At 72.4% G+C, this 110,603-nt stretch carries 108 protein-coding genes, 12 tRNA genes, 1 other RNA gene and 1 pseudogene (1 of these 122 only partly in view); 63 read left to right on the top strand and 59 right to left on the bottom strand.

Annotation, left to right across the window (positions count from 1 at the left end; translation table 11 throughout):
• Positions 1–524, top strand: the 3' portion of a protein-coding gene (locus tag ACIPW5_RS17645; RefSeq protein ID WP_401245573.1) for a hypothetical protein. Its footprint begins 37 nt before the window's first position; only the last 524 of its 561 coding nucleotides appear in the window; the start codon falls outside the window, past its left edge; its stop codon occupies positions 522–524.
• A gap of 181 nt (positions 525–705) precedes the next feature.
• Here ACIPW5_RS17645 and ACIPW5_RS17640 read toward each other — a convergent pair whose 3' ends face one another.
• The 3 genes from ACIPW5_RS17640 to ACIPW5_RS17630 form a co-directional block, all read right to left on the bottom strand.
• On the bottom strand, positions 706–1,680 hold the full coding sequence (locus ACIPW5_RS17640) for a DUF5926 family protein (protein WP_401245572.1): 975 nt from the start codon (positions 1,678–1,680) through the stop codon (positions 706–708).
• A gap of 167 nt (positions 1,681–1,847) precedes the next feature.
• Positions 1,848–2,465 carry an ATP-binding protein gene (locus ACIPW5_RS17635; RefSeq protein ID WP_401245811.1) on the bottom strand — a complete coding sequence of 206 codons (618 nt, stop codon included), beginning with the start codon at positions 2,463–2,465 and terminating at the stop codon, positions 1,848–1,850.
• 81 nt (positions 2,466–2,546) lie between these two features.
• Positions 2,547–3,347 (bottom strand): glycerophosphodiester phosphodiesterase, encoded by an 801-nt coding sequence (locus ACIPW5_RS17630; RefSeq protein WP_401245570.1) that lies wholly within the window; start codon positions 3,345–3,347, stop codon positions 2,547–2,549.
• A gap of 289 nt (positions 3,348–3,636) precedes the next feature.
• On the opposite strand from ACIPW5_RS17630, the gene ACIPW5_RS17625 reads away from it, so the two are divergent.
• From ACIPW5_RS17625 to ACIPW5_RS17600, 6 genes are all read left to right on the top strand, one after another.
• A complete protein-coding gene (locus tag ACIPW5_RS17625; RefSeq protein WP_401245568.1) occupies positions 3,637–5,208 on the top strand; it encodes a S1C family serine protease in 1,572 nt (523 codons plus the stop codon).
• A gap of 92 nt (positions 5,209–5,300) precedes the next feature.
• Positions 5,301–6,206 carry a LysR family transcriptional regulator gene (locus ACIPW5_RS17620; protein ID WP_401245566.1) on the top strand — a complete coding sequence of 302 codons (906 nt, stop codon included), beginning with the start codon at positions 5,301–5,303 and terminating at the stop codon, positions 6,204–6,206.
• Between the two features lie 100 nt (positions 6,207–6,306).
• Positions 6,307–6,855, top strand: a complete 549-nt coding sequence (locus tag ACIPW5_RS17615; RefSeq protein ID WP_401245564.1) for a cysteine dioxygenase — start codon at positions 6,307–6,309, stop codon at positions 6,853–6,855.
• Positions 6,855–7,901, top strand: coding sequence for a YeiH family protein (locus ACIPW5_RS17610; protein ID WP_401245562.1), 1,047 nt, complete (start codon positions 6,855–6,857; stop codon positions 7,899–7,901). The genes ACIPW5_RS17615 and ACIPW5_RS17610 overlap by 1 nt, the downstream gene beginning before the upstream one ends.
• Before the next feature lie 189 nt (positions 7,902–8,090).
• Positions 8,091–9,038 carry a trypsin-like serine peptidase gene (locus ACIPW5_RS17605; RefSeq protein WP_401245560.1) on the top strand — a complete coding sequence of 316 codons (948 nt, stop codon included), beginning with the start codon at positions 8,091–8,093 and terminating at the stop codon, positions 9,036–9,038.
• A gap of 60 nt (positions 9,039–9,098) precedes the next feature.
• A tRNA-Ser gene (locus ACIPW5_RS17600) sits at positions 9,099–9,188 on the top strand.
• 252 nt (positions 9,189–9,440) lie between these two features.
• Here ACIPW5_RS17600 and ACIPW5_RS17595 read toward each other — a convergent pair.
• The 4 genes from ACIPW5_RS17595 to ACIPW5_RS17580 all read right to left on the bottom strand — a co-directional run bounded on the left by ACIPW5_RS17595 (position 9,441) and on the right by ACIPW5_RS17580 (position 12,294).
• On the bottom strand, positions 9,441–10,151 hold the full coding sequence (locus ACIPW5_RS17595) for a peptidase inhibitor family I36 protein (RefSeq protein ID WP_401245558.1): 711 nt from the start codon (positions 10,149–10,151) through the stop codon (positions 9,441–9,443).
• 188 nt (positions 10,152–10,339) lie between these two features.
• Positions 10,340–11,347, bottom strand: a complete 1,008-nt coding sequence (locus ACIPW5_RS17590) for a CU044_5270 family protein (protein ID WP_401245556.1) — start codon at positions 11,345–11,347, stop codon at positions 10,340–10,342.
• On the bottom strand, positions 11,344–11,910 hold the full coding sequence (locus ACIPW5_RS17585; protein ID WP_401245554.1) for an RNA polymerase sigma factor: 567 nt from the start codon (positions 11,908–11,910) through the stop codon (positions 11,344–11,346). Before ACIPW5_RS17585 ends, ACIPW5_RS17590 begins: the two co-directional genes overlap by 4 nt.
• Before the next feature lie 192 nt (positions 11,911–12,102).
• Positions 12,103–12,294, bottom strand: coding sequence for a hypothetical protein (locus ACIPW5_RS17580; RefSeq protein WP_401245552.1), 192 nt, complete (start codon positions 12,292–12,294; stop codon positions 12,103–12,105).
• 315 nt (positions 12,295–12,609) lie between these two features.
• Here ACIPW5_RS17580 and ACIPW5_RS17575 point away from each other — a divergent pair.
• The 10 genes and pseudogenes from ACIPW5_RS17575 (at position 12,610) to ACIPW5_RS17530 (ending at position 22,366) form a co-directional block, all read left to right on the top strand.
• Positions 12,610–13,431, top strand: a pseudogene (locus tag ACIPW5_RS17575) (class I SAM-dependent methyltransferase).
• 378 nt (positions 13,432–13,809) lie between these two features.
• On the top strand, positions 13,810–14,172 hold the full coding sequence (locus ACIPW5_RS17570) for a DUF6344 domain-containing protein (protein ID WP_401245550.1): 363 nt from the start codon (positions 13,810–13,812) through the stop codon (positions 14,170–14,172).
• Between the two features lie 539 nt (positions 14,173–14,711).
• On the top strand, positions 14,712–15,023 hold the full coding sequence (locus ACIPW5_RS17565) for a hypothetical protein (RefSeq protein WP_401245548.1): 312 nt from the start codon (positions 14,712–14,714) through the stop codon (positions 15,021–15,023).
• Between the two features lie 174 nt (positions 15,024–15,197).
• Positions 15,198–16,349: an acyl-CoA dehydrogenase family protein gene (locus ACIPW5_RS17560; protein ID WP_401245809.1), complete on the top strand. Its 1,152-nt coding sequence runs from the start codon at positions 15,198–15,200 to the stop codon at positions 16,347–16,349.
• Positions 16,346–17,260 carry a bifunctional MaoC family dehydratase N-terminal/OB-fold nucleic acid binding domain-containing protein gene (locus ACIPW5_RS17555; protein ID WP_401245543.1) on the top strand — a complete coding sequence of 305 codons (915 nt, stop codon included), beginning with the start codon at positions 16,346–16,348 and terminating at the stop codon, positions 17,258–17,260. The genes ACIPW5_RS17560 and ACIPW5_RS17555 overlap by 4 nt, the downstream gene beginning before the upstream one ends.
• Position 17,261: 1 nt before the next feature.
• Positions 17,262–18,332 (top strand): acyl-CoA dehydrogenase family protein, encoded by a 1,071-nt coding sequence (locus ACIPW5_RS17550; protein WP_401245541.1) that lies wholly within the window; start codon positions 17,262–17,264, stop codon positions 18,330–18,332.
• Positions 18,329–18,718 carry a MaoC family dehydratase gene (locus ACIPW5_RS17545; RefSeq protein ID WP_401245539.1) on the top strand — a complete coding sequence of 130 codons (390 nt, stop codon included), beginning with the start codon at positions 18,329–18,331 and terminating at the stop codon, positions 18,716–18,718. The genes ACIPW5_RS17550 and ACIPW5_RS17545 overlap by 4 nt, the downstream gene beginning before the upstream one ends.
• Positions 18,715–19,881: a lipid-transfer protein gene (locus tag ACIPW5_RS17540; RefSeq protein WP_401245537.1), complete on the top strand. Its 1,167-nt coding sequence runs from the start codon at positions 18,715–18,717 to the stop codon at positions 19,879–19,881. Before ACIPW5_RS17545 ends, ACIPW5_RS17540 begins: the two co-directional genes overlap by 4 nt.
• A gap of 134 nt (positions 19,882–20,015) precedes the next feature.
• Positions 20,016–20,549, top strand: a complete 534-nt coding sequence (locus tag ACIPW5_RS17535; protein ID WP_401245535.1) for a SigE family RNA polymerase sigma factor — start codon at positions 20,016–20,018, stop codon at positions 20,547–20,549.
• Positions 20,550–20,716: 167 nt separating this feature from the next.
• Positions 20,717–22,366 (top strand): long-chain fatty acid--CoA ligase, encoded by a 1,650-nt coding sequence (locus tag ACIPW5_RS17530; protein ID WP_401245533.1) that lies wholly within the window; start codon positions 20,717–20,719, stop codon positions 22,364–22,366.
• A gap of 12 nt (positions 22,367–22,378) precedes the next feature.
• Here ACIPW5_RS17530 and ACIPW5_RS17525 read toward each other — a convergent pair whose 3' ends face one another.
• The 3 genes from ACIPW5_RS17525 to ACIPW5_RS17515 all read right to left on the bottom strand — a co-directional run bounded on the left by ACIPW5_RS17525 (position 22,379) and on the right by ACIPW5_RS17515 (position 26,744).
• Complete coding sequence (locus ACIPW5_RS17525) at positions 22,379–22,954, bottom strand: antibiotic biosynthesis monooxygenase (protein ID WP_125813447.1); 576 nt, start codon at positions 22,952–22,954, stop codon at positions 22,379–22,381.
• A gap of 14 nt (positions 22,955–22,968) precedes the next feature.
• Positions 22,969–26,202, bottom strand: coding sequence for a PAS domain-containing protein (locus ACIPW5_RS17520; RefSeq protein ID WP_401245531.1), 3,234 nt, complete (start codon positions 26,200–26,202; stop codon positions 22,969–22,971).
• Between the two features lie 119 nt (positions 26,203–26,321).
• A complete protein-coding gene (locus ACIPW5_RS17515) occupies positions 26,322–26,744 on the bottom strand; it encodes an SSI family serine proteinase inhibitor (protein ID WP_401245529.1) in 423 nt (140 codons plus the stop codon).
• A 177-nt stretch (positions 26,745–26,921) separates the two neighbouring features.
• On the opposite strand from ACIPW5_RS17515, the gene ACIPW5_RS17510 reads away from it, so the two are divergent.
• From ACIPW5_RS17510 to ACIPW5_RS17500, 3 genes are all read left to right on the top strand, one after another.
• Positions 26,922–27,012 (top strand) — tRNA-Ser (locus ACIPW5_RS17510).
• Positions 27,013–27,348: 336 nt separating this feature from the next.
• Positions 27,349–27,421, top strand: a tRNA-Arg gene (locus tag ACIPW5_RS17505).
• 455 nt (positions 27,422–27,876) lie between these two features.
• Positions 27,877–28,242 carry a PH domain-containing protein gene (locus ACIPW5_RS17500; RefSeq protein WP_007265334.1) on the top strand — a complete coding sequence of 122 codons (366 nt, stop codon included), beginning with the start codon at positions 27,877–27,879 and terminating at the stop codon, positions 28,240–28,242.
• Positions 28,243–28,293: 51 nt separating this feature from the next.
• On the opposite strand, the gene ACIPW5_RS17495 is transcribed toward ACIPW5_RS17500, so the two are convergent.
• Complete coding sequence (locus ACIPW5_RS17495) at positions 28,294–29,217, bottom strand: SMP-30/gluconolactonase/LRE family protein (RefSeq protein ID WP_401245527.1); 924 nt, start codon at positions 29,215–29,217, stop codon at positions 28,294–28,296.
• Between the two features lie 143 nt (positions 29,218–29,360).
• Between ACIPW5_RS17495 and ACIPW5_RS17490 the strand changes: the two genes are divergently transcribed.
• The 9 genes from ACIPW5_RS17490 to ACIPW5_RS17450 all read left to right on the top strand — a co-directional run bounded on the left by ACIPW5_RS17490 (position 29,361) and on the right by ACIPW5_RS17450 (position 38,690).
• Positions 29,361–29,795 carry an Lrp/AsnC family transcriptional regulator gene (locus ACIPW5_RS17490; RefSeq protein WP_007265336.1) on the top strand — a complete coding sequence of 145 codons (435 nt, stop codon included), beginning with the start codon at positions 29,361–29,363 and terminating at the stop codon, positions 29,793–29,795.
• Complete coding sequence (locus ACIPW5_RS17485) at positions 29,792–30,682, top strand: DUF2797 domain-containing protein (protein ID WP_401245526.1); 891 nt, start codon at positions 29,792–29,794, stop codon at positions 30,680–30,682. Before ACIPW5_RS17490 ends, ACIPW5_RS17485 begins: the two co-directional genes overlap by 4 nt.
• A gap of 96 nt (positions 30,683–30,778) precedes the next feature.
• A complete protein-coding gene (locus ACIPW5_RS17480) occupies positions 30,779–31,117 on the top strand; it encodes an antibiotic biosynthesis monooxygenase family protein (protein WP_401245524.1) in 339 nt (112 codons plus the stop codon).
• Positions 31,101–31,991: an amidohydrolase family protein gene (locus ACIPW5_RS17475; protein WP_401245522.1), complete on the top strand. Its 891-nt coding sequence runs from the start codon at positions 31,101–31,103 to the stop codon at positions 31,989–31,991. Before ACIPW5_RS17480 ends, ACIPW5_RS17475 begins: the two co-directional genes overlap by 17 nt.
• Before the next feature lie 94 nt (positions 31,992–32,085).
• Positions 32,086–32,853 carry a response regulator transcription factor gene (locus ACIPW5_RS17470; RefSeq protein ID WP_401245520.1) on the top strand — a complete coding sequence of 256 codons (768 nt, stop codon included), beginning with the start codon at positions 32,086–32,088 and terminating at the stop codon, positions 32,851–32,853.
• Positions 32,853–34,367, top strand: coding sequence for a sensor histidine kinase (locus ACIPW5_RS17465; RefSeq protein WP_401245518.1), 1,515 nt, complete (start codon positions 32,853–32,855; stop codon positions 34,365–34,367). The genes ACIPW5_RS17470 and ACIPW5_RS17465 overlap by 1 nt, the downstream gene beginning before the upstream one ends.
• A gap of 25 nt (positions 34,368–34,392) precedes the next feature.
• Complete coding sequence (locus tag ACIPW5_RS17460; RefSeq protein WP_401245517.1) at positions 34,393–35,661, top strand: glycosyltransferase; 1,269 nt, start codon at positions 34,393–34,395, stop codon at positions 35,659–35,661.
• Positions 35,658–37,940 carry a glycosyltransferase family 39 protein gene (locus tag ACIPW5_RS17455; protein WP_401245515.1) on the top strand — a complete coding sequence of 761 codons (2,283 nt, stop codon included), beginning with the start codon at positions 35,658–35,660 and terminating at the stop codon, positions 37,938–37,940. The genes ACIPW5_RS17460 and ACIPW5_RS17455 overlap by 4 nt, the downstream gene beginning before the upstream one ends.
• Positions 37,941–38,042: 102 nt before the next feature.
• Positions 38,043–38,690 (top strand): TetR/AcrR family transcriptional regulator, encoded by a 648-nt coding sequence (locus tag ACIPW5_RS17450; RefSeq protein ID WP_401245513.1) that lies wholly within the window; start codon positions 38,043–38,045, stop codon positions 38,688–38,690.
• A 72-nt stretch (positions 38,691–38,762) separates the two neighbouring features.
• Here ACIPW5_RS17450 and ACIPW5_RS17445 read toward each other — a convergent pair whose 3' ends face one another.
• The 12 genes from ACIPW5_RS17445 to ACIPW5_RS17390 all read right to left on the bottom strand — a co-directional run bounded on the left by ACIPW5_RS17445 (position 38,763) and on the right by ACIPW5_RS17390 (position 47,943).
• Positions 38,763–40,415: an MDR family MFS transporter gene (locus tag ACIPW5_RS17445; protein WP_401245511.1), complete on the bottom strand. Its 1,653-nt coding sequence runs from the start codon at positions 40,413–40,415 to the stop codon at positions 38,763–38,765.
• Between the two features lie 13 nt (positions 40,416–40,428).
• Complete coding sequence (locus ACIPW5_RS17440) at positions 40,429–40,860, bottom strand: MarR family winged helix-turn-helix transcriptional regulator (protein WP_401245509.1); 432 nt, start codon at positions 40,858–40,860, stop codon at positions 40,429–40,431.
• Between the two features lie 126 nt (positions 40,861–40,986).
• Entirely contained in the window at positions 40,987–41,823 is an 837-nt protein-coding gene (locus ACIPW5_RS17435) for a hypothetical protein (protein WP_401245507.1), read from the bottom strand.
• Between the two features lie 58 nt (positions 41,824–41,881).
• Positions 41,882–42,721: an RNA polymerase sigma factor SigF gene (locus tag ACIPW5_RS17430; RefSeq protein ID WP_401245505.1), complete on the bottom strand. Its 840-nt coding sequence runs from the start codon at positions 42,719–42,721 to the stop codon at positions 41,882–41,884.
• 229 nt (positions 42,722–42,950) lie between these two features.
• Positions 42,951–43,826: an RNA polymerase sigma factor SigF gene (locus tag ACIPW5_RS17425; protein ID WP_401245808.1), complete on the bottom strand. Its 876-nt coding sequence runs from the start codon at positions 43,824–43,826 to the stop codon at positions 42,951–42,953.
• Between the two features lie 373 nt (positions 43,827–44,199).
• Positions 44,200–44,361: a hypothetical protein gene (locus ACIPW5_RS17420; protein WP_164720920.1), complete on the bottom strand. Its 162-nt coding sequence runs from the start codon at positions 44,359–44,361 to the stop codon at positions 44,200–44,202.
• Between the two features lie 399 nt (positions 44,362–44,760).
• Positions 44,761–45,054 carry a hypothetical protein gene (locus ACIPW5_RS17415; protein ID WP_401245503.1) on the bottom strand — a complete coding sequence of 98 codons (294 nt, stop codon included), beginning with the start codon at positions 45,052–45,054 and terminating at the stop codon, positions 44,761–44,763.
• A gap of 80 nt (positions 45,055–45,134) precedes the next feature.
• Positions 45,135–45,222, bottom strand: a tRNA-Ser gene (locus ACIPW5_RS17410).
• A 79-nt stretch (positions 45,223–45,301) separates the two neighbouring features.
• A complete protein-coding gene (gene tadA, locus ACIPW5_RS17405) occupies positions 45,302–45,730 on the bottom strand; it encodes a tRNA adenosine(34) deaminase TadA (protein WP_401245806.1) in 429 nt (142 codons plus the stop codon).
• Between the two features lie 62 nt (positions 45,731–45,792).
• A complete protein-coding gene (locus ACIPW5_RS17400) occupies positions 45,793–46,341 on the bottom strand; it encodes a hypothetical protein (protein ID WP_401245501.1) in 549 nt (182 codons plus the stop codon).
• A gap of 241 nt (positions 46,342–46,582) precedes the next feature.
• On the bottom strand, positions 46,583–46,783 hold the full coding sequence (locus tag ACIPW5_RS17395; protein WP_050779660.1) for a hypothetical protein: 201 nt from the start codon (positions 46,781–46,783) through the stop codon (positions 46,583–46,585).
• Between the two features lie 197 nt (positions 46,784–46,980).
• A complete protein-coding gene (locus tag ACIPW5_RS17390; RefSeq protein ID WP_401245499.1) occupies positions 46,981–47,943 on the bottom strand; it encodes a universal stress protein in 963 nt (320 codons plus the stop codon).
• Between the two features lie 183 nt (positions 47,944–48,126).
• Between ACIPW5_RS17390 and upp the strand changes: the two genes are divergently transcribed.
• A complete protein-coding gene (upp, locus tag ACIPW5_RS17385; protein ID WP_401245497.1) occupies positions 48,127–48,762 on the top strand; it encodes a uracil phosphoribosyltransferase in 636 nt (211 codons plus the stop codon).
• 25 nt (positions 48,763–48,787) lie between these two features.
• On the opposite strand, the gene ACIPW5_RS17380 is transcribed toward upp, so the two are convergent.
• Positions 48,788–49,471, bottom strand: a complete 684-nt coding sequence (locus ACIPW5_RS17380) for a LytR C-terminal domain-containing protein (protein WP_401245495.1) — start codon at positions 49,469–49,471, stop codon at positions 48,788–48,790.
• 80 nt (positions 49,472–49,551) lie between these two features.
• Entirely contained in the window at positions 49,552–49,848 is a 297-nt protein-coding gene (locus tag ACIPW5_RS17375; protein ID WP_007265358.1) for a type II toxin-antitoxin system VapB family antitoxin, read from the bottom strand.
• Between the two features lie 88 nt (positions 49,849–49,936).
• Between ACIPW5_RS17375 and ACIPW5_RS17370 the strand changes: the two genes are divergently transcribed.
• On the top strand, positions 49,937–51,556 hold the full coding sequence (locus ACIPW5_RS17370) for a helicase HerA-like domain-containing protein (protein ID WP_401245493.1): 1,620 nt from the start codon (positions 49,937–49,939) through the stop codon (positions 51,554–51,556).
• An 83-nt stretch (positions 51,557–51,639) separates the two neighbouring features.
• The gene (opcA, locus tag ACIPW5_RS17365) at positions 51,640–52,572 is read left to right on the top strand and encodes a glucose-6-phosphate dehydrogenase assembly protein OpcA (RefSeq protein ID WP_401245491.1); all 933 of its coding nucleotides are present in this window, start codon (positions 51,640–51,642) and stop codon (positions 52,570–52,572) included.
• Here opcA and ACIPW5_RS17360 read toward each other — a convergent pair.
• Together ACIPW5_RS17360 and ACIPW5_RS17355 are read right to left on the bottom strand one after the other, a co-directional pair.
• Positions 52,521–52,994 (bottom strand): cupin domain-containing protein, encoded by a 474-nt coding sequence (locus ACIPW5_RS17360; RefSeq protein WP_401245489.1) that lies wholly within the window; start codon positions 52,992–52,994, stop codon positions 52,521–52,523. The two genes, opcA and ACIPW5_RS17360, sit on opposite strands and share 52 nt — an antisense overlap.
• Before the next feature lie 113 nt (positions 52,995–53,107).
• Positions 53,108–53,692 carry an HhH-GPD-type base excision DNA repair protein gene (locus ACIPW5_RS17355; protein WP_401245488.1) on the bottom strand — a complete coding sequence of 195 codons (585 nt, stop codon included), beginning with the start codon at positions 53,690–53,692 and terminating at the stop codon, positions 53,108–53,110.
• 128 nt (positions 53,693–53,820) lie between these two features.
• Here ACIPW5_RS17355 and ACIPW5_RS17350 point away from each other — a divergent pair, with 128 nt between their 5' ends.
• Positions 53,821–54,633, top strand: coding sequence for a VOC family protein (locus tag ACIPW5_RS17350; protein ID WP_401245486.1), 813 nt, complete (start codon positions 53,821–53,823; stop codon positions 54,631–54,633).
• Between the two features lie 20 nt (positions 54,634–54,653).
• Here ACIPW5_RS17350 and ACIPW5_RS17345 read toward each other — a convergent pair whose 3' ends face one another.
• The 4 genes from ACIPW5_RS17345 to ACIPW5_RS17330 all read right to left on the bottom strand — a co-directional run bounded on the left by ACIPW5_RS17345 (position 54,654) and on the right by ACIPW5_RS17330 (position 57,723).
• Positions 54,654–54,989, bottom strand: coding sequence for an SCO4225 family membrane protein (locus tag ACIPW5_RS17345; protein ID WP_401245484.1), 336 nt, complete (start codon positions 54,987–54,989; stop codon positions 54,654–54,656).
• Positions 54,986–55,903 carry a helix-turn-helix domain-containing protein gene (locus ACIPW5_RS17340; RefSeq protein WP_401245482.1) on the bottom strand — a complete coding sequence of 306 codons (918 nt, stop codon included), beginning with the start codon at positions 55,901–55,903 and terminating at the stop codon, positions 54,986–54,988. Before ACIPW5_RS17340 ends, ACIPW5_RS17345 begins: the two co-directional genes overlap by 4 nt.
• Positions 55,904–56,204: 301 nt before the next feature.
• On the bottom strand, positions 56,205–56,957 hold the full coding sequence (locus ACIPW5_RS17335) for a hypothetical protein (protein WP_401245480.1): 753 nt from the start codon (positions 56,955–56,957) through the stop codon (positions 56,205–56,207).
• Between the two features lie 166 nt (positions 56,958–57,123).
• Positions 57,124–57,723: an SgcJ/EcaC family oxidoreductase gene (locus ACIPW5_RS17330; RefSeq protein ID WP_401245478.1), complete on the bottom strand. Its 600-nt coding sequence runs from the start codon at positions 57,721–57,723 to the stop codon at positions 57,124–57,126.
• Positions 57,724–57,874: 151 nt separating this feature from the next.
• On the opposite strand from ACIPW5_RS17330, the gene ACIPW5_RS17325 reads away from it, so the two are divergent.
• Positions 57,875–58,333 (top strand): MarR family winged helix-turn-helix transcriptional regulator, encoded by a 459-nt coding sequence (locus ACIPW5_RS17325; RefSeq protein ID WP_401245477.1) that lies wholly within the window; start codon positions 57,875–57,877, stop codon positions 58,331–58,333.
• Positions 58,334–58,361: 28 nt separating this feature from the next.
• On the opposite strand, the gene ACIPW5_RS17320 is transcribed toward ACIPW5_RS17325, so the two are convergent.
• The 4 genes from ACIPW5_RS17320 to ACIPW5_RS17305 all read right to left on the bottom strand — a co-directional run bounded on the left by ACIPW5_RS17320 (position 58,362) and on the right by ACIPW5_RS17305 (position 62,928).
• A complete protein-coding gene (locus ACIPW5_RS17320) occupies positions 58,362–58,670 on the bottom strand; it encodes a hypothetical protein (protein WP_401245475.1) in 309 nt (102 codons plus the stop codon).
• Between the two features lie 120 nt (positions 58,671–58,790).
• On the bottom strand, positions 58,791–59,240 hold the full coding sequence (locus ACIPW5_RS17315; RefSeq protein ID WP_401245473.1) for a molybdopterin-dependent oxidoreductase: 450 nt from the start codon (positions 59,238–59,240) through the stop codon (positions 58,791–58,793).
• 80 nt (positions 59,241–59,320) lie between these two features.
• Entirely contained in the window at positions 59,321–62,104 is a 2,784-nt protein-coding gene (locus ACIPW5_RS17310; protein WP_401245471.1) for a molybdopterin-dependent oxidoreductase, read from the bottom strand.
• Positions 62,101–62,928, bottom strand: a complete 828-nt coding sequence (locus ACIPW5_RS17305) for an FAD binding domain-containing protein (protein WP_401245469.1) — start codon at positions 62,926–62,928, stop codon at positions 62,101–62,103. Before ACIPW5_RS17305 ends, ACIPW5_RS17310 begins: the two co-directional genes overlap by 4 nt.
• A 218-nt stretch (positions 62,929–63,146) precedes the next feature.
• Between ACIPW5_RS17305 and ACIPW5_RS17300 the strand changes: the two genes are divergently transcribed.
• Entirely contained in the window at positions 63,147–64,607 is a 1,461-nt protein-coding gene (locus ACIPW5_RS17300; RefSeq protein WP_401245467.1) for a PucR family transcriptional regulator, read from the top strand.
• A gap of 6 nt (positions 64,608–64,613) precedes the next feature.
• Here ACIPW5_RS17300 and ACIPW5_RS17295 read toward each other — a convergent pair whose 3' ends face one another.
• Complete coding sequence (locus ACIPW5_RS17295; RefSeq protein ID WP_401245465.1) at positions 64,614–65,015, bottom strand: molybdopterin-binding protein; 402 nt, start codon at positions 65,013–65,015, stop codon at positions 64,614–64,616.
• Positions 65,016–65,181: 166 nt separating this feature from the next.
• Between ACIPW5_RS17295 and ACIPW5_RS17290 the strand changes: the two genes are divergently transcribed.
• A complete protein-coding gene (locus tag ACIPW5_RS17290; protein WP_401245463.1) occupies positions 65,182–65,340 on the top strand; it encodes a hypothetical protein in 159 nt (52 codons plus the stop codon).
• A 13-nt stretch (positions 65,341–65,353) separates the two neighbouring features.
• On the top strand, positions 65,354–66,004 hold the full coding sequence (locus tag ACIPW5_RS17285; RefSeq protein WP_401245461.1) for a disulfide bond formation protein B: 651 nt from the start codon (positions 65,354–65,356) through the stop codon (positions 66,002–66,004).
• Here the strand turns inward: ACIPW5_RS17285 and ACIPW5_RS17280 are convergent.
• Positions 65,988–66,395: a MarR family winged helix-turn-helix transcriptional regulator gene (locus tag ACIPW5_RS17280; protein WP_401245459.1), complete on the bottom strand. Its 408-nt coding sequence runs from the start codon at positions 66,393–66,395 to the stop codon at positions 65,988–65,990. The two genes, ACIPW5_RS17285 and ACIPW5_RS17280, sit on opposite strands and share 17 nt — an antisense overlap.
• Positions 66,392–67,246, bottom strand: a complete 855-nt coding sequence (locus ACIPW5_RS17275) for an NAD(P)H-binding protein (RefSeq protein WP_401245457.1) — start codon at positions 67,244–67,246, stop codon at positions 66,392–66,394. Before ACIPW5_RS17275 ends, ACIPW5_RS17280 begins: the two co-directional genes overlap by 4 nt.
• 100 nt (positions 67,247–67,346) lie before the next feature.
• Here ACIPW5_RS17275 and ACIPW5_RS17270 point away from each other — a divergent pair, with 100 nt between their 5' ends.
• Positions 67,347–67,826: a MarR family winged helix-turn-helix transcriptional regulator gene (locus tag ACIPW5_RS17270; RefSeq protein WP_401245456.1), complete on the top strand. Its 480-nt coding sequence runs from the start codon at positions 67,347–67,349 to the stop codon at positions 67,824–67,826.
• Between the two features lie 283 nt (positions 67,827–68,109).
• On the opposite strand, the gene ACIPW5_RS17265 is transcribed toward ACIPW5_RS17270, so the two are convergent.
• The 4 genes from ACIPW5_RS17265 to ACIPW5_RS17250 form a co-directional block, all read right to left on the bottom strand.
• A complete protein-coding gene (locus ACIPW5_RS17265; RefSeq protein WP_401245454.1) occupies positions 68,110–68,532 on the bottom strand; it encodes a PIN domain nuclease in 423 nt (140 codons plus the stop codon).
• A complete protein-coding gene (locus ACIPW5_RS17260; RefSeq protein ID WP_079428878.1) occupies positions 68,529–68,744 on the bottom strand; it encodes a type II toxin-antitoxin system VapB family antitoxin in 216 nt (71 codons plus the stop codon). Before ACIPW5_RS17260 ends, ACIPW5_RS17265 begins: the two co-directional genes overlap by 4 nt.
• A gap of 64 nt (positions 68,745–68,808) precedes the next feature.
• A complete protein-coding gene (locus tag ACIPW5_RS17255) occupies positions 68,809–71,235 on the bottom strand; it encodes a helicase-associated domain-containing protein (RefSeq protein ID WP_401245453.1) in 2,427 nt (808 codons plus the stop codon).
• Between the two features lie 258 nt (positions 71,236–71,493).
• Positions 71,494–71,578, bottom strand: a tRNA-Ser gene (locus ACIPW5_RS17250).
• A gap of 119 nt (positions 71,579–71,697) precedes the next feature.
• Between ACIPW5_RS17250 and ffs the strand changes: the two genes are divergently transcribed.
• From ffs to ACIPW5_RS17220, 6 genes are all read left to right on the top strand, one after another.
• Positions 71,698–71,796: signal recognition particle sRNA small type (gene ffs / locus ACIPW5_RS17245), an RNA gene on the top strand.
• A 54-nt stretch (positions 71,797–71,850) separates the two neighbouring features.
• A complete protein-coding gene (locus tag ACIPW5_RS17240) occupies positions 71,851–74,088 on the top strand; it encodes a DNA polymerase III subunit gamma and tau (protein ID WP_401245451.1) in 2,238 nt (745 codons plus the stop codon).
• A gap of 60 nt (positions 74,089–74,148) precedes the next feature.
• A complete protein-coding gene (gene purD / locus ACIPW5_RS17235; RefSeq protein ID WP_401245449.1) occupies positions 74,149–75,402 on the top strand; it encodes a phosphoribosylamine--glycine ligase in 1,254 nt (417 codons plus the stop codon).
• Between the two features lie 287 nt (positions 75,403–75,689).
• On the top strand, positions 75,690–77,486 hold the full coding sequence (locus ACIPW5_RS17230; protein ID WP_401245447.1) for a hypothetical protein: 1,797 nt from the start codon (positions 75,690–75,692) through the stop codon (positions 77,484–77,486).
• Between the two features lie 173 nt (positions 77,487–77,659).
• Positions 77,660–79,153, top strand: coding sequence for a N,N-dimethylformamidase beta subunit family domain-containing protein (locus ACIPW5_RS17225; protein ID WP_401245445.1), 1,494 nt, complete (start codon positions 77,660–77,662; stop codon positions 79,151–79,153).
• A 96-nt stretch (positions 79,154–79,249) separates the two neighbouring features.
• Complete coding sequence (locus ACIPW5_RS17220; RefSeq protein WP_401245443.1) at positions 79,250–80,152, top strand: phosphoribosylaminoimidazolesuccinocarboxamide synthase; 903 nt, start codon at positions 79,250–79,252, stop codon at positions 80,150–80,152.
• Positions 80,153–80,196: 44 nt separating this feature from the next.
• On the opposite strand, the gene ACIPW5_RS17215 is transcribed toward ACIPW5_RS17220, so the two are convergent.
• From ACIPW5_RS17215 to ACIPW5_RS17180, 8 genes are all read right to left on the bottom strand, one after another.
• Positions 80,197–80,269, bottom strand: a tRNA-Gly gene (locus tag ACIPW5_RS17215).
• Between the two features lie 24 nt (positions 80,270–80,293).
• Positions 80,294–80,905 carry a response regulator gene (locus tag ACIPW5_RS17210; RefSeq protein ID WP_401245442.1) on the bottom strand — a complete coding sequence of 204 codons (612 nt, stop codon included), beginning with the start codon at positions 80,903–80,905 and terminating at the stop codon, positions 80,294–80,296.
• Positions 80,902–82,143 (bottom strand): sensor histidine kinase, encoded by a 1,242-nt coding sequence (locus ACIPW5_RS17205; RefSeq protein ID WP_401245440.1) that lies wholly within the window; start codon positions 82,141–82,143, stop codon positions 80,902–80,904. Before ACIPW5_RS17205 ends, ACIPW5_RS17210 begins: the two co-directional genes overlap by 4 nt.
• Before the next feature lie 28 nt (positions 82,144–82,171).
• On the bottom strand, positions 82,172–82,933 hold the full coding sequence (locus tag ACIPW5_RS17200; RefSeq protein WP_401245438.1) for an ABC transporter permease: 762 nt from the start codon (positions 82,931–82,933) through the stop codon (positions 82,172–82,174).
• Complete coding sequence (locus tag ACIPW5_RS17195; protein ID WP_401245437.1) at positions 82,930–83,886, bottom strand: ABC transporter ATP-binding protein; 957 nt, start codon at positions 83,884–83,886, stop codon at positions 82,930–82,932. Before ACIPW5_RS17195 ends, ACIPW5_RS17200 begins: the two co-directional genes overlap by 4 nt.
• Positions 83,887–84,046: 160 nt before the next feature.
• Positions 84,047–84,119: transfer RNA gene (locus ACIPW5_RS17190), tRNA-Gly, on the bottom strand.
• 78 nt (positions 84,120–84,197) lie between these two features.
• Positions 84,198–84,269, bottom strand: a tRNA-Gly gene (locus tag ACIPW5_RS17185).
• A 142-nt stretch (positions 84,270–84,411) separates the two neighbouring features.
• On the bottom strand, positions 84,412–84,729 hold the full coding sequence (locus ACIPW5_RS17180; protein ID WP_401245435.1) for an Lsr2 family protein: 318 nt from the start codon (positions 84,727–84,729) through the stop codon (positions 84,412–84,414).
• A 327-nt stretch (positions 84,730–85,056) separates the two neighbouring features.
• Here ACIPW5_RS17180 and purS point away from each other — a divergent pair, with 327 nt between their 5' ends.
• The 7 genes from purS to ACIPW5_RS17145 all read left to right on the top strand — a co-directional run bounded on the left by purS (position 85,057) and on the right by ACIPW5_RS17145 (position 91,038).
• Positions 85,057–85,302, top strand: a complete 246-nt coding sequence (gene purS / locus ACIPW5_RS17175; RefSeq protein WP_042801325.1) for a phosphoribosylformylglycinamidine synthase subunit PurS — start codon at positions 85,057–85,059, stop codon at positions 85,300–85,302.
• A 2-nt stretch (positions 85,303–85,304) separates the two neighbouring features.
• Positions 85,305–85,985: a phosphoribosylformylglycinamidine synthase subunit PurQ gene (purQ, locus tag ACIPW5_RS17170; RefSeq protein WP_125594811.1), complete on the top strand. Its 681-nt coding sequence runs from the start codon at positions 85,305–85,307 to the stop codon at positions 85,983–85,985.
• Positions 85,982–88,231: a phosphoribosylformylglycinamidine synthase subunit PurL gene (gene purL / locus ACIPW5_RS17165; protein WP_401245433.1), complete on the top strand. Its 2,250-nt coding sequence runs from the start codon at positions 85,982–85,984 to the stop codon at positions 88,229–88,231. Before purQ ends, purL begins: the two co-directional genes overlap by 4 nt.
• Before the next feature lie 104 nt (positions 88,232–88,335).
• Positions 88,336–88,851, top strand: coding sequence for an ArsR/SmtB family transcription factor (locus tag ACIPW5_RS17160; RefSeq protein WP_401245431.1), 516 nt, complete (start codon positions 88,336–88,338; stop codon positions 88,849–88,851).
• A gap of 11 nt (positions 88,852–88,862) precedes the next feature.
• Entirely contained in the window at positions 88,863–89,681 is an 819-nt protein-coding gene (locus ACIPW5_RS17155; RefSeq protein WP_401245429.1) for a M23 family metallopeptidase, read from the top strand.
• Between the two features lie 44 nt (positions 89,682–89,725).
• Positions 89,726–90,517, top strand: a complete 792-nt coding sequence (locus tag ACIPW5_RS17150; protein WP_401245427.1) for a sterol carrier family protein — start codon at positions 89,726–89,728, stop codon at positions 90,515–90,517.
• 41 nt (positions 90,518–90,558) lie between these two features.
• A complete protein-coding gene (locus ACIPW5_RS17145) occupies positions 90,559–91,038 on the top strand; it encodes an META domain-containing protein (RefSeq protein WP_401245425.1) in 480 nt (159 codons plus the stop codon).
• Positions 91,039–91,057: 19 nt separating this feature from the next.
• Here the strand turns inward: ACIPW5_RS17145 and ACIPW5_RS17140 are convergent, their stop codons facing one another.
• Both ACIPW5_RS17140 and ACIPW5_RS17135 read right to left on the bottom strand, forming a co-directional pair.
• On the bottom strand, positions 91,058–92,482 hold the full coding sequence (locus ACIPW5_RS17140; protein ID WP_401245423.1) for a sulfatase-like hydrolase/transferase: 1,425 nt from the start codon (positions 92,480–92,482) through the stop codon (positions 91,058–91,060).
• A gap of 115 nt (positions 92,483–92,597) precedes the next feature.
• Positions 92,598–92,693 (bottom strand): putative leader peptide, encoded by a 96-nt coding sequence (locus tag ACIPW5_RS17135; protein ID WP_352211348.1) that lies wholly within the window; start codon positions 92,691–92,693, stop codon positions 92,598–92,600.
• Positions 92,694–92,840: 147 nt separating this feature from the next.
• Here ACIPW5_RS17135 and purF point away from each other — a divergent pair, with 147 nt between their 5' ends.
• Positions 92,841–94,358 carry an amidophosphoribosyltransferase gene (gene purF, locus ACIPW5_RS17130; protein ID WP_385126559.1) on the top strand — a complete coding sequence of 506 codons (1,518 nt, stop codon included), beginning with the start codon at positions 92,841–92,843 and terminating at the stop codon, positions 94,356–94,358.
• Positions 94,359–94,476: 118 nt separating this feature from the next.
• Entirely contained in the window at positions 94,477–95,547 is a 1,071-nt protein-coding gene (purM, locus tag ACIPW5_RS17125; RefSeq protein WP_401245420.1) for a phosphoribosylformylglycinamidine cyclo-ligase, read from the top strand.
• A 108-nt stretch (positions 95,548–95,655) separates the two neighbouring features.
• Here purM and ACIPW5_RS17120 read toward each other — a convergent pair whose 3' ends face one another.
• Both ACIPW5_RS17120 and ACIPW5_RS17115 read right to left on the bottom strand, forming a co-directional pair.
• Positions 95,656–95,916 carry a DUF3073 domain-containing protein gene (locus tag ACIPW5_RS17120; RefSeq protein WP_007265397.1) on the bottom strand — a complete coding sequence of 87 codons (261 nt, stop codon included), beginning with the start codon at positions 95,914–95,916 and terminating at the stop codon, positions 95,656–95,658.
• A 276-nt stretch (positions 95,917–96,192) separates the two neighbouring features.
• Complete coding sequence (locus tag ACIPW5_RS17115; protein ID WP_401245418.1) at positions 96,193–97,302, bottom strand: Leu/Phe/Val dehydrogenase; 1,110 nt, start codon at positions 97,300–97,302, stop codon at positions 96,193–96,195.
• Between the two features lie 184 nt (positions 97,303–97,486).
• Between ACIPW5_RS17115 and ACIPW5_RS17110 the strand changes: the two genes are divergently transcribed.
• Positions 97,487–98,326: a hypothetical protein gene (locus ACIPW5_RS17110; RefSeq protein WP_401245416.1), complete on the top strand. Its 840-nt coding sequence runs from the start codon at positions 97,487–97,489 to the stop codon at positions 98,324–98,326.
• A 609-nt stretch (positions 98,327–98,935) separates the two neighbouring features.
• Positions 98,936–99,142, top strand: coding sequence for a developmental transcriptional regulator BldC (gene bldC / locus ACIPW5_RS17105; RefSeq protein ID WP_003949541.1), 207 nt, complete (start codon positions 98,936–98,938; stop codon positions 99,140–99,142).
• A 634-nt stretch (positions 99,143–99,776) separates the two neighbouring features.
• On the opposite strand, the gene ACIPW5_RS17100 is transcribed toward bldC, so the two are convergent.
• Positions 99,777–99,850, bottom strand: a tRNA-Asp gene (locus ACIPW5_RS17100).
• Positions 99,851–99,920: 70 nt separating this feature from the next.
• A complete protein-coding gene (hrpA, locus tag ACIPW5_RS17095) occupies positions 99,921–103,844 on the bottom strand; it encodes an ATP-dependent RNA helicase HrpA (protein WP_401245414.1) in 3,924 nt (1,307 codons plus the stop codon).
• A gap of 129 nt (positions 103,845–103,973) precedes the next feature.
• On the opposite strand from hrpA, the gene ACIPW5_RS17090 reads away from it, so the two are divergent.
• Genes ACIPW5_RS17090 through ACIPW5_RS17080 form a run of 3 tightly spaced genes read left to right on the top strand, consistent with a single transcriptional unit; the run spans position 103,974 to position 106,170 of the window.
• Positions 103,974–104,570: a hypothetical protein gene (locus ACIPW5_RS17090; protein WP_401245412.1), complete on the top strand. Its 597-nt coding sequence runs from the start codon at positions 103,974–103,976 to the stop codon at positions 104,568–104,570.
• A 56-nt stretch (positions 104,571–104,626) separates the two neighbouring features.
• On the top strand, positions 104,627–105,337 hold the full coding sequence (locus tag ACIPW5_RS17085) for a DsbA family protein (protein ID WP_401245410.1): 711 nt from the start codon (positions 104,627–104,629) through the stop codon (positions 105,335–105,337).
• Complete coding sequence (locus ACIPW5_RS17080) at positions 105,334–106,170, top strand: cytochrome c biogenesis CcdA family protein (protein ID WP_401245408.1); 837 nt, start codon at positions 105,334–105,336, stop codon at positions 106,168–106,170. Before ACIPW5_RS17085 ends, ACIPW5_RS17080 begins: the two co-directional genes overlap by 4 nt.
• A gap of 41 nt (positions 106,171–106,211) precedes the next feature.
• Here the strand turns inward: ACIPW5_RS17080 and ACIPW5_RS17075 are convergent.
• From ACIPW5_RS17075 to ACIPW5_RS17065, 3 genes are all read right to left on the bottom strand, one after another.
• Positions 106,212–106,285 (bottom strand) — tRNA-Phe (locus ACIPW5_RS17075).
• Between the two features lie 22 nt (positions 106,286–106,307).
• Positions 106,308–106,381, bottom strand: a tRNA-Asp gene (locus ACIPW5_RS17070).
• Between the two features lie 38 nt (positions 106,382–106,419).
• Positions 106,420–106,492: transfer RNA gene (locus ACIPW5_RS17065), tRNA-Glu, on the bottom strand.
• 126 nt (positions 106,493–106,618) lie between these two features.
• Between ACIPW5_RS17065 and ACIPW5_RS17060 the strand changes: the two genes are divergently transcribed.
• The 5 genes from ACIPW5_RS17060 to ACIPW5_RS17040 all read left to right on the top strand — a co-directional run.
• Entirely contained in the window at positions 106,619–106,969 is a 351-nt protein-coding gene (locus ACIPW5_RS17060) for a metallopeptidase family protein (protein WP_030225620.1), read from the top strand.
• On the top strand, positions 106,966–107,445 hold the full coding sequence (locus ACIPW5_RS17055; protein ID WP_401245406.1) for a CrcB family protein: 480 nt from the start codon (positions 106,966–106,968) through the stop codon (positions 107,443–107,445). The genes ACIPW5_RS17060 and ACIPW5_RS17055 overlap by 4 nt, the downstream gene beginning before the upstream one ends.
• Complete coding sequence (crcB, locus tag ACIPW5_RS17050; protein ID WP_401245404.1) at positions 107,442–107,816, top strand: fluoride efflux transporter CrcB; 375 nt, start codon at positions 107,442–107,444, stop codon at positions 107,814–107,816. The genes ACIPW5_RS17055 and crcB overlap by 4 nt, the downstream gene beginning before the upstream one ends.
• Before the next feature lie 86 nt (positions 107,817–107,902).
• Positions 107,903–108,556, top strand: a complete 654-nt coding sequence (locus ACIPW5_RS17045) for a hypothetical protein (RefSeq protein WP_401245402.1) — start codon at positions 107,903–107,905, stop codon at positions 108,554–108,556.
• A 288-nt stretch (positions 108,557–108,844) separates the two neighbouring features.
• On the top strand, positions 108,845–110,603 hold a 1,759-nt coding region (locus ACIPW5_RS17040), incomplete at its 3' end, for a DEAD/DEAH box helicase (protein ID WP_401245400.1).

The raw sequence follows: 110,603 nt of genomic DNA, 5'->3' as shown, positions 1-110,603 counted from the left end.
TGATCATCTTGTCGCTCCCCCTGGCCGGAGCGATCGCCGGGCCGGATTTCGCCGGTCAGGGTGACGGAAAAGGCGGGGGGCTGCTCTCCTCGCTGGGTCTTTCCCACGCTTCCGGTACGCCCGCCGGGGCACGTCCCGCCCCGGCGCCGGCGCAGCCGGGGCCCGCCGAACAGCCGCGGACCGACTCCCGCTGCGGACCCGAACTCTCCGCCCCACAGGGGCTGGAGGCGCAGACGTGCGTCCTGGAGAGCGCGGGACAGACCTGGGGCCGCAGCTACTACCGCAACACCAGCGGGCGCGCGCTGGACGCCGTGCTCACCGTGATGGGGCCGGCCGGCCGGACGGTGCAGATCCGCTGTGCGGTGGCCGCGGGGGACGAGCCGGGACTCTGCGAGACGCCCCGGGGAGATTCGGCGGGTGCGCCGCAGGACTACTCGGCTGTAGCGGAGTTTGCAGTTCCGGATGAGGAAGGGCGACTGCTGCTGCGGTCCGGGAGCAACTCGCCCGGCCCCGGCGTGGGTTGAGCGCCACCGGAAAGACAAGGGCCCGGTCGCTGGCGACGGGGGATGCACCAGCGACCGGGCTACAAGAACGGTAACAAGAGATCGCCTGTTCGCAAATTCGATCTCTGATATTCAGACATCGATTTGCAGGCGATTAGCGGGAGTTGTGACCCCAGTCACCGAACCCGTGCGTGTCCGTCCGTCAGCTGAGCGTGATCTGGCGGTTGGTGAGCCCGCCGCGCGCCCGGCGCTCCTCGGCGGTCAGCGGGGCGTCGGCGGACAGGGCCGCGGCCAGCCGCTCCGCGAACTCGGCGGCGGGCTTCTCCACGTCCTCCGCGGAGACCCCGGTCGGCAGGTCCCAGACCGGGACCACGAGGCCGTGGGCGCGGAAGGAACCGACGAGCTTGGTGCCCTCGCCGAGTGAGGACGTGCCCGCCGCGTGCAGCCGCGCGAGGGCGTCGAGCAGCTTCTCCTCCGGGTGCGGCATGACCCAGCGCAGGTGGTTCTTGTCCGGGGTCTCGCACCAGTAGGCCGCGTCCACGCCCGTCAGCTTGACGGTCGGGATGGCGGCGGCGTTGGCGCGCTCCAGCGAGGCGGCGATCTCCGGGGAGGCGCTCTGGGCGCTCTCCGCCTCCGGAATCCAGAATTCGAAGCCGGTGTGCACAACCGGCTCGAAAACGCCGTCCAGGTCGAGGAGATCCTGGAGTCGGGGACCCTCGGCGGGCACCCGGCGGGCCGGGACCGGAGTGCCGGGCTCGGCGACGAGCGCGCGCTCCAGGGTGTCGGCCATGTCGCGGGCCAGGTCGCCGGTGGTCGAGTCGTTCTGGAGGCCGAGCAGGACCGAGCCGTCCTCGCGGCGCAGGGCCGGCCAGGCCAGGGGGAGTACGGTCACCAGCGTGACGGACGGGACGCCCTCGGGCAGGCCGCCCTTGAGGGTCAGCGGGATGGTGGCCGCGGGCACGAGCTCGCGCAGCGCCACCCAGTCGCACTCGGCCGGCAGTCCCTCGAACGGACGCTGTACGTGCTCGGTCGAGGCGTGCGAGGCGGCCGCGCCGTGGCAGGCCTTGTAGCGGCGCCCGGAACCGCAGGGGCAGGGCTCGCGCGCGCCGACGACCGGGATCTCCCCGTTCTCGAGCTGGGGCTTCGCGGTCTTCGCGGCGGGGCGCTTCTTGGCCATCGTGGGTGTCTCCCGGTTGCGGCGGTACGGCGGTGTCTCTGGGCGCGAGCCTAGCCGTTCGTACCGCCGGAACCGGTGGGGTGCGGCCGGGAGCACGGTCGGCGTGCGCTCCCGGACGGCCGCCTGTGCGGATGGCCGGTGCTACTGGTCGTGCGGTCGGATCCGCTTCACGGATCCAGGTCGTCGAAGGCCGATGCGAAGTCCATCGCCGGGGCTGTGACGCGCGTAGCGAAATCCTCGTGCCGGGACCCCCGGGCGACGATCACCCAGACGGTGACCTCACCCGCCGCTCCGTCCCGGACACCCCAGTCCTGGGCCAGGGCGCTGATGATGTTCAGCCCCCGCCCGCCGTGTGCGGTGACCGAGGGCGTGGCCGGGATCGGGCGGGTGGGGCCGCCGCCGTCCGTGACCTCGACCGTCAGCCGCCCCGCGGTGTCGACGCGCCACGCGGCGCGTATCTCCCCGTCTCCGATCTCGTGCCGGCCCAGCGGCCGGCCGTGGCGGCAGGCGTTGCTGAGCAGTTCGGAAAGGATCAGTACGGCATCGTCCACGACCGATTCGGACAGGCCGCTCATGCGCAGCTGTTCGCGCATCCGGCGCCTTGCCTCGCCCACGCCCGCAGGACCATGGCGTATGTCCATGCACGACGACGTGGGCACTTCCTGTGCCATCACCAACGCCACCCCCGGAACCTCCTTAGCCCCACGCCATGGTCTGGATGCCCCAATGGCCTGGACCGGAAACCGCCGTGACGAGGCCCTCTGACGTCGTTCTGACGCATTCATGACCGTCGGATGCGGAGCGGATGCGCCGGTGCACTCCCTGTCACGCACGGGGCGTGCGTGACAGGTGGGCAAAAGGGGACGTCAGCGGCCGAGTTGTGACAGAACCTGACGTGGCCTGTTCGTGATGATCGCTTCTACACCCAGATCAGCGCATAGCTGAACATCTTCGGGAGCGTTCACCGTCCATACGTGCACGGAATGTCCGGCGGCCTGGAGCTTGCGGATGAAGCCGGGGTGGTTGCGCACGATCCGCATCGCGGGTCCGGCGATCCGGACCCCCGCGGGCAGGCGTCCGTCCCGCATCCGGGGGGAGATGAACTGCATCAGGTACACGGTGGGCACCGTCGGCGCCGCCGCCCGGACCCGGTGCAGGGAGCGGGCGGAGAAGCTCATGACCCGGACCGGGTGCGGGCCGCCGGCGGGCGGGGCGTCCAGTCCGAAGCGCTTGAGGAGGAAGAGGAGGCGCTCCTCCACCTGTCCGGCCCATCGGGTGGGATGTTTCGTCTCGATCGCGAGCTGGACGGGCCGGCCGGCGTCGGACACCAGCTCCAGCAGCCGTTCCAGGGTCAGCACGGAGGTGCGCTCGGGGTCCGCGTCCCAGTCGGGTGACTCCTCGCGGTCCTTCCACGAGCCGAAGTCGAGGGCGGCGAGCTCGGCGAGCTCCAGGGCGGAGACAGCGCCGCGGCCGTTCGAGGTGCGGTTCACGCGGCGGTCGTGGACCAGGACCAGGTGTCCGTCGGCGGTCAGCCGGATGTCGCATTCGAGGGCGTCGGCGCCGTCCTCGATGGCTTTCCGGTACGCGGCCAGGGTGTGCTCGGGGGCGTCCTCCGAGGCGCCGCGGTGGGCGACGACCTGGATGGGGCGCGGCGATGCGTGGGTCACCCGGTCATGGTGCCACCGAGGGGGCCCAACGTGCCGGGGTGAGTCCCGGGAGGGTGTCCTATATGTCGGATATAAAGGATGGAAGGAGATGCACAGGTCCGGCTTACAGTGCCCTGACGGGTCATGGGAAAGGCTTCGTCCTGGAACTTGTACGGCACCTCGAACGTTCAGTCGGACCGATGCCAGGTGGGTGTCGGGCCGGTTTCGCCTGATATGCCCAGTACCTGAGACGCCCAGAGCCTGTGCAGCCGTGTAAGCCTGTAAGCGTGTGTGACGAGGAGAGAGCGCTGTGAGCACCGAGAACGAGGGCACCGCGGCCCCGACACCCCCCGCGGCCCCGTCCGTACCCCCCGCGCCGGCCGCCTCCACCCCCGACCTGACGAAGGCGCCCGCCGCTCCGGCCGAGCCCGCCGCCGCCTTCCCCGGGCCCGCCCCGGTGCAGGAGGCCGCGCCCGGCGTGTCCGAGACCCCGGCCGGTCCGGCTCCGGTCCCGGCGTCCGCCCCGGCCGCGGAGCACACCCAGCAGCTGCCGCCCACCCCGGCCGCGCCGCCTTCCGTGCCCCCGGCCGACGGCTACGGGCAGGCCCAGGCGCCGGCCCCCGGAGCGCAGCCTGCGTACGGCGCCGAGGCCTGGCCCCCGCCGCCGCCCACGGTTCCCGCGTACGGCGGCCAGGGCGGCCACGGCGGTGGCGGCTGGGGCGCCCCCCTCACCTCCGACGGCACCCCGCCGGCCAAGCCGAAGGGCAAGGGCGGCCTGGTCGCTGCCGTCCTGGTGGCGGCCCTGCTCGCGGGCGGCGTCGGCGGCGGCGTCGGCTACTGGGCGGCGGAGCGCAACAACGGCGGCGGCTTCGGCTCCACCACCATCACCGCGGGCAACACCCCCAAGGACCTCAAGCGCGACGCCGGCTCCGTCGCCGGCCTCGCCGCGACCGCCCTGCCCAGCGTCGTCACCATCGAGGCCTCGGCCGGGGACGGCGAGGGCGGCACCGGCACCGGCTTCGTGTACGACCAAGAGGGCCACATCCTCACCAACAACCACGTGGTGGCCTCCGCCGCGAACGGCGGCAAGCTCTCCGCGACCTTCTCCGACGGCAAGAGGTACGAGGCCGAGGTACTGGGCCGGGCCCAGGGCTACGACGTCGCCGTGATCAAGCTGAAGAACCCGCCCGCGGGTCTCAAGCCGCTGCCGCTGGGCGACTCCGACAAGGTCGCGGTCGGCGACCCGACCATCGCGATCGGCGCCCCCTTCGGCCTGTCCAACACGGTCACCACCGGCATCGTCAGTGCCAAGAACCGTCCGGTGGCCTCCGGTGACGGCTCCGGCGGCAAGAACTCGTACATGAGCGCCCTGCAGACGGACGCCTCCATCAACCCGGGCAACTCCGGCGGCCCGCTGCTCGACGGCCGCGGGGCGGTCATCGGCATCAACTCCGCCATCCAGTCCGCGGGCGGGGGCGGCGGCTTCGGCGGCGGGCAGGCCGGCTCCATCGGCCTCGGCTTCGCCATCCCGATCAACCAGGCCAAGAACGTCGCGGAGTCCCTGATCAAGACGGGCAAGCCGGTCTACCCGGTGATCTCCGTCTCCGTGGACCTCCAGGCCAAGACGAACGGCGCCAAGATCTCCGAGCAGGGAGCACCCGCCAACGAGCTGGTCGACCCCAACGGCCCGGCCGGGAAGGCCGGCCTCAAGCCCGGCGACATCATCACCGAGTTCGGCGGCAAGCAGGTCGACAGCGGTCCGACACTGATCAGCCTGATCTGGACGTACAAGCCCGGGGACACGGTGAAGCTGACCTACCTGCGGGCGGGCAAGCCGACCACGGTCGACATCACGCTCGGCTCGCGCGTCGGCGACAAGTAGCGGCGAACAGCCGCTCGACAGTGGCTTGATGGGAGGGGCCGTGGGCGGGATTCCGCCTACGGCCCCTCCCAACATCTGCTTATGCTTCGCTCGTGTTCGATTCACGGCACATACGGACATTCCATGAAGTGGTCGTGGCGGGCTCGTACTCGGCGGCCGCACGCGCCCTGGGCTACACCCAGCCCGCGATCACCCAGCAGATGAAGGCGCTCGAACGCGCCGTCGGCACCCCGCTGTTCACCCGTGTCGGCCGGCGCATGAAGCTGACCGAGGCCGGTGAGTCCCTGGCCAGGCATGCCGAGTCCATCCTGGGGAGCCTCTCCGCCGCAGAGGCCCAGCTGAAGGCCTACACGAGGCTCCGTACCGGCCGCGTGCGGGTCTGCGGATTCCCCAGCGCCAACGTCACGCTCGTCCCCGAGGCCCTCAGCGGCCTGGCCAAGGACCATCCCGGCATCCAGGTCGAGCTGCTGGAGGGAGAGCCGCCGGAGTCCCTGCGCAGGCTGCAGCGCGGCGAGTGCGACATCACCCTCGCCTTCACCTACCCGGGCCTGCACGAGGACATACCGGAGGAAGTGGCCGAGGTCAGGCTGCTGGAGGACCAGCTCACGGTGCTGCTGCCGACCGGCCATCCGCTGGCCCGGCGCCGGGCCGTGCACCTCGCCGACCTCGCCGAGGAGCGGTGGATCGCGGGCTGTCCGCGCTGCCGGGCGAACCTGCTGCACGAGTGCGCGGAACTGGGCTTCGTACCCGACATCCGCTTCGCGACCGATGACAACCTGGTGGTGCAGAGCCTGGTCGCGCAGGGGCTGGGCGTGGCGATGATGCCCGCGCTGGTGCTGCCGTCGCTGTCCCTCAGCCGGGTCTGCGGGCGGGTGCTGGAGCCCGCGGCCCGCCGTCACATCGCCGCGTACGTCTACCGGGACCACCTGCGGATCCCGGCGACCGCGGTGGTACTGGACGAGTTGAAGAAGGCCGCGTCCAACCGCGTCGGCTGCTGATCCGGCTGATCCCCGCTTCCCCCGATCCATAAGCTCTGCTTGGGATTTCAGGTCACAACTGTCGTTGGACGTGATGGATGCGCCGACGGACGCTGCTTGCATGACCACCACCACGCCGGCCCGTACGACCACGAGGATGGCCGCCCTCGTCAGCGAGATCCGCAGCGTCGTGGACCGGGGCCTGGCCCCCGACCTGACCTCCTACCTGGTCGGTGAACGGCTCGCCCCGCACCTGGGCGCGGCCGACCTGCTGACCGCGGAGCAGCAGGAGGGCGACCCGGAGCACTACCGGCAGCACATCCTGCACGCGGAGCCCGACGGCAGCTTCTCCGTCGTGGCCCTGGTCTGGATGCCCGGTCAGGAGACCTGTATCCACGACCACGTCTCGTGGTGCGTGGCCGGGGTGCACCAGGGCGAGGAGAGCGAGCGACGCTACCGGCTCGCTCCCGGCGCGGGTGCCGCCCGGCTGGTGGCCACCGAGGACGTGGTCAACGCCCAGGGCGAGGTCTGCGGGTTCGCACCGCCCGGGGACATCCACAAGGTCCGCAACTCCTGTACCGGCAAGGCGATATCGGTCCACGTCTACGGGGCCGACGTCTCCCGCCTGGGCAGCAGCATCCGCCGCGTCTACACGCTCCCCGTCGACTGATGGCACTCCTCCACCGCCCCCGGAGCGAGGCGGTCCGCCATGTTTCACGTGAAACACCCCCCTCCTGGCCCGGGTTGGGGATGGCCGCGGCCGGCGCGCTGGTGGCATGGGGCGTGCACCGGCTGGTACCCGGCATCCCGATGCTGACCGCCTCGGTGGTGCTCGGGATCGCGGTGGCCCACCTTCCCGGCGTACGGAACGTCGTGCGCGGACCGGCCCGCCCGGGCCTGTCGCTGGCCGGGCGGCGGCTGATGCGCATCGGCATCGTCCTGCTGGGGCTCGGCCTCGGGCTGGACCAGGTGCTCCGGCTGGGCTGGGCGACAGTGGCGATGGTGTGCGCCGTGGTCGCGGCCACCTTCTTCGGCACGGTCTGGCTGGGCCGGCGCCTCGGGCTCCCGGGGGACCAGCCCCTGCTGATCGCCACCGGATACTCGATCTGCGGAGCCTCGGCCATCGGCGCGGTGAGCGAGGTCTCCGGCAGCGACGAGGAGGACGTGGCCGCCTCGGTGGCGTTGGTGACCCTGTGCGGGACGCTGGCCATCGCGGTGCTCCCTCTCCTCCAGGGCCCGTTGGGGCTCTCGGACCCGGCCTTCGGGCGGTGGGTGGGGGCGAGCGTCCACGACGTGGGCCAGGTGGTGGCGACCGCCCAGACCGCGGGCCCGGGGGCGCTCGGCGAGGCGGTGCTGGTCAAGCTCATGCGGGTGGCCCTGCTGGCCCCCCTGGTGGCGGCGGTGGCGTTCTCGATGCGGGCCCGGCGGCGCGGCGTACGCACCTCCTCGGGACGGCGTCCGGCTCCGGTGCCGCTGTTCGTCGCCGGGTTCCTGGCAGCGGCCGCCCTGCGCGCCACCGGTCTGCTGCCCGGGGCGGCACTGGACTGGGCGCACACGGCGCAGGAGGCCCTGCTGGCGGCGGCCCTGTTCGGGCTGGGCAGCGCGGTCCACCTGCCGACCCTGGCCCGTACCGGCGGCCGCGCCGCACTGCTGGGGCTCGGGGCCTGGGTGGTGGTGGCGGGGGTCTCCTTCGCGGGCGTCCTCGTGACCACATGACCGTGGAAACCAAGGCGAGTTGGCCATTTCCTGGCCGGAACCGACCGAACGTCCGGACTGCCCCCTGACATCTCCGGGCCCCCGTGCGACCCTGCCCCCGCAAGCCGAACAGCCGATCCGCACCGACAGCTCTTCACCCCCACCCCTGCCCGGGTCGCTCCGGCACGGGCACGGCAGAAGGAGTCCTGCGTGAATCGTCATCGCACGGCGGCATCCGTCCTCCTGGCCGCGGGCGCCCTGCTCGCGGGGGCCCTGACGGCGGCCTCCCCCTCGGCGGCGGCCGAGTCGCCCTCCTCGTTCCGGCCGGGGCAGACCCCCGGCTTCTGGACCTCCGAGCGGATGCGCCAGGCCACCCCGCTGGACCTGGAGGCGACCCCGGGCGGAGCGCGTACGGCGCCCGCGAAGACGGCCCTCCCCACCCGGGTGCCCCCGACCTCCCCCGCGTCCGTCATGGCGTTCCCGCAGGCCGGCGGTGCCTGGACGGGCGGCGGGGCGGTGGTGAGGACCTCGGGCCGGGTGTTCTTCACCTTCCAGGGCCGCACGGCCTCCTGCTCGGGCGACTCGGTCACCAGCCAGAACGGCAGCACCGTCATCACGGCCGGCCACTGCGTGAAGTACCAGGGCGCCTGGCACACCAACTGGATCTTCGTGCCGGCCTACGACAACGGCAACGCCCCGTACGGCCAGTGGTCGGCGGTCAAGACCTTCGCCACCGACCAGTGGGCGGCGAGCGAGGACATGAACATGGACGTGGGTCTCGCCGTCGTCGCCCCGCTGAACGGTCAGAAGCTCAGCCAGGTCGTCGGCGCCCAGGGCCTCCTGTTCAACGGCGGCTACAACAAGCGGATGTACTCCTTCGGCTTCCCCGCGGCGGCTCCGTACGACGGCACCAAGCTCGTCTACTGCAGCGCCAACACGGGCAAGGACTTCCTGCTGACCAAGGACCACAGCATGGCCTGCAACATGACGGGCGGCTCCAGCGGCGGCCCCTGGTTCCAGGACTTCAACGAGTCCACGGGCCTCGGTACCCAGGTCTCGGTGAACAGCTTCGGCTACAACTTCCTACCCAACACGATGTTCGGCCCCTACTTCGGCAACGAGGCCAAGGCGGCCTACGACAAGGCCCAGACCTCCTGACCGGGCCGAGGCCAACTCCAGCCCCACCCGCCCCCACATCCCGGTACTCTGTACCGGCCAGGTGGGTTGCCCGAGCGGCCTAAGGGAACGGTCTTGAAAACCGTCGTGGCAGCGATGTCACCGTGGGTTCAAATCCCACACCCACCGCCACAGGTCAGAGAAGCTGCTGATCGGAAGGGGTGCCCCGAACACGGGGCGCCCCTTCCTTATGGGCCCTGTCTCACCCTGCGCCGCCCCTGCACCGCTTTGGACCATTGCCTATGGACCAGGTGTGGACCACGGTCCACGGTCTACATGTCACTGACCTGGACTTGCGCGGGCATGCGAAAGGGGCGCCCGCATCGGGGCGCCCCTTGTGTCGGCTGCTGCCACTGTCTCCCGACGGTTTGAGCGGTGCAGCTGTTACATGTCGATTGCGTCGGCCTTGTCGTTCCAGGTGCCACTCTGGCCACCGTGGTTGTACCCGATGCTGGTCAGGTTGTGGCAGTTTGTGGCCCCAATGGACAGGGTGGGGTCCACCATGAAGTCTCGGAAGTCGATCAGGGTCGCCCCCGAAGTCGGCCGAGCCACGCAGACCGAGGTGGCCTTGTCGCGGAAGCCGCCGCGATCGTTGTCTGCGAGATTCTTGTGGCCGCTGGCACTCCACTGAAGCTTGCGACCCGTGTAGTTGATGTCCTCCCAAAGGCAGACCCACCCGTACCCGCAGTCGGGTATCGCCATCGCCGAGGCCGCGGCCTCCTGGGCCGCCTTGGCGCCGAGCACCTTGCGTGCTTCTTCCGTCGCCTTCTTGGCGACCGCGGCGTTGTCCTTGACCAGGCCGGCGTCCGCTTCGGCCTGGTTGTCGAAACACTTGACTTCGAGGTTCAGCGTCTCAGCGCAGACCTGAGCCCCCTGCCACCCCTCGTTAAGGTTGATGCGCTTGCCCTTGTATGTGGCGAAGATCGGCTTGGGCGTCTGCGCATCCTTGCGAGCCTGTTCAGCGGCGGGGCTCAGAGCCCCGGCCGAGGGTGCTACCGACGTCGGCGCAGGCGTCGTGGCACTGGCTGTCGACGAGGTGATGATGATGGCACCCAGAGCGGCACCTGTAGCAATAGCGACACGCAGTGAACGCATCGGCCCTCCCCCTGATTGTCCGCCCGTTGGCGGTTCTGCCTACACACCACATGTGCAGTCACAGATTGTGTGGCTGCGCATGCAGGAGGTTATGGCCTGGCCAGAGAGTCGTGCGTGGTGAAGATCACATCGATGTTCGAATCGCTGGCGAGTTGGACACCGTTGCGGGATGTTTGACCGGAAGGCCCTCAGCCGCGCGGCAGTTGGCCGGGTCGGTCAGTGACTCCCTGGGCAACGATCGCCCGCGTGGACACTGTCTCGCCGGCCTTTCCCCAGGAACTGTCCTTGAGGGTGACCGTGCGGGAGCCCAGGAGCCGCAGGCTCTGCTTGTCGAAGATCCACTCGGTGCGCTCGTCCTGGTGAACGCGCGCGACCGCAACACCCGTCCGACCCGCGGCGTCCTTCGCCTCAGGGACCAGGACCACACCCGGAATGCGCGCCGCCGCGCGGTAGAGCGCCGCGCTCAAACCGGGCGGGGCCTGGACTCGCCCCAGCATGTCCCCGATGGCGACGAACGCCTGCTGATCGGGACCGGTGGTCGAACCGGAGCCGGCCCCATGTTGCCTGCGGGTGTCCTCGTAGATCAATTTCAGCAGCTGGTCGGGATCGGTCGGCAGCGATTCGAGGAATCGATAGGTGGGTCCGTTGAGATTTGGCGGACCCTCGGGGGGGAACGTCTCGGTCCCTCGCGCGGTGCGCTTCGTCCATCCCGCCGAGCCGTCGACCGAATGCCAAAACTCGGCCGATTCGTCCGAGGGGATCTTCTCCATCTTCCCCCCTCCGCCCGGGATCTCGGAGAGGGTGACGGACTGTCCCACGGTCTTCGTGTACAGGAACTGTCCGTCGCGTACCACTGGAGCCGGTGCGGATCCGGCCGCCAGGGCGACGCGGTCCAAGAGCTGCACGGCCGCGGGCTCAGGGCGTGCGGCCTTGGCGGGTTCCTTCGAATGGCTGCCGGTCAGGGTGAAGCTGACGGCCACCGCGCACGCTGCCGCCACCACCCCCAGGGAAAGGTACAGGGGGCGCCAGGAACGCCGGCGCGTGGTCTGCTCCGCTTGTTCGATTTCGCGCATCAGATGCTCCTTGATCGGGCGCTGGGCGCGGAAGGGCAGGTCCCCGTCGGAGATCCCGTCCAGGCGCCGCAGGAGTTCGTCGAGCTCGGCTCGTTCGCTCCGTGCGTCATCGGCGGCGTTCACAGGTGTCCCTCCCGTGCGGTACGAGACGTGGACGCACGCCCCGCGACTGGGTCCGCGGCCAGATTGGCGGTGGTGAGTTTGCGAAGGCGGCTGCGTGCCCGTGACAGGCGGGAGCGAACGGTCGACTCTGTGACGCCGCATGCCTTTGCCACTTCAGCAGGACTGAGCCCGGACCAGACAGACAGGACGATGGCTTCGCGGTCGGCACGTCGGAGCTGGTCCAATGCGGCCAGGGCGGCGGCCGCCTCTGCGGTGTGCGTGATCCGGGACACGACGCGATCGGCCGGGTCCGGGACGTCATTCGGCTTGGGTAGGCGCGTCAATGCCTCGCTGTGTCGCCGCGCGGCCCGACGGGTGTTGCGTATGACATTGGTGGCGACCCCGAGCAGCCAGGTGCGGTGACTCCCTACTTCGTCGAGTTTCCCCCGCAATCGCCAAGCTTCGAGAAACGTGAGGGAGACGATGTCATCCGCCCCTGCACGATCGGAAGTCATGCGGACAGCATGCGCGTACACCGCCTGGGCGTGCGCGTCATAGAGCTCCGCGAACAGTTGCTGGTCCACACTCAGTAGTGTCCGCCCGCTCCCACCTGTTGCATGTGACGCTGGTCACGCACTAAAGCCGGGTGGGTCCCATTGTCACCCGCCTACCTGGTACGAAGTCCCCTCTAACGAGCCGCATGCCTCTGACGAGGGCTTTCGTCGCCAGGAGGCAGGGGGTTGTTACGGAGGGCTTCCCACAGTGCCTTGATTGACTTACGGGTCACTGTCGTTGTTCAGGGCCCTCTCGATCTGCTGGTCTGCGTGGTGTTGGTTGCGGCGGATGGCCTTGGCGTAGCAGCGGAACAGCACGGCGATGCTGTGACCGGCGCGGCGGGCGACCTCGGCCGGGGAGACACCGGACTCCAGCCAGAGGGAGACGCCAGCAGGCCGGAGGCCGTACGGCACCTTTGCAAGAGGCGTTCGTGGAGCTGTATCAGACGGGCCGGAAGGCGACCGCTCACCCGGCGATTTACAGGCTTCCTATCCGGACCTGGCCACGGCGTACCTTGCCAGCGGTGGGGTCGAGGGAGCCGGGGCGAAGCTCTCGGAGGTGTTCACCGCCGAGGCGTACACGGCGAGCATCACCATCAGGCTCCGCAATCCGGCCGAACTCCTCGGAAGCGAGCCCTACTGTGGCTCACAGTCGGCAGTCGATCTCCGCGCGCACATTCACGAGGTGACCGTCCGGCCCGCTCTCGCCAGCAACTCCACGGAGCCCCGATGACCACCCAGCCCACGAACGATCATTTGGTCGCCGGCCGCAGCCTTCTTTCCACCAAGGCGTCCGGCACGGGTCAGCACTTGACCGCCCGTCAGTTCCGCTACCAGTGGCAGACCCCGCGTCACGATCTTCCGGGCATAGTGGTGAACGAGCTGGCCGGCGTGCGCGGAGCGGTCGCGGACGTGGGTTGCGGTAAAGGGAAGTTCGTCGCCCGGGTGCGGGAGGACCGTCCCGACCTGAAGGTGCTGCCCATGGACGTCTCGTAAGGCATCCTCGGCGCCATCCCCGGAGCCGTCGTCGCGGACGTCCAACAGTCTCCAATCGTGGACGGAGCTCTCGGCGCGGTGCTTGCGCTGCACATGCTGTACCACGTCGAGGACCAGGCCCAGGCCGTGCGGGAACTGGGCCGTGTACTGGCACCGGGCGGCATCGCGATCGTCTCCACGAACAGTCAGACTGACAAGCGGGAGCTGGAGCACCTCTGGCGCCAGGCCGCGGACGATGTGCTGGGCATCCAAGAGGGGCCAGCCCGAGTGCAGCTGTCTGCCCGCTTCACCCTGGAGGACGCGCCGGCGATCCTCGGTACGGTCTTCGGCGAGATCCGCACGATCCCCCTCCCCGGGGTGATCGAGGTGACCGACGCGGAACCAGTCGTCGCGCACTTGGCCTCGTACGAAGCCTGGGCCGACACGATGGGCGTTCCGTTCAGGGAGACGATCGAGCGCGCGCGGGAGCTGGTCAACGAGACCACTCAGGCAGAGCGCGCTCTTCGTGTCACCTGCCTGGGCGGCATACTCGTCTGCCGAGGAGCGCAGCAGTAGAACCCCCGTTTCGGGCTAGTGGACCAGGTGTGGACCGCCATCGGCGGCGAAGAGCCCCGAGGGCGGGGAACGAGCAGGTCAGCCGCGGTGAAGAAGCTTCCCGCAGCACTCTCTTGAAAGCCGTCGTGGCAGCGATGTCACCGTGGGTTCAAATCCCACACCCACCGCCACACCTCAGCGCACCGCGCTGACCAGAAGGGGCGTCCCGGAACCGGGGCGCCCCTTCTGCGTGCGCGGGTGCCTGAGGGGGGTCTGGGCCTTCCGAGTGGTGTTTGTCGGAAGATCGGCGCGCGTTGCGGGGGTCCTGCGGTTGCAGGCACATCATGACGAATGTATGCAGATCCGCCCGTCGGAACATCGCGAAATGAGGGGCTCGTCATGACCCACCGCAGCATCACCTCGATCTGGACCACCGTCCTCGCCGCGCTCGTGGCGCTCCTGGCCGCCCTCGGTCTCGGTGGGAAGACGGCCCCGGTGGCCGCGGGTGAGGCGGTCGCCGCCCCGGTGGCCCCCGTGGTGCGCCGCCGGCCGGCGGCGGTGGCGCGGCGGACCTGGCGGGCGGTGATGCGGGGCGGTTCGCTCCCGCCGACGATCAAGCAGCGGATCCGGGCCGAGGCCCACGGCAAGGCCCCGTCCGTCCGGCGTTCGACCACCGCCGCGGCCCTCGCACCCGACGCGGCCACCGCCGCCGCGCACCTCACCCCCGCGGCGGACCGTGACGGGCTCACCCTCGCCGCCTAGCGGGAGCCCGAGCAGCAGGACCAGCAGGACCCAGCAGGACCAGCAGCAGGACCAGCAGCGGGAACGGCAGTGAGCACGGCAGCAGGAGCAGCAGCGGAAACGGCAGGATGCGGCGCAGGCGCGCCGTGCAGTGCCCCCGGGGATGGGGCACAGGGGGTCGCACCGGCGTTCGTCCGGGGCGTGCGGGGGGCGTGAAGCTTGGTACGGCAGGGCCGCAGGACCGGGAGACGGCGGGGTTCCCGGACGGCGCGGCCCCTTTCGGCATGTCCGGGACGAGCCGGTTTGGCGGAACGGTTCGCCTCGTGCGGGCGTAGGGCTTTCGCGCGTTGCCGGTGCGCCGCGTGGGGCGGCAGGGGCGCGAACGGGGTTTATCCGCAGTTGGTCATGCTTGCGGGGGAATAGCAGGCTGCGGGGTGGTTCGCCGGGGATTCGGTGGGCAACTCTGGTCTCGCGACGTCGTCAGCAGCACGAACGACCGAGGCGGTCGGCCAACTGCCTCGGATTACACCCCACTTCGGTTTCCTGGAGGGAAATCAGACATGGCAAGCATCCGTACCGCCCGCGTCATCGCCGCCGTCGCCTCGCTCCCCCTCGCCCTCGCCGTCTTCGGCGGCGTGGCCGCGGCCGACAACGGCTCCTTCGCGAACGACGGATCGAATGCGAGCGTCGCCAGCATCATCGGCAGCGGTGTGGGCGGCAGCAACAGCGGCAACTCCTCCACTTCGCAGCAGGTGGCCACCGGCTCCGGCGCCTCGAACCAGAACAACACCGCGCAGGTCAACGGCTCCGCGTACACGGCGATCCACCAGTCCAACTCCAACGTCGCGGTGAACTTCTTCCCCTGGTGGTAGGCGGCCCCGGAGCCGCTTGACCGCTGAGGGCGCCCGTACGACCGGACCGGCTGGGGTCCGGTCGTGCGGGCGCCCTTCCGCATGCCCGGCCCCCTCTCCCGACCTTGACATCGGCAGTGAATCTGACGGACAGTCAGTTTCACTCGTCCGATGCGATGCCGGGAGGCCAGCGCCGTGCACCTCGCCCCGTCCGAAGGCCAGGCGCGACTGCGCGCCGAACTGCGCGCGTACTTCCGCGACCTGCTCCCCGACGGGGTCCCCGAGGATCCGGCCGCACAGCGCGCACTGCTGCGCCGGATCGGCGCCGACGGCCTCCTCGGACTCGGCTGGCCCGTCGAGTACGGGGGCCAGGGCCGGGGCCCCGACGAGCAGTTCGTCTTCTTCGACGAGGCCTACCGGGCGGGCGCCCCCGTCTCCATGGTCACCCTCAACACCGTCGGCCCCACCCTCATGAAGTACGGCACCCAGCGCCAGAAGGACTGGTTCCTGCCCCGGATCCTCCGCGGCGAGATCGTCTTCGCCATCGGCTACTCGGAGCCGGAGGCCGGCACCGACCTGGCCTCGCTGCGCACCAGGGCCGTGCGCGACGGCGGGGACTGGCTGATCGACGGACAGAAGGTCTTCACCTCGAACGCCCAGAACGCCGACTGGATCTGGCTGGCCTGCCGCACCGACCCGACGGCCCCCAAGCACAAGGGCATCTCGATCATCCTGGTGCCCACCGACAGCCCCGGCTTCGCGTGGACCCCGATCGACACCGTCGGCGGCCTCACCACCACGGCGACGTACTACGACGCGATCCGCGTCCCCGAAGGAAACCTCGTCGGCCCCGAACACGGCGGCTGGGGCCTGATCACCAACCAGCTCAACCACGAACGCGTCGCCCTGGCCGCCATCGGCATGCAGGCCGAGGACTTCTACGCGCGGGCCCTGCGCCACGCGCGCACCCCCGACCCGGCCACCGGCGAGCGTCCGGCCGACCGCCCCTGGGTGCGGTCCCGGCTCGCCGAGGCCCACGCCCGGCTGGCCGCCGTACGCCTGCTCAACTGGCGCCTCGTCCAGGACGTGGGCGCGGGCACCCTGGCGCCCGGCGACGCCAGCGGAGTGAAGTTCCTCGGCACCGAGTCCACCGTCGAGGTCTACCGGATCTGCCAGGAGGCGGTGGGCGAGGAAGCCCTCGTACGCGGTCCGGAGGCCTTCGCCGGCGGCGAGCTGGAGCGGATGAACCGGGCCGCCCAGATCAACACCTTCGGCGGCGGGGTCAGCGAGGTCCAACGGGAGATCGTCGCCATGATGCGGCTCGGAATGAAGGGGAGGAAGCGATGACCGCCGGGGAGAGCGACCCGTTCCACGAGAGGCTCAAGGCCTTCGAGGGGCGGCCCGCCGCCACCGCGGGCCGGGCCAAGGACGCGGTCAACGAACCGATGATCCGCCACTGGTGCGAGGCGATGGGCGACACCAACCCCGCCTACACCGGACCGGACGCCATCGCCCCGCCCACCATGCTCCAGGCCTGGACGATGGGCGGCCTCTCCGGCCACACCGACCGTTCCTCCGCCTACGACGAGCTGTTCGAGCTCCTCGACGCCGCGGGCTGCACCTCCGTGGTCGCCACGGACTGCGAGCAGGAGTACCTGCGCCCGCTGCGCCCCGGCGACCGGGTGACCTTCGACGCCGTGATCGAATCGGTCTCGCCGCGCAAGACGACCAAGCTGGGCACCGGGCACTTCGTCACGACCCGCATGGACGTCCGGGCGAACGGCGAACCCGCCGGCACCCACCGTTTCCGCATCCTGAAGTACGCCCCCGCCCCCCGGCCCGAGAGCCGCCCCCCGGCCCCGCCCCGGCCGCGCCCGGTGATCAACCGCGACAACCAGGGCTTCTGGGACGGGGTCCGCGAGCACCGGCTCCTGATCCAGCGCTGCACGGCCTGCGCGACCCTGCGCTTCCCCTGGCTGCCCGGCTGCAACGCCTGCTCCTCCCCGGACTGGGACACCGTCGAGGCGGGCGGCGCCGGCACGGTGTTCTCGTACGTCGTCATGCACCACCCGCCCTTCCCGGCGTTCGACCCGCCCTACGCGGTGGCCCTGGTCGAGCTGGCCGAGGGCGTCCGGGTGGTCAGCAACATCACCGGAGTCCCCTACGACAAGGTCCGCATCGGCATGGCCGTCCGGCTGGAGTTCCTGCGCGTCGACGACACCCTCGAACTGCCCGTCTTCCGAGGGGAGGCCGGCTGACATGGACTTCCACCCCACCGAGGAACAGGCCGCGGCGGCCGGCCTCGCCGCGCGGATCTTCCGCGACCTGGCCACCCACGAACGGCTCGCCGCTGCCGGTACCGGCAGCGACGCCGAACTCTGGAAGGCCCTGACCGCCGCCGGACTCACCGCCGCCGTCGAGGACGTCGGCCTGCTCGGCCTGGTCCTGCTGCTGGAGGAGCAGGGCCGCGCCACCGCGCAGGTCCCGTACGCCGCCACCTGCGCGTACGGCGTCCTGCCGGTGGCCGCGCACGGCAGCCCCGAGCAGCGCGCCCGGCTGCTGCCCGCCCTCGGCTCCGGCGAGGCGGTGGCCACCGGCGCCTTCCCCGAGCGCGGCCGCTTCACCGCAACGCCCGACGGCCGGCTCAGCGGCACCGCCCCCGCCGTGCCCTGGCTGCGCGACGCCACGCACGTCCTGGTCCCCGACACCGGCCGGGCCCTGTGGCTCGTACGGACGGACGCGGCCGGGGCAGCCGTCCGGCCGGTGGAGACCACCGCGCCCTGGGCGTCGGGGAGCCTCACCCTGGACGGGGCGCGGGGCGAGCGGCTCGGCGGCCCGGAAGCGTACGACCAGGTGCTCGGCGCCGCCCGCACCGCCTTCGCCGGACTCCAGGCGGGGGTCTGCGCGGGATCGCTGGCCCGGGCCGTGGAGCACACCTCCACCCGTGAGCAGTTCGGCCGCCCGCTGTCCACGAACCAGGGCGTCATGCTCCGTGCGGCCGACGCCCACATGGACACGGAGGCGATCCGGGTCACCGCGTACGAGGCGGCGTGGCGGGTCGACGAGGGCCTCCCGGCCCGCGACCACGCGCTCACGGCGGCCTGGTGGGCCTCCGAGGCGGGCAAGCGGGTCGTCCACGCGGGCCAGCACCTGCACGGCGGGATGGGCGCCGACCTGGACCACCCCGTCCACCGGCACTTCCTGTGGGGCCGCCAGCTGGACGCCTACCTGGGCTGCGGCAGCGAGCTGCTGGCCGAACTGGGCGCCCTCATATCCGGGGCGGAAGCAGGGGCGGAAGCAGAAGCGGAAGCAGAGGGGGAACACGCATGAAGGTCGGCGACGCGCTGCCGCCGCTGGAGATCCCGGTCACCCGCACCCTGATCGTGGCGGGGGCGATCGCCTCCCGCGACTACCAGGACGTGCACCACGACGCGGAACTCGCCCGCGCGAAGGGCTCCCCGGACGTCTTCATGAACATCCTGACCACCAACGGACTGGTCGGCCGCTACGTCACCGACCACCTGGGCCCGCACGCGGTCCTGCGCAAGGTCGCGATCCGCCTCGGCGCCCCCAACTACCCGGGCGACACGATGACCCTCACGGGCACGGTCACCGCCGTCGACGGGGACACCGCCGAGATCAGGATCGTCGGGGCCAACCGCATCGGCCACCACGTCACGGGCACCGTGACCGTCACCCTGGGGGCCCCGGCATGAGCGTCCGCAACCGCGACGGCCTCGGCGGCCGGGCCGCCATCGCCGGCATCGGTGCGACCGAGTTCTCCAAGGACTCCGGCCGCAGCGAGCTGAAGCTCGCCGTCGAGGCGGTGCACGCCGCCCTCGACGACGCCGGGCTCACCCCCGCCGACGTCGACGGCATGGTCACCTTCACGATGGACACCAGCCCCGAGATCACCGTGGCCCAGGCGGCCGGCATCGGGGAGCTGTCCTTCTTCTCCCGCATCCACTACGGGGGCGGCGCGGCCTGCGCCACCGTCCAGCAGGCCGCCCTCGCCGTCGCCACCGGGGTGGCCGAGGTCGTGGTCTGCTACCGCGCCTTCAACGAACGCTCCGGCCGCCGCTTCGGCTCCGGTGTCCAGCAGCGCGAACCCTCCGCGGAAGGTTCCGCCCTCGGCTGGTCCCTGCCCTGGGGCCTGCTCACCCCCGCGTCCTGGGTGGCCATGGCGGCCCAGCGCTACCTGCACACCTACGGCCTGACCCCCGAGGCCTTCGGCCACGTCGCCGTCACCGGCCGCGCGCACGCCGCGAACAACCCCGCCGCCTACTTCCACGGCAAGCCGATCACCCTCGCCGACCACGCGGCCTCGCGCTGGATCGTCGAGCCGCTGCGGCTGCTGGACTGCTGCCAGGAGACCGACGGCGGTCAGGCCCTCGTCGTCACCACCGCCGAGCGGGCCCGGGACCTGCGGCAGAAGCCCGCCGTGATCACCGCCGCCGCGCAGGGCGCCGGCCGCCGCCAGGAGGCGATGACCTCCTTCTACCGGGACGGCCTCACCGGCCTCCCGGAGATGGACGTGGTCGCCCGCCAGCTGTGGCGCACCAGCGGCCTGAGGCCCTCGGACATCGACGTGGGCATCCTCTACGACCACTTCACCCCCTTCGTGCTCATGCAGCTGGAGGCCTTCGGCTTCTGCGGTCCGGGGGAGGCCGCGGACTTCACGGCGGCCGGGGCGCTCCCCCTCAACACCCACGGAGGCCAGCTCGGGGAGGCCTACCTGCACGGCATGAACGGCATCGCCGAAGCGGTCCGCCAGGTGCGCGGAACCTCCGTCAACCAGCTCCCCGGGGCGGAGAACGTCCTGGTCACGGCCGGTACGGGAGTGCCCACCTCCGGTCTGCTGCTGGGGGCCGGGCTCTGACTGCGGTCCCAGCGGGCGGCCGCGCCCTCCACCTTCAGGAGGTGGGGCGCGGCCCGCCCGTACAACCTGAGAGGGACCCGGCTCCGGCACCTTGGGCCGATCCCAGAAGAGCGCGCCGCTTCTAGCGTGGAGCCATGACCACGTCTGTGTGCACGCTCGCCTCGAATCCGACGCACTACCCGTCGTTCTCGGCGTACTTCCGGACCCGTGGCACCGTCCTCCTGCGCACCGCGCGCTCCCTGACCGCCAACCCCTGCGACGCCGAGGACCTGCTCCAGACGGCCCTGGCGAAGACCTACGTCGCCTGGGACCGGATCGAGGACCACCGCGCCCTCGACGGCTACGTCCGCCGGGCCCTGGTCAACACCCGGACCTCCCAGTGGCGCAAGCGCAAGGTCGACGAGTTCGTCTGCGACGAGATCCCGGAGAGCGAGACCCCGGCGGGAACCGATCCCGCCGAGGCGCAGGCGCTGCGCGACGCGATGTGGCGCGCCGTCACCCGGCTCCCCGACCGGCAGCGGGCCATGGTGGTCCTGCGCTACTACGAGGACATGAGCGAGGCGCAGACCGCCGAGCTCCTCGGAGTCTCGGTCGGCACGGTCAAGAGCGCCGTCTCCCGGGCGCTGGTCAAGCTGCGCGAGGACCCCGAGCTCACCCCGGTGCGCTGACGGACAGCCGCGGTGTTTCACGTGAAACATCGGCCACGCGACGGCTCCGGACAGTGACGGGCCAGCCTGTTTGTACTCCCGGGTAGTGACATGCCGACCGGTACGTGCGCAGAATCGGCAGCATCCGACAGCCGCCGCAGCGCCGCAGCGCTCACCGGGAGGACGCTTTGCTGAGCACCATGCAGGATGTACCGCTGCTGATCTCGCGGATCCTGGCCCACGGGTCGACGATTCACGGAAAGTCCCAGGTCACCACGTGGACCGGTGAGGCCGAGCCGCACCGGCGCAGCTTCGCCGAGATCGGCGTCCGCAGCGCACAGCTCGCGCACGCGCTGCGCGACGAGCTCGGGGTCCGGCAGGACGAACGCGTCGCGACCCTCATGTGGAACAACTCCGAGCACGTCGAGGCGTACTTCGCGATCCCGTCCATGGGCGCGGTCCTGCACACGCTCAACCTGCGGCTGCCCCCCGAGCAGCTGGTCTTCATCGTCAACCACGCCGCGGACAGGGTGGTGCTGGTCAACGGCACCCTGCTGCCGCTGCTGGCGCCGCTGCTCCCGCACCTGACGACGGTCGAACACGTCGTCGTCGTGGGCATCGGCGACCGCTCCGTCCTCGACGGCCTGGGCGTCCGGGTCCACGAGTACGAGGAGCTCCTTGCGGGCCGCCCCGAACGCTACGACTGGCCCGAGCTGGACGAGCGCCAGGCCGCGGCCATGTGCTACACCTCCGGCACCACCGGGGACCCCAAGGGCGTCGTCTACTCGCACCGCTCGATCTACCTGCACTCCATGCAGGTCAACATGACCGAGTCGATGGGCCTCACCGACCACGACACGAGCCTGGTCGTGGTGCCCCAGTTCCACGTGAACGCCTGGGGCCTGCCGCACGCCACCTTCATGACCGGCATCAACATGCTGATGCCGGACCGGTTCCTCCAGCCGGCCCCGCTCGCCGAGATGATCGAACGGGAGAAGCCCACGCACGCCGCGGCCGTCCCCACCATCTGGCAGGGACTGCTCGCCGAGGTCACCGCGAAGCCGCGCGACCTGACTTCGATGAGGCAGGTCACCATCGGCGGCGCGGCCTGTCCGCCCTCCCTGATGGAGGCCTACGACAGGCTCGGCGTCCGCCTCTGCCACGCGTGGGGCATGACCGAGACCTCCCCGCTCGGCACCATGGCCCATCCGCCCGCCGGGCTGACCGCCGAGGAGGAGTGGCCGTACCGGGTGACCCAGGGCCGCTTCCCGGCCGGCGTCGAGGCCCGCCTCATCGGCCCCGCCGGCGACGTCCTGGCGTGGGACGGGGAGTCGGCGGGCGAGCTGGAGGTCCGCGGCAACTGGATCGCCGCCTCCTACTACAACGGGGTGTCCGGCGAAGCCCTGCGTCCCGAGGACAAGTTCAGCGCGGACGGCTGGCTCAAGACCGGGGACGTCGGCGTGATCAGCTCCGACGGCTTCCTCACCCTCACCGACCGGGCCAAGGACGTCATCAAGTCCGGCGGCGAGTGGATCTCCAGCGTCGACCTGGAGAACGCCCTGATGGCCCACCCCGAGGTGGCCGAAGCGGCGGTCGTCGCCGTCCCGGACGAGAAGTGGGGCGAACGCCCCCTGGCCACGGTCGTCCTCAAGGAGGGCGCCACGGCGGACTACGAGGGCCTGCGCGCCTTCCTCGGCCAGTCCGTGGCCAAGTGGCAGCTCCCGGAGCGCTGGACGATCGTCGGGGCCGTTCCGAAGACCAGCGTCGGCAAGTTCGACAAGAAGGTGATCCGCAAGCAGTACGCGGACGGCGAGCTGGACGTCACCATCCTCGCGTAGGAGCCGGGGAGATCAGCCCCGCGTGAGCCACGGCCGCAGCAGCCTGCTGACGGCGGGCATGGCCACGTAGGTCATCAGGGTGCTGAAGACGACCGCGAAGGCGGCCGTCCGCACCACGAAGTGCAGGTCCACCAGGTACGGCCCGAGCAGCGCGTTGCCCGCGAGCGAGATCGGGAAGATGGCCAGCCCCGAGCTGATCGCCATCTTCCAGCGCGGCGGCGCGGGCCGGGTCGTACCCGGCTTGGCGAACCAGGTCTCCATCCCGTGCAGTTCCCGCCGGGCTATCTCGGTGTGGTGGTGGCCCAGGCAGTTCGAGAACCACTGGGCCCGCTCGGGGGAGTCCTGCCAGCGCTGGAAGGCCGCCTGGTCGCGGAAGCGGTGCACCAGGAACCACGGGCCGCCCTCGGTGGCCGGCCGGAACAGGCCGTACCCGAGGTGCCCGGGGAAGGCCGCGGCCGTCTCCAGGATCCCGTGGGCCCAGGCCTCGAAGGTCTCCTCGTGGCCGGGCTCCACCTGCCGGGCGATGAGGAGGTTGACCTCCCCGTTGTCGGCGGGAACGGTGTGCTCGGACGTGTCGGTGATGGCCATGGGGCCCAGGATCGCTAGTTGGTCCCGATCTTGGCCAGCAAGTCCACGATGCGGCCCTGCACATCGGCCGTGGTGGCCCGCTCCGCGAGGAACAGCACGCTCTCGCCCGAGGCCAGCCGCGGCAGGTCGGCGGGACCGATCCCGCTGGTCGTGTAGACGACCAGCGGAGTGCGGTTCAGCAGTCCGTTCGCGCGCAGCCAGTCCACGATCCCCGCCCGCCGGCGCCGGACCTGCATCAGGTCCATGACCACCAGGTTGGGCCGCATCCGGCTCGCCAGCTCGACGGCGTCGGTGTCCGCGCCCGCCCGGGCGACCTGGACGCCGCGCCGTTCCAGCGCGGCGGTCAGCGCGGTGGCGATCTCCTCGTGCTCCTCGATCAGCAGGACCCGGGACGGGTGCTGCTCGCTGTCGCGGGCCGCGAGCGCCTTGAGCAGTACGGCCGGATCGGCGCCGTACGCCGCCTCGCGCGTGGCGTGCCCCAGCCCGGCCGTCACCAGGACGGGAACCTCGGCGGCCACCGCGGCCTGGCGCAGGGACTGCAGGGCGGTCCGGGTGATGGGCCCGGTCAGCGGGTCGACGAACAGCGCGGCGGGGAACGCCGCGATCTGCGCGTCCACCTCCTCCCGCGAGTGCACGATCACCGGGCGGTAGCCGCGGTCGCTCAGCGCCTGCTGCGTCTGTGCGTCCGGCGCGGGCCACACCAGCAGCCGGCGCGGGTTGTCCAGCGGCTCCGGCGGCAGCTCGTCGTCCACGGGCTGCGGTACGGGCCGGTTGACCACCTCGACCGCTCCCCCGGGGCCGTCCAGCGGCTCCGGGCCCTCGGCCGCGCCCGCCTCGGGGGCCCCTATGGCGAAGGCCCGCCCCTGGGGCGCGGGTTCGGCGAGCCGACGGCGCCGGCCGGAACCGGAACCCTCCCCGGCCGCCGCGCCCGGGTCCACGGCGATGCCCTGGCCCAGGGTGCCCAGAGCGCGCACGCTGATCGGCTGCCCCGCACCCGCCGGGGCCCCGTCGGGCCGTCGGGCACCGGGGACGGAGGGCTGCCCGGGGGTCTCGTCGTCCTCGGGTGCGGTGCGGGCGGCGGGCACCGGCCAAGCGGGGGTCGCGGGCAGCGCACGCCGCCGCCCGGTCGGGAGCGCGGGCTCCGCGGCCTCGGCCGGCTGCGGCGGCTCAGGTTCGGCAGGGGCGCCGAGCACCCGCCGGCCACGGCGTCCGCCCGGCCCCTCGGCGTCCGGCTCGGCAGAACCGGAACCCGCGGAGGGCCCGGCCGGCAGGGCGAAGCCGCCCTCGGGGGCCACGGGCCGCGGCGCGCCGGGCGCCGGGAGCCCGCCCGCCGGCACCGGGCCGCCGGGCTGCGCGGCCGCCCCGGCCGGCCCCAGCGCCCTGCGGCGGCCCGCCGGGTGCTCGGTCACCGGAACCGGGGGCACCGACGGTACGGGCGGCAGCGCGGGCATCGCGGTGCCCTGCGGAGGCACGGGCCCGTCGTGCGGGGCGTCGTCACCGTCACGGCCCCGCCGGCGCCCGGTACCGAGTCCTGCGGGGTTCACCGGGGACTGGGCCAGCTCCGCCGGACCGGCCACGACGCCCTGTGCGGGCGCCTCGCCCTCCGCACGGCGGCGCCCGGACGGCAGCGCCAGTGCGCCCCCGCCCTCACGCGCCCCGTGGCCCTTCGCCCCGTCGGCCTCGTCCTCCAGGAAGGCGTCCACCCCGCGCCGGCCCCGCCGGCCGCCGGAGACCGTCGCGGGGGCGGCCTCGGGCTCCGGCGCGGGCGGCTCCTCGGGCTCCGGCAGGGTCACCGTCCCGGCGCCCGAACCCAGCGGCAGCTCCAGCACGTACGCCCCGCCGGGCGCACCGGGCACCTCCACCGTCTGCAGGACCCCGCCGTGCGCCGTGACGATGCCCCGCACGATCGGCTCGTGCACCGGGTCGCCGCCCTCGTAGGGGCCGCGCACCTCGATCCGTACGACATCGCCCCGCTGGGCCGCCGCCACCACGATCGTGGAGTCGCCGTACCCGCTGCCCTGGGCGGTCTTGCCGGTGGCGTCCACCCCGGCGACGTCCGCGATCAGGTGCGCGAGGGCAGCCGCGATCCGTCCCTCGTCCACCTCGGCCTCGATCGTCGGGGCGTGGACGGCGAACTGCACCCGACCGGGGCCGATCAGCTCCACCGCCCCGTCGACACCCGCCGCGACGACCGTGTTGATCAGGACGTTCTTCTTCTTGAGCTTGTCGCTGCCCGCGTCCAGGCGCTGGTACTCCAGCACGTTGTCCACGAGGGTCGTCATCCGCGAGTAGCCGGCGGCGAGATGGTGCAGCAGCTGGTTGGCCTCGGGCCACAGCTGGCCCCCGTCGTCGGCGGCCAGCGTGGCCAGCTCCCCGCGCAGTTCCTCCAGCGGGCCGCGCAGGGAGTCCCCGAGGACGGCCAGCAGCTGGGCGTGGCGCGCCGCGAGGGCGTCGTACTGGCGCCGGTCGGTGAAGGTCATCACCGCGCCGACGAGCAGCTCCCCGTCCCGTACGGGCGAGGTGGTCAGGTCGACGGCCACGGCCTGTCCGGCCTTGTTCCACAGCACCTGGCCGCGGACCCGGTGCTTGCGCCCGCTGCGCAGGGTGTCGGCGAGGGGGGACTCGTCGAAGGGGAAGGGCGAGCCGTCGGCGCGCGAGTGCTGGATCAGCCCGTGCAGCTCGCGGTTGCCGAGATCGGTGGCGCGGTACCCGAGGATCTGCGCGGCGGCCGGATTGACGAGGACGACGCGGCCCTCGGTGTCCGTGCCCACGACGCCCTCGGCGGCGGCGCGCAGGATCATCTCGGTCTGCCGCTGGGAGCGGGCCAGCTCGGCCTCGGTGTCCACGGTCTGGGAGAGGTCCCGGACGACGAGCATCAGCAGTTCGTCGCCGGTGTACGGCTGGGGCTCGCGGTAGGCGTCACGGCCGTCGAGGTGGGCGCTGGTGACCTCGACGGGGAACTCGCTGCCGTCGGTGCGGCGCGCGGTCATCCGCTTCGGCTTGGAGCGGCCCTCTTCGCGGTCGCCGGGGCGGCGCATGGAGCCGGGGATCTGCTTGGAGTCGAACTCCGGCAGGAGGTCGAGGACCCCGCGGCCCACGAGCCCGGTACCGGGGCTCTCCATGACTTCGAGGGCGATCGAATTGGCGTTGACGACCGTGCCGTTGGCGTTGACGAGCAACAGCGCGTCCGGGAGCGCGTCGAGTATTGCTGCGAGGCGAGCAGCGCCTCGGGATGGCCTGCTGCTCACGACGAGCTTCCTCCCTGACCACGACTACCGGCATGTCACGGGAGGAGTCTAAGGGCACGGTCCTGCCGTGAGGTGGCGGATGGACGGGGGAAAACGTGCATCCGCCGCATCGTCCCAGGTCAGGAATGCTCCCCCGGAAGCACAGGTTCCAGGTTCTTCCACCGGGCGATGTCGCAGCCGTTCCTGCGCTGGAAGGTGGTGTCCACCTTCTGGCCGCGCCATGTTCCGGTGACCCGGGCGACGGCCGACCCGCCGTACTGGAACGAGCAGTTCTTGGATTCCGACTCGGCGAAGGGGTCCTTGCCCTGTCTGGTCAGCGTGTCGAGCCGGGCGCAGGCCTCCTCGGCGAAGGGGTGGTCGCCGCCGGCGGGGTGGCACTCCAGCCGGTGCGTGCCGTCCACGAGGCGGTTGCCGCTCTTGGAGATCTCGATGGTGAGCCGGTCGGGTGCGGACAGCAGGCGGCCCAGGGGCAGGGGCGGCAGCGGTCCGGCAGCCGCGGCGGCCAGGGCGGAGGTGACGGCGAAGGCGGCGAGACGCAGCATGGGGCACTCCAGGTCGTCCGTACGTCGTACGCCTCACCAACGAAATTCCCGCTCCGACGTTGCGTGCTTAAGCCTTTGCCCTGCGGCCCCGGCTCCTTGTACCGTTGGGAGCGGATTGGTGACCGGCCCCGCGCCTGTGTCATCATCTGCACGCACCTTCGTACGCGAGGGTGTGCTGGAGGCGTCGCCTAGTCCGGTCTATGGCGCCGCACTGCTAATGCGGTTTGGGGCTTACACCCCATCGAGGGTTCAAATCCCTCCGCCTCCGCACCTCACCGAAGCCCCGGTCCTGATGGACCGGGGCTTCGGTGCGTTCGGGGGTCGAAGTGCGGTCGGCGACCTTCGGTGCCTTCGGCTTCCTGGCGGGGAGCGGAGCGGGCCGGATGCGTTCAGGGCCTGGAGGGGGCCGGAAGGGGTTTCGGATGGCTCCCCGTGGGTAGCCCGCCGGGCCGGACGCTGCGGCGCCGAACCTTCCGGACGATCTTCTTCCAGGGCGTTTTCGCAGGTCAGAGGCCTTGGGGCTAATGGATTTCGCGTCCCGGCGAGGTCCATGTATTGTTGTTCTCGCAAGGCCAACGGGGCGAAAAAAACCCGGGAAGCCCAAGCACTCGTAGCTTAACGGATAGAGCATCTGACTACGGATCAGAAGGTTGCAGGTTCGAATCCTGCCGAGTGCACAGCAGGACAGAGGCCCCAGACGAGAGTCTGGGGCCTCTGTCGTTTAGGCCGTACAGCAGCGAAGTGCGGCAACCGCCTCAGCCGCCGCCACCCGTCGCTTCGGACAGCTTGCCGATGGCGTCCCGCGTTTCTTCCATGCCGGAGGATCCGCTGTGCCACCTTCGGGTGGACCTTGAGCGCGACCGGGAGCGAGCTGCGCGTGTGCCGGTTGTTCCGGAGCGGGATCACCGGCAGGCCGGCCCGCAGGGCGTCACGCGAGCCCTGGATCACGCGGCGGGAGCCGGTGTGGCCGCCTTGGCGGGTCCCGCTGCCTCCTGCTCGCGCTGGACGGTACTCAAGGGGGAGAGGTACCCCGGAAGAGCTCAGGGGTGGGATGGCTCCTGAGGGGGACGTGGATCAGGCGGCGCCCCGGCTAGGGTTTTTGAAGATCGTTCGAACCTTGATGGGGGCTCTCATGGGACTGTTCGGGAACGCGCACACCGTCGACCCGTCGTCGGCGCAGCGGGACTACGCGCGGCTGCTGGGGAACGGCGAGCAGGTCTACGCCGCGTACCTGCTGGTGCGCGACACGATCCTGTTCACGGACCGGCGGCTGGTGTTCGTCGACAAGCAGGGGCTGACGGGGAAGAAGGTGGAGTACCACTCGATCCCGTACCGGAGCATCACGCACTTCTCGGTGGAGACGGCCGGGCACTTCGATCTCGACGCCGAGCTGAAGATATGGATATCCGGCAGCCCGGCGCCGATCGAGAAGACCTTCACCAAGGGGGTCGACATCTACGAGATGCAGGCGATCCTGACGCAGTTCGTCGCGCGCTGACCGCGGGCCCGTTGGGCCGTCCGGCTGGCCTTTCCCCGCCCGGGCGAAGGTTCAGGGGTGGCCGGGCAGGACGCGCGGGAGGCCGGTCACCGAGAGCACGAGCGAGTAGAGCGACGTGGTGGCCGTGATGAAGAGGCGGTTGTTCTTCGGGCCGCCGAAGGCGATGTTCGAGACGGGCTCGGGGACGCGCAGGCGGCCGATGAGGTCCCCGTCCGCCGCGTAGCAGTGCACGCCCGACTTCATCGCGGCCGCCCACAGCCGGCCCTCGTCGTCGAAGCGGACGTTGTCCACCGAGGGGCAGTCCGTGAAGACGCGGTCCCCGCTGAGGGTGCCGTCGTCGCCGACCTTGAAGGCGCGGATGTGGCCGGCGCGGGTGTCGGCCGCGTACAGCTCGCTCTCGTCGGGTGAGAAGACCAGGCCGTTCGGCCCGAGGAAGCCGTCGGCGACGAGGCGGACCTCGCCGGTGGCCGGGTCGGCCCGGTAGAGGTTGCAGGCGCCGATCTCGCTCGGGGCCCGCTTGCCCTCGTAGTCGCTGGTGATCCCGAAGTCCGGGTCGGAGAACCAGACGGACCCGTCCGAGCGGACCACCGCGTCGTTGGGGCTGTTGAGCCGCTTGCCGTCGTAGCGGTCGGCGATGACGGTGAGGCTGCCGTCGGGTTCGGTGCGGGTGACGCGCCGGTTGCCCTGCTCACAGGTGATCAGGCGGCCCTCGCGGTCGAGGGTGTTGCCGTTGGAGTGGCCGGCCGGGGAGCGGAAGACGGAGACCGCGCCGGTCGCCTCGTCCCATCGCAGCATCCGGTCGTTGGGGATGTCGCTCCACACGAGCTGGCGCCAGGCGGGCAGGTACAGCGGGCCCTCGGCCCAGCGGCAGTCGTCGTGGAGCCGCTCCAGGCGGGCGTCCCCGTTGGCGCAGCGGCCGGTACGGAAGCGCTCGTCCAGGATCTCGTACAAGGTGAGGTCGGCAATGCCCAACATGATTCCCCCAGAATGGTCAAGTGCCGAACTGTGTTCGGTGTGATGGTGAGATTGCAGGATCAGGTACCGTCTTCGCAAGAGCTGACGGGCTCAGCCGGCCCCAAGGGTGCAAGGGGCCGGCGGGTCCAGGAGAGGGAGACGGCGTGGACGACATCGACCGGGCGCTCGTCCTGCGCCTCCAGCAGGACGCGGGCCAGTCCTACGCCGCACTCGGCGCGGCCGTGGGCCTCTCGGCCGGGGCCACCCACGAGCGCGTGCGCAAACTCCGCGAGCGCGGGGTCATCCGGCGGACCACCGTCGACGTGGACCCGGCCGCCGTGGGCAGCGGGGTGCTGGCCTACGTGATGGTCGACTCCAACGCCTGGATGGGCGAGTCGGCGGAGGACTTCGCCGCCATCCCCGAGATCCAGGAGGCGCACATCATCGCGGGCAGCGCCTCGGTGCTGGTCAAGGTGCGCACGGCCACCACCGAGCAGCTCCAGGACGTCCTGCGGCGGCTCTACGCCATCGACGGGGTCAGCGGGACGCAGGCCACCGTGGTCCTGGAGACCTTCTTCGAGCGGCCGCTCCCGCTGTGACCGGGCCCGCGGAGGGCTGGTGCTGCACGGGGATCCGGTGGAGCGCGCAGGGGCCCGCGATCGGGTGGTGCGGGCGCGGTGAGCGCGGCAGCCCGCTCGCCCCGGGGCAGCGGCTGGCCTTCACCGCCCGTGGCGAGCGGCACTGCCTGGGCGTGCGGCGGGCCGGGAAACGGACCCCGTGCCCGGCGGCCCGGACGGTGCCGGGCCGCGCGGGGAACGCCCAGTGCCCCGAGTGCGCCCGGCTGGACCGGTCGTTCTCGGTGGCGGCGGACACCAACGCGGCCGACCCGCGGACCTACCGCGTCTACCTGGCGTGGTTCGGGCCCGGGATGGTCAAGGTCGGCATCACCGCGGAGGAGCGCGGGCCGGTCCGGCTGCTGGAGCAGGGGGCGGTCACCTGGGCCTGGCTGGGGCGCGGGCCGCTGATGGCGGCGCGCCGGACCGAGGAGCTGCTGCGGGCCGCCCTGGGGGTGCCCGACCGGATCGCGTACGCCCGGAAGCGCGCCGTGCGGGCCCGGCTGCCGGTGGCGGCCGAGCGGGCCCGGGAGGTGGCCGAGCTGTACGCGCGGGCCGCAGCCCTGCCCGGGTGGCCGGAGTCGCTGGAGCGGGTGGGGTGCGAGATCACCGACCACGCGGGGGCGTTCGGCCTGGCCGGGCTCCCGGTTCCGGTCCGGGTGGTCGCGGAGCTGGTGCCGGGCGGGACCGTCGTGGGGCGGCTGGCGGGGGCCGCCGGCCCGGACCTGCACTTCGCGGACGGGCTCGTGGTGGACACCCGGCTGCTGGCCGGATGGGAGCTGTCAGCCGCTCCCGGGGAGGCCCGCACCGACGTCTCGCTGACCGCGATCGCCCCCGCGCAGTCCGAGGCCGAGCAGGGCGGACTGTTCTGACCCGGGTCCGGGAGCAAGGTCAAAACTTGGATCCCTTTGGGCTCCCGGGGCCGATTCCGATGGACACGCCAAGGACCTTCCGCCGAGGGTGGGGGCATGAGCATTCAGCCCGTACCGGCGTTCGAACCGCCTTATGTGATGGCCGTATTCACCGATGTCCGCACCCCCGACGAGAGCGGCTATCCGGAGACCAGCGCCCGGATGGACGAGATCGTCAACGAGAACCCCGGGTTCCTCGGCTACGAGTCCGCCCGCAACCCCGGCGGTCTCGGGATCACCGTCGCGTACTTCCGCGACCACGAGTCCCTGCGGGTCTGGCGGGAGGACCTGGAGCACCAGGCCGCCATGAAGCAGGGCCGCGCCCACTGGTACGAGAGCTACACCCTGCACGTCGCGACCGTCGAGCGGAGCCACGGCTTTGCCCGCAACGGCTGAGGCGCTCCGCGTCTTCCGCGAGCGGCTCGGCCTGCCGGGACTGGTGGACGTCCACACGCACTTCATGCCGGAGCGGGTGCTGGCGAAGGTCTGGGACTACTTCGACGCGGTCGGCCCGCTGACCGGCATCGAGTGGCCCATCACCTACCGCCACGAGGAGGAGCGGCGGGTGGCGCTGCTGCGGGAGTTCGGGGTCCGCGCCTTCACCTCCATGCTCTACCCCCACAAGCCCGGGATGGCCGCCTGGCTCAACGCGTGGGCCGCGGACTTCGCCGCCCGCACCCCCGACTGCCTGCACACCGCGACCTTCTTCCCCGAGGAGGGCGTGGCGGCGTACACCGAGCGGGCCGTGTCCGACGGGGCACAGGTCTTCAAGGCGCACCTCCAGGTCGGCGGCTACGACCCGAACGACGACCGGCTCGACCCGGTCTGGGGACTGCTGGCCGAGGCGCGGATCCCGGTCGTCGTCCACTGCGGTTCGGGACCCGCCCCGGGCAAGTACACCGGACCCGGGCCGGTCGCCCGGCTGCTGGCCCGCCACCCCCGGCTGCCCCTGGTCGTCGCGCACATGGGGATGCCCGAGTACACGGACTTCCTCGACCTGGCCGGCCGCCACCCCGAGGTGCGCCTCGACACCACGATGGTCTTCACCGACTTCTCGGAACGGCTCGCCGCCTTCCCGACCGGGGAGCTGGGACGGCTCGCCGACCTCGGGGACCGGATCCTGCTGGGCACGGACTTCCCGAACCTCCCCTACCCCTACGAACACCAGCTGGAGGCGCTGGAGCGGCTGGACCTCGGCGACGACTGGTTGCGCGCGGTCTGCCACGACAACGCCGCCCGCCTGTTCGGGCTCGCCCCGGGCCCTTCCTGAGCGCCCCCGGCCGCCGGACCGGGCACCGCCCTTTCTCAGGAGATTCACAGGCAGGGGCAAGAACGCTTTCAGGGGCGGCCGCCAGCGTGGGGTCATGACCGCGACGACCCGTTCCCACGCGTCCACGTCCACCGGCAGCCCGACGGCCCTGCTGAGGCCCGACGGCGCACCCTGCCGGGTCCTCGTCGTCGACGACGAGGCCTCGCTCTCCGAGCTGCTCTCCATGGCCCTGCGCTACGAGGGCTGCGAGGTCCGCACCGCCGGCGACGGGGCCGGGGCCGTGCGGGCAGCGCGCGCGTTCCGGCCGGACGTGGTGGTCCTCGACATCATGCTCCCGGACATGGACGGGCTGGCCGTACTGGGGCGCCTGCGCCGCGAGATCCCGCAGGTCCCGGTGCTGTTCCTGACCGCCAAGGACTCCGTGGAGGACCGCATCGCGGGCCTGACGGCGGGCGGCGACGACTACGTCACCAAGCCGTTCAGCCTGGAGGAGGTCGTCGCCCGGCTCCGGGGGCTCGTGCGCCGCTCCGGTGCCGCCCAGGTCGCCCGCGGCGGCTCGGTCCTGACCGTCGGCGACCTGCGCCTCGACGAGGACAGCCACGAGGTGGTCCGGGGCGGCCAGGAGGTCCACCTGACCGCCACCGAGTTCGAGCTGCTGCGCTACCTGATGCGCAACCCGCGCCGGGTGCTCAGCAAGGCGCAGATCCTGGACCGCGTGTGGTCCTACGACTTCGGCGGCCAGGCCAACGTGGTGGAGCTCTACATCTCCTACCTGCGCCGGAAGCTGGAGGGCGGCACCGGGCTGCCCCCGATGATCCACACCCGGCGCGGCGCCGGCTACCTGATCAAGCCGGCCGACTGATGGCCTTCCGGCGCCCCTGGTCACTGCGGACCCGGCTGGTCGTCTCGGCGGTGTCGCTGATCGCCGTCGTGGGCGCGGCCATCGGCACCGTCACCACCCTCACCATGCGCTCCCGCCTGGTCGGCGAGCTGGACAAGCAGCTGACCACCTCCGTCGAGATGGCCACCCGGGGGCCGGGTGCCGCGAAGGCGGCCCGTGAGGCGGGCGTCGGCTTCGTCTTCGCCCCCGGCTCTCCGATGGGCGCCGCCGGGATCCGCCTCGACCCCGCCCGCGCGGTGGTCGCGGGCGCCCGGGTCGTTCCCGTGTCCGGCCAGAGCCTCGACCACCGCGAATCCCTCACCGAGGACCAGACCGCCGCCCTCGCCGAGGTCGCCCGCAAGGCCGGCCCCGGCCGCACCACTCCCGTGGACGCGGACCTGCCCGGCCTGGGGGCCTACCGGGTGCTGGCGTCCCGCGACGGCACCCTCGTGCTCGCCTTCCCGCTCACGGGCGTCGACTCCACCGTGAGCACCCTGATCGCCGTCGAGGTGTGCGTCACCCTGGCCGGACTCATCGCCGCCTCCCTCGCCGGGCAGGCCCTGGTCGAGGTCGCCCTGCGCCCGCTGCGCCGGGTCGCCGCCACCGCCACCCGGGTGTCCGAACTCCCCCTGCACAGCGGCGAACCCGCCCTGCACGAGCGGGTCCCGGACGCCGAGGCCGACCCCCGCACCGAGGTGGGGCAGGTGGGCGCCGCCCTCAACCGGATGCTGGGGCACGTCTCCTCCGCGCTGACGGCCCGCCAGCAGAGCGAGACGCAGGTCCGGCAGTTCGTCGCCGACGCCTCCCACGAACTGCGCACTCCGCTCGCCTCCATCCGGGGCTACGCCGAACTCACCCGCCGGGGACGGGAGGAGACCGGCCCCGACACCCGGCACGCCCTGGGCCGGATCGAGTCCGAAGCCACCCGGATGACCGGGCTGGTCGAGGACCTGCTGCTGCTGGCCCGGCTGGACGCGGGCCGCCCGCTGTCCTTCGGGGACACCGACCTGGCACCGCTCGTCGTCGACGCCGTCAGCGACGCCCGCGCCGCGGGCCCCGGCCACCACTGGCGCCTCGCCCTCCCCGACGAGCCCGCACCCGTGCGCGCCGACGCGGCCCGGATCCAGCAGGTCCTGGTGAACCTCCTCGCCAACGCCCGCACCCACACCCCGCCCGGCACCACGGTCACGGCCGAGGTTTCACGTGAAACATCCGCCGTCCGGCTGCGGATCGAGGACGACGGCCCCGGGATCCCGCCCGAGCTGCTGCCCCACGTCTTCGAGCGCTTCGCCCGCGGCGATGCCTCCCGGTCCCGGTCGGCGGGGTCGACGGGGCTCGGCCTCGCCATCGTCCACGCCGTGGTCGGCGCGCACGACGGACGGGTCGACGTGCACAGCGAGCCCGGCCGGACCCGCTTCGAAGTGGTGCTCCCGCTCGCGGCCCACGACCCCGGTACGCACTCACAGACGGAGCACAGGCTCACCACACCGAGGTGACAGGGCGCCCGGCGAGGGTCGGACCATGCCAACCGACACCTCTTCCGACGCCCTCCCGGCACGGGCGCCGCTCGCGTCCGCGCCCGGCGAGCCCGTACTCGACGTGGTGATCCCGGTCTTCAACGAGGAGAAGGACCTCGGCCCCTGCGTACGCCGGCTCCACACGCACCTCACCCGCACGTTCCCGTACGCCTTCCGCATCACCATCGCCGACAACGCCAGCACCGACCGCACCCCCGAGGTCGCGGCCGGACTGGCCGCCTCGGTCGAGGGGGTCCGCAGCTTCCGGCTGGAGGAGAAGGGCCGCGGACGGGCCCTGCGCACCGTCTGGTCGCGCTCGGAGGCGCCCGTCCTCGCGTACATGGACGTGGACCTCTCCACCGACCTGAACGCGCTGCTGCCGCTGGTCGCCCCGCTCATCTCCGGTCACTCCGACCTGGCCATCGGCACCCGGCTGGCCCGCTCCTCGCGGGTCGTGCGGGGAGCCAAGCGGGAGTTCGTCTCCCGCGCCTACAACCTGCTGCTGCGGTCCTCCCTCGCCGCCCGGTTCAGCGACGCCCAGTGCGGGTTCAAGGCCATCCGGCGCGAGGTGGCGGAGCGGCTGCTGCCGCTGGTGGAGGACACCGGCTGGTTCTTCGACACCGAGATGCTGGTGCTGGCCGAGCGGGCCGGGCTGCGGATCCACGAGGTGCCGGTGGACTGGGTGGACGATCCCGACTCCACGGTCCACATCGTCAGGACCGCCACCGAGGACCTGAAGGGCGTCTGGCGGGTGGGCCGGGCGCTGGCGGTCGGAGCGCTCCCCCTCGACCGTCTGGCCCGCCCCTTCGGCGACGACCCGCGCGACCGCACGGCCCTTCCGGAGGTCCCGCGCGGGCTGGCCCGCCAGCTCCTCGGCTTCTGCGTGGTCGGGGTCCTCTCCACCCTCTGTTACCTCGCCCTGTACTCCCTCTTCCGGCTCGGCGCCGGCCCGCAGGCCGCCAACGCGGCCGCCCTGCTGTTCTCCGCCGTGGCCAACACGGCCGCCAACCGGCGGCTCACCTTCGGCGTCCGGGGCCGTGACCGGGCCGTCCGCCACCAGGCCCAGGGGCTCGTGGTCTTCGCCATCGGACTGGCCCTGACCAGCGGCTCGCTGGCCGCCCTCGACGCGGCCGCCGCGGACCCCGCCCACAGCACCGAGCTGGCCGTCCTGATCACCGCCAACCTCGCGGCGACCGTCATGAGGTTCCTGCTCTTCCGCGCCTGGGTCTTCCCCGAGCGGCGCACCACTCCCGTGAAGGACGACCACCGATGACCACCGCACCAGCCCCCTTCGACTCCCCCTTCCCCGAACGGGCCCCCGCGGCGCCCGCTGCGGCACACCGGGCAGAGGCGGCGCGGCCGCGCTGGGAGCGCCCCGCGTACGCGGCGCTGCTGCTCGCCACCGCCGTGCTGCTGCTGTGGAACCTGGGAGCCTCCGGCTACGCCAACTCCTTCTACTCCGCGGCCGTCCAGGCCGGCTCAGAGAGCTGGAAGGCCTTCTTCTTCGGCTCCTCGGACGCCGGGAACTCCATCACCGTCGACAAGCCCCCGGCCGCCCTGTGGCCGATGGCGCTGTCCGTCCGGCTGTTCGGGCTCGGCTCCTGGCAGATCCTGGCGCCCCAGGCCCTGATGGGCGTCGGCACCACCGCCGTGCTGTACGCGGCCGTGCGGCGCCAGTTCGGGCCGGGGGCCGCCCTGCTGAGCGGGGCCGCGTTCGCGGTCACGCCGGTGGCCGCGCTGATGTTCCGCTTCAACAACCCCGACGCGCTGCTGACGCTGCTGCTGACCGTCACCGTGTACTGCGTGCTCCGGGCCCTGGACGGGGCGCGGACGGGGTGGCTGGTGGCGGCCGGCGCGGCGATCGGCCTGGGCTTCCTGACGAAGACCCTCCAGGCCTTCGTCATCCTGCCGCCGCTGGCCCTGCTGTACGCCGTCTGCGCGCCGACCCGGCTGCGCCGCAGGCTCGGCCAGCTGCTGCTCGCCGGACTGGCGGCCGTGGTGTCCGGCGGCTGGTGGGTGGCCGTGGTGGAGCTGTGGCCCGCCTCCTCCCGCCCGTACATCGGCGGGTCGCAGAACAACTCCTTCCTGGAGCTCACCTTCGGCTACAACGGCCTCGGCCGGCTGAACGGCAACGAGACGGGCAGCGTCGGCGGGGGCCGGGCCGCGGCCGGCGGGGCCGGGGCGTACGGGATGCCCGCGGGCGGCCCGGGCCCCAGGGGCGGCGGGGGCTGGGGGGAGACCGGTATCGACCGGCTGTTCTCCGCCAACGTGGGCGGCCAGATCTCCTGGCTGCTGCCGGCCGCGCTGGTGCTGCTGGTGGCCGGGCTGGTGGTCACCTGGCGGGCCCGCAGGGCCACCGACTCCCTGGAGGGCATGGCCCGCGCGGCCTTCCTCGCCTGGGGCGGTTCGCTGCTGATCACGATGCTGGTCTTCAGCTACATGCAGGGCATCTTCCACGAGTACTACACCGTCGCGCTCGCGCCCTTCGTGGCCGCACTGGTCGGCATGGGCACGGCGGTGCTGTGGGAGGAGCGGGGCGGCCGGGCCGCCGCGTTCACCCTGTCCGGCACGCTGGCCCTGACGGCGGTGTGGGCGTACGTGCTCCTCGGCCGGGCCTCCGGCTACCTGCCGTGGCTGCGCTGGACGGTGCTGGTCGTGGGCCTGGCGGCCGCCGCCCTGCTGCCGTTCGCGGCCCGCTTCGGACGCCGGGTGCTGCTGGCGACGGCCGCGCTGGGGCTGGGCGCGGCTCTGGCGGGGCCCCTCGCCTACTCCCTGTCCACCATCGGCACGGGCCACACCGGGTCCATCCCGACGGCCGGCCCGGCGGTGGCCGGCGGCCGCGGCGGGCCGGGCGGGATGCGCTTCGGCCCCGGCGGCGGCGAGCAGTTCCCCGGCGGCCCCGGCGGCCAGCGGGGCCAGGGCGGGTTCCGGGGCGGAGCACCGCAGGGCGGCACCGGCGCGATGCCGCCGAACGGCGGCCAGGGCGGCCAGACGGGCGGCCAAGGCGGCCAAGGCGGCCAGGGCTTCCCGGGCGGTGGCGCGGGCGGCTTCCCGGGCGGCGGAGCCCCCGGCGGCGGCCAGGGCGGGCGCGACCGCCAGGGCGGCGGCGCCGGCGGTCCCGGCGGACTGCTGGGCGGCACCAAGGTCGGCGCGGAGGCCAAGGCCGCGCTGACCGCCGACGCGGACCGCTACACCTGGGCGGCGGCCACCATCGGCTCCCAGAACGCGGCGAGTTACCAGCTGGCCTCCGGCGCGCCCGTGATGCCGATCGGCGGCTTCAACGGCAGCGACCCCTCGCCCACGCTGGAGCAGTTCAAGGCGTACGTGAAGGCGGGGAAGATCCACTGGTTCATCGCCGCGGGCGGCCTCGAAGGAGCCTCCGGCGAAGGCGGCGCGGGTGCGAACAGGCCCGGCGGAACGGGCGGAACGGGAGGTCCCGGCGGGGCGGCGGGTACGGCGATCGACACCTGGGTGAAGGCGAACTTCAAGGCCGCCACCATCGGCGGAGCCACCTTCTACGACCTGACGGCCCCCGCGTCCGACCCGGCCTGAACCTCCGGCGGATCCGTCCCCGATCCGCCGGACACCCCCTAGCATCAAGAGGGCGGACCGGGCATTCCGGGCTGATCCCCTTGTGGTGAGGAGGGTTCCTCCATGGTGACCGTGGCTGATCCGGGCGGTGCCAGGACCAGTGTGTGGCTGGCCGTCAGGCCCGCCGCCCCCACCAGACGCCGCAGTGAGGCGCCCTCGGGCCTGGACCGGGACCGGATCACCGCCGCGACCGTGCGGCTGCTCGACGCGGAGGGGCTCGGCCGGTTCTCGATGCGCCGGCTGGCCGCCGAACTCGGGGTCACGGCGATGTCCCTGTACTGGTACGTGGACACCAAGCACGATCTGCTCGAACTGGCCCTGGACAGCGCCCTGGGCCAGCAGCGGCTGCCGGCCGGCCGGCCCCCTCGGGAGGGCTGGCCGGCCCGGCTGCGTTCCCTCGCCTGCGGCTACCGCCGGCTGCTGGCGGACCACCCGTGGGTGGCTCCGCTCAGCGTCGCCTACCCGAACATCGGCCCGCACGCGCGGGCCTTCGACGCCGCCCTGCACCGGCTGCTGGAGGCCACCGGCCTGGTGGACGCCGCCCGGACGGGCGCGCACCTGGCCGTCTCCCAGTTCCTCGGCGGCTGCGCCCTGAACGGCTGCGGCGGCACGGTCCGGCGGCCGCCCGAGGCGGAGTTCGCCCTGGCTCTCGACGTCCTGATCGCCGGGATCGAGGCCAAGGCCGCGCACACGGCGGCGGCCCGGGCCTGAACCCCGTCGGGGTCCGGGTCCGGGCCGCTCACGGCCGGCCGGCGGGGGCCGTGCTCAAGCCGGGGCCTGTGCTCAGGCCTTGGCCTGCGCGGCGGCCGGGGCCGAGGGCGCGGACGCGTCCCCGGTGCCGCCCTCGGCGGCCGGGTCGTGCAGGGCCGGCTTCGACTTCAGCGCGACCTCCTTGATGAACACCACCAGCACCAGCGCGAGCAGCGCGCTCGGGGCCGCGTACAGGAAGACGTCGCCGACGCCGTGCCCGTACGCCGACTCGATGACGGTCCGGAACGGCGCGGGCAGCTTGTCGAGGTCGGGGATCCCGCCGCCGCCGGTGCCGCCGTGACCGAGGGCCGCGGCCTTCGGGCCCAGCTCGGCGAGCCCGTCCTTGACGTAGTGGGTGACCCGGTTGGCCATGACCGCGCCCAGCGCCGAGACGCCCATGGCGCCGCCGAGGGAGCGGAAGAAGGTGACGACGGAGCTGGCGGCGCCGAGGTCCTCGGGGGCCACCTGGTTCTGCGTCGCGAGGACCAGGTTCTGCATCATCATGCCGAGGCCGAGCCCGGTGAGCGCCATGTAGATCGCGATGTGCCAGTACGGGGTGTCGTAGCGCAGGGTGCCCAGCAGGCCGAGTCCGGCGGTCAGCAGCACGCCGCCGGAGACCAGCCAGGCCTTCCACTTGCCGGTCTTGGTGATGATCTGGCCGGAGACCGTGGAGGAGACGAACAGGCCGCCGATCATCGGGATGGTCAGGATGCCGGACATGGTGGGGGACTCGTTCCGGGCCAGCTGGAAGTACTGGCTGAAGAAGACCGTGCCGGAGAACATCGCGATGCCGACGAACAGCGAGGCGGCGGAGGCCAGGCTGATGGTCTTGTTGCGGAACAGCCGCAGCGGGATGATCGGGTCGCTCGCACGGGACTCGACGAGGAGGAAGAGCAGGCCGAGCACCACGGCGCCGCCGGTCATGGCCAGGGTGGTCCAGGAGATCCAGTCGTACGAGTCCCCGGCCTGGGTGACCCAGATCAGCAGCAGCGACACGGCCCCGCTGATCAGGAAGGCACCCAGCCAGTCGACCTTGACGTCGCGGCGGACCACCGGCAGGTGCAGGGTGCGCTGGAGGACGATCAGGGCGATGACGGCGAAGGGCACGCCGACGTAGAAGCACCAGCGCCAGCCGAGCCACGAGGTGTCGGTGATGACGCCGCCGAGCAGCGGGCCGCCGACGGTGGCGACGGCGAAGACCGCACCCAGGTAGCCGCTGTAGCGCCCGCGCTCGCGCGGGGAGATCATCGCGGCCATGACGATCTGGGCGAGGGCGGAGAGTCCGCCGACGCCGATGCCCTGGACCACCCGGCAGGCGATGAGCATCCCGGTGTTCTGGGACATGCCCGCGACGACGGAGCCGAGGACGTAGATCACCAGCGATATCTGGACGAGCAGCTTCTTGCTGAAGAGGTCGGACAGCTTGCCCCACAGCGGGGTCGCGGCCGTCATCGACAGCAGGGCGGCGGTGACGACCCAGGTGTAGGAGGACTGGGTGCCGCCGAGGTCGCTGATGATCTGGGGCAGGGCGTTGGAGACGATCGTGGAGGACAGGATCGCCACGAACATGCCGAGCATGAGCCCGGACAGCGCCTTCATGATCTGCGGGTGGGTCATGGGTGCGCCGTCGGACGTGGTCTCCGACCGGCCGCCTCCCCGCACACCGCCGGGTGTGGTCGTAGCCATGTGTTTCCTTTGTCTAGAAGCTCGATCGGAGTCGGGCCAGCAGGGTGTTCAGTACGTCGACGTCCTCGGCCGACCAGTCGGCGAGGGCCTTCTCCAGCGCCTCGGTGTAGCGGGCGCCGAGCTCGGTGAGCACGGCGCGCCCCGTGTCGGTGAGGCGCAGGATCCGGCAGCGGCCGTCGCCGGGGTCGGTCTCCCGCTCGATCCAGCCGTGCTGCACCACGTGGGCGACGTGCCGGCTGCTGACCGAGATGTCGACGGCCATGAACTCGGTGAGCCGGCTGAGCCGCATCTCGCCGTGCCGGTCGAGGACGGTGAGGACGGCGGCGGAGCCGGGCGGGCAGTGCGGGGGCAGCATCCGTGCCAGGTCGCGTTTGACCGCGCCGATCCCGGTGAGCTGGCGGGCCAGCTCCTCGTAGCGGGTGTGCTGGGCCGTCTGCGTGGTCACCGGGAACCGCCCCCATCTTGTTGCTTTGGGCAACCATAGAAGCGCATGGTTGCTACAGGCAAATGAATTCGGGGGGTGTGGCGGTAAAGGAATCGGAAAACCGGGAAAGGGCCCGGAGGGCGGGGCTCAGCTCCAGGAGGCGGTGACGTTCCTGGTCTCTACGTGCATGCCCAGCGGGACCCGCCACGCCTCCACGCAGACCGTGTAGGTCTGCGTCTTCGAACCGCCCCCCGCGATGGGCGCGGGCAGGGGCTGGGTCGTGGTGACCGTGGCCCAGTCGACGCCGAGGGCGCCGATGACGTGCGTTGCGAAGCTGACCGTGCCGGAGCGGGCCGCGGTGGTCCCGGTGTTGGTGAAGGTCACCGTGACGCGTTCGCACCAGCGGGCGGACGCGGCCGCGCGGACCGGGGTGCCGAGGGTCAGCCGGGCCGGGGTGGCGGGCGGGGCCGGCGGTGTCGTGCCCGGCTTCGGGGCCGGAGGGGCCGGGGTGCCGGGAGTGCCGGGTGTGCTCGGGGCGCCGGGCGTGCCCGGGGTGGTCGGCGGTGCGGGCGGTGCGGGCGGGGTGCCGGGCGCGCCCGGGGTGGCGCCCGTGCCCGCGCCCCCGGTGCCGCCGGGGGCGGCCGGGGTGCCCGGGTCCGGCGGGGTGCCGGGGGCGGGTGCGGAGCCGACCGGGGCGGTGGCCGTCCCTCCGCCCTCGGCGGAGCCGCCGGGTGGCTGGGACCCGGGCGCGCCGGGCGGCGTAAGGGCGGGGGCGCCGGCGGAGGCGGCCGGTCCGCCGGATGCCAGCGGCTGGAGCTCCACCTGGCCCCGGGGCGGCACGTTCTCTCCCGCGCCCCGCTCGGGGCCCGCGGCGGCGGCGCCCACGAAGACGTGGCCGTCCCGGTCCTGCCCGCAGCCGGTGAGGGCCGCGAGGGCCCAGCAGCAGAGGGTCAGGGCGAGGGCGGCGCGGGGTCCCGTTCGCATCGCGCTAGTGTTCCTGACGCCATGTCAAATGTGAACCCCACGGCCGCGCCCAGGCGGTTCAGTCCCCGATCAGGCCCGTGCGCAGCTGGGCTAGGGTCCGGGTGAGCAGGCGCGAGACGTGCATCTGGGAGATGCCGACCTCCTCGCCGATCTGCGACTGGGTCATGTTCGCGAAGAACCGCAGCATGATGATCTGCCGTTCCCGGGGCGGGAGTTTGGCGAGCAGCGGCTTGAGCGACTCGCGGTACTCGACGCCCTCCAGCGCGGTGTCCTCGTACCCGAGGCGGTCGGCGAGCGAGCCCTCGCCGCCCTCGTCCTCCGGGGAGGGCGAGTCGAGCGAGGAGGCGGTGTAGGCGTTGCCGACGGCGAGGCCGTCGACGACCTCCTCCTCGGAGACGCCGAGCACGGCCGCCAGCTCCGGAACGGTCGGGGACCGGTCCAGCTTCTGGGCCAGCTCGTCGCTCGCCTTGGTCAGCGCGAGGCGCAGTTCCTGGAGCCTGCGCGGGACGCGGACGGACCAGGAAGTGTCCCGAAAGAATCGTTTGATCTCGCCCACGACGGTCGGCATCGCGAAGGTCGGGAACTCCACGCCGCGTTCGCAGTCGAACCGGTCGATCGCCTTGATCAGGCCGATGGTGCCGACCTGGACGATGTCCTCCATCGGCTCGTTGCGGCTGCGGAACCGGGCCGCCGCGTAGCGCACCAGCGGCAGGTTCAGCTCGATCAGGGTGTCTCGTACGTACGCCCGTTCGGGGCTGTCCGCGTCCAGGGCGGCGAGTCGCTGGAAGAGGGAGCGGGAGAGGGTGCGGGTGTCGATGGCTTCCGAGCGGTCGGCCACTGCCGGCAGCTCACGCTTGTCGAGCGTGAGCACCTTGGAGCTGCCCTGTTCTGCGGACATGCCACCCCCTTGAGGTCGCGGACGGTCGCGTCTCTGCGCCCGTCGGAGGAACGCAGCCTCCACCTGAATACCGGAGGCGGGGCTGCGGCAAACGCGGTTCCAGCAGAATGTCACATGTCGGCAACACGCTGTAGCGTCATGTCGACAAGTATCTCCAGCGACAGACGGCCGACCGAGCGGAATGAGCCGATTCTGTAGGGAAACGCTGGAACAGCTCCACCCGATCCGGTTAGGCCTCGATCCTGTTTGCGGATCTCAGGCGGGCGAAGCTCCGGGCGAGCAGCCGGGACACGTGCATCTGCGAGACGCCCAGCTCCGCACTGATCTGGGACTGCGTCAGATTGTTGTAGTAGCGCAGCAGGAGGATCCGCTGCTCCCGTTCGGGCAGCTGGACCAGCAGGTGGCGCACGAGGTCGCGGTGCTCGACGCCGGCCAGCTCGGGGTCCTCGTAGCCGAGCCGGTCGAGCAGTCCGGGCATGCCGTCGCCCTCCTGCGCGGCCTCCAGCGAGGTCGCGTGGTAGCTGCGTCCGGCCTCGATGCAGGACAGCACCTCGTCCTCGCTGATCCGCAGCCGCTCGGCGATCTCGGGGGTGGTCGGGGTGCGGCCGTGGAGGGTGGTGAGGTCCTCGGTGGCGGCGTTGACCTGCACCCACAGCTCGTGGAGGCGGCGCGGGACGTGGACGGTCCTGACGTTGTCGCGAAAGTACCGTTTGATCTCGCCCACCACGGTCGGCATGGCGAAGGTGGGGAACTGGACCCCGCGCTCCGGGTCGAACCGGTCGATCGCGTTGATCAGGCCGATGGTGCCGACCTGGACCACGTCCTCCATCGGCTCGTTGCGGCTGCGGAAGCGGGCGGCCGCGTACCGGACGAGCGGGAGGTTGGCCTCGATCAGGGCCCCGCGCACCCGGTGGTGCTCGGTGGTGCCCGGCTCCAGGTCCTTCAGCTGGCCGAAGAGCACCTGGGTGAGGGCCCGGGTGTCGGCGCCCCGGCTCTGCGGCCTCGTGGGGACGGCGGCGGGCTCCTGGGGGTCCTCGGCGGCGCTCCGGCCGTCCGCCTCCGGGCCGGGGAGGACGCCCGGGGCCTCCCGGTGCGGCTCCGGCAGGCCCTGACGGGGTTCCCGGCAGGGTTCCTGGCGCGGCTCCTGGCGGGGCTCCTGGCGCTCCTGGCGCGGCTCCTGGAGGTGCACCTCGGCGCGCGGCTCGTGCGGCGGGCGGAGCTCTTGCTGGGGAGGCACCTGAGGCGCAGTACTGGCCGGCACGGTCACGCCACCCCTTCGATCAACTCAACGGTCAAAAGCGGTCATAGCATCACAAGAGATGTGCACTGTGTGCAAGCACCGTATATGGCCGTGTTGACGGCAAGTTGGGCATTCCGGGCTATTCTTTTTACCTGCTCCGCCGACCGTGAACGCGAAAGGTCCCCCACCGGTCGGAGTGGGGGACCTGGAAGTCCGGAAATCGCTTCGGCGTGCGGTTTCAGTTCACCAGTTCGGTGATGAACTCGCCGATGCCGGAGGCGGCATCCGATATGCCCTGGAAGCCTATTCCCACCATCTCCGCCGCCCGCTTGGGCTGGGTGATGATCACGAAGAGGACGAACACGGTGAGGACGCCCGTGATGAGCTTCTTGGTGTCCATGGACGGTGTCGGCCTCCCCAACCGGCGCTGCAAAGTCGGGTGAGTCTAACCGGTCAGGTTTGGTCACTCACCTGTCCTTTAAGGACCAATGACCCGGTGGTTGGGGCCCTTTGCCGCTGCGCGACCGGTCGGGGCGGGCGCAGGATTGAACACGAGCCCACCGGTTCTGGCAGGAAACCGGTGGGTGAGGGACAGGACCTCACTGCGGGGTCCGAGCCGCAAGCTTCCCCCCTGACTGCGGCTCGGGCTGGCAGGTCCGTCCCCATCGGGGGAAGTGGCTTGTCCCCCCGATTGCCACTTCCCCCGTCCCCACCGTCGAAGGTCCCGGCTCCGGCCGGGGCCTTCTTCGCGTTCGGGCACGAGGCGCACGAGGCGCACGGGGGCACGGCGGGCCGGCGGCTACTGGATGGCGCCGGCGAGGCCCAGGACCGGCTCGACGGGGGCGATCACCGGGGAGAGCTGGTCCGGCAGGGTCATCACCTGCCCGAGCTGGTTGGCGCCCTGGCTGAGCCGCCCGCCGATCTCGGGGATGGTGGGCTGGGCGCCCGCGGGCATGCCCGGGGCGGCGGCCGGCAGCTCCGGGAGGCTGAGCGGGGCCGGGCCCACGGGTGCGGCGGAGGCGGCGGGAGCGGCGAGGCCCGCGGCGGCCCCCGCGAGGGCGAAGGCGGCGAGCATGCGCTGGGTCTTGGTCATGCCGTGACAACGGCCGAGCGGGCGGCCGGTCACGGCGGGCACGCACGAGAGCCCCGGTTCGTACGAACCGGGGCTCTCACTGGCGGTGGTGGAGGGATTTGAACCCCCGATGGGTTGCCCCATACTCGCTTTCGAGGCGAGCTCCTTCGGCCACTCGGACACACCACCGAGAGAGATCCTAGCCCACGGTGGGGAGTGGTTTGCAAATCCGGGGCGCGTGGCCTGGCTCACCCCGCCCGGACGGGGCTCACAGTTCCCGGAAGAAGTCCGTGAGCTGCCGCGCGCACTCCTGCTCCAGCACCCCGCGGATCACCTCGGGACGGTGGTTGAGCCTGCGGTCGCGCACGAGGTCCCACAGCGACCCGGCCGCGCCCGCCTTCTCGTCCCCCGCGCCGTAGACGACCCGCGCCACGCGGGACTGCACGAGCGCGCCCGCGCACATCACGCACGGTTCCAGGGTCACCACCAGGGTGCACCCGGTCAGCCGCCATTCCCCGAGCCGGGCGGCCGCCCGGCGCAGCGCCAGCACCTCGGCGTGCGCCGTGGGATCTCCGGCGGCCTCCCGTTCGTTGTGCCCGGTGGCGAGGAGCTCCCCGCCGGGTCCGAGCACGACGGCACCGACCGGCACGTCGCCGGCCGGTACCGCCAGGGCGGCCTCCTTCAGCGCCAGGCGCATGGAGTCCCGCCAGGGATCCCGTACGGGATCGAGGTCGTACGTGGTGTCGTGCCCGGCGATCACTAGCGGACGGCCTCCAGCACGTCGGTGGCGCCGAGCGCGTCGGCGATCTCGGTGAGGGCGTCTCCGTCGAGGGTCAGCAGTTCCTTGTGGCCGACCCCGAGGTCGCTCAGCAGGCGGGGGTCGCCGAGGGGACCGGCCGGCAGGGGCTCGGAGCCGGAGCGCGGCTCGTCGTCCGCGCCGTCGTCCTCGTCCGCGTAGGCGGTGACCGGTTCGTCCTCGCCGTCCTCGGTGCCGTCCAGGTTCAGTTCGTCGAGGTCGTCGTCCTCCTCGTCGGTGCCCAGCAGCTCCTTCGTCAGCATCGATCCGTAGGAGCTGCGGCCGGCCACGGAGGCGTTCGACACGAAGTACCGAGGGTCCTCCTCTCCGTCCACGCGGATGACGCCGAACCAGGCGTCCTCCTGCTCGATGAGGGCGACCACCGTGTCGTCGTCGACAGCGGCGGAACGGGCGAGATCGATCAGATCACTGAGGGACTCGACGTCGTCGAGTTCCAGGTCGCTCGCTTCCCACCCGTCTTCGGTGCGCGCGAGCAGTGCGGCGAAATACACCGTGACTCTCCCACTGGTCATAGGCGTGCCGGTTGGAGGTCCCCCCGGCCGGAGGTTGGGGTGTGAACGGCCGTGACGCTTGCCGTCCGCACCCCGCCCAATCGGCATCGTGGCAGAAACAGCGGCTTTGCGAGAGGTCTTCCGCGCGGCGGCCGTGTCGCGGCGCCGGCGGCGCACCCGGTCGCGGGCCTGCGGGCGCGCACGCCGGTGCCCCCGGTGACGCGCCCGACCGCGCCCCGGGTCACCAGCGGAAGGTGCGCATCCGCATCTGCTGCCGCATCCGGGCCGCGCGGGCGCGCCGGGGCTGGACCCGGTCGCGCAGCTCCCTGGCCTCGTTCAGATCGCGCAGGAACTGCGCGCGTCGCGCCCTGCGCTGCGCCGCCGTCTCCGGCGCCTCGTACGCCTCTCTCCCGTCGGTGTCGTTCGGCTGCGTCTCGGGCATCGGCACCACCCCAGGCTGGTCCGGTCGTCCTCCTCCGCCGTCACGGAGCAGACCCCCCGGCTCCCACCTTCCCCCGGCCGGCTCGTTTGATGCCACCGACGCGCAGGTCACCCCAGGTCAGGGCTCGGGGGCCGACGGGGGTCGGCGGGGGTCGGCCGGGCGGTGCGGGCGGGTGGTGCGCAGGGGTGGTGCGGGCGTCAGACCCCGTCGTCCTCGTCCGTGAGGGCCGGTACGACGGCCACCGGGCCGTGCGCGTGCTGGAGCACCGCGTGCGCCACCGACCCGATCAGCAGCGTCCGTACGCGCGGGTGGTGGCGGCCCACCACGACCAGCGCGGCCGAGCGCGACGCGTCCACCAGCCGCCCGGCCGCGTTCCCGGGCTCGGCGGCCTGCTCGACGGGCACCTCCGGGTGCCGGGCCCGTACCCCCTCCAGCCGCCGGGTCTGGGCCCGCAGCATCTCCCGTTCGGCCGGCACCGCGTCCCCGTCGTCGGCGAGCGCCTCGGGCGGGATCACCGCGAAGGGGCCGCCGAGCACCGCCGTCGGGCCGGGCGGGATCTGGTACGCCGAGACCACCTGGACGGTGGTCCCCCGGGCGGCGGCTTCGGCGAAGGCGAACGACAGCACGTCCTCGGGGGTCTCCGTGACGTGCAGCCCGAGCACCACCTTCCCGGCCGAGGCGCCCGCCGCCTCCCCGGCGGGGTCGGCGGCCGCGTCGCGGTCGGCGTGCGGGACCACCACCACGGGGCAGGAGGCGGTGGTGGACACGGCCCTGCTGTTCGAGCCGAGCAGCAGCGTGGCGAACCCGCCGCGCCCCCGGGAACCCATCACCAGCATCCGCGGCGAGCCCTCGGCGCTGATCACCCGCAGGGCCGCGGGCACCGAGCCCTCCAGGGCCTCGTAGCGGACCTCCCCGGGCCGCTCGGGGGAGGCCTCCAGGATGGCGCGCACGCGGTCGCCCACCGGGTCCGGGTACTCCTCGGGCTCGTTCGGGTCGTGCAGGGCCGAGCGGCGGCCGGCGTACAGCTGGGTGGCCTCGGGCAGGACGTGGGCGACCAGCAGCCCGGTGCCGTGCCGCAACGCCGCCGTGCGGGCCCACTCCAGGGCGCGGAGGCTGTGGTCGGATCCGTCGACGGCCGCGATCACCAGTCCGTTGCTCACCCGTCCAGCGTGCTGGGCGGCGGGGCGGCCCGCATCTCAGGGCCCGCGGCGGACGCGCGGCGGTGCGCACAGCGCGTAGCCTTTTGGCAGTGGGCCGCGAACAGGCGGCCGTATTTCGCAGGTAGCAGGGTCTCGCAGTTCGCTGATCGCAGGTCGAAGCCCGGCTGAGTCTTGGAGGATGTTGTGCGTTTGCAGGTCGTCGATCACCCCTTGGTGGCGCACAAACTCACCACGCTGCGCGACAAGCGCACCGACTCCCCCACCTTCCGTCGGCTCGCCGACGAGCTGGTGACGCTCCTCGCGTACGAGGCCACCCGCGACGTGCGCACCGAGCAGTCCGACATCGAGACCCCGGTCGGCCCGACCACCGGCGTCAAGCTCTCGCACCCGCGCCCGCTGGTCGTCCCGATCCTGCGCGCCGGCCTCGGCATGCTGGACGGCATGGTCCGGCTGCTGCCGACCGCCGAGGTGGGCTTCCTGGGCATGGTCCGCAACGAGGAGACCCTGGAGGCCTCCACGTACGCGACGCGCATGCCCGAGGACCTCTCCGGCCGCCAGGTGTACGTGGTGGACCCGATGCTGGCCACCGGCGGCACGCTGGTCGCGGCGATCCAGGAGCTCATCAAGCGCGGCGCCGACGACGTGACCGCCGTGGTGCTGCTGGCCGCGCCCGAGGGCGTCGAGGTCATGGAGCGCGACCTCGCGGGCACGCCCGTGACGGTGGTGACGGCCGCGGTGGACGAGCGGCTCAACGAGCACGGCTACATCGTGCCGGGCCTGGGCGACGCGGGCGACCGCATGTACGGCTCGGCCGAGTAACACCCCTTCCCCCCGGGCGGGGGGATCAGCACTTCGCGGAGGGCGCGGGCGCGGGGTTGGCCAGGACGGCCAGCGCCTTGTCCGCGTCCTCCTTCGTGCTGAGCTCCTTGAAGGAGTCGCCGAGGATCAGGTCGATGTCGGTGCCCTCGCGGGCGTCGGTCTGGGTGGTGACCCCGGCGAGCTGGGTGCCGAGGACGGAGTAGGCGGCCTTGTCGGTCCGCGGGGAGCCGAGCAGTATCCCGGTGCCGGGGACCTTCTTGTCGAAGTCGGCGGGGGCGTTGCCGACGTGCCCGATGGCGAAGCCGCGCTTCTTCAGCTCGTCGCCGACGGCCTTGGCCAGGCCCGCGCGCGGGGTCGCGTTGTAGACGTTGACGGTGATCTGGCCGGGCTGCGGAAGGGCGACCGCCGGGGCCTTGGAGGCGGCGGGGCCCGCGTCGGGCGCGGTGGCGGGCTTCACGGCGTTCGCGGGCCGGGCGGAGGCCGTCGGGCAGTCCTTGGCGGCCGCCGCCGTCGTGCGCTTGCCCTGGTCGTCGCCGCCGAACACGTCGATGAGCTGCAGCGTCCCGTAGCCGAGCAGGACCAGGGCCACGGCGGATCCGAGCAGGGCGAGGACGATCTTCCGACGCCGCCGGGGGCGGCGCATACGGGGGTAGGCAGCTCCCGTTACGCGGTACTTTCCGCCCATGCCGGGGGGAGTGAGCATGCTCATGGGCGGCAGCGTAGTGCCGTACCGGAACGATGCCTACTAAATGATCTGCTGATCGGGAAAGGCAGACCCGAAAGGCGCAATCAGTCCATCTCGAGGACGCGTGCGTGCAGCACCTGGCGCTGCTGGAGGGCCGCGCGCACGGCGCGGTGCAGCCCGTCCTCCAGGTAGAGGTCGCCCTGCCACTTCACGACGTGGGCGAAGAGGTCCCCGTAGAAGGTGGAGTCCTCCGCGAGCAGGGTTTCGAGGTCCAGCTGCCCCTTGGTCGTCACGAGCTGGTCGAGCCGTACCGGGCGCGGCGCGACGTCCGCCCACTGCCGGACGCTCTCCCGGCCGTGGTCGGGGTACGGCCGCCCGTTTCCGATGCGCTTGAAGATCACACGGAAAGCCTACCGGGCCGGTGCCTCCGGGCGCAGCCTCGCGCTGTCGGTGCAAAAGTGGCAGACAGCGCTATTCCGGGAGGGATCCATGAGCCAGAACACCCACCCGGCCGTTCCGGCAGACCCGCCCGGACCGTCCGGTGCGCCCGATCCCGCCGTGGAGGCGATCGCCGCCGGGTACGCCTTCACCGGCCCCGCGCTCGACCTCGGGGCCCTGCTCTGGGGCGGCGAGTGCCTGCCCGGGCGGCAGATCCGGATCCCGCTGGGGATGCTCAACCGGCACGGGCTGGTGGCCGGGGCCACCGGCACCGGCAAGACCAAGACCCTCCAGCTGATCGCCGAGCAGCTGTCGGCGAACGGGGTCCCCGTCTTCCTCGCCGACGTCAAGGGCGACGTCTCCGGCATCTCGGCCCCGGGCGCGCCGAACGAGAAGACCGCCGCCCGGGCCGCCGAGGTCGCCCAGGAGTGGGAGCCCACCGGATACCCCGCCGAGTTCTACTCCCTCGGCGGGATCGGCCCCGGGATCCCCGTCCGCGCGACCGTGACCGCCTTCGGGCCGGTGCTGATGTCCAAGGTGCTCCAGCTGAACCAGACGCAGGAGCAGTCCCTCGGCCTGATCTTCCACTACGCGGACTCCAAGGGCCTGGAGCTGATCGACCTCAAGGACCTGCGGGCGGTCGTCGCCTTCCTCGTCTCCGACAAGGGAAAGTCCGAGCTGAAGGGAATCGGCGGACTCTCCACGGTGACCGCCGGAGTGATCCTGCGCGCCCTGACCGCATTCGAGCAGCAGGGCGCCACGGAATTCTTCGGAGAGCCCGAATTCGACACCAGCGAATTGCTCCGGACGGCAGCCGACGGCCGCGGAGTGGTCTCCGTACTGGAACTCCCGGCAGTTCAGGACAAACCGCAGCTTTTCTCTACATTCCTGATGTGGCTGCTCGCCGACCTCTACGGCGGACTCCCCGAAGTCGGCGATCTGGAGCGGCCCAAGCTGGTGTTCTTCTTCGACGAGGCGCACCTGCTGTTCAACGGGGCCTCGAAGGCGTTCCTGGAATCCGTCACCCAGACCGTCCGGCTGATCCGCTCGAAGGGGATCGGCGTCTTCTTCGTCACCCAGACCCCCAAGGACGTGCCGGCGGACGTACTGGCCCAGCTCGGCAACCGCGTCCAGCACGCCCTGCGCGCCTTCACCCCCGACGACGCCAAGGCCCTCAAGGCCACCGTGAAGACCTTCCCCAACTCCCCCTACGACCTGGAGGAGACGCTCACCGGACTCGGTACCGGCGAGGCCGTCGTGACGGTGCTCAGCGAGAAGGGCGCCCCGACCCCGGTCGCCGCCACCCGGCTGCGCGCACCGCAGTCGCTGATGGGGCCGATCGACGCCGCGGCGCTCGACCGGGCCGTCACGTCCTCGCTGCTGTACTCGCGCTACGCCGAGCCGGTCGACCGCGAGTCCGCGTACGAGAAGATCACCGCCGAACAGGCCGCCGCCGAGGCCGAGGCGGAGGCGGCCGCCGCGGCGGCGGAGGCCGAGAAGCAGGCCAAGCAGGCGGCGAAGGCGGCGCGCTCCGCCCCGAAACCGGAACCCTCCCTGGCCGAACAGGTCGTGGGGAGCGGGCTGTTCCGCTCCCTGGCGCGGTCGATCGGGACGCAGCTGGGACGGGAGATCTCCCGGTCGATCTTCGGGACCGCGCGCCGCCGCCGCTGAGCCGGGACGCCCGGAGCCCCCCTCCAGACGGAATCGAGCGAACCGGCTGTCGGCGGTGCGGCGGGCGCTGACAGACTCGGGGCATGCGGACCGAACTCACCGACACCACGTCCAGCAAGATAGGCCGGGCGCTGCTCGACGCCCGCCGGGCCGTTGGCAGCCCGACCATGGGGCTGGTGCTGACCCTCGTCGTCGTCACCGACGAGGAGAACGCCTACGACGCCGTGCGCGCGGCCTCCGAGGCCTCGCGGGAGCACCCGTGCCGGATCATCGCGGTGATCAAGCGGACCCACCGGGGCCCGGAACGGCGGCGCCGGACCCGCCTCGACGCCGAGCTGCGCGTGGGGTCGGACGCCGGGTCCGGCGAGATCGTGATCCTGCGTCTGCACGGCGACCTCACCGCCCAGGCCGGCTCGGTCGTGCTCCCGCTGCTGGTGCCGGACGCGCCGGTGGTGGCGTGGTGGCCGGCCGACGCCCCCGCCGACCCGGCCCGCGACGAACTGGGCCGGCTGGCGCAGCGCCGGATCACCGACGCGCAGGCGGCGCCCGACCCGGTCGGCGTGCTGGACGCGCGCGCGGCCTCGTACGCCCCCGGCGACACCGACCTCGCCTGGACCCGGCTCACGCCGTGGCGCTCGCTGCTGGCCTGCGCCTTCGACCAGAAGCCGCTGCCGGTGACCGCCGCGGCGGTGGAGAGCGAGCCCGACAACGCGAGCGCCGAGCTGCTGGCGCGCTGGCTGGGGGACCGCCTGGGCGTGCCGGTGGCCCGGGTGGCCACGGACGGGCCGGTGATCACCCGGGTCCGGCTGGAGACCTCCGCCGGCGAGGTGGTCGTGGACCGCCCCACCGGCTCGCTGGCCACCCTGGTGCTGCCCGGCTGGCCCGACCGCAAGGTCGCGCTCAAGATCCGCAGCACCGCCGAACTGATCGCGGAGGAACTGCGGCGGCTCGACGCCGACGAGGTCTACGCCTCGGCGCTGCGCGGCCGGGCGGCCCAGGCCTCGCTCTCGGCGTAGTGGTTGTCGTACACGGGCTGGCTGTCGATGATGTCCTGCACCGTCGCCCCGCCCGCGCGCACCCGGCCGAGCAGGCGGTAGTAGTCGAAGCGGGCCATGCCGGGGGTGAAGCCGACGAACACCTCGGCGGTGTGGCCCGCGGCCGGGGCGAAGGCGTGCTTCACGCCGGGGGCGATGCTGATGAAGTCGCCCTTGACGAGGGTGTGGACCTCGTCGCCGACGAGCACGTCGAGCCTGCCGTCGGTGACGTGGAAGAACTCGGTGGCCTTGGTGTGGAAGTGCACCGGCGCGCCGGCCGCTCCCACCTCGAAGCGCGCGGTGTTGCAGGTGAGCTCGGGGGTGTCGGTGAGCAGCGTGATGAAGCTGCCGGGGCCGTCGGAGATGACTTCGGCACCGGCGGCGCGGGTGAGGTTTTCGGTCATCCGGCCGACTCTACGGCCGGCCCCGGCCCGGCCGGCGGGGCGTGACGGACAGTCCGTCAGGTTCCCCCGCCGGCCCGGCCGCCGATCCGCTCCGGCCGCAGCTCCGGCCGGGCCTACGCGGAGTGCTTGGCGGCGGCCTTCTGCGCCTGCTTGTACGCGCGGACCTTCGCCAGGGACTCCGGGCCCGTGATGTCGGCCGCCGAGCGGTGGACGTTCGGCAGGCCGTAGCCGCCGGCGGCCTCGCGCCAGCCCTTCGGGCGGACGCCGAACCGCTTGCCCAGCAGGGCCAGGAAGATCTGCGCCTTCTGCTCCCCGAAGCCCGGCAGCGCCTTGAGCCGGGCCAGCAGCTCCGCGCCGCTCGCGGCGTCGGCCCACACGGCGGAGGCGTCGCCGTCGTAGTGCTCCACCAGGTACGCGCAGAGCTGCTGGATCCGCTTCGCCATGGATCCCGGGTAGCGGTGCACGGCGGGCTTCTGCGACAGCAGCGCGGCGAAGGCCTCCGGGTCGTGGGCGGCGATGGCGTGCGCGTCCAGGTCGTCGGTGCCGAGCCGCTGGGCGATGGTCCACGGCCCGGAGAACGCCCACTCCATCGGTACCTGCTGGTCGAGGAGCATGCCGGTGAGCGCGGCCAGCGGGCTGCGCGCGAGCAGGGCGTCGGCCTCGGGCTGCTGCGCGAGCCGGATGGTGATGTCGTCCATGCCCCCAGCCTCCCCCAGTGGGGGTCCCGGCGCCCGGTCGGCGCGCGATTGTCGGACCCCCCGCCTAGCGTGGGAGCGACAGGACAGGCACGTGTACGGACGGCACACGACACAGGAGTCGATCGACCATGGCTGAGTTCCCGGAAGGCGCCCCGTGCTGGGTGGACGCGATGTTCACCGACGTGGAGGGAGCCAAGGCGTTCTACGGCGACGTGCTGGGCTGGACCTTCGGCGAGGCCAGCAGCGAGTACGGCAACTACACGCAGGCCTACTCGGGCGGCAAGGCGGTCGCCGCCGTGGTGCCGCCGATGCCGGGCGGTGACGCCCCTTCGCAGTGGTGCCTCTACTTCGCCTCGCCGGACGCCGCGGCGACCGCGGAGAAGATCAAGGCGGCGGGCGGCGAGCTGATGATGGAGCCGATGCAGGTCGGCGCGTTCGGGACGATGGCGATCGCCAAGGAGCCGAGCGGGGCCGTCTTCGGCGTGTGGCAGCCCGGTGAGCACAAGGGCTTCGAGAAGCTCGGCGAGTCCGGTGCGTACGCCTGGGCGGAGGTCTTCACCCGGGACCCGGACAAGGCGGACGGGTTCCTGTCGAAGGTCTTCCCGTACGAGGCGCAGCAGATGGATCCGGGTGACGACCCGGAGGCGGCCGGGATGGACTTCAAGGTCTTCAGCGTCGGCGGCCCCGAGAACCCGGTGCTGGGCCGGATGCGGATGGGCGAGGAGTTCCCGCCGGAGATCCCCTCGTACGTACAGGTCTACTTCGCGGTGCCCGACTGCGACGAGGCGGTCGAGAAGACCAGGAAGCACGGCGGGCAGCTGCACTTCGGGCCGATGGACAGCCCCTTCGGGCGGTTCGCGGCGGTCACCGACCCGCAGGGGGCGGCGTTCGCGGTGATCGACCTGTCGACGACGGCCGGGGAGATGCCGAGCTTCGGCTAGACGTCCGCTTCGCCCCCCGGTCAGCCGTTCCGGGGGCCGGGGAGCGGGCGGCGGCCGCGCCGGAGGGCTGCCCAGAGGGCGCCCAGGGCCATGGACTGCACGAGGGCCGCGGCGACCAGCGCGCCGACGGAGAACCAGAGCGGAGGCTTGGACTCGCCCCAGAGCAGCATGCCGGCGGGCAGGGTGGCGAAGGAGGAGGGGGCGGTGAAGAGGGCGGGCCAGACCCAGATGAAGCCCGGGTCCTGGCCGAACAGGGAGACGCCCGTGGCGACCGCCATGGCACCGGCGACGACGGTGAGGTAGACCGCCGAGGCGGGATTGGCGAAGGCCAGGCGTATCAGCGTGCGCTTGTTCATCGGTGCTCCCTGGGGCGTGGTGTGCCTCCAGGGTCGTCCCGGCCGGGCCCGGTGTCGTGAGTATCCGTACCCAATCGCACTCGGTACGGCCCCGGTTGCGGCGGCGCGGGCCGGGCGGGACCGCCGTCGGCGACCGCGTCCGTGCAGGAGCCGCAGAGGCCGGGGACGGGGCTGCGGAAGGCGCGGTCGCACCGGTCGCAGGTCTGGAAGGGGTCGGGCGGTACGTGTGCCGCCCTGCGGAACGCGGGGGCCAGTTCCGGGGGTTCCTGGACGCCGAGGCGGTGGGCGATCAGTCCGCCGGGGTTGAGGACCGGGTCGGGGACGTTCGCCGTCAGCACGGAGACGATGGCTTCCCCGGTCGCCCCGCGCCGCATCCAGACCTCGACGCCGGGGGCGAGCCGCTCGATGTCCCGCCGGCCGAGCAGCAGGCGGTGGTCCGTGCGGCGCAGCTCGGCGAGCAGGGCGGCGGCGGCCCGGCGTTCCGCGGAGGGCTCCTCGGCCACCGGCGCCGGTTCCGGTTCCGGTTCCACGGCGGGTTCGGGCTCGGGGGCCGGGGGCCCGGCGGGCGGTCGCTCGGCGCGGGCCGTGGTGGCGGTGGCCTTGGGGTGGTTGTAGGACACCGTACGGGTGACGATCCGCCCGTCCGGCAGCTGCTCGCGGAAGCGCTTCAGGTAGCCGTGCGCCTCCAGCTCGCGCAGTGCCGCCGAGATCCGGATCTCCCCCTCCGGCACCCGTTTGACCAGCTCCTTGATGCTGACCGGCGTGCCGGGACGCAGCGACTGGATGTACGCGCCCAGTCCCCGGGCGGTCAGCGAGAGCGCAGGGTTCTGGAGCAGGTGGTTCCCGACGACGGTGTACCGGGACGTGTGACGGACGTTGGAGTGATGAACGCCGTACGTCGCGTGCGCGCGCACGCTAGGGTGCTGGAGAGCCATCGGGAAGCGTCTACTTCCTACTTGGTCAGGCCCTCGTCCGGGATTGCCGTCCCGGCGGGGGCCGCTTCGTGTCTGGGGTGGTCGGGGCGAGCATATGCCCGGCAACCGGTCCGGATTCCAGTCGAGTTGGCCTTGTTCACTCCTGCGGGTGAGGCGCCCCGGCGGGGAGGGCTGGGTGGGTTGGGCAAGGTGCTTTCCCCCGGTACTGCGGAGCAAAAGAAACGTACGGTCCCACCGGCCCGCGGTTTCCCGCGGGCCGGTGACCGGGGCCGGAAGGGCGTCAGCGCGGGGGCAGTTGGTCGTACGTCCTGAAGGTGTACAGCGCGGACAGGGTGATCGAGTTGCCGGTCTGCGCGGGCAGCCCGAGCCGGTCGTTCAGTACCTTCCCGAGCGGCCCGCAGCCCTCGGCGGCCGGCACCGCGAAGGAGTCGTCGGAGGCGGCGAACTTGATCACCGGCGGGTCCGTCGAGATGCGCTCGGACTTCCCGACGCGCTTCAGCCGGAGCTCGACGGGCGCGTCGCCCGCGCCGATGACGCAGCCCTGCGGGAGCAGCGGGCTCAGCACGCGGTAGCGCACCGTGAAGAGGCCCATGTCGTTGCCGACGGTGTAGAAGTCCGAGCGCCCGCCGTACTCCGGCTGGACGGAGAGCCCGAGCACCGGGCTGCGGTCGCCGCCGGGGGTGCCGAACAGCCCGCCGGGGACGGCGGTCGGCCCGCTGCGCAGCGCGCCCCAGACCTGGCCCTTGCTCCCGTCGGGCATCGGGCCCTCGGCGTGGGTGACGGTCATCGGGGCGAACTCCGGCAGGGTGCGGTTGCCGAGCGTCAGGGACCCGGTGGCGGTCATGACCTCGCACTTCCACTGCGCCGCGTCGACTCCGGCGGGGATGGCGGGGCAGTCCGTGAAGTCGTACGAGGGGGCGGGCGCAGGGGCGGGCGCGGGTGCGGCGCTCGCGGTCCCGGCGACGGCGACGGTGAGGGCGGCGGCGAGGCCGAGTCCGGCGGCCGTGCGGCGGAGGAAGGCGTTGGTCTGCATGTCCCCAAGGTGCCGTCCGGGCCACCCCACGGGTCACCGGGAAAGCCCCGGGCCCACCCTGACGCACCCCTGAGGCACCGTCAGGGACGTTCTGCGAGGAGCCTGAGGGCCGCGCGGCGCGGGAGGAGCCGGACCGCCCTGGTGGCGCCGGTGACCAGGGCGCGGGTCACCGCTCCGCCTTCGGGGCCGTGGCGGGCGCGTAGAGGAAAGAGAAGCGTTCCATCACGTTCTGCCGCCGGGTGTTGTGGAAGGCGGCGATCCGCCAGACGCCGTCGGTGTCGCGCACCAGCGTGTACGTCTGGACCTTGGACAGCTCGCGGGCGGCCGGCTCGTCGCCGCCGTAGTCGTCCCCGCGGCCGGTGAGGACGGCGACGTCCTTGGTGAGGAAGCGCATGTCCAGGTAACTGGCCGCCAGCCGGGTGTCCTTGACGAACTCCCGGAAGAGCGCCCGGTGGCCCTCGGTGATGTCCGCGCGGCCCTCGTAGTGGGTGCCGACGTACGTGGTGTAGGTGCCGTTCTCGGTGAACTGGCGGCCGTACGCGTCCGCGTCCCCGGCAGCCCAGGCGGCGGTGAGGGCGTCGATGGTGGCGCAGACGGCCTCGCCGTCGGCGCGGTCGGCGGTGGCCGGTATGACGTCGGCGCAGGCCGCGGCGCCGGTGCGGTGCACCTCGGAGGTGGCGTCCAGGTAGAGGTAGGCGGCTGCGGTCCCCAGGGCGAGGGCGGCGGCGGTGGCGAGGGCGGCGCGCTTGAGGGTCTTGGTGTTCACGGTGATGGTGCCTCTCGGATCGAAGGGTTCGTTCGGACGGGGCACTGCGGGGCACGGCGCGGCTGCTGCAGATTGACTACACTGGTGCAGTAACTGCATGCATGCATTATCTGCACGCGTGCAGATAATTGGCAAGGGGAGAGGTGTGGGCATGACGGAACGGGACGAACGCCGGCTGGTCTTCCGGGATTACGTCGACGCCGTGGGGCTGCACGGCATGGCGGGCGCGGAAGCCGCGGGGCTCCAGGCGTCCGAGTGGTACGCGCTCAGCCGGATCACCCTGGCCGGCGGGCTCACCTCGGGCGAACTCGCCGCCGGCACGGGACTGACCACGGGCGCGACCACCCGGCTGATCGACCGGCTGGAGCGCGCGGGCTACGTGCGCCGGACCGCCGATCCGGCCGACCGGCGCAAGGTCGTGGTGGAGGCCGTACCGGGAGCGCTCGCGGAGGTCGAGGCGGCGGTCGGCCCGGCGCGCCGCAGGATCGCGGAGGTGCTGGCCTCGTACGCGCCGGAGGAGCAGGCACTGCTCTTCGACTACTTCGCGCGGGCCGCCCCCGCCTTCCGTGACGCGACGGAGGAGATCCGCGCCGCGACGCGGGAGCGGTAGGGGCCGCCCGCGGGGGCCGGCCGGGGGGTCACTCGATGAAGAGGCTCCGGCCGTGGCCGATCGCCAGCTGTCCCGGGAGGATCGCCTGCACCACGCGGCCGTCGCATGCCGGGCCGCTCCACACCCATGCCACCCCGTCCGTGAAGTTGACGACCTCCGACGGGGCGAAGTCGCCCAGCGGGAAGCAGCCGCTGGGGTTGCCGTTCGGCGCGCCGTCGATGAACAGGATCCCCTGGGCCGCATGCGCCGTGCTCGGGGTCGCCAGTGCCAGTGCCGCCGCGGCCGCGCACGCCCCGAGCAGCCTCGCCGTCCTCCGCGTGATCGCCTTCGTCCGCATCGTTCCGCCTCGTTCCTCTCGTCCGACCTGCTGTCATGACCGAGGGTAGGGAGGAGTTACGTTCCGTGACACGGCGTGTGGTGGTGAAGGAGGGGCGTGCGGTGCGCGGGCGGCGTGCGCTCAGACCCCGGCCAGCGCCGGGACGTTCAGCGTGCCGAACCACACGTGCGTGACCGCGCTGACGTAGCGGGCCCCGCAGCGGTCCGAGGGGACCACCAGCTGGCTGCCCTGGGCGTCGAGTTCCTCGCCGTCCAGCCGGGTGGCCAGCAGGACCGGGCTCCCGCAGAAGTCGTCGTCCAGCTCCGCCCAGGACAGCACCGTGTGGTGCCCGTCGCCGCCGCTGACCGCGAGGAGGTAGCGGCTGCGGTCCTTGCGGCGCCGGGCGTCGAAGACCGGGCCGGCGCCGGAGACGACGTCCCGCAGCAGCGCGCCCTCGAAGACGTGGTGCTGCGGGCCGTTCGTCGCGCAGTCGAAGGTGACCTCCGCCCGGTGCCGCGGCCACTCCCGCAGGTCGGAGACGGTGAGGAGGGCCGGGTGGTCGAGGTCGCCGTGCAGCAGGAGTGAGGACATGGAGCACTCATGCCCTGCCGGACCGGTAGTGGAACCTCAGCTGCCAGGTTGGGAGGGTCATATGAGCCGCATCTGTGTGATCATTCGTCGGTTCCGCCTTGCAGCTTCCGGTTGATTGCCCGCCAAACCACATCACGTGTCACCGGCATCTCGGTGAAGCGGATCCCCGTCGCGTTCCGCAGCGCGTTGGCGAACGCCGGGGCCACCGGGTTGAAGGGGCTCTCGCTCATGGACTTCGCGCCCAGCGGGCCGATCGCGTCCGAGGTCTCCATGAAGTGCACCTCCGTGCGCGGCACGTCCGCGTACTGCGGGAGCCGGTAGCGGCGGAAGGCGGCCGTGGTGACCTCCCCGCGCTCGTCCACCCGTACCGTCTCGAAGAGGGTCGCGCCCAGGGCCTGGGCCACACCGCCCTCCACCTGGCCCCGGCACTGCATCGGGTTCATGACCTTGCCCGCGTCGGCCGCGTGCACGCTGCGCAGGATCTTCATCTCGCCCGTGTCCGGGTCCACGGCCAGCCGGAACCACTGGGCGTTGAAGGCGACCGAACGCGGGGAGCCGCCCCAGTGCCCGTCCGCCGCGACCTCATCCAGCGCGCCCTTGTCGTACGCGGCCTCGTACAGCTCCTTGAGGGTGAGGACGCGGCCCGCGCAGTCGAAGGACTCGGCCCCCAGCACGCACAGGTGCCGGGCCACGCCCGTGTGCCGGGCCGCGAAGGTCTTGAGGCGCTCCGCGAGCGAGTTCGCCGCCAGCATCACCGCCTTGCCGGCCACCACCGTGCCGGCCGAGCCGAACGCGCCGGTGTCGTGGCGGACCACGTCCGTGTCGGACTGGCGGACCGCGATCCGGTCGACCGTGGTGTTCAGCGCACCGGCGGTGATCTGCTTGTGGACGGTGGTGGTGCCGTTGCCGAACTCCGCCGTGCCCACCGCGATGTCGTACGTGCCGTCGCGCAGCAGGCTGACCCGCGCGTCGGCGAAGTGGCCGCCCGGGGGGCCGGTCGCGATCATGGCGACCGCCGAGCCGGTGCCGGTCAGCCAGCCCTCGGGGACGTCCTCGTGGCTGCGGTCCTCGGCCTCGGCCCGGCGGACGATGTCCATGCACTGCTTCATCCCGTAGGAGGCGATGAAGAGGTCCTCCTCGTGGCCGATCGGGGTCACCAGGTGGTCGCCGGCGCCGATGACGTTCTTCTCGCGCAGCACCAGCGGATCCATGCCGAGCCGGATCGCGAGCTCGTCCATCGACGATTCGACGGCGAAGAGGACCTGGCCCAGGCCGTAGCCGCGGAAGGCGCCCGCGGGCACGCCGTTGGTGTAGACCGAGTACGCCTCCACCTCCTTGTTCGGCGCCTTGTACTGGGCGAAGGACTCGCCCGCGCTGTGGAACATGACCGCCGGGCCGTGGTTCCCGTAGGCGCCCGTGTTGGAGAGGATCCGGATGCGCAGCGCGGTGAGCGTGCCGTCGGCCTTGGCCCCGATCTTGACGGTGATCTTGAACGGGTGGCGGGTGGTGGCGCCGTAGAACTGCTCGGCGCGGGTGAACTCCAGCTTCACCGGGCGCCGCAGCTTCAGGGCGGCGAGGACCACGATGTCCTCGGTGAGCATCTCCTGCTTGCCGCCGAACCCGCCGCCCACGCGGCCCGCGACGACGCGGACCTCGTCCTCGCCGAGGCCGTACAGGGCGCACAGCGCCCGCCGGGTGAGGAAGGGGGCCTGGGTGGAGGAGCGGACGGTGATGCGTTCGCCGTCGCCGTCCTCCTTGGGCTCGAACCAGGCGACGCTGCCGTGGGTCTCCAGGCTGGCGTGCTGCACGCGCTGGGTCCGGAAGGTCTCCTCGTAGACGACGTCCGCCTCCGCGTACCCCTGCTCCATGTCGCCGATCGTGCCGTGGACCTCGCCGCACACGTTGTTCTCGGCACGGAAGATCCCGGACTCGGGGCCCTTGGGGTGGATGACGGGCGCGCCCGGGAGCATCGCCTCCTCCGGGTCGATGACGTACGGGAGCTCCTCGTACGTGACGACCACGCGGCGGCAGCCCTCCTCGGCCGCCTGCTCGCTGTCGGCGACCACGGCCGCCACGCGCTGGCCGACGAAGCGGACCACGTCGTCCAGGACGCGGGTGTCCATCGGGTCTTCGGTGGGGTGCTCGTGGCGGGCGGAGGAGTACAGGTGGTCGGGGGCGTCGTGGTGGGTGAGGACCGCGTGCACGCCGGGGACCTGGAGGGCGTCGCGGGTGTCGATGGCGACGATGCGGGCGTGCGGGTGCGGGGAGCGCAGCAGCTTCATGTGGAGCAGCCCGGGCACCTCGACGTCGAAGGTGTAGCGGGCGGTGCCGGTGACGACCTGGGGTCCGGCCGGGGCGCCCGGGCTGCGGCCGACGGCCTGGCCGGCCTCGGGCTCCTCGATGTGCTTGACCCCGCGCACGGCGTCCTCGATGGCGCGGTAGCCGGTGCAGCGGCAGATGTTGCCCTTGAAGGCGCGCGGGAGGTCGTCGAGCTTGCCGTCGTCGTGGGCGGTGCCCTGCTCGGCCTGGAGGGCCGCGGTGGTCATCAGGAAGCCGGCCGTGCAGAACCCGCACTGGAAGCCCTGGGCGTCGAGGAACTGCCGCTGCGCAGGGTGGAGCTCGCCGCCGTGCCGGGCGAGGCCCTCGACGGTGGTGACGGAGCGGCCCTCGGCGCGGACGGCCGGGTAGAGGCAGCTGTGCACCGGCTGCCCGTCGACGTGGACCGTGCAGGCCCCGCAGTCGCCCTGGTCGCAGCCCTTCTTCACGCCGAACCAGCCGCGCTCGCGCAGATAGGTGCGCAGGCACTGGCCGGGGCGCGGCTCGTCCTCGAAGCGGCGCTCGTTGATCTCGATCGCGTAGCTCATCGGGAAGCCTCCTCCAGGGTGAGTTCGCGGCGGATCTCCTCCGCCTGCCGTAGTGCCATGTGCCGCCGCCACTCGGGCAGGCCGTGGATGTCGTCGAACCACTCCTCGGGCCGGACGGCGTCGTCGATGGCCGCCCGCAGCCCTTCGGCGGTGGGCGGCAGCGCGAACCAGAAGCGGAACGGTCGGGTGGTGGCCGCGGAGACGGTGACGGCGAGGGAGCCGTCCTGCGGGTCGAGGGCGCCGATCACGAGGGAGCCGGAGCGGCCCAGCCCGTAGAGCGAGGCCTGCCGGAAGGCCGTACGGGTCTCCAGGGCGCGGGCGGGGATCCGTACCGAGCGCAGCAGCTCCCCGTCGCGCAGGTCCTTGACGCCGGCCCCGCGGATGAAGTCGGTGACGGGCATCCGGCGGGTGACCCCGTCCTGGCCCTGGAGGAGGACGGTGCCGTCGAGGGCGGCGGTGAGGGAGATCATCGGGCCGGCGGGCAGGCCGTTGCAGAGGTTCCCGCCGACCGTGGCCATGTTCCAGATCTTGAAGCTCGCCAGGAAGGCGCGGCAGCACTGCTCGATCAGCGGGGCGGCGGTGGCGGACAGGGTCCGGCCGAAGCGGGACAGCTCGGTGATGGTGCAGGTGGCGGCGATGTCGAGGGCGCCGTCCGGCTGCCGGGTCAGGGACTCCCACCCCATCCGCGACAGGTCGAAGAGGCGACGGACGTGCGGCTGGGGCTCGGAGAAGAGGTACGTGCCGCCGCCGAGCCAGGCGTCGCCGGGACGCCAGGGTTCGCGGCGGCGCGCGTCGCGCACGTCGAGCACCGTGTTGAGGTCCATTTCGCGCCACCAGCCTTCCTGCCATCGGGGTTCACCTCAGTGAAACAACGGCGGAGGGGGCGGGACGACTGGTCCCGGCCACGGAAAGGATCCAGCCGCCGAGGGCCGCTCTTGGTGAATCAACCAAGAGCTATAGGCGGCCAGCAGCCTTGCATTTACGATGGCATTTCTCGTATTCACCTCGCGAATGTGGGAAACCCCCACCGCAAGGAGTCCCCATGCACGTCCTCGACCTGCTCCAGTCGGACAACCTCGGCCTCACCCTGCTCTGGGGCGAGGAAGCGCTTCTCGGCCAGGAGATCAGCGGTGTCACCTCCACCGACCTGGAGGACCCGGGCCGCTTCCTCGGCCCCGGCGAGCTCGTACTGAGCGGGCTCGTGTGGTGGGCGGAGGGCGAGCCGGGCAAGGCCGACCGCTTCGTCTCCGCCCTCGCCGAGGCCGGTGCCACCGCCCTCCTCGCTGGCGAGGAGACCCACGGGCGGGTCCCCGACGAGCTGGTCGCCTCCTGCCGGGCCCACCGGATGCCGATCGTGGCCGTCCCGGGGCGCACCAGCTTCCGGGCCGTCACCGAAGCCGTGTACCTGCGCCAGTGGGGCGACCTCAGCCGCCGCCCGACCCGGCCCTTCGCCCTCCCCGAGAACGTGCGCGCCGAGCTCAGCCGGCTGCTGGAGGGCGGCGCCGGACCCGCCGAACTGCTGGACCGGGCCTGCGCGCACCTGGGCAAGGTGGCGTGCTACCTGCTGACCGCGAGCGGGCGCACGGTGGCCCGTACCCCCGCCGCACCGGCGGTGCCCGCACAGCGGGCGGCCGCCCCCGCGCGGGGCGGGCTCACCCTGCGCGTCGAGGCCGACAGCTCCCCGTACGACGCCTGGCAGCTGCACGTCCCGGACGCCGACGCGGCCCCGCCGCGGGTGCTGCACGAGATCGCCGAGGTCCTCGCCCAGTACCGCGAGGGCCGGGAGCGCCGCGACACCGCCGCCGCGCGGGCGGCCGGGCAGGCCCTGACCGGGCTGCTGTCCGGCCCGGCGGAGCCCGACCCGGTGGCGCTGGAGGAGGCCCTCGCCGCGGCCGGACTGCCCGCGGGCGGCCCGTACCGGGTGCTCGCGGCCACCTCGGGGGCGGCCCTGGCCGAGGCGCTCGCCCACCTGGAGGGGGTTCCCTGGGCGGCGGGCGACACGGCCGCCGTGCTGTACGAGGACCCGGACGGCGGCGTGGACGTCGCCGCCGAGCTGCGCGCCCTGTGGCCGCTGCTCCAGGCCTGCGGGGCCCCGGAGGCGGACCTGCGCCTCGGCGCGGGCGCCCCGGCCGCGGGGCCGGAGGGCCTGCGCGCCTCCCTCGGCCAGGCCCGCTTCGCCCTGACGGCGGCCGCCGAGGGGGAGGCCCGGGTGCGGGCGGTCGAACAGCTGGACACCCTCGCGGAGCTGCTGTCGGGGGTGCCGGGAGAGGTCCGCTCGGTGTTCGGGACGGCGACGCTGGGCGCGCTGGGGGACGGCATGCTGCGGGAGACCCTGGAGGTCTTCCTGGCCAACAACTGCTCGTGGGCCCGTACGGCGGAGGCCCTCCACCTGCACGTCAACACCGTGCACTACCGGATGGAGCGGGTCCAGGTCCTGACGGGCCGTGACCTCTCGCGCCTGGACCACAAGCTCGACCTGTACGCGGCGCTGCTCTGCCGGTAGCGGGCGCTACAGCGGGAGGTCGACGTGGACCTCCGTCGACTTCACCCGGGCGGTGACGCTGACGCCGACCGCGATCCCGAGCTCCTCCACCGACTCCCGCGTCACCACCGAGACGATGCGGTGCGGGCCCGACTGGATCTCCACCAGGGCCGCGACCTCGTCGACCCGTACGCCGGTCACGATGCCCGCGAAGGCGTTGCGCACGGAGGTGGCGGCGGTCCGGCCGGCCACGGGGTGCAGCCCGGCGGCCCGCTGCGTGGCGAAGGCGGCGAGCGCCGCGCCGTCGACGGACCGGGTGCCGTCGGGGGCGCGCCGCGAGGGCAGCCGGCCGGCGTCGGCCCAGCGGCGGACGGTCTCGGGGCTCACGCACAGCAGGCCCGCGGCCTGACCGATCGAGTAAGACGGCACGCACGCAGCTTAGGCCGTGCCCCGCGCTCCGCCGCGGGGGCGCGGGGCGGTGGGGGCGGCGGGGGCATAGGGCGGGCCTATGGGCCCATCGGCCCGGGGGTCCTACCGGGCGGCGGCGGCCCGGCCGAGGGTGGTGTCGAGAGCCTTCCGATGAAGCAAGGACACCATGTACACCCTCCTGTTCCTCCTGATCTCCCTCTGCGTCTGGGCGGTGCTGCGCGACTGGCCGCGCAGGTCACGGCTGTTGCTGTGGGCCGGGACGCTGGCGCTCACCACGCTCGCGTTCCTCCCCCACCTCGACCGCGCCTTCGGCCTGAGCTTCTGAGGAGGAGCCCGACATGACCGCCACCACCGCAACCCCCACCCCCACCCCCACCCCCGTCACCCTTCCTCCCGCCCGGCTCCCGCACCGCCTCGGACTCTGGTTCGCCCACGCCTACGTGCTGGGCATGTGCGCCACCATCGGCGGCGCGTACGTCTTCCAGTTCGGCCTGTGGGAGTACCCCTGCCCGATGTGCCTGCTCCAGCGGATGTTCATGCTGCTCAGCGCACTCGGACCGGCGATGGTCATCGCCCGCTCGCGCAAGGGCGCGGTCGGCACGGCCGAGTTCGCCTCCGGGTGGGGCGTCGCGATCGTCTCCGCGCTGATCGGCAGCACCGTCTCCGCCTCGCAGGTCCTGATGCACATCGTGCCCCCGGACCCCGGCTACGCGGGCGCCCTGTTCGGCCTGCACCTCTACACCTGGGCGGCGATCACCTTCCTGCTCGCCGTCCTCGCGGCGGCCGTGAACCTGGTCCTGGCCCACTGGTCCCAGCCCCTGGGCGCGGCCCAGGCATCGCCGGCCCTGCGCCGCGCGGCCGGCTTCACCCTGGCGGTCCTGGCCTTCTTCGCGGTCAGCAACCTGGTGGCCTGCCTCCTCCTCCAGGGCCTGCACTGGCAGATGCCCGGGGACCCGACCTCCTACCGGCTCTTCACCGATCTGCTGTGAGGTTGCGGGTCATCCGCTCCAGGACGCCGACGGCGGTCCGGTACTCCTCCGGGGAGATCCCGGCCGCCGCCCGCTCACGGAACGCGTCGACGCGCTGCGCCACCCGCTCCAGCCGGGCGCGTCCCCCGGCGGTCAGTACGAGGCGGTCCGGCTCCGGCCGGGCCGCCCAGCCGCCGTCGAGGACCGCCGCGATGGCGGAATCCAGCGCGGCGGGCGGGGCGTTGGCCGCGAGGGCGGTCCGTACGGCGGCGTCGCCGGCCGCGGGGTCGTCGCGCAGGACGTTCAGGACCTGCCAGCCGAGGCGGGTGAGCCCCGACTCGGCCAGCAGGGCGTCCATGGCGGTGGTGAGGGCCCGGTCGGTGCGGTTCAGCCAGTAGCCGATGGGCTTCACGACGCCGCTCCCCGGCCGGCGAAGGCGGCGGCGTTCTCGCGGGCCCACTGCGCGTAGGTGCGGGCGGGGCGGCCGAGGAGGGTCCCGGTGGTGTCGGCGACCGTGGCAGGGCCGTGGTTCGCGGCCTCCCACAGGTCGAGCAGCGAGGCGGCCATCGGCGCGGGCATGTGGGCGGCCATCTGCCGCTCGGCCTCGGCACGGGTGATCCGCTCGACGGGGATCTCGCGGCCGACGGCGTCGGCCAGGACCGCGAGCTGTCGGCGGAAGGTGAGGGACTCGGGGCCGGTCAGGGTGAGCCGGCGACCGGTGAGGGAGTTTCCGGTGAGGGCCTCGAAGGCGATGTCGGCGATGTCCTCGGGGTGGATGGGCGCGAGGTGCGCGTCCGGGTGGGGGAGCTGGACCGGCAGCGACCGGCCGATGGCGTAGGCCCAGCCGAAGGAGTTGCTGGCGAAGGCGTCCGGGCGCAGGAAGGTGCAGGTCAGCGCGGAGGCGTCGAGGGCGCGCTCGACCGTGAGGCTGTGCCGGGCGAGCGGGTCGTGCGCGGCGCCGGGAGCGAGGACGGAGGACGAGGACAGCAGGACGACGTGCTCGACCCCGGCGGCCCCGGCGGCCTCGATCAGCTCGTGGATGCCGGCGGGCTCGGGGTAGAGGAAGACCCGGCGCACGCCGTCCAGCGCGGCGGCGAAGGTCCCGGGCCGGTCGAGGACGAGCTCGCTGCTCTCGACGCCGTCCGGAACGGTGAGCAGGTCCGGGCTCGCGCTGGCGGCGCGGACGGCGAACCCGGCGGAGTGCAGGCGGGCGACGACGGCCCGGCCGACCTTGCCGCGGGCGCCGGTGACGAGGGTGGTCATGAACTGCTCCATTCATTGACTTCAAACATATGCATGCTCACACGCACACGTTTTCAGGTCAACACATGCTTGCGAGAACCCACGAATGTACGATCGGGGCATGACGAAGCAGCGGGCGGACGCGGGTGACGAGGAACTGCTGAACGCCGTGGGCCCGGCGTTCGGGAAGCTGCGGCGCTCCTCCCTCCTGGAGGTCGAGAACCCGATCTCGCAGAAGGACCTCGGCCGGACCCTGGTCCTCAACGTGGTCCTGGAGCTCGCTCAGGACGGCACCCGCGAGGTCACCGTCGGCGGCGTGGGCGCCCATCTGGGCACCGACCCCTCGGTAGCCAGCCGCATGGTCTCCGACTGCATCTCCGCCGGCTACCTGGTCCGCGCCGCCTCCCAGCAGGACGGCCGCCGCACGGTCCTCCACCTCAGCCCCGGGGGCGAGGAACTGATGGCCCGCTTCCGCCGGCACCAGCGCTCGGCCTTCGAGTACGTCACCGCCGACTGGAGCGACCGCGACCGCCTGGACTTCGCCCGCCTGATGCTCAAGTACGTGGCGTCCCAGGACTCCCTCCGCCACCGGGCGGGCTGACCCGCCCGCCGCCGGGGCCTCGCCGCGAGCGGACCCGCGGAGTGAGGGGACGAAGGGGCGGGATGGAAAACGCCGAAGGGCCGGACCGCTTTCGCGGTCCGGCCCTTCGAGCTGGCGGCGGAGGATACGAGATTCGAACTCGTCAGGGGTTGCCCCCAACACGCTTTCCACATGTTCGCCGCGGGTCACAATCGTCCTGACCTGCGGCGGAGCGCCTCGAATTCCTCAGTCCGAACGGACCCGGACGGAGGCGAATGCAACCAGAACTGCAACCACCGGGCGACTACTTACGGCCCTCCGGGCCGTACCACTGGACGGGCTGGCCGGTTACTGCGGCGATGCATTCGAAGTCGCGGTCACAGTGCAGGAGGGTGAGTCCCTGCAATTCGGCAGTCGCGGCGACGACGAGGTCTACCGCACCGGCGCTGCGGTGCTTGCCTTGCTTGGTGAGGGCCTCCTGGACCTGCCAGGCCCGGTCGTAAGCCCGGTCGTCGACCGGAACCCAGCCGAAGAGCAGCCGCATGTCCTCGATGCCGCGTGCCCGGTCGGCAGCCGATCGGGCGCTGTAGAAGAACTCCAGCTCCGTGATGGGGCACGTGGCGATCAGGCCGGCGGCCGCCGCCTGGTCCCACCCGTACTGCTCTGCGTCACCCCGCATGAAGCGGGCGAGGGCGCTGGTGTCGATCAGGTAGAGAGCGGCGTTCACCGTCGGTAGTTCCGCTTGTCCTCGAAGAGTGTCAGATCGAACGCGCCTTCGTCGGCCGCGGCGCGCAGGCGGGTCAGGGCCAGCGCCCGCCGCCTGTTCTCCAGCACCTCGCGCAGCGCTGTGTTGACCGTCTCCTTCTTCGTGCTGGTCCCCAGGGCTTTGGCTACGTCTGCCACCAGCTCGTCATCGAGGTCAATCACCGTCCGGCTCATGTGCACCTCCGTATATCAACTATGGAAACAAATATACCTCCTATAGTTCATCGATGTCATGGGTTCACATCGGCATGACGCCGTGGATGCGGGAGAGCGTGAAGACGCGTTCGGCTTCGCGCAGGTGACACCAGGCTTCCAAGTAGGGCGGGTCGAGTTCCAGGCTGCTCAAGGTGCGGACGGTGCGACTGCCCGAGGTGGCGACGTACTCGACCGTGATGGCGATGCCGGCGTCGATGGCATGGGCGAGTTGGCGGACGTCGCTGTACGCCAGGTGCTTCGTGTATCCAGCGACGATCTCCTCGGTGTCCGTTCCGAAGGGGACGCCGCTGCCGAAGGGGTCGGGTTCCGGCGCGGTGGGTGGTGCGGTCAGCAGCCGGGCGGCCAGGACATCCATGTCGGCGGTGGCCAGGACCGTCGATGTGCGGACAGCCGTGCGTCGGTTGCCGCGCTTGTCACCGGTCCTTCGAGGGGCCGGAACAGGAGCGGCAGCCCGCTGGGGCTGGGCCTTCTCGATGCGTACGGTTCCGTCGGCGCTCTCGGCGACGGGGGCGTAGCCCTCGGCGCGGAGAGCGGCGAGGGTTGTGTCGAGCGGGCTGCGGCTGATCAGCACCGTGGGCGCGAGCTGTCGCAGGCCGAGTTCGGCGAGCTTTCGGTGGGCGGCGAGCTCTGCGAGGAGCGCAGGCTCCTCGCCGTGGATGACGCAGGCGGCGGGGGCGATGCGCACGCGGCCGTGGCTGCGGGCGGTGTCTGCGATGAGATAGGAGAGGGGCTGGGGCAGGGGCCCGGAAGTGACGGCGGCCAGGTCGGCTGTGAGGCCGTCAGGCGAGTGTCCGGCATCCAGGGCCCGGCGGACGCTGCCGGTACTGAACCGCCACACCGAGGCCGTGCCGCTGGTCTCGCGGTCGGCGACGGAATCCAGCAGTGCGGCGAGTGGCGCCGATGGCGTGCCCGTGACGACAGCGGTGAGGTCAGCGCCGATCCGGGCTGTTCGGGTAGCCGTGGGCAGGAGCCGCCGGCACGTGGTGGCCAGTCCTGTCGGGTCGTCTTCCATCAGGGCGGTACCGAGGGGAGACAGTGCGCCACGAGCGAGTGCGCCGAGCAGCTCGGCTTCGCGGATCACTGCGGCGAACGGTGTCCCGTCCTGGGGTGACGAGTCGGCGAGTGGGCGCTGCCAGGCCACCAGCGGACCCAGGTCAGAGCCGGTGGTCGCGCCGTGTCCCGCCGGGAGCTGTGCCGCCGCGTGGAGCAACCCGTGCCGGGCCTGCAGGCAGCCACCGCAGGGAGGTGCTCCAGCGAGGGCGGGGAGCGCCTTGTTGTCCTCGTCGCGTGCCTGGGTCGGGGTGAGCGCCAGGTTGTGCCATGCGTGGAGCAGTGCGGTGAGCCGTTCGGCGGGCTCCTGGTCCGCCCAGACGTCGTATGCCTCGGTGGGTACCACGCGGTCATGGTCCCGGCCCAGCAGTCCGGCCGCGTAGGCGGTCTCCAGGGTGAGGCGTACGACGGCGTCTTCGGCCTGGGCGGCCTTGCCGATCCGGGCCAGTTCACGGGCACCGATCCCGCCGGATTTGAGTCTGGCCGGCGGAGACGCGGAACAGACGGCCAGAACCGACGCGGCCTGGGCTGCGAACGCCGTGGCCGCGGCTGCGGCCTCCCGTTCCACTTCGGCGGAGCCGATGGGCACCGACTGCGTGGGAGGCGGAAAGGGATCGAACGGGGCGTGCCACGTCGGCCCGCGCAGTGCCAGCGCGACTTCAACGGGCATGCGTGCGGGGCCGTACCGGTGGCGATCCACGATCAGGAGTCCCCGGTCGAGTGCCCATCGCGCGCCGGGTTCGAGGTCGGGGTCGGGTGACCCGAACATGATGAACTGCCGCTGCACTGCGGTGGAGTCCGCTCGGCGGGCGAGCAACTCCTGGGTGATCGCGGGTGCCCGTGCCACGACTTCGGCGACGGCTCCCGGGTCGCTGTGGTGTTCTACCAGGGCCGCCAGCCGCTGCTGCTTGGTGCTCGGCGGCTTGATGCCGAGTGCCACCAGCATGGCGCGCAACTCCTCCGAGGCAGCGCCTGCCAGCAGTTTCTCCAGAGGGGAGTCCAGCCCCAGAGGTGCCTCCCACGCCTGCCGCAGGGGAGAGGCCATGCGGAGTGCTCCTGCGCCGTCCGGCCACACCAGGGCGTGATCGGCCAGCTCCTCCAGCGTGAAGTCCAGACCGCGAGCGGCTTCGCCGTCCGCTGCTCCCAGCAGCTTCGCCAGGTCGTCGCGTGACGCCGGTCCGCCCAGGGCCGCCAGCGCCTCGGCCGCTTGCAGGCACGGCAGCGTGAGTGGCGGCAGGGTGAGTGCCACCGACCCCGGGCGTTGGAGGCGGTCCGCCAGCTCCCCCACCGTGCGCGGTTCTGGAGCCGCCGCCGCGTCCTTCCGCGTGGCGAGTACGCGTGCCAGGCGCGGAGCGCCGAGCGAACCCAGCCAGGCTGCCAGCGTTGATCGGGACTCCATGGGGCACCTCGTCGGACCGGGCAGCCGCACCGGAACGGCCCCGGCGCAGAGCCAAGCATGGTGCATACGCCCACGGCGCGGGTGACGAACGGGAGCGGTTCCTCCCTCGGGGAGTGTGTTTCACGGGCAGGGCTGTGCGAGCCTTGAAATGTCCCGATTGGGGCGATGTAAATGCAACCGGAACTGCAACCAGGGCATGCAGAAGAGCCGGACCGCAATCAGCGGTCCGGCTCTTCGTTTCGCCTGTTCAGGCGGCTGCGGAGGATACGAGATTCGAACTCGTGAGGGGTTGCCCCCAACACGCTTTCCAAGCGTGCGCCCTAGGCCTCTAGGCGAATCCTCCGCCGCAAACAATACAAGACGTTGAGGGGTGCTCGCGAACACGATCCGGGCCGGGGGTCCCGATCGGATCCGGGGAGGGGTCCGGCTCGATTCCGGGGGCCCGTATCCGCTAGGGTGGGGCCCAGCCCCTCACGTGGCGCTATCTCACCCAACTCCCCCAGGGCCGGAAGGCAGCAAGGGTAAGTGGGCTCTGGCGGGTGCGTGAGGGGCGCTTTGCGTTCTGGTGGCGTTGGCGGGCCGTTGTTGTCGGTGGGCCCGGATAACCTCGTAGACGTGTCGTCCCTTGCGCTGTACCGCCGCTATCGCCCCGAGTCGTTCGCCGAGGTCATCGGGCAGGAGCATGTCACTGCCCCGCTGATGCAGGCCCTGCGGAACAACCGGGTCAATCACGCGTACCTGTTCAGTGGCCCGCGCGGCTGCGGCAAGACGACCAGCGCGCGCATCCTGGCGCGCTGCCTCAACTGTGAGCAGGGTCCCACTCCGGATCCGTGCGGCGAGTGCCAGTCCTGCCGCGACCTCGCCAGGAACGGTCCGGGGTCCATCGACGTCATCGAGATCGACGCCGCCTCGCACGGTGGCGTCGACGATGCGCGCGATCTCAGGGAGAAGGCCTTCTTCGGGCCCGCGTCGAGCCGGTACAAGATCTACATCATCGACGAGGCCCACATGGTCACCTCGGCGGGCTTCAACGCCCTGCTGAAGGTGGTCGAGGAGCCGCCGGAGCACCTCAAGTTCATCTTCGCGACCACCGAGCCCGAGAAGGTCATCGGGACGATCCGCTCCAGGACGCACCACTACCCGTTCCGGCTGGTGCCGCCCGGGACGCTGCGCGAGTACCTCGGCGAGGTCTGCGGGCGCGAGGGGGCCAAGGTCGAGGACGGCGTGCTGCCGCTCGTCGTGCGGGCCGGCGCCGGGTCCGTGCGCGACTCCATGTCCGTCATGGACCAGCTCCTCGCCGGTGCGGGAGAGGCTGGTGTGACGTATGCCATGGCCACCTCCCTGCTCGGGTACACCGAGGGGTCGCTGCTGGATTCGGTTGTCGACGCTTTCGCCGCGGGGGACGGGGCGGCCGCGTTCGAGGTCGTCGACCGGGTGGTCGAGGGCGGGAACGACCCGCGCCGGTTCGTCGCCGACCTGCTGGAGCGGCTGCGCGACCTGGTGATCCTGGCCGCCGTGCCCGACGCCGGGGAGAAGGGGCTGATCGACGCCCCCGCCGACGTCGTGGAGCGGATGCAGGCCCAGGCGTCGGTGTTCGGTGCCGCCGAGCTCAGCCGTGCCGCCGATCTGGTCAACGCCGGGCTGACGGAGATGCGCGGGGCCACCTCGCCGCGCCTCCAGCTGGAGCTGATCTGCGCCCGGGTGCTGCTCCCGGCCGCCTTCGACGACGAGCGCTCCTTCCAGGCCCGGCTGGACCGGCTGGAGCGCAGCGGGCCCCCCGCCGCCGCCTTCGCCGCGCAGGCCGCGCCGCCCGCCATGGGCTACGTCCCCGGCCCGGAGGCGCACGGCATGGCCCCGGCCGGTCCCGGCGGCGGGGTCGCCGCCGCGCGTGCCGCCGTACGGGGTCCTGTGGCCGAGCCGGGTCCGGTGGCGGAGCCGGCTCCCGTCCAGGCCCCGGCGCCCGTGCCGGCTCCGGCGCCGGCCCCCGTCCAGGCCCCGGCCCCCGCGCCCGTCCAGGCCGCCGCGCCGGCGCAGGCGCCCGGTGCGTGGCCCGGTGCCGCGCAGCCCGGCAGCGGGGCGCCCGCACCCGGCGCCTGGCCCGGGGCCCCGGCCCCGGCCGCTCAGGCCGCCCCGGCGGCTCCCGCGGCAGGGGCGTGGCCCAGCGCCGCGATGCCCGGCAGCGGAGCCCCGGCCGCCCCCGCGCCCGTCCAGGCCGCCCCGGCGGCCCCCGCGCCCGTGCCGGCGGCCGCCGCGCCCTCCGCCGAGATGTCGGCCGGGGCCGGACAGGTCCAGGCGATGTGGCCCGGCGTCCTGGAGGCCGTCAAGAACCGCCGCCGCTTCACCTGGATCCTGCTCAGCCAGAACGCCCAGGTCACCGGCTTCGACGGGACCACGCTCCAGCTCGGCTTCCCCAACGCCGGAGCGCGCGACAACTTCGCGAGCAGCGGCAGCGAGGACGTCCTCAAGGCGGTCCTGGCCGAGCAGTTCCAGGTCAACTGGAAGATCGACGCCGTGGTCGGCGGCGGCGGTGGCGGAGCGGCCCCGGCCGCGCCCTCCTCGTACTCGTCCTACTCGGCGCCGGCCGCCCCCGCCTACAGCCCGCCCCCGGCGGCCCCGCAGGCCCCGCCCGCCGCGCCGCAGGTCCAGCAGGCCCCGCAGCCGCCCGCGTACCAGCCGCCGCAGGCGGCCGCCGCACCGCAGCCGCCCGTCCATCAGGCGCCGCCGCCGGTCGCCCCCGAGGACGACGTGCCGGAGGAGGACGACCCGGACCTCGTCGACAGCGCCCTGACCGGACACGACCTGATCGTGCGCGAGCTCGGAGCGACCGTTGTGGAGGAATACACGAACGAGTAGCCCCCGCTGATTGGGTGGCCGCACGAAACCGGCCGCGCCGTCCGGGCTACCCTGGGCGGCGTGAAGGTCCTCGTCATCGGCGGCGGCGCCCGCGAACACGCCCTGTGCCGCTCTCTGTCCCTCGACCCCGACGTCTCCGCGCTGTACTGCGCCCCCGGCAACGCCGGCATCGCCGAGGTGGCGGAGCTGCGCCCGGTCGACGCCCTCGACGGCGCGGCGGTCGCCGCCCTCGCCACCGAACTCGGCGCCGGCCTGGTCGTCGTCGGCCCGGAGGCGCCGCTGGTCGCCGGAGTCGCCGACGCCGTCCGCGCGGCCGGCATCCCGGTCTTCGGGCCGTCCGCCGAGGCCGCGCAGCTGGAGGGCTCCAAGGCCTTCGCCAAGGACGTGATGGCCGCGGCCGGGGTCCCGACCGCGCGCAGCTACGTCTGCACCACCGCCGAGGAGGTCGACGCGGCCCTCGACGCCTTCGGCGCCCCGTACGTGGTCAAGGACGACGGCCTCGCCGCCGGCAAGGGCGTCGTCGTCACCGAGGACCGTGCCGTCGCCCGGGACCACGCGCTGGCCTGCGACCGGGTCGTCATCGAGGAGTACCTCGACGGCCCCGAGGTCTCCCTCTTCGCCATCACCGACGGCGTCACCGTGCTGCCGCTGCAGCCCGCGCAGGATTTCAAGCGCGCGCTCGACGGCGACCAGGGCCCCAACACCGGCGGCATGGGCGCGTACTCCCCGCTCCCGTGGGCCGACCCGAAGCTGGTCGACGAGGTCATGGAGCTGGTCCTCCAGCCGACCGTGGACGAGCTCCGCCACCGCGGCACCCCCTTCTCCGGGCTGCTCTACGCGGGCCTGGCCATCACCAGCCGCGGCACCCGCGTCATCGAGTTCAACGCCCGCTTCGGCGACCCCGAGACCCAGGTGGTCCTGGCCCGGCTGCGCACCCCCCTCGCGGGCGTGCTGCTGAACGCCGCGAACGGCACCCTGAGCTCCCTCCCGGCGCTGAACTGGAGCGACGACGCGGCCGTCACGGTGGTCGTCGCCTCCCACAACTACCCGGACACCCCGCGCACCGGAGACCCCATCGAGGGCCTCGGCGAGGTGGCGGCCGAGGACGCGCCCGACGCGTACGTGCTGCACGCCGGGACCCGGCGCGAGGGCGACGCCGTCGTCAGCGCGGGCGGTCGGGTCCTCTCGGTCACGGCGACCGGTTCCGACCTGGCGCAGGCGCGGGAGAAGGCGTATAAGGCGGTCGGGCGGATCAAGCTCGACGGTTCCCAGCACCGTACGGACATTGCCGCCAAGGCGGCCGAAGGCCGCTGACCAGCACGGCCGTAACGACGCGGGCCCGGGGCGCGGAGACGCGCACCGGGCCCGCGCGTGCGTACGCGTGCGACTGCATCCGGCCGCCTTCGAACGCAGCCACCTTTACCCAAAGCCATTCCATCGGGTGATCGTCACCCGGACTGCCTGACGTCCGCCCCCGCCCCAACTAGGGTGCGGCGCAAGCATTCCGGCACATGGCCCACCGGCATTGCGATGTCAGTGGCGGGTGTCACAGTGGGGGAGTGAGCAAAGCCGCCGCAGGGCAGAGGGGGTGAGGTCCGGCCGTGTCCGGAACCGGTTCGATCGCAGAAGTGGGCGCGCCGTCCGCGCGTTCCCGGGCCCTCGCCGTGCTGCGGGTCCGCAGCAGGGCCACGGCCGCGGTGCTGCTGCCCGCCGCCCTGGCGGTGGTGCTCGTCGCCGCCCGGATGACGGGGCGGCTGGCCGGCGACCCCTGGCCGGCGGTGACCCTGGCCGTCTGCGCGGTGGCCGCGCTGGTGCTGCTCGCGGGCGGCATATTCGGTGCGGTGGTGCTGCGCGCGGGTCCCGCCGTGACCCCGACGGTGCCGCTGCCGGAAGCCGCGGCCCCCGACCTCTACCGGCTCGTACGGGACCTGGCCGACCGGATGGACGTCCCCGCGCCCTCCGCGATAGCCCTCACCCCGGACTGCGACAGCTGGCTGGAGGACCGCACCCACGCCGCCCACCGCCGCACCGGCAGGGGCACCGGCCCCGAGTGCGAGCCCGGCGCGGCCCCCGTGCTGGTGATCGGCTCCCCGTTCCTGTGGTGGATGCGCGTCGCGGAGCTGCGGGCCGTCCTCGCACCCGTCGTCGCCGGTACGGGCCCCTCCGCGCACCCGGACATAGCCGACGCGCGCGGCTTCGTCCGCGGGCTCGACGCGGCGGCGGACATCGGCGGCAGGCCCGGCCTGGGCTGGATCGGCCGCCCGGCCCGGCTGCTGCTGCGGCTGTGCCGGACCGACGCCGCCGAGATGGAGCGCGGGGTGGCCGCGGCCGCCTCCGACCGCGCCCAGGAGGTGGACTACGGGCTGCGCATCGTCGCCCAGGAGCAGGTGGGCCTCGCCTACGCGGGCTGGGACCGGCTGCTGACCCGGGTCGCGCTGCCCGCCTGGCGGATGGGCCGCTGGCCGGCACACCTGGACGCCGGGGTGGTCTCCGCCCTGACCGAGCTGTCCCGGCGGGACCGGCTGGCCGAGGGGTTCACCTCGCGGCTCGGCGAGCGCCCCGCCTGCGACCTGCTGGAGCAGCCCGGCGTGGTCGACGAGGCCGCCTCCCTGCTGGCGGCCCGGCTGTTCCACGGCGGCCCGGCCGAGGCGGGGCCGGACTGGTCCCCCGTGGACTGGGCGGCGTACCCGCAGGAGGTCGTGGACCGGAAGTGGCGCACCGAGGCGGCCCGCCTGCACGCCGCCCTGGACGCGCTGTCCGTCCCCGCGGACCTGGCACCGCCCGCCGGCGCCCCGGCCCGGCCGGAAGGCTCCACGGCCCCCGCGGAGCCGGTCCCCGTGACCACGGGCGCCCCCGCCCCGGCCGGAGCGCCCGTCGGCGCCGCCCCGGGCGGCCCCGGCGGCCCCACGGCCCCCGCCGCAGCCCGCCCCGCGGACCGGGCCGCCCCGGCCGGTCCGGTGCCCCCGGGCGGGCCGACGCTGGAGCGGGTCCTCGGCTACCTCACCGACCCCGCCGGGGACGGCGCGGCCGGGGAGGCCCTCGCCGGGCGGCTCAGCGGCGACCTGGCCCGGGAGGAGCGCGCCGCCGGAGCCGGCCGGCCCCGGCCGAGCGGCGGGGCGGACACGCTGCCGCTGTTCCCGCTCCAGCCCCCGCGCAGCGGCCGGGACCTGCTCGCCGACCACGTCACCGCCCTGGTGTGCTGCGCCGCCGTGGACTCGGCCGGCGCGGGCCCCGGCCTGGACTGGCTGGACGGCCCGGTGCTGCTGGTCGGTGGGGAGCGCCGCGCGGACCTCGCCCCCCGGGTGCTCTCCCTCGTCGAGGACGGGGACCCGGCCCCCCTGCGCGACTGGCTCGCGGAGGTCGGCGTACTGCCCGAGAAGCCCGTGCGCCTCCTCTGAGCCGCCCGTCCGCCGTCCGCCGTACGTTCCGGTCACGTCAATTCACGACGAACGGTGACGGAGTGAGTGCGTTATGTGATGTGCTTGGGACCGGTCGCGGAAGGGTGTCCGAAAACCCGCCGCGCACGTGACCGGAGCAAACACGTTCGGGGGAGCGAGGGAGGGGAGCGGTAATGGGTGCGGACCAGATCCGGCGTTGGGAGTCGGGTGCGCTCGCGCACGCGGTGACCGATCCCTTCGGCCAGGGCCCCCTGCCCTGGTTCCGGGGCAGCGAGCTGTACTTCGACGACACCGGCCAGGTCGTCCCCTGGTACGTGGACCCGGCCGTGGCCACCCCCGGCCAAAAGCCCGGCGTCCCCGCCCAGGGCCCCCGCGGCGGCGGCCCCCGCACCGCCGACGACGTCCACCGGCAGATCAAGGGCTTCGCCTCCACCGGCGCCGTCGCCCCCGGCGAGGCCATCGACTTCCACGTCACCGTCGACCCGCCCCAGCAGTTCTCGGTCGACGTCTACCGCATCGGCCACTACGGCGGCGACGGCGCCTCGAAGATCACCACCAGCCCCAGGCTGTCCGGCATCGTCCAGCCGGCCCCGCTCACCGCCGACCGGACCGTCTCCTGCCACCACTGGTGGCTCTCCTGGCGGCTCCAGGTGCCCTCGTACTGGAGCATCGGCGCCTACGTGGCCGTCCTCACCACCGCCGACGGCTACCGCTCCCACATCCCCTTCACGGTCCGCGACGACCACCCCGCGGACCTCCTGCTGCTGCTCCCGGACATCACCTGGCAGGCCTACAACCTCTACCCCGAGGACGGCCGCACGGGCGCCAGCCTCTACCACGCCTGGGACGAGCAGGGCCGGCTGCTCGGCGAGCGCGACGCCGCCATCACCGTCTCCTTCGACCGCCCCTACGCGGGCGCCGGCCTGCCCCTGCACGTGGGCCACGCCTACGACTTCATCCGCTGGGCCGAGCGCTACGGCTACGACCTCGCCTACGCCGACACCCGCGACCTGCACGCCGGCCGCGTCGACCCGACCCGCTACCGGGGCCTGGTCTTCCCCGGCCACGACGAGTACTGGTCGGTGCCCATGCGCCGCACCGTCGAGCGGGCCCGCGACCACGGCACCTCCCTCGTCTTCCTCTCCGCGAACACGATGTACTGGCAGGTCGAGCTGTCCCCCTCGCCCTCCGGGGTCGAGGACCGGCTGCTGACCTGCCGAAAACGGCGCGGCCCCGGCCGTTCCAGCCTGTGGCGCGAGATCGACCGCCCCGAGCAGCAGCTGCTCGGCATCCAGTACGCGGGGCGGGTCCCCGAGCCCGCGCCGCTGGTCGTCCGCAACGCCTCGCACTGGCTCTGGGACTCCACCGGCGCCGCGGAGAACGACGAGCTCGACGGGCTGGTCGCAGGGGAGGCCGACCGCTACTTCCCGCGCACCCAGCTCCCCGAGCACCAGGACCGCATGCTGCTCGCGCACTCCCCCTACCTCGACGGCGAGGGGGCCAAGCGCCACCAGGAGACCTCCCTGTACCGGGCCCCGAGCGGGGCCCTGGTCTTCGCGTCCGGCACCTTCGCCTGGTCCCCGGCGCTCGACCGCCCCGGGCACGTGGACGAGCGGGTCCAGCGGGCGACGGCGAACCTCCTCGACCGGATCTGCAAGCGGGACTGAGCCGCCCGCTCCGGGGCGGGCGCACCCCCTGCCCCGGGCACGGCACCCCGTGCGGGAGAATGGTCCCGCGCTCGTACAGAACCACAGGGAGACCCCGTGCCCGGATTCGTCGAAAAGCCCGAGCCGGTGCAGGTGCCCGGCCTCGCCCACCTCCACACCGGCAAGGTCCGCGACCTCTACCGTGACGAGGACGGCAACCTCGTGATGGTCGCCAGCGACCGCATCTCCGCCGCCGACTGGGTGCTGCCCACCGAGATCCCGGAGAAGGGCCGCATCCTGACGCAGCTCTCCCTCTGGTGGTTCGAGCAGCTCGCCGACCTGGTCCCCAACCACGTCATCGGCACCGACCTGCCCGCCGGCGCCCCCGCCGACTGGGCGGGCCGCACGCTGGTCTGCAAGAGCCTCGACATGGTCCCCGTCGAGTGCGTGGCCCGCGGCTACCTGACCGGCTCCGGCCTCAAGGAGTACGTCCAGTCCCGCACGGTCTGCGGACTCGCCCTCCCCGAGGGCCTGGTGGACGGCTCCGAGCTGCCCGCCCCGATCTTCACTCCGGCCGCCAAGGCCGAGGTCGGCGACCACGACGAGAACGTCTCCTACGAGGAGGTCGCCCGCACCACCGGCGCCGAGACGGCGGCACTGCTGCGCCAGACCACCCTCGCCGTGTACGGGCGGGCCCGCGACATCGCCCGCGAGCGCGGCATCATCCTGGCCGACACCAAGTTCGAGTTCGGCTTCGACAAGGACGGCGTGCTCGTCGCCGCCGACGAGGTCCTCACCCCGGACTCCTCCCGCTTCTGGCCGGCCGACCAGTGGCAGCCGGGCCGCACGCAGCCCTCGTTCGACAAGCAGTACGTCCGCGACTGGCTGGCCTCCCCGGCCTCCGGCTGGGACTCCAAGGGCGAGCTCCCGCCGCCGGTTCTCCCGCAGGAGGTCGTGGCGCAGACCCGCGCCAAGTACGTCGAGGCCTACGAGCGCCTCACCGGCCAGACCTGGAGCTGACACGACGAAGGCCCCGATCAACCGATCGGGGCCTTCGTTCACTGAGCGGACAACGCGACTCGAACGCGCGACATCCACCTTGGCAAGGTGGTGCTCTACCAACTGAGCTATGTCCGCCTGTGCGCCGTAGCGCGAGAACCACTATACCCAACCCCGCTGCCGTGCGAGACGCACTGCCGTGTGCCGGTTCTCCGCGCCGAGTTTCGTCGCCGCCGACGACAGGTAGTTGCGCACGGTCCCCTGCGAGAGCGAGGCCCGCTCCGCGATCTCCGCGATCGGCGCCCCGTCCGCCGCGAGTTCCAGCACCTCCGCCTCGCGGGCGGTCAGCGGGGAGTCGCCCGCGCTGATCGCGTCGGCCGCCAACTCCGGGTCCACGTACCGGCCTCCGGCGTGGACCGTGCGGATCAGCTCGGCCAGCCGCTGCGCCGAGACCGTCTTCGGCGCGAAGGCCCGCACCCCCGCCGCGAGCGCCCGCTTCAGGTGCCCGGGGCGTCCGTGACTGGTCACGATCATGGTTTTGCAGTCGGGCAGTTCGGCCCGCAGGGATGTGGCCACGCTCACACCGTCCGCGCCCGGCATCTGGAGGTCCAGCACCGCCACGTCCGGCCGGTGCGCCCGCGCCATCGCCAGCGCCTCCGGCCCGGAGGCCGCCTCGGCGACGACCACGAGGTCGTCCTCCAGGGCCAGCAGCGCGGCCAGCGCGCCCCGGATCAGGTGCTCGTCGTCGGCCAGAAGTACGCGTACGGGGCTCACGCCCGCACCTCCACTCGTCGTGTGTCCAGGGGCACCTCGGCCCGCAGCCGGAACCGGCCGCCCTCGGCCGGCCCCGCCAGCAGGGTCCCGTCCACCGCCGCGAGCCGCTCCCGCAGCCCCGCGAGCCCGGATCCGGGCATTCCGGCGGGGGTCTCGGGCACCCCGTCGTTCTCCACCAGCAGCGTCACGGCACCCGGATCCTCCTGGGCGGTCAGCCGGATCAGGCAGCTGCGCGCGTCCCCGTGCCGCAGGACGTTCGTCGTCGCCTCCCGGACCACCCAGCCCAGGGCCGACTGCACCTCGGCCGGCAGCTGCCGCCCGGCCGTCCCGTACTCGACCCGGCAGTCCATCCCGGCCGCGCTCAGCACCCCGCGCGCGCCCTCCAGCTCCACCGCGAGGTCCGCCTCCCGGTAGCCGCGCACGACGTCGCGCACCTCCCGCTGCGACTCGCGCGCGATCCGCTGCACCTCGATCATCTGGTCGACGGCCTCGGGGCGTTCGCGCCGGGCCAGCTGCACGGCCAGTTCGCTCTTGAGGGCGATCACCGCCAGGTTGCGGCCCATCACGTCGTGCAGGTCCCGCCCGAACCGCAGCCGCTCCTCGGCGACCGCCAGCTGCGCCTGGACCTCCCGGGCACGGTCGAGTTCGTAGACGGTGCGCAGCAGCCAGCCGGAGAACCCGCAGGTGAAGGCGAGGAAGACGCCGGCCACCAGGACGGCGACGAAGTACCCGAGGATCTCCTCGAGCGGCAGGCCGAGCGCGGCGACGATCGCCGCGGACCCGACCGCGGCGACCAGGGGGACGTACTTCATGTGGGGGACCTTCTCCACGGCGAGGACGAGGGATCCGCAGCCGAAGCAGGTCACCCCCACCACCAGGCCGGGGGCCACGGATTCGTCGAGGCCGCCGAACCGGCGCAGGAACACGAAGAGGAGCACGGACGCGGCGGTGGCGGCCGTCGTGACCACCGCGAGCCGGACCGGGCGTTCGGCCCGGCCGCACACGGCGTCCAGGGACTTGGACGAGAGGAAGCCGACGAGGACGGAGTGGGCGACGACCACGAGGAGGCACGCGAGGGCGAGCGGCCGCGAGGTGCGGCTCCCCGCATCGCCGAGGAAGCCCATCAGCCCGAAGGACACGATCTCGATCAGCACGAACAGGTGGAAGGACCAGCGCGTGTACACCTCGACCTTGCCCGCGCTGCTGCGCCTCTTCCACCACCCGGTCAGCTTCGACACGGCCCGTCCCCCCGGTTCTTCGCTCTGGTCAGCGTCGCGGCTCCCAGCGGAACCACCGCTGGACAGCAAACACCGTGATGATCATCCAGGCCAGCGTGGTGAGCGCGGCCCCCAGGAGGTCGTACCCCGCTGCGCCGCCGCTCCAGCCGCCGCGGACGAGCGTCATCACGCCGCTGAGGGGCAGCAGTTCGCACACCGAGGCCACGACGTCGGGCATCGCGTCGGTCGACGCGAACACCCCCGAGCCGATCATCGTCACGAGGAACAGCGGCAGGGTGGTCAGTCCCGCGGTCTCCACGTTGCGGGTGAACGTGCTGGTGAGCGCGGCCAGTCCGGCGAGCAGCGGCAGCGCGGCGAGCACGCCGGCCGCCACCAGCGCCGGGTTGTCGGGCATCGGCGCGCCCAGCACCGAGGCGCCCGCCACGGTGAGCGCGGTGATCTGCGCGAGGGCGATGGCCGCGGCGGGCAGCGCCGTCCCGGCGAGGATCTCCAGGTCGCCGGCCTCCCCGGTGCGCAGCCGCTTCAGCACGAGCTCCTCGCGGCGGGCCACGTACGCCGAGACCAGGTTCATGTAGACGACCAGCAGCAGCACCATCCCGATGCCGCCGGTGAGGGTGGCCTCGGCGACGGCGGCCGCGGTGTCCCCGTCGACGGTGGAGCGCAGGATGAACACCATCAGGGCGGGCAGCAGCACGGCCACGCTCAGGGCGGCCCGGTTGCGCAGCAGGAGGGTCAGTTCGGACCGGCCGAGTGCGGCGAGCCGGCCGGGGTTCAGGGTCATGCTGCTCATCGGGTCCCCGCCATCGTGTCGTCGTGGGCAAGCGTGCCGGTGCCCGCGTGGCGGCGGTTCCGGGCGATCTCCAGGAAGGCCTCCTCCAGGGAGGCGTGGCGGGCGTCGAGCCCGGCCAGGGCCACGCCGGCGTCCTCGGCCCAGCGCAGCAGGGTGCCGAGGTCGTGCTGGAGCCGTTCGGTGCGGACCTCGACCTGCTGTCCGTCGGCCGCCGCGCGCAGCTCCAGCGGCAGCCGGGCGGCGGGGATCCCGGCGGGCAGGGTGAAGCGGATCCGGGACGGCTGGGTGGCCGTCACCTCCGCGGGGGTGCCGGACAGCACCAGTTCCCCCTCGTGCAGGATCGCGAGCCGGTCGGCGAGCTGCTCGGCCTCCTCCAGGTAGTGCGTGGTCAGCAGCACGGTGGTGCCCTGCGCCCGCAGTTCCCGTACGAGGGCCCAGGTGTCCCGGCGGCCCTCGGGGTCCATCCCGGTGGTCGGCTCGTCGAGGAAGAGCACTTCCGGCCGGCCCAGCAGGGCGAGCGCGAGGTCGAGCCGCCGACGCTCGCCGCCGGACAGCTGCTTGACGCGTACGGAGGCCCGTGCGGCCAGTCCGACCAGCTCCAGCACCTCCGCCGCCGGGCGGGCGCCGGTGGTGACCCCGCTCCACATCCGGACGGTCTCGGTGACCGACAGGTCCGAGGGGAAGCCGCCCTCCTGGAGCATGACCCCGGTCCGCGGGCGGACCTCGGCCCGCCGGGTGTGGGGGTCGAGCCCGAAGACGCGGACCCGTCCGCCCGTCGGGGCGGCGAGCCCTTCGAGCAGCTCGACCGTGGAGGTCTTGCCGGCGCCGTTGGTGCCGAGCAGGGCGAAGACCTCGCCGCGCGCCACGGAGAAGGAGACGCCCCGGACGGCTTCGAAGCCCCCGGCGTAGCCGCGGCGCAGTTCCTCTGCCTGGATCACTGTGTCGGTGGTCATGGCTCAAGCCTCGCGGCGGCCCGGCGGGCGGAGCAGTGCGCGCTGTCACCGCCCGCGATGACATTTGTCATCGGGCGTGACCCGCGCCACAAAAGGCGAAAGGGGCGGGGGGAAATGGCGAAGGCCCCCATCGGATTCCGATGGGGGCCTTCGCTCACTGAGCGGACGACGCGACTCGAACGCGCGACATCCACCTTGGCAAGGTGGTGCTCTACCAACTGAGCTACGTCCGCATCTCGCTACGACCTGGGCCGTTGCGATGCGAGCACTACTCTACCTGATCCACAACCGTGGTCGGTAAAGCCGTGCAGAGCGGGTGACAGGGATTGCACACTGCGCCTCCCCCCTGGAAGGGGGGTGTTCTGCTACTGAACTACACCCGCACGACTTCGGGGTTCTTGCCTTTCGGCCTGGCCCCTCGGCGTGATCCACACACTAGCCGATCGGAGGGGGTGCATGGCAAATCCGGTTCGGCGGACCACCGACGGCCGGCCGCCCGGTGGTCACCGGACGGCCGGCCGTAGGTCAGTGGGCGGCCTCGTACGCGCTGTAGACGGTCTTGGGGATGCGGCCCCGCGGCGGCACGTCGTGCCCGTGGGAGCGGGCCCAGGCGCGCACGACCGCCGGGTCGGGCGCGATCGACGTCGTCTTGAAGGTCTTCCCCGAGCGGGACCGGCGGCGGCCGGCGGCCACGAAGGGGGCCAGGCTCTTCCGCAGTTTCTTTGCGTTGGCCGCATTGAGGTCGATCTCGTACGACTTACCGTCCAGGGCGAACGTGACCGTTTCCGCCGCTTCCCCGCCGTCGAGGTCGTCGGAGATCGTGACTACTACGCGCTGCGCCACGGATATCGGTCCCTTCGTGCGCCGTCGCCGCCCGCTGACGTGCGGTGATGTCGCCTCTGTGGTTGTTTCGGTGGAATACGTCAAACCGTGGGAATCCCGGCTGATTCCTTTGTACCGCGATTCCCATTGAATTGCGAAGCCCAGTTAATTGTCTCCGCGTGTCCCGTCGCAATGCCGAGGGCGTGGTTTTCCGGTGGATTTTGCGAAGCGTTGGTGAAGCCGAAACGCCGGGAGGTTCGGACTCCGCGCATATCTACCCGCGTAGAAATTTCGGGCGGGTACGCTGAGGGAACCGCCTTCGCACCAACCACCTCATCGGGAGTGCCAGTGGCACGCGTCGTAGTCGACGTCATGCTCAAGCCGGAGATCCTCGACCCCCAGGGCCAGGCGGTGCAGCGTGCACTGCCGCGCCTGGGCTTCGATGGGATCGCCGACGTCCGCCAGGGGAAGCGTTTCGAACTGGAGGTGGAGGGACCGGTCGACCAGGCCGCCCTCGACCGCATCCACAAGATGGCCGAAACGTTCCTCGCCAACACCGTCATCGAAGACTTCACCGTGAAGGTCGAGGCCTGACGGTGACCACACGCATCGGAGTCGTCACGTTCCCCGGAACGCTCGACGACCGTGACTCGCTGCGCGCCGTCCGCCTCGCGGGGGCCGAGCCGGTCTCGCTCTGGCACCGCGACAAGGACCTGCACCAGGTCGACGCGGTCGTCCTCGCGGGCGGCTTCTCCTACGGGGACTACCTGCGCGCCGGAGCCATCTCCCGGTTCTCGCCGGTGATGGAGACCATCATCGAGCAGGCCAAGGCCGGCATGCCCGTCCTCGGCATCTGCAACGGCTTCCAGGTCCTCACCGAGGCCCACCTGCTGCCGGGGGCGATGCTCCGCAACAACCACCTCCACTTCATCTGCCGCGACCAGAAGCTGCGGGTGGAGAACGCGGACACCGCGTGGACCGGCGACTACACCGCCGGCCAGGAGATCTCCGTACCGCTCAAGAACATGGACGGCCGGTACGTCGCCGACGAGCGCACGCTCGACGAACTGGAGGCCGAAGGCCGAGTGGCCTTCCGGTACCTGGACGTGAACCCCAACGGCTCGCTGCGCGACATCGCCGGCATCACCAACGCCGCGGGCAACGTCGTCGGCCTCATGCCGCACCCCGAGCACGCGGTCGAGCCGCTCATCGGGACCGGCCGCACCGACGGCCTCCCGTTCTTCACGTCGGTCCTGAAGAAGCTGGTCAGCGCATGAGCCTCGACACCGTAAAGAACGCCACCGAGACCCCGGACGCCTCCCAGCCCTGGAAGGAGCTCGGCCTCAAGGAGGACGAGTACGCCCGGATCCGCGAGATCCTCGGCCGCCGTCCCACCGGCGCCGAGCTCGCCATGTACTCCGTCATGTGGTCCGAGCACTGCTCGTACAAGAGCAGCAAGGTCCACCTGAGGCAGTTCGGCGAGAAGGTCCCCGAGAACGACGCCATGCTCGTCGGCATCGGCGAGAACGCCGGCGTCGTCGACGTGGGCCAGGGCTACGCGGTCACCTTCAAGGTCGAGTCGCACAACCACCCGTCGTACATCGAGCCCTACCAGGGCGCGGCCACCGGCATCGGCGGCATCGTCCGCGACATCCTCGCGATGGGCGCCCGCCCGGTCGCGGTCGTGGACCCGCTGCGCTTCGGCGCGGCCGACCACCCCGACACCAAGCGCGTCCTGCCGGGCGTCGTCGCCGGCATCGGCGGCTACGGCAACTGCCTGGGCCTGGCCAACATCGGCGGCGAGGTCGTCTTCGACGAGTGCTACCAGGGCAACCCGCTGGTCAACGCCGGCTGCATCGGCGTGATGAAGCACGAGGACATCCACCTCGCCCAGGCCTCCGGCCCCGGCAACAAGGTCATCCTCTACGGCGCCCGCACCGGCGGCGACGGCATCGGCGGCGTCTCGGTCCTCGCGTCCGAGACCTTCGACGACACCAAGCCCACCAAGCGCCCCGCGGTGCAGGTCGGCGACCCCTTCCAGGAGAAGCTCCTCATCGAGTGCACCCTGGAGATCTTCAAGGAGAAGCTGGTCGCCGGCATCCAGGACCTCGGCGGCGCCGGGCTCTCCTGCGCCACCTCCGAGCTGGCCTCCGCCGGCTCCGGCGGCATGCGGGTCGAGCTCGACACCGTGCCGCTGCGCGACGCGACGCTCTCGCCCGAGGAGATCCTCATGAGCGAGTCGCAGGAGCGCATGTGCGCGATCGTCGAGCCGCAGCACGTCGAGCGCTTCATGGAGATCTGCGAGAAGTGGGACGTCATCGCCACCGTCATCGGTGAGGTGACCGACGGCGAGCGCCTGGAGATCTTCTGGCACGGCGAGCAGATCGTGGACGTGCCCCCGGGCACCGTCGCCCACGAGGGCCCGGTCTACGAGCGCCCGTACGCCCGCCCCTCCTGGCAGGACGCACTCCAGGCCGACGACGCGGGCCGACTGCCCCGCCCGGCGACCTCCGAGGAGCTCCGCGCGCAGGTCCTGGCCCTGGTCTCCTCCCCGAACCAGGCCTCCAAGTCCTGGGTCACCGACCAGTACGACCGCTTCGTGCAGGGCAACACCGTGCTCTCGCAGCCCGAGGACGCGGGCATGGTCCGCATCGACGAGGAGACCAACCTCGGCGTGGCCATGGCCACCGACGGCAACGGCCGCTACGCCAAGCTCGACCCGTACGCGGGCGCGCAGCTGGCCCTGGCGGAGTCGTACCGCAACGTCGCCGCGACCGGCGCCAAGCCCCTCGCCATCTCCAACTGCCTGAACTTCGGCTCCCCCGAGGACCCGGACGTCATGTGGCAGTTCGCCGAGGCCACCCGCGGCCTCGCGGACGGCTGCCTGGAGCTGGGCACCCCGGTGACCGGCGGCAACGTCTCCCTCTACAACCAGACGGGCGAGGTCGCGATCCACCCGACCCCGGTCGTGGCGGTCCTCGGCGTCATCGACGACGTCAACCGCCGTACGCCGATGGCGTTCGCGGAGGCCGGCCAGCTGCTGTACCTGCTCGGCGACACCGCCGAGGAGTTCGGCGGTTCGGCCTGGTCGCAGGTGGTCCACAACCACCTCGGCGGCATGCCGCCCAAGGTGGACCTGGGCCGCGAGAAGCTGCTCGGCGAGATCCTGATCTCCGCCTCGCGCGACGGCATGATCGACGCCGCGCACGACCTGTCCGACGGCGGCCTGGTCCAGGCGCTCACCGAGTCCTGCCTCAAGGGCGGCAACGGTGCGCGCGTGGTGGTCCCCGAGGGCCTGGACGCCTTCACCTTCCTGTTCTCCGAGTCCGCGGGCCGCGCCGTCGTGGCCGTCCCGCGCAGCGAGGAGCTCCGCTTCACCGACATGTGCGGTGCGCGGGGCCTGCCGGCCGCCCGCATCGGTGTGGTCGACGGCGACGCGATCGAGGTCCAGGGCGAGTTCACGCTCCCGCTGGCCGAGCTCCGCGAGGCCCACGAGGCGACGATCCCGGGCCTGCTGGCCTGATCCCGCGCTCCGACCGAGCCCCCGTCCGGACCTTCCGGGCGGGGGCTCGGCGTTGTGCCCGGCAGACTCTTGTACGGAGTTACGTAATCACGTAACTTCGAAACATGGAGCCGGAGCTGGAAGAACGGGTCGCCGAGCTGGAGCGCCGGCTGACCGCACTCGAAGGAGCGGGCCCGCGCCCGCCGCAGCCGCCCGCCGAGGACGACTTCTGGGCGCTGGAGGGCTGGAAGGCGCGGCTCGCCGCACTCGGATCCGACACCGGAGGGGTCCTGTTCACCGGGGCCGTCACCCTGCCCACCGGCGAGCGCTACGACTGGCAGCAGGGCTCTCCGACCGCGGACCTCCTCGACCCGGAGGCCGACGGCGGCCGCACCGCCGACTCCCTCGCCGCCCTCGGCCACCCCGTACGGCTGCGCCTGCTGCGGGAGGTCCTGGCCGGACGGCGCACCGTCGCGGAACTCACCGCCCTCGACGGCGTCGGCACCAGCGGGCAGGTCTACCACCACCTGCGCCAGCTCACCGCCGCCGGCTGGCTGCACCCGGCCGGCCGGAGCCGCCACGAGGTCCCCGCCGGACGGGTGGTCCCGCTCCTCGTCCTGCTCTCCGCCGCGACCCCCTGAGGAGCGATCCCGTGCCCAAGCCCTTCCACGTGCTCTACCGGATCCTGCTGACCGCCTCCTTCGCGATGATCGCCGCCGACCTCACCGTCGGACTGCCCTTCGGCATGGTCTGGTTCGCGGTGTGCGCCGGTACGGGCGCGGCCCTGTGCCTCGCCGTGGGCGCGGGCGCGGCGCGCGGCGCCCGCACCGGGGAGACCGCCCGCACGATCGACCCCCCGGTCGGCGGCCGCTGGTCCGCGCTCAACAGCCCGGCCGACCGGGTCCCCAGCCACGGCACCCACCGCTACGGACAGGCCTGCGCCATCGACCTCGTGGCCGAGCCGGAGCCCGGATCGGGCCGGCAGCGCCCCGGCTTCGCCGCCCTGTGGCCGCTGACCCGCCCCCACTCCGACTTCCCGGCCTACGGCGCCCCGGTCCTCGCGGTGGCGGACGCGACCGTGGTCCGGGCGGACGACCGCCAGCGCGACCACCGCAGCCGCAACTCCTGGCCCGCCGCCCTGTGGCAGATGCTGCTCGCGGGCGGGGTCCGGGACCTCGGCGGCACCCGCTTCGTGCTCGGCAACCACGTGGTCCTGGACCTCGGCGACGGGGTCCACGCCCTCTACGCCCACCTGCGCCGCGGCTCCCTCACCGTCCGCCCCGGCGACCGCGTCACGGCCGGACAGCCGCTCGCCGAGTGCGGCAACTCCGGCAACTCCACCGAACCGCACGTCCACTTCCAGCTCATGGACGCCCCGGACCCCGACGTGGCCCACGGCCTGCCCTTCACCTGGCGCGGCATCGGGATCCCCGCCGCCGGCGAGGCCTTCGACACCCGGACCGGGGTCTGACCGGAGCCGCACCCGCCGCGCCCGCCCCCGAGTAGGGTCGGGACATGCCGCCCGCCAAGAAGAAGCCGCGCACCTACGACCAGGCGAAGATCCGCGCGGCCGTCACCGCGCAGTTCGGCCACGTGGCCCGCGGCGTCGGGGAGTTGACCCCCGAGCAACTCGCGCGGCCCAGCGGGCTCGGCGAGTGGAGCGTGGCCGAGCTCGCCGCGCACGTCGCATGGATCGCCGACTCCCTGGCCGTCGGCCTCGCCCGGCCGCCCGCCGCCGTCGCCGAGCTGACCGCCGTCGAATGGCCCTTCGCCACCGCCTCCCTCGCCGGGAAGATCTCCGAGGCCGCCCGGGAGACCCTGACCGGCGCCCCGCTCCCCGAGCTGTACGAGCGGGCCGGCGCCCGCCTCGCCGGGGCGCTGGAGGCCAACCCCGGCAGCCGGGTGCTGGACCTGTGGATCGGGGACATGACCCTGGCCGACTTCCTGGTCACCCGCACCGTCGAGCTGGTCGTCCACACCGACGACCTGAACCGCGCCACCGGCCTCGCGATCCCCCTCGAACGGCAGGCCCTCGCCGCCTGTACGCGGCTCCTCGTCGACGCCCTCGCGCTCAAGGCCCCCGGCGGTTCCGTCGAGGTACGGGTGCCCCCCTTCGCCGTGGTCCAGTGCGTGGAGGGCCCCCGCCACACCCGCGGCACCCCGCCGAACGTGGTGGAGACCGACCCGCTGACCTGGATCCGGCTCGCGACCGGCCGCACCGCCTGGGCCGCGGAACGGGACGCGGCACGGGTCAGCGCCAGCGGGGAGCGGGCCGACCTGTCCGGGCTCCTGCCCCTGATGGGCTGAGCGGGACGGAACCGGCCGGGCGCCGGCTCCGTCCCAGGGGCATGCGTACCCTCAGGCTCCTCACGACCGGCGCCCTGGCCCTCGTACTGGCGCTGACCGGCTGCACCTCGGACGGCCAGGACCGCGGCGACGCCGCCCTGACCGTGCAGACCTCCACCACGCCGCCCGTCCCGGACGCGCCGCTCACCGCGACCGCCTGGACCGTGCGCTCCGTCGCCGGGACCACCGCCCCCGGCGACCGGGAGGCACGCTTCACCCTCACCGCCGAGGGGCAGGCGAGCGGCACCCTGGGCTGCAACCGCTTCAGCGCCCCGGTCACCGTCGCCGGCACCACCGTCTCCTTCGGCCCGCTGACCAGCACCCGGATGGCGTGCGAGGGAGCGGCGGGAGAGCAGGAGCGGGCCCTGACCGCCCTCCTCGGCAGCGGACCCCTGACCTGGAAGGTCCAGGGCTCCACCCTCACCCTCACGGCCCCCGACGGCACCGCCGTCACCGCCGAGGCCGCCTCGGCCGCGGAGTGACCCGGACGCGGCCCGGGGGTCAGGCCGGGTAGGGCAGCAGCCCGGCGTCGACGGCCTCCCAGGCCCTGCGCAGCTCCGCCAGCCTGGCCGGCTCGACGGCCGCCTTGTCGGCCTGCTCCCGCACGTCCCCGGCCAGGTTGAACAGCTGGTCGCGCCCCGACTTGCCGCGGTAGTACTTCCAGTCGCCCCGGCGCAGCGCGCGCTCCCCGCGCACCCGCCAGAACAGGTTCCGCTCGGCGACCTTCTCGCCGCGCAGCAGGTACCCGGCCAGGCTCACCCCGTCCAGCGGGTACGCCGGGTGTGGCCGGGTCCCGGCCACCTCCAGCAGGGTCGCGGTCCAGTCCGGGCTGAACACGGGCACCCGGCTGACCTGGCCGCCGTCCAGCCGGTCGGGCCAGCGCAGGATGTTCGGCACCCGGATCCCGCCCTCCTGGAGCGAGGCCTTGTTGCCGGACAGCGGCCAGTTGTAGGAGAACCGCTCGCCGCCGTTGTCGCTGGAGAAGACCACCAGGGTGTTGTCCTCCTGGCCGGAGCGCTTCAGCGCCTTCAGCACCTCGCCGACCGACCGGTCGAGGTCCTCGACCATCTGCTTGTACTTCTCGACCGAGCCGCCGTCCTGGTGCCACAGCGCCCGGCCGTCGCCCGCCTTGATCCGACGGACGATCTCGGCGCTCTCGGCGGTGTCCCCGTCGGCGATCCACGGCCAGTGCGGGGTGGTGAAGTTCAGGTTCAGCAGCCAGGGCCTGCCGCCGTGGTCGCGCGAGACGTACTCGCTCGCCCGCTCCGTGATGATCCGCGTGTAGTAGCGCAGGTCCTTGTAGGTGGCGTCGCCCTCGTAGAGGTCGTACTCGCCGCCCAGGCCCAGCTTGGAGTAGTACTCCAGCGCCCCGCCGAAGTTCCCGAAGAACGTGTCCCAGCCGGACTTGGTGGGGCTGTAGTCGGGCAGGTAGCCGGCGTGCCACTTGCCGATCAGCGCGGTCGCGTAGCCGGCCTCCTTCAGCAGCGACGCCAGCGTCGGGTGCGTCGGGTCCAGGCCGGCCGACTTGTCGGCGATCGGCTCGGCCAGACCGCCCTTGGTACGGGCCGGGTAGCGCCCGGTGTACAGGCTGAAGCGGGTCGGGGAGCAGGTCGCGGAGCCCGAGTACGCGTCGGTGAAGCGGACCCCCTGGCGGGCCAGGCGGTCCAGGTTCGGGGTCTTGATGTGCGGGGAGCCGTACGAGGAGAGGTCGGCCCAGCCGAGGTCGTCCCCGAGGATGAACAGGATGTTCGGGCGGCGCGAGCGCCGGTCCCGCGCGGCCCGGAACTCACGCTCCTCCGGGGCCGCGTCACGGCCGTCGGCGGCCTGCGCCGGACCGGCGCCCAGCCCCACGGCGGCGGTGGCCGCGGTCACTCCGACGGCGCCTCCGAAGGCACGGCGGGACAGCTTGCTGTTGTACGAAGACACGGGAACTCCAAGGCGCGGCCCGGCCGCCCCTGCCCCGGGCGGGCGCGGGACGGCGCGCGGCACGGCAGGGCGGGGCTGGACGAGCGAAATCAGGAAGAAGGAGAAAGAGTTGTGACTACGCAGAACAGCGACAGATGGCGCTCGCGACACGGACCAGGTCTACGTGGCGGCGCTCGACGAGGGTGACGGCACGGTCACCGAGAGGCTGCATGGAGCGAGAGCCTGTACGAATTGCCTCGTAGCTGTCAACAAAGTGATCGGAATACGAGACGGCGCCGTCCCGTCACCCTCTGTGCTGTGAGATTTCCCGGCCGTCCCCAATTCGGACCAGTGGTCGATCTCGCCTACACTCGGTGGCGTGCCTCGTGGTGATGGACGACTCAACCACGACCTGCTCCCCGGCGAGAAGGGCCCCCAGGACGCTTGCGGCGTCTTCGGTGTCTGGGCTCCGGGTGAAGAGGTCGCCAAGCTCACCTACTTCGGACTGTATGCACTGCAGCACCGTGGACAAGAGTCCGCGGGAATCGCTGTGAGCAACGGTTCCCAGATCCTCGTCTTCAAGGACATGGGCCTCGTTTCCCAGGTCTTCGACGAAACCTCCCTCGGATCCCTCCAAGGTCATATCGCGGTCGGTCACGCCCGCTACTCGACCACCGGAGCCTCCGTCTGGGAGAACGCTCAGCCCACCTTCAGGGCGACCGCCCACGGCTCGATCGCCCTGGGTCACAACGGCAACCTGGTGAACACCGCCGAGCTCGCCGAGATGGTTGCCGACCTCCCCCGTCAGGACGGCCGCGCCACCCAGGTGGCCGCCACCAATGACACCGACCTCGTGACCGCCCTCCTCGCCGGACAGACCGACGAGGACGGCAAGCCCCTGACCATCGAGGAGTCGGCCGCCAAGGTCCTCCCGCAGGTCAAGGGCGCCTTCTCGCTCGTCTTCATGGACGAGGGGACCCTCTACACCGCCCGTGACCCGCAGGGCATCCGCCCGCTGGTCCTCGGCCGCCTGGAGCGCGGCTGGGTGGTCGCGAGCGAGACCGCCGCCCTCGACATCTGCGGAGCCAGCTTCGTCCGCGAGGTCGAGCCGGGCGAGCTCATCGCGATCGACGAGAACGGCCTGCGCACCTCGCGCTTCGCAGAAGCGAAGCCCAAGGGCTGCGTGTTCGAGTACGTCTACCTGGCGCGCCCGGACACCGACATCGCCGGCCGGAACGTCTACCTCTCGCGTGTCGAGATGGGCCGGCGCCTCGCCAAGGAGGCCCCGGTCGACGCCGACCTGGTGATAGCGACGCCGGAGTCCGGCACGCCCGCCGCGGTCGGATACGCCGAAGCCAGCGGTATCCCGTACGGCTCCGGCCTGGTCAAGAACGCCTACGTCGGCCGGACCTTCATCCAGCCCTCGCAGACGATCCGCCAGCTCGGCATCCGCCTCAAGCTCAACCCGCTCAAGGAAGTCATCCGGGGCAAGCGCCTCGTCGTCGTCGACGACTCGATCGTCCGCGGCAACACCCAGCGCGCCCTCGTGAAGATGCTCCGCGAGGCCGGTGCGGCCGAGGTCCACATCCGGATCTCCTCCCCGCCGGTGAAGTGGCCGTGCTTCTTCGGCATCGACTTCGCCACCCGGGCCGAGCTGATCGCCAACGGCATGACGGTCGACGAGATCGCCACGTCGCTGGGCGCGGACTCGCTCTCGTACATCTCGCTCGACTCGATGATCGAGGCGACCACCATCCAGAAGCCCAACCTCTGCCGTGCCTGCTTCGACGGCGAGTACCCCATGGAGCTGCCCGACCCGCAGCTCCTGGGCAAGCAGCTCCTGGAGAACGAGCTCGCGGGCGGCACCGACGCCGCCGACGCGCTCCGCCGCCCGTAGGCCCTTGGGCCGGCCCTCCCCGGGCCGGCCCGGCTCCACCTGCGCCGAGCCCTGTCTTTGAGGCTTCTCCCGGGGCCCGGCACCACACGCAGCAACGACACGAAAGCTCTCGCCTGTCATGACAGAGAAGACCACCGGTGCCAGCTACGCAGCCGCCGGCGTCGACATCGAAGCGGGCGACCGCGCCGTCGAGCTGATGAAGGAGTGGGTGAAGAAGACGCAGCGCCCCGAGGTCCTCGGCGGCCTCGGCGGCTTCGCCGGCCTCTTCGACGCCTCCGCCCTCAAGCGCTACGAGCGCCCCCTGCTGGCCTCGGCCACCGACGGCGTGGGCACCAAGGTGGACATCGCCCGCCAGCTGGGCGTGTACGACACCATCGGCCACGACCTGGTCGCCATGGTCATGGACGACATCGTCGTCTGCGGCGCCGAGCCGCTCTTCATGACGGACTACATCTGCGTCGGCAAGGTCCACCCCGAGCGCGTCGCCGCCATCGTCAAGGGCATCGCCGAGGGCTGCGTCCTCGCCGGCTGCGCCCTCGTCGGCGGCGAGACCGCCGAGCACCCGGGCCTGCTCGGCCCGGACGACTTCGACGTCGCGGGCGCGGGCACCGGTGTGGTCGAGTACGACAACCTCCTCGGAGCCGATCGCATCCGTACGGGGGACGCCGTCATCGCGATGGCTTCGTCCGGCCTTCACTCGAACGGGTACTCGCTCGTCCGGCACGTCCTCTTCGACCGGGCCGGGATGTCCCTGGACCGGCACGTCGACGAGCTCGGCCGCACCCTCGGCGAGGAACTGCTGGAGCCGACCAAGATCTACTCGCTGGACTGCCTGGCCCTCACCCGGACGGCCGAGGTCCACGCCTACTCCCACATCACGGGCGGCGGCCTCGCGGCGAACCTCGCCCGGGTCATCCCGGACCACCTGCACGCGACCGTCGACCGCTCCACCTGGGCGCCCGGCGCGATCTTCGACCTGGTCGGCAAGGCCGGCAGCGTCGAGCAGCTGGAGCTGGAGAAGACCCTGAACATGGGCGTCGGCATGATGGCCGTGGTCCCGCAGGAGTCGGTGGACGTGGCCCTGACCACCCTCGCCGACCGGGGCGTCGAGGCCTGGGTCGCCGGCGAGATCCTCGACCGGGGCGACCACGCCGAGGGCGCGACCCTGACCGGGAGCTACGCGGTCTGAGCAGCACTGAAACCCGGTCCGGGGCAATGCCCTGGACCGGGTTTCGGCACATGTGGAACGAGTTCAGTCAGCCTGCGGGTACGCACGCCGTGAACAGAGGATCGTGCGTCAAGCCCCGCGACGGTGCGCCGAGGGACCGGACTGCTCGTCCTCGTCCTCGTCGTCATCGTTGTACAGATCCGCGTACTTGGCGTACGGGTCGTCGTCGTCCAGATCGTCATCGACTTCGACCGGCGCGCTGATAGGCAGCGGCTCTGTCGGCGATGCGCCCAGCTCATTGGCCAGACGCGAGAGGTCAGTCCCGCCGCTGTTGTACTTCAGCTGGCGGGCGACCTTTGTCTGCTTGGCCTTGGCCCGGCCGCGCCCCATGGCTCGACCCCCTCGGTGACGGGGCTCGACGGCCCCAGAGTCTGACACGCGTTCATGGTTCGGAGCGGGCTCTCCGTGGAGAGACCGTCCGTAGGGGTTTAACGGTACCTGCTTCCGCGGCCATACGGTACGCCGCCCGCATGACGCGCCTCTCCACAGAACCAGTGAGGCACCCCGTACTCGCTGGTCAGCTGCGATTTTAACGCTTTCCTGGCCGCCGACCCGCCGAAGCGCAGTGAGTTCTGTCTCGCCGCGCTCCGGCGGGTCCCCGAAGGGCTACGCCTTGCGTGCCGCGGCGCGCTCCGCGAGGGCGTCGGACATCCGCTGCTCGGCGATCCGGTCGGCTGCCGCGGCCGGCGGAATGCCGTCCGCCTTCGCACGTGCGAATATGGCGAGCGTGGTGTCGAAGATCTTCGAGGCCTTCGCCTTGCACCGGTCGAAGTCGAAGCCGTGCAGCTCGTCGGCGACCTGGATGACCCCGCCCGCGTTGACCACGTAGTCCGGGGCGTAGAGGATCCCGCGGTCCGCGAGGTCCTTCTCCACGCCCGGGTGGGCGAGCTGGTTGTTCGCCGCACCACAGACGACCGTGGCGGTCAGGACCGGGACGGAGTGGTCGTTCAGGGCGCCGCCGAGCGCGCAGGGGGCGTAGATGTCCAGGCCCTCCACGCGGATCAGGGCCTCGGTGTCGGCGACGGCGCTGAGCTTCGCGTCCGGGTGCAGGTCGAGGAGCTCGCGGACGGACTCCTCGCGGACGTCCGTGATCACGACCTCGGCGCCGTCCTCCAGGAGGTGCCGCACCAGGTGCTTGCCGACCTTGCCGACGCCGGCGACGCCGACCTTGCGGCCGCGCAGCGTCGGGTCGCCCCACAGGTGCTGGGCGCTGGCGCGCATGCCCTGGAAGACGCCGTAGGCGGTGAGGACCGAGGAGTCGCCGGCGCCGCCGTTCTCGGGGGAGCGGCCGGTGGCCCAGCGGGTCTCGCGGGCGACGACGTCCATGTCCGCGACGTAGGTGCCGACGTCGCAGGCGGTGACGTAGCGGCCGCCGAGCGACTCCACGAACCGGCCGTAGGCCAGCAGGAGTTCCTCGCTCTTGAGGACGGACGGGTCGCCGATGATCACGGCCTTGCCGCCGCCGAGGTCGAGACCGGCGAGGGCGTTCTTGTAGGACATGCCGCGCGAGAGGTTCAGCGCGTCGCGGACGGCTTCCTCGTCCGAGGCGTACGCGTGGAAGCGCGTGCCGCCGAGGGCGGGGCCCAGGGCGGTGGAGTGGATGGCGATGACGGCCTTGAGGCCCGTGGCACGGTCCTGGCACAGCACGACTTGCTCGTGGCCGCCCTGCTCCGAACGGAACAGGGTGTGCAGGACGCCGTCGGTCATTTCGGTCACGGTGGTGACTCCCATGGAAGAGATGCGGCGGAAAGACGCCCGCCCTGCGGGTGGGGGAGGGCGCACTGGGAGCAGAGTAAGACCTGCGGCGCGCGGGGGTAGCCCCTGTCCGGGGATCGGAACACTCCCGGGTTACCCGGGTCCCGGAGGTGAGCCGGAGCGCCGAAAAGGGGAGGACCGGTGCGTGAGCGAATCCCCACGGCCCGGGCCGGCCGTCCCGTACGCCTCCTACCTGCGCGTGTACGAGCCCCTGACCGCCTTCGCGGAACCCGAGCGCACGCACTGGGCCGCGTACGCCCGGCGAGGGACCTCCCCGACGGCCCAGGACGAACTGCGGCGCTCGCTCTCCGATTTGGTACGGGTCCCCGTGGTCGGGGTCCCGGCGCACGAGAGCGGGGACGCCTTCACCGCGGAACGGGACGGGGTGCTGCTGGTGTGCCCCTGGCGGACCCGGCTGCGCGGCTGGCTGGCGCTGCAGGAGCTGGTGGCCGAGTTCCCGCGCCCGGTGCTGGACGCGGCACTGCCGCCGCTCCAGCGGCGCCGGGCCGCCGAGGCGTACGAGGCCTGGCGCGAGCGGAACCCGGACGCGCGCCCGTGGATCCGCACCGGGGTGTGGCAGGTCCCGCTGCGCTGGTTCGTGCTGGTGGCGGACGAGGAGCGGGAGTACCTGCCGGGCGAACGGCTGCGCTACCGGACGCCGATGGTGCAGGCCCGGCGGCGGCTCGCGCGGGCGCTGCGGACCCTGCGGGCGGAGGAGGGCCGGGGCTACGGGGTGCTGGCGGACGGGCTGGTGGAGGTCGGGAGCTGGCTGGAGGAGTTCCACCCGCGGTCGATGGTCGAACTGGACTACGGGGGGCTGCTGCACGCCCTGCCGGCTGACGGCCTGGCGGGGGACCGGTCGGCGCGTGACCTGGCGGAGGGACTCGCGGCCCTGCGGGCCGGCGACGCCGAGGGCGCCTCGCAGGTGTACGGGGAGCTCTCGCTGCGGTGGCGGGCGGTCCGGGAGAGGCTCTTCGCGAACTAGGGGGGCTTTGGCCCTTTCGCAACCCGGGGTCGGTGGGGATCATGTACGAATCCCGTTCGGTACCCGTTCGGACCCCTCGCGTATCGCCCGTATCGGTTGTCATCGGCCGATCGGCCACAATACGCAGATCAAGGGTTCGATCACCGCATTAGGGTCTTAGTTCCAGGACCTACGTCCCGATACGGGCCATTGGCCCAAGCGTGACGGAACGCACTATCCACACCCTTGCGCCCTTCCCCTACCCTCGTGCCAAAATAGGACAAGGAGTCCGGGGAGGGTTCCTTCCACCCAACTTTGGGCGGAATGCTCGGTATTGCACTCTATGGGGGGTCTGACGACTCCTGATCGCTCTGTGACTGATCGTCACAGTGGGGTGACTGTCCGTTATGGGACGGTCCATCGGCTTCCGCCGCTGATGAACACCTCGGAGGGCAATTCCATCGGTTTGGCCGTCGAGGCTGGACGGATGGTGTAGTTGTAGTGCCGAGGACAAGCCGTTCGTCCTATAACCGACTCGGCCTGCGTATGTCCATTTCGGGCAACGCGGGCCAAGGTGCAGAATTTAGAGGAAAGAACCGAGATGGTTCGGTTCTCCCGAGGAGGCCGCTCATGACCGCTCGCACCCCTGATGCCGAGCCGCTGCTGACCCCGGCTGAGGTCGCCACGATGTTCCGCGTGGACCCGAAGACGGTCACCCGCTGGGCCAAGGCTGGCAAGCTCACGTCCATCCGCACCCTGGGTGGACACCGCCGTTACCGCGAGGCCGAGGTTCGCGCACTGCTGGCGGGAATTCCGCAGCAGCGCAGCGAGGCCTGAGGTCCCGCAGCAACACCGCATTAACGGGTACGTGTCGGATCCCCCAATCCGATGAAACCCACATGGCTTCATCGGCTGGGCCTGCCCCAACAGGCTCACTGCCGTTCGATCGCGCTGGACTCCGCCGGGTCCAGCGCGATCTTTTTATGTCCGGAGCGCCCCCGGGGCGGGCCGGGGAGGGGTCCGGGACCCTCTCGCCCCGGGATGCCGGCGGGGTAGGTGCCATTGCACATATTAAATCGAGCGTGCGTATGAGTCCGATAAACGTGCGGGTCTCAAAAACTCATGTGGTGACTCCCGTCACAGCTGATAACTCTTGTACATCCGGCAATGCCCCCCGTAAAGGGAGGTCCGGCACAGAGCGCCTCACGCGTACGGGGGATTTCTCCCCTCTGGGCGATGTGTTCCCCCGGGCCCGCTGAAGGCCCCCTGGAAGGCCCCGGGCCGCGTCGGCGCCCGGGGAAGCGGCGAGGGGGCGCCGGGGCCCGCAGAAGGGCTCACAGGGGCGCCGAGGGCTCGGCCGGTGACGGGGAAGAGGGGGGCGGGTCCGTCCCGTCGGCCCGTACGGGCGGCCGGTACCCGGAAACGCGTCAGGGCCCGCATCCCTTGCGGGATACGGGCCCTGACGTTTCTGCGAACCTGACGGGACTTGAACCCGCGACCTCCACCTTGACAGGGTGGCGAGCTAACCAACTGCTCCACAGGTCCTCGATGCGCTGCCGATCTCTCGGCTGCGAATCAGACTGTACAGCAGGTCAGGGGGTGCGGTCGAACCCGATCACGGGGCGAGTGCGTCCACCGCCTTCACGATGCGCTTGTCGGAGATCGGGTACGCCGTCCCGAGGGCGTGCGCGAAGTAGCTGACCCGCAGTTCCTCGATCATCCAGCGGATCTCCGTGACCGCCTCCGGGACCGGCCGCCCCTTCGGCAACTGCTCCAGCAGCCACAGGTACTCGTCCCGCATCTCGTGGACCTTCTGCATGCGCGTGGTGTCGCGCTGGGCACCCGTCGGCATCTGCTGCAGCCGCCGGTCGGCCGCCACCAGATAGCGCATCAGGTCCGGCAGCCGCCGCAGCCCGGTCAGGGTCACGAACCCGGCCGGCACCAGGGCCGCCAGCTGCGCCTTCACGTCCGCGACGTTCGCCATCAGGGCCAGGCTGTTGGTGGCCTTCAGCCGCCGCTCACAGGCCTGCCAGGCCGCCAGGACCTGCTGCACCTGCCCGACGGTCCGCACCGTCGTGTCCACCAGGTCGGCCCGGACCCGGTCGTAGAGCCGCCGGAAGCCGGCCTCGTCCCAGGCGGGACCGCCGTGGTCGGCGATCAGCTTGTCGGCGGCCGCCGTCGCGCAGTCGTCGAACAGCGCCTGGATCGAGCCGTGCGGATTGCGCGACAGCGCCAGCTTCTGCTGGTTCGACAGCTTGTCGGAGGCGAACTTCGCCGGGTTCACCGGGATGTTCAGCAGGATCAGCCGCCGCGTGCCGAGCCACATCGCCCGCTGCTGCTCGGCCTCCGTGTCGAAGAGGCGCACCGAGACGCTCGCCCCGTCGTCCACCAGGGCCGGGTACGCCTTCACCGGCTGGCCGGCCCGGCGGGTCTCGAAGACCCGCTCCAGCGTGCCGATCGTCCAGTCCGTCAGACCGGTCCGCTCCAGGGACTCCCCGCCCGCCCGCTCGGCCGTGGCGGCCGCGGCCTTGGAGAGGGCCTGGCGGGCCTTCGGCTTCAGCTTCAGCCGGAGCGACTCCAGGTCCTTGTCCTCGGCGAGGTTGCGGCGCCGCTCGTCGACGATCCGGAAAGTGATCTTCAGGTGGTCCGGGATCCGGCCGAGGTCGAAGTCCTCCGCCGCCACCGGTACGCCCACCATCCGGTGCAGCTCGCGCGCCAGCGTCACCGGCAGCGGCTCCTGCATCGGGTGCGCCGTCTGCAGGAAGCGCGTCGCGTAGTTCGGCGCCGGCACGTAGTGCCTGCGGATCGGCTTCGGCAGCGAACGGATCAGCTCCGTGACGACCTCCTCCCGCAGACCCGGGATCTGCCAGTCGAAGCCCTCGTCCGTGACCTGGTTCAGCACCTGGAGCGGAACGTGCACGGTCACACCGTCCGCGTCCGCACCCGGCTCGAACTGGTACGTCACCCGGAACTTCAGCTGCCCCTGCCGCCAGGAATCCGGATAGTCGGCCTTGGTGACCCCGGCCGCCTTCTCCGTCAGCAGCATCTCGCGCTCGAAGTCGAGGAGTTCGGGCTCCTCGCGCTTCTTGTGCTTCCACCAGGAGTCGAAGTGCGCCCCCGAGACCACGTGCTCCGGGATCCGCTGGTCGTAGAAGTCGAACAGGGTCTCGTCGTCCACGACGATGTCGCGGCGCCGCGCCCGGTTCTCCAGCTCCTCGACCTCGGTCAGCAGCTTGCGGTTGTCGGCGTAGAACTTGTGGTGCGTCCGCCAGTCGCCCTCCACCAGGGCGTTGCGGATGAACAGCTCCCGCGACACCTCCGGGTCGATCCGGCCGTAGTTGATCTTCCGCTGCGCCACGATCGGCACGCCGTACAGCGTGACCTTCTCGTACGCCATCACGGCCGCCTGGTCCTTCTCCCAGTGCGGCTCGCTGTACGTGCGCTTGATCAGGTGCTGGGCGAGCGGCTCCACCCACTCGGGCTCCACCTTGGCGTTCACCCGCGCCCACAGCCGCGAGGTCTCCACCAGCTCGGCCGACATCAGGAACTTCGGCTGCTTCTTGAACAGCGAGGAACCCGGGAAGACCGCGAACTTCGCCGACCGGGCACCGAGGTACTCGTTCTTGTCGGTGTCCTTCAGACCGATGTGCGACAGCAGACCGGCCAGCAGCGAGATGTGGACGTTCTGCTCGGCGCCGTCGGCCTCGTTGACGTGGATGCCCATGGTCTTGGCGACCGTGCGCAACTGCGAGTAGATGTCCTGCCACTCGCGGATCCGCAGGAAGTTCAGGTACTCCTGCTTGCACATCCGGCGGAAGGAGGACGAGCCGCGCTCCTTCTGCTGCTCGCGGACGTAGCGCCACATGTTCAGGTACGAGAGGAAGTCGCTGGTCTCGTCCTTGAAGCGGGCGTGGTTCTGGTCCGCCTGCGTCTGCTTGTCCGAGGGCCGCTCGCGGGGGTCCTGGATGGACAGCGCCGCCGCGATGACCATGACCTCGCGGACGCAGTTGTTCTTGTCCGCCTCCACCACCATGCGGGCCAGCCGCGGGTCCACCGGCAGCTGGGACAGCTGCCGTCCCATCGGCGTGAGCCGCTTGCGGTGGTCCTTCTCGGACGGGTCCAGCGCGCCCAGCTCCTGGAGCAGCTGCACGCCGTCGCGGATGTTGCGGTGGTCCGGCGGGTCGATGAACGGGAACTTCTCGATCTCCCCCAGCCCCGCGGCGGTCATCTGGAGGATGACGGACGCCAGGTTCGTCCGCAGGATCTCCGCGTCCGTGAACTCCGGCCGCGCGTTGAAGTCGTCCTCGGAGTACAGCCGGATGCAGATGCCGTCACTCGTACGGCCGCAGCGGCCCTTGCGCTGGTTGGCGCTGGCCTGGCTGATCCGCTCGATCGGCAGCCGCTGCACCTTCGTGCGGTGGCTGTAGCGGGAGATGCGGGCCGTGCCCGGGTCGATCACGTACTTGATGCCCGGGACGGTCAGGGAGGTCTCGGCGACGTTCGTCGCCAGCACGATCCGCCGGCCCGTGTGCTGCTGGAACACCCGGTGCTGCTCGGCGTGCGAGAGCCGCGCGTACAGGGGGAGCACCTCGGTGAAGCGCAGCTTGCGCTTCTCCAGCGCGTCCGCCGTGTCCCGGATCTCCCGCTCACCGGAGAGGAAGACCAGGATGTCGCCGGCACCCTCGCCCTGGAGCTCGTCGACGGCGTCGCAGATCGCGGTGATCTGGTCCCGGTCGCTCTCCTCGGAGTCCTCCTCCAGGAGCGGCCGGTAGCGCACCTCCACCGGGTACGTCCGCCCGCTGACCTCGACGATCGGCGCGTCCCCGAAGTGCCGGGAGAACCGCTCCGGGTCGATGGTCGCCGAGGTGATGACCACCTTGAGGTCGGGGCGCTTGGGCAGCAGGGTGGCCAGGTAGCCGAGCAGGAAGTCGATGTTCAGCGACCGCTCGTGCGCCTCGTCGATGATGATCGTGTCGTAGGCGCGCAGCTCGCGGTCCGTCTGGATCTCGGCGAGCAGGATGCCGTCCGTCATCAGCTTCACGAAGGTCGCGTCCTGGTCCACCTGGTCGGTGAAGCGGACCTTCCAGCCGACCGTCTGGCCGATCTCCGACTTCAGCTCCTCCGCGATGCGCTCCGCGACCGTGCGGGCGGCGATCCGCCGGGGCTGGGTGTGCCCGATCATGCCCCGGACGCCGCGCCCCAGCTCCATGCAGATCTTGGGGATCTGCGTGGTCTTGCCGGAGCCGGTCTCGCCCGCGACGATCACGACCTGGTGGTCGCGTATCGCCTCGGCGATCTCGTCCTTCTTCTGGCTGACGGGCAGGTTCTCGGGATACGTGACCTCCGGCATGCGCGAGGCGCGGCCGGCCAGTCGCGCGGCGGCCTTCTCGGCCTCCGCGGCGATCTCGTCGAGCACGGCCTGCCTGGCCTCGGGCTTGCGGATGCGGCGGGCGCCCTCGAGGCGGCGGCCGAGGCGGTGCGCGTCACGGAGGGAGATCTCACCGAGAAGCGTCTGCAGGGCGGCGAAGGAAGTAGACATACCTGATCGAGGATCTCACCTGGGCCGGGCGGGTGGCGAACGCATTTGTGCCCCTCCCCGTACCATTTCGGGACGAGTCCCCCAGTTGTGCCAGTGAGAGGCCGCCCACCCTTGTCCTTCCGTCCCCGCGTGCGGCGCCTGCGGGCTGCCGCCGGGCTGGTGCTGCTCCTGGGCCTCACCCTCGTCCTGGCCGGACGGGTACCGGCGACCCCGGACCGGGCCCCGCACCTGCGGGCGGCCGCCGCCCCGGCCGGGCCGGTACGGGCGACCGCGGACCGGGGTCCGGCCCCGGAGGCGGCCCCTGCCCGGGCGGGCACCCCGGACCGGGACACGGGCCCCGGCGCGGATGCGGGCGGGGCGGCCCCGGAGGCGGCCTCCGTCGCGGTCGGGCCGGTGCCGGGGACCCCGGACCGGGGTTCCGGCCCGGGGGCCGTGGCCGGTTCTGTGCGGGGCCCCGCCGTGGACCCGGGCGGGCCGGCCCGGGGTGCGGCCGCCGCGGCCGGGCCGGCGCGGGGGCCTTCGTGCGATCCCGGCGGGCCGGGGCCCGGCCGGGGGGCCGGGGTGCTGCCCCGGGGCGGGGCGCAGGAGCACGCGCAGCTCGCGGCGGCGGTGCGGCAGGCGCCCGAGCGGGCGTGCCCGTACGCCGCGTACCGCGCGGGGACGCCCGTACGCGGCCCCGACCTGCCGGCGCCGAAGCCGGTGGAGCTGTCCGTGATGCGGGTGTAGGGGGGACCGCCACCCCCCTTCCACCCCACGCAGCCACGCAGTCCTGGAGCACACCCATGTCCCGCTCGTCCCGCAAGCCCCTGCTGATCTCCGCCGGGGTCGCCCTCGCCGCCGTCACCCTCGGCCTGGTGTCCTGGCAGGCCACCGCCCCCGAGGACAAGCCGCGCCGCGACACCGCCGGCACCGCCGCGCCCCGCACCGACCCGGCCGCCGAACTGAAGGCGCTCGCCCGCCGCGAAGCCGGCGACAAGCTCGCCGTCGGCCGCGCCGACGCACCCGTCGTCCTCATCGAGTACTCCGACTTCAAGTGCGGCTACTGCGCCAAGTTCGCCCGCGACACCGAACCCGAACTGGTGAAGCGGTACGTCGAGGACGGCACCCTCCGCATCGAGTGGCGCAACTTCCCGATCTTCGGCGCCGAGTCCGAGGCCGCCGCCAAGGCCGCCTGGGCCGCCGGACAGCAGGACCGCTTCGCCGCCTTCCACGCGGCCGCCTACGCCGAGGGCGCCAAGGCCAAGGGCTTCGGCGAGGACCGGCTCGTCGAGCTGGCCCGCGAGGCCGGCGTCCCCGACCTCGACCGCTTCAAGGCCGACCTGGGCGGCGAACGGGCCTCGGCCGCCCTGCGCCGCGACCAGGAGGAGGGCTACCGCATCGGCGTCCAGTCCACCCCCTCCTTCCTCGTCAACGGACAGCCCATCGCCGGCGCCCAGCCCCTGGCCGCCTTCGAAGCCGCCGTCGCCAAGGCCAAGGCGGCGGCGGAGCAGTGACCCACATCGGATACCTGGCCGCCCTGCTGGGCGGCCTCCTCGCCCTGCTCAGCCCGTGCAGCGCCCTGCTGCTGCCCGCCTTCTTCGCGTACTCCATCGACTCCCGCTCACGGCTCCTGGCCCGCACCGGGATCTTCTACGCGGGCCTCGCGAGCACCCTCGTGCCGATGGGCGCGGCGGGCTCCTACGCGGGCCGCTTCTTCCACGGCAACCGGGACGTGCTCGTCCTCGCCGGAGGCTGGCTGATCATCGCGCTCGGCCTCGCCCAGATCCTGGGCCTCGGCTTCGCCCCGCGCCGGATCTCCGAGCTGTCCGGCCGGATCCGGCCCACCACCGCCCTGTCCGTGTACGCCCTCGGCGCGGTCTACGGGCTGGCCGGCTTCTGCGCGGGCCCGATCCTCGGCAGCGTGCTGACGGTGGCGGCCGTCAGCGGCAGCCCGGTCTACGGCGGCCTGCTGCTGGCGGTGTACGCGCTGGGCATGGCCGTACCCCTGTTCGTGCTGGCCCTGCTCTGGGAGCGCTTCGATCTCGGCCGGCGGCGCTGGCTGCGCGGCCGGGCCTTCCGGGCGGGCCGCTTCGAGCTGCACACGACCTCCCTGCTGTCCGGGCTGTTCTTCATCACCCTGGGCGCGCTGTTCCTGGCCTACGACGGGGCGAGCGCCCTGCCCGGGCTGCTGGACGTGGACGACTCGTACGCCGTCGAGCGGTGGGTCGGCTCCCTCGCGGACGCCGTGCCGGACTGGGCGCTGCTCGGCCTGCTCGGCGCGGGCGCCCTCGCAGTCGGCCTGGCGCGCTGGCGGCGCGAGGCCCGGGCGGGGCAGCGGGAGGGGTAGAACGCGGAAGGCCCCGTCCGATGGACGGGGCCTTCCTTTTGTGGCTGGGGCCGGGGTCGAACCGGCGACCTATCGCTTTTCAGGCGATCGCTCGTACCAACTGAGCTACCCAGCCACGAGACTGTTTCCAGCCTCAGCGATCCTGACGGGACTTGAACCCGCGACCTCCACCTTGACAGGGTGGCGAGCTAACCAACTGCTCCACAGGACCTGGTGTGTGCAAGAGCAAGTCTCGCACATGGTGTTGCGTACCCCCAACGGGATTCGAACCCGTGCTACCGCCTTGAAAGGGCGGCGTCCTGGGCCACTAGACGATGAGGGCTAAAGGCCCGCCGGGCACTTTGCAGCGCGTCGGGGACGTGAGAAGCATATGGGATCGGAGGAGCTATCGCCAAAACGGTTTCCCCCCACGAGCTGCGGGCGCGTCCGCCGGGGCGACAATGGCCGGGTGCTGGAGATGACGCGCGAGGAGTTCGAGGAGCTCGTCGCAGAGGCCCTGGACCGGATTCCGCCGGAGCTGACGCGGCTGATGGACAACGTCGCGGTGTTCGTCGAGGACGAGCCGCCGGCCGACGACCCCGAGCTGCTCGGCCTGTACGAGGGGACCCCGCTCACCGAGCGCGGCGAGTGGTACGCCGGTGTGCTCCCCGACCGCATCACCATCTACCGGAACCCCACGCTGCGGATGTGCGAGGACCGGGAGAGCGTGGTCGCCGAGACGGAGGTGACGGTGGTGCACGAGATCGCCCACCACTTCGGGATCGACGACGAGCGGCTGCACGCCCTGGGCTACGGGTGACCGAGCCGGTCCCCGGCGCGGAGGCGATCGACCCCGACGTCGACCTCCACGTACCCGCCCAGCGCACCGAGCCGCAGGGCCGGGTGCTCGCCGCCGTCGCCGCGGGCGGGGCCGTCGGCGCCTCGGCCCGGTACGGGGTGGCCCTGCTGTGGCCGGCCGCGCCCGGTGCCTTCCCGTGGGCGACCTTCTGGACCAACGCCGTGGGCTGCGCGCTGATCGGCGTGCTCATGGTGCTGATCAGCGAGGGCGGGCGCAGCGCGCCGCACCCGCTGCTGCGGCCGTTCGCGGGGGTGGGGGTGCTCGGCGGGTTCACCACCTTCTCCACCTACGCCGTGGACTTCTCCCGGCTGCTGGACGAGGGCGAGGCCGGGACCGCGCTCGCGTACGCCGGGCTGACGGTGGCGGCGGCGCTGGGCGCGGTGTGGGCGGCGGCCTCGGCGGCCCGGCTGGTGCTCGGTGCGCGGGGGCGCCGGTGAACTGGCTGCTGGTGGTGGCGGGTGCCGTCGTCGGGGCGCCGCTGCGGTACCTGACCGACCGGGCGGTGCAGGCCCGGCACGACTCCGTCTTCCCGTGGGGGACCTTCGTGGTCAACATCGCCGCCTGTCTGCTGCTCGGGGTGCTGGCGGGGGCGGCGCTGGCCGGGGCGGGCTCCTCGCGGGTGGACCTGCTGCTGGGGACGGGCCTGTGCGGGGCGCTCAGCACGTACTCGACCTTCTCGTACGAGACCCTGCGGCTGGCCGAGCGCGGCCGGCGGTTCCTGGCCGCGGCGAACGTCGCGGCGTCGGTCCTGGCGGGGCTCGGCGCGGTGACGCTCGGCTCGCAGGTGGCTCGACAGCTGTTCGCGTAAGGGGCGTGTCTCTTACGGGGTAAAGGGAGTTGGGTTCATTGACCCGCTCATCGCGGACCCCGCCGCAGTGCTCCGGAGGTGCCCCCGTGCGCCCTTTGACCGCTTCCCTGTCCGCGTCCCTCAGACTGGCCGTCTCCGCGCTCGCGGTGGCGGCGACGGCCGGCTGCATGAGCGTCGGCGAGGACGCCGCGAAGCCGGGGCCCTCGGCCTCGGTCGGCGGCAAGGACACGGGCGGGCCCGCCGGGACGGCCGGCGGCGGCCGCGGCTCCGGGGTGCACGGCAACGGCCACGGCGTGAAGGACGGTACGGGGAACCAGGCGGGCCGGCCCGGCGAGCCCGGGAAGGCCTCCGGCGCCACGGGGGCCTCGCCCGGCCCGGGTGCCCCCGCGAAGCCCGGGCAGCCCTCTCCGTCGGCCGGTCCGGGCGGCGGCGCGGGCGGCCAGGGGCAGGTGCCCTCCGGGGGCGGTACGGGAGCCGGCGGCACGGGGTCCGCGGCGGGCGGGTCCGGGTCGGGCTCGGGGTCCGGCGGCTCCGGGTCGGCCGCCGGGGGTTCGGGATCCGGTTCGGGGTCCGGGTCCGGTTCGGGTTCGGGGTCGGGCGGATCGGGTTCGGGATCCGGTTCCGGCGGCTCCGGTTCCGGCGGTTCGGGCGGGGCGACCGAGCCGACCCCCACTCCCTCTGTGACGGAACCCACACCGAGCGGCTCGTCCGATCCGGGTCCGGGGCCGGCCCTCGCCTAGGGCGTTCTGCCCCGGTCCGTGGTGGTCCGGGTGGCCCGTCCGGGGTTCGCGTGACTCGTCCCCGGGGCATCGCTGCAGGTCAGGGGCGATGTCCGGGGGGAGATTTGCCAGACCCCCGGGAGGGTGCGTATGGTTATAGATCGTTTGATCCCATTGCCCGGCGCCGAATCCGAAGAGCGCCGTGTGGCGCGTACTCTCCCTAGCCGTGGCTGACCGCATTGAGGCGGTCGATTTGCGATTCACGGAGTTTGGGCGCGTGCCGAGACTCCGGAAGGTTTCGCATTTCGCATGTCCATTTCCAGTTCTGACCGTTCCGTCATGCCCGAGAACGACTCCACCGAGATCGTCGACGCCGAGACCCTCGCGGTCACCGAGGCCATGGACGCCATCGAGCGCGACGAGATCATCGAGGCCCTCGAGGCGGACGTCGCCGACGTGACCGCCGAGGCGGACGCGGCCGACGCCGACGACGCCGAGCCCACCATCACCTTCGCGGACCTCGGTCTGCCCGAGGGCGTCGTGCGCAAGCTCGGCCAGAACGGTGTCACCACCCCGTTCCCGATCCAGGCCGCGACCATCCCGGACGCCCTGGCCGGCAAGGACATCCTCGGCCGCGGCCGCACCGGCTCCGGCAAGACCCTCTCCTTCGGTCTGCCGACCCTGGCCCGCCTGGCCGACGGCTACACCGAGAAGAAGAAGCCCCGCGCCGTCATCCTCACCCCGACGCGCGAGCTCGCGATGCAGGTCGCGGACGCCCTCCAGCCCTACGGCGACGTCCTCGGCCTGAAGATGAAGGTCGTCTGCGGCGGTACCTCCATGGGCAACCAGATCTACGCCCTGGAGCGCGGTGTCGACATCCTCGTCGCCACCCCCGGCCGTCTGCGCGACATCATCAACCGCGGCGCCTGCTCCCTGGAGAACGTCGAGGTCGCGGTCCTCGACGAGGCCGACCAGATGGCCGACCTGGGCTTCCTGCCCGAGGTCACCGAGCTGCTCGACCAGGTCCCGGCCGGCGGCCAGCGCATGCTCTTCTCCGCCACCATGGAGAACGAGATCGGCACCCTGGTCAAGCGCTACCTGACCAACCCGGTCAGCCACGAGGTCGACAGCGCCCAGGGCAACGTCACGACCATGACCCACCACGTCCTCGTCGTGAAGCCGAAGGACAAGGCGCCGGTCACCGCCGCCATCGCCGCCCGCAAGGGCCGCACCATCATCTTCGTCCGCACCCAGCTGGGCGCCGACCGCATCGCCGAGCAGCTCATCGAGGCCGGCGTGAAGGCCGACGCGCTGCACGGCGGCATGACGCAGGGCGCCCGTACCCGCGTCCTCGCCGACTTCAAGGACGGCTACGTCAACGCGCTCGTCGCCACCGACGTCGCCGCCCGCGGCATCCACGTCGACGGCATCGACCTGGTCCTCAACGTGGACCCGGCCGGCGACCACAAGGACTACCTGCACCGCTCGGGCCGCACCGCCCGCGCCGGCAAGTCCGGTGTCGTCGTCTCCCTGGCCCTGCCGCACCAGCGCCGCCAGATCTTCCGCCTGATGGAGGACGCGGGCGTCGACGCCTCGCGCCACATCGTCCAGGGCGCCGGCGCCTTCGACCCGGAGGTCGCCGAGATCACCGGTGCGCGCTCGCTCACCGAGGTCCAGGCCGACTCCGCGAACAACGCCGCCAAGCAGGCCGAGCGCGAGGTCGCCGACCTGACCAAGCAGCTGGAGCGCGCGACCCGTCGCGCCGCCGAGCTGCGCGAGGAGGCCGACCGCCTCGTCGCCCGCTCCGCCCGCGAGCGCGGTGAGGACCCGGAGGCCGCCGTCGCCGAGGTCGCCGAGGCCGCCGAGGCCGAGGTCGCCGCCGCCGTGGCGTCCGCCGCCGAGCCGGTCGCCCAGGAGCGCACCTTCGAGCGCCGTGACGACCGGGGCAACTACGAGCGCCGCGACAACCGTCGTGACGACCGTGGTGGCGACCGTGGCGGCTTCCGCCGTGACGACCGTCCGTCGGGTGGTTTCCGTCGCGATGACCGTCGTGACGACAACCGTGGTG

Source organism: Streptomyces sp. NPDC090077, from assembly GCF_044747545.1.
Classification (GTDB): domain Bacteria; phylum Actinomycetota; class Actinomycetes; order Streptomycetales; family Streptomycetaceae; genus Streptomyces.
Note: the sequence above shows the minus strand (reverse complement) of the source record. Positions and strands in the feature narration are given on the sequence as shown.

Bases quoted from the DNA above. Each gene is read 5' to 3' on its own strand.
- ACIPW5_RS17640 (WP_401245572.1), bottom strand. From the start codon at position 1,680: ATGGCCAAGAAGCGCCCCGCCGCGAAGACCGCGAAGCCCCAGCTCGAG.
- ACIPW5_RS17635 (WP_401245811.1), bottom strand. From the start codon at position 2,465: ATGAATGCGTCAGAACGACGTCAGAGGGCCTCGTCACGGCGGTTTCCG.
- ACIPW5_RS17615 (WP_401245564.1), top strand. From the start codon at position 6,307: ATGACCACCACCACGCCGGCCCGTACGACCACGAGGATGGCCGCCCTC.
- ACIPW5_RS17610 (WP_401245562.1), top strand. From the start codon at position 6,855: ATGGCACTCCTCCACCGCCCCCGGAGCGAGGCGGTCCGCCATGTTTCA.
- ACIPW5_RS17595 (WP_401245558.1), bottom strand. From the start codon at position 10,151: ATGCGTTCACTGCGTGTCGCTATTGCTACAGGTGCCGCTCTGGGTGCC.
- ACIPW5_RS17570 (WP_401245550.1), top strand. From the start codon at position 13,810: ATGACCCACCGCAGCATCACCTCGATCTGGACCACCGTCCTCGCCGCG.
- ACIPW5_RS17565 (WP_401245548.1), top strand. From the start codon at position 14,712: ATGGCAAGCATCCGTACCGCCCGCGTCATCGCCGCCGTCGCCTCGCTC.
- ACIPW5_RS17555 (WP_401245543.1), top strand. From the start codon at position 16,346: ATGACCGCCGGGGAGAGCGACCCGTTCCACGAGAGGCTCAAGGCCTTC.
- ACIPW5_RS17550 (WP_401245541.1), top strand. From the start codon at position 17,262: ATGGACTTCCACCCCACCGAGGAACAGGCCGCGGCGGCCGGCCTCGCC.
- ACIPW5_RS17545 (WP_401245539.1), top strand. From the start codon at position 18,329: ATGAAGGTCGGCGACGCGCTGCCGCCGCTGGAGATCCCGGTCACCCGC.
- ACIPW5_RS17540 (WP_401245537.1), top strand. From the start codon at position 18,715: ATGAGCGTCCGCAACCGCGACGGCCTCGGCGGCCGGGCCGCCATCGCC.
- ACIPW5_RS17535 (WP_401245535.1), top strand. From the start codon at position 20,016: ATGACCACGTCTGTGTGCACGCTCGCCTCGAATCCGACGCACTACCCG.
- ACIPW5_RS17525 (WP_125813447.1), bottom strand. From the start codon at position 22,954: ATGGCCATCACCGACACGTCCGAGCACACCGTTCCCGCCGACAACGGG.
- ACIPW5_RS17515 (WP_401245529.1), bottom strand. From the start codon at position 26,744: ATGCTGCGTCTCGCCGCCTTCGCCGTCACCTCCGCCCTGGCCGCCGCG.
- ACIPW5_RS17500 (WP_007265334.1), top strand. From the start codon at position 27,877: ATGGGACTGTTCGGGAACGCGCACACCGTCGACCCGTCGTCGGCGCAG.
- ACIPW5_RS17495 (WP_401245527.1), bottom strand. From the start codon at position 29,217: ATGTTGGGCATTGCCGACCTCACCTTGTACGAGATCCTGGACGAGCGC.
- ACIPW5_RS17480 (WP_401245524.1), top strand. From the start codon at position 30,779: ATGAGCATTCAGCCCGTACCGGCGTTCGAACCGCCTTATGTGATGGCC.
- ACIPW5_RS17470 (WP_401245520.1), top strand. From the start codon at position 32,086: ATGACCGCGACGACCCGTTCCCACGCGTCCACGTCCACCGGCAGCCCG.
- ACIPW5_RS17465 (WP_401245518.1), top strand. From the start codon at position 32,853: ATGGCCTTCCGGCGCCCCTGGTCACTGCGGACCCGGCTGGTCGTCTCG.
- ACIPW5_RS17460 (WP_401245517.1), top strand. From the start codon at position 34,393: ATGCCAACCGACACCTCTTCCGACGCCCTCCCGGCACGGGCGCCGCTC.
- ACIPW5_RS17455 (WP_401245515.1), top strand. From the start codon at position 35,658: ATGACCACCGCACCAGCCCCCTTCGACTCCCCCTTCCCCGAACGGGCC.
- ACIPW5_RS17450 (WP_401245513.1), top strand. From the start codon at position 38,043: ATGGTGACCGTGGCTGATCCGGGCGGTGCCAGGACCAGTGTGTGGCTG.
- ACIPW5_RS17445 (WP_401245511.1), bottom strand. From the start codon at position 40,415: ATGGCTACGACCACACCCGGCGGTGTGCGGGGAGGCGGCCGGTCGGAG.
- ACIPW5_RS17435 (WP_401245507.1), bottom strand. From the start codon at position 41,823: ATGCGAACGGGACCCCGCGCCGCCCTCGCCCTGACCCTCTGCTGCTGG.
- ACIPW5_RS17430 (WP_401245505.1), bottom strand. From the start codon at position 42,721: ATGTCCGCAGAACAGGGCAGCTCCAAGGTGCTCACGCTCGACAAGCGT.
- ACIPW5_RS17420 (WP_164720920.1), bottom strand. From the start codon at position 44,361: ATGGACACCAAGAAGCTCATCACGGGCGTCCTCACCGTGTTCGTCCTC.
- ACIPW5_RS17415 (WP_401245503.1), bottom strand. From the start codon at position 45,054: ATGACCAAGACCCAGCGCATGCTCGCCGCCTTCGCCCTCGCGGGGGCC.
- tadA (WP_401245806.1), bottom strand. From the start codon at position 45,730: ATGCGCCTGGCGCTGAAGGAGGCCGCCCTGGCGGTACCGGCCGGCGAC.
- ACIPW5_RS17395 (WP_050779660.1), bottom strand. From the start codon at position 46,783: ATGCCCGAGACGCAGCCGAACGACACCGACGGGAGAGAGGCGTACGAG.
- ACIPW5_RS17380 (WP_401245495.1), bottom strand. From the start codon at position 49,471: ATGAGCATGCTCACTCCCCCCGGCATGGGCGGAAAGTACCGCGTAACG.
- ACIPW5_RS17370 (WP_401245493.1), top strand. From the start codon at position 49,937: ATGAGCCAGAACACCCACCCGGCCGTTCCGGCAGACCCGCCCGGACCG.
- opcA (WP_401245491.1), top strand. From the start codon at position 51,640: ATGCGGACCGAACTCACCGACACCACGTCCAGCAAGATAGGCCGGGCG.
- ACIPW5_RS17360 (WP_401245489.1), bottom strand. From the start codon at position 52,994: ATGACCGAAAACCTCACCCGCGCCGCCGGTGCCGAAGTCATCTCCGAC.
- ACIPW5_RS17355 (WP_401245488.1), bottom strand. From the start codon at position 53,692: ATGGACGACATCACCATCCGGCTCGCGCAGCAGCCCGAGGCCGACGCC.
- ACIPW5_RS17350 (WP_401245486.1), top strand. From the start codon at position 53,821: ATGGCTGAGTTCCCGGAAGGCGCCCCGTGCTGGGTGGACGCGATGTTC.
- ACIPW5_RS17345 (WP_401245484.1), bottom strand. From the start codon at position 54,989: ATGAACAAGCGCACGCTGATACGCCTGGCCTTCGCCAATCCCGCCTCG.
- ACIPW5_RS17335 (WP_401245480.1), bottom strand. From the start codon at position 56,957: ATGCAGACCAACGCCTTCCTCCGCCGCACGGCCGCCGGACTCGGCCTC.
- ACIPW5_RS17325 (WP_401245477.1), top strand. From the start codon at position 57,875: ATGACGGAACGGGACGAACGCCGGCTGGTCTTCCGGGATTACGTCGAC.
- ACIPW5_RS17320 (WP_401245475.1), bottom strand. From the start codon at position 58,670: ATGCGGACGAAGGCGATCACGCGGAGGACGGCGAGGCTGCTCGGGGCG.
- ACIPW5_RS17315 (WP_401245473.1), bottom strand. From the start codon at position 59,240: ATGTCCTCACTCCTGCTGCACGGCGACCTCGACCACCCGGCCCTCCTC.
- ACIPW5_RS17310 (WP_401245471.1), bottom strand. From the start codon at position 62,104: ATGAGCTACGCGATCGAGATCAACGAGCGCCGCTTCGAGGACGAGCCG.
- ACIPW5_RS17305 (WP_401245469.1), bottom strand. From the start codon at position 62,928: ATGGACCTCAACACGGTGCTCGACGTGCGCGACGCGCGCCGCCGCGAA.
- ACIPW5_RS17300 (WP_401245467.1), top strand. From the start codon at position 63,147: ATGCACGTCCTCGACCTGCTCCAGTCGGACAACCTCGGCCTCACCCTG.
- ACIPW5_RS17290 (WP_401245463.1), top strand. From the start codon at position 65,182: ATGTACACCCTCCTGTTCCTCCTGATCTCCCTCTGCGTCTGGGCGGTG.
- ACIPW5_RS17285 (WP_401245461.1), top strand. From the start codon at position 65,354: ATGACCGCCACCACCGCAACCCCCACCCCCACCCCCACCCCCGTCACC.
- ACIPW5_RS17275 (WP_401245457.1), bottom strand. From the start codon at position 67,246: ATGACCACCCTCGTCACCGGCGCCCGCGGCAAGGTCGGCCGGGCCGTC.
- ACIPW5_RS17270 (WP_401245456.1), top strand. From the start codon at position 67,347: ATGACGAAGCAGCGGGCGGACGCGGGTGACGAGGAACTGCTGAACGCC.
- ACIPW5_RS17260 (WP_079428878.1), bottom strand. From the start codon at position 68,744: ATGAGCCGGACGGTGATTGACCTCGATGACGAGCTGGTGGCAGACGTA.
- ACIPW5_RS17255 (WP_401245453.1), bottom strand. From the start codon at position 71,235: ATGGAGTCCCGATCAACGCTGGCAGCCTGGCTGGGTTCGCTCGGCGCT.
- ACIPW5_RS17225 (WP_401245445.1), top strand. From the start codon at position 77,660: ATGGGTGCGGACCAGATCCGGCGTTGGGAGTCGGGTGCGCTCGCGCAC.
- ACIPW5_RS17200 (WP_401245438.1), bottom strand. From the start codon at position 82,933: ATGAGCAGCATGACCCTGAACCCCGGCCGGCTCGCCGCACTCGGCCGG.
- ACIPW5_RS17195 (WP_401245437.1), bottom strand. From the start codon at position 83,886: ATGACCACCGACACAGTGATCCAGGCAGAGGAACTGCGCCGCGGCTAC.
- purL (WP_401245433.1), top strand. From the start codon at position 85,982: ATGAGCCTCGACACCGTAAAGAACGCCACCGAGACCCCGGACGCCTCC.
- ACIPW5_RS17160 (WP_401245431.1), top strand. From the start codon at position 88,336: ATGGAGCCGGAGCTGGAAGAACGGGTCGCCGAGCTGGAGCGCCGGCTG.
- ACIPW5_RS17150 (WP_401245427.1), top strand. From the start codon at position 89,726: ATGCCGCCCGCCAAGAAGAAGCCGCGCACCTACGACCAGGCGAAGATC.
- ACIPW5_RS17145 (WP_401245425.1), top strand. From the start codon at position 90,559: ATGCGTACCCTCAGGCTCCTCACGACCGGCGCCCTGGCCCTCGTACTG.
- ACIPW5_RS17135 (WP_352211348.1), bottom strand. From the start codon at position 92,693: ATGCAGCCTCTCGGTGACCGTGCCGTCACCCTCGTCGAGCGCCGCCAC.
- purM (WP_401245420.1), top strand. From the start codon at position 94,477: ATGACAGAGAAGACCACCGGTGCCAGCTACGCAGCCGCCGGCGTCGAC.
- ACIPW5_RS17120 (WP_007265397.1), bottom strand. From the start codon at position 95,916: ATGGGGCGCGGCCGGGCCAAGGCCAAGCAGACAAAGGTCGCCCGCCAG.
- bldC (WP_003949541.1), top strand. From the start codon at position 98,936: ATGACCGCTCGCACCCCTGATGCCGAGCCGCTGCTGACCCCGGCTGAG.
- hrpA (WP_401245414.1), bottom strand. From the start codon at position 103,844: ATGTCTACTTCCTTCGCCGCCCTGCAGACGCTTCTCGGTGAGATCTCC.
- ACIPW5_RS17085 (WP_401245410.1), top strand. From the start codon at position 104,627: ATGTCCCGCTCGTCCCGCAAGCCCCTGCTGATCTCCGCCGGGGTCGCC.